Below are 114,366 nucleotides of genomic sequence, written 5' to 3' on the forward strand. Positions count from 1 at the left end.
TGCAGGAATTCCGTGACGCAGGTGCGCTTCTCGAAGGGCATTTCAAGCTGTCGTCCGGGCTTCATTCGACCGTCTATCTGCAGTGCGCTCGCGTCCTGATGGACCCCAAGCGTGCCGACCGGCTGTGCAAGGCCTTCGCTGACAAGTTCCGCGCCACAGGCGTGGACGTCGACATGGTCGTCAGCCCCGCCATGGGCGGTGTGATCGTCGGCTATGAAGTGGCCCGCCAGCTGGGGGTGCCCGGCATTTTCACCGAGCGCGTGGATGGCAGCTTTGCGCTGCGCCGCGGGTTTGAGATTCCGGCCGGTGCGCGGGTCCTGATGATGGAAGATGTGGTCACTACCGGTCTTTCGTCGCGTGAGTGTATCGAAACCATCGAAAGCCTTGGCGGCAAGGTTGTGGCGGCGGGTTGCCTCGTCAACCGGTCCGGCGGGAAAGCCGATGTCGGTGTACCGCTCACTGCCCTTGTCGAAATCGAGGCGCCAACGTTCAGCGAAGAAAATATCCCCGCGCATCTGAAAGATGTGCCCGCCGTGAAACCCGGCAGTCGGGGTCTGAAAGCGTAAGGTCATGCTCTTCAAAAGCCGCACCAGGAAAAGCTTCTGGCGCAGGGTTGCGGACTTCTTCTGGCCCCGGACAGGTATTGTCCGGTCGTCCAAATATATCTGGCACCGGGTGGCCCGGCTGCCCGGCACGCCGCACAGCATTGCCGCCGGTTTTGCCTCGGGCGCGGCCGTTTCCTTCACGCCTTTCCTCGGTTTCCATTTCCTGCTGGCCTTCGGGCTTGCATGGGCGACACGCGGCAATCTGCTGGCGGCCGCCATCGGCACGGCAGTCGGCAACCCCTGGACCTTCCCGATCTTCTTCGCCATGACGGCGAAAATCGGCACATCGATCCTTGGCGGCAATCCGAACCTGATCCCGATGCCGAGCTGGTCTTGGGGGGCGTTCCTTGATGCGCCGCTCGATTATGCAGCGGCGCTTTTCTCGTTGCTGTTCCCGATGATCATCGGCGGCCTGCCGATGGCGATCATCGCGTGGATCATCTTCTATGCCGTCATCAAGACCTTTCTGGTAAAGTATCGGTCGCGCCGCGCCCTTCGCCTGAAGGCGCGGAGCGAACGGCTGGCTGCCGCCGTCGCCTCGATGGAGCGGCAATCCGAAATTCTGGCGAAAGCGACGTATGACGAGACCAACAGCTAGTTCCCGTGCCCTCCGGCTGGGTGTCAATATCGACCATGTGGCCACCATCCGGAACGCACGCGGCATCATGATGCCCGATCCGGTGCGAGCGGCACTTCTGTCTGTCGAGGCGGGTGCTGACGGCATCACTGCGCACCTGCGCGAAGATCGCCGCCATATCACCGACCGCGATATCGATGCACTGATGGAAAAGCTGACCGTTCCGCTCAATCTCGAAATGGCGGCGACGGAAGAGATGCTGGCCATCGCCCTGCGCCACAAGCCGCATGCCGTGTGCCTGGTGCCCGAAAAGCGGCAGGAACTGACCACCGAAGGCGGGCTCGATATCGTTGGCCAATATGACCGGCTGGTGCCCTATGTGGACGCCCTGAATGCTGCCGGTTGCCGTGTCAGCCTGTTCATCGACCCGGACGAAGCGCAGATCGAGGCATCGGTCCGCATCGGTGCGCCGGTCGTTGAACTGCACACCGGCACTTACTGCGAGCATGAAGGTGCTGCACGCGAGCACGAACTGGCCCGGATCGCCAAGGCCGCCGGCATGGGCACTGCCCTCGGGCTTGAGGTTCACGCGGGCCATGGCCTTGCTTACGATACGGTCGGTGCGGTGGCGGCTATCCGTGAAATCCGCGAGCTGAATATCGGCCACTTCCTGATCGGTGAGGCGATCTTTGTGGGGCTTGCGGCCTCCATCGCTGAAATGCGCCGCCTGATGGATATCGCGCGCGATGGTGCGGAGGGCTGAGATGAGCCTTCACAGCAAAGTCGCCGGATACACTTTCACCAAGGTCAGCCTGCTGGATGAAGCGCTGACCCATCCCTCCCTTTCGGGCAGCAGCAATTACCAGCGGCTCGAATTCCTGGGGGACAGGGTTTTGGGCCTTGTGATCGCCGAATGGCTCCTGGACCTGTTTCCGGGCGAAGCCGAAGGCAAGATCAACCGCCGCTTCACCGGCCTCGTGCGCCGCGAGACGCTGGCGGACATGGCCGAAACGCTGGGCCTTGTGCCGCTGATCAAGCTCAATCCGGGGGCCGAGCAGGAAGGCACGCGCGACAAGGCCGCGATCCGCGCCGATATCACCGAAGCGGTGATCGGGGCATTGTATCTGGATGGCGGATTTCCCGCTGCCAAGGCCTTCATCCGCAAACACTGGAAGCCGCTTCTGGACGGCGTGCCGAGTGCGGCGAAGGACAACAAGACCCAGCTGCAGGAATGGGCGCAGGCGCGCTCCCTGCCGCTGCCGACCTATGAAGTGGTGAGCTGTGATGGCCCTGACCACAGCCCCGTTTTCACCATCCGCGCCTCAATCGACGGCGTGGGTGCGGCGGAAGCGAGCGGCACCTCGAAACGTATTGCCCAGCAGTCAGCCGCAGAGGCCCTGCTGGAAACCATTGATGGAGACGCAGCATGACTGACATTCAGGACGATGACGTCGAGCGCTGCGGCTTCGTGGCGGTGATCGGCGCCCCGAATGCCGGCAAATCGACGCTTGTGAACGCGCTTGTCGGCGCCAAGGTGGCGATTGTGTCGCACAAGGTGCAAACCACCCGTACGCGGGTCACCGGCATCGGCATGGAAGGCCGCACCCAGCTTGTCTTCCTCGATACCCCCGGTATTTTCGCACCGAAGCGCCGGCTGGACCGCGCGATGGTTTCCGCTGCCTGGAAGGGGGCGGATGATGCCGAACAGGTCGTCCTGATGATCGATGTCAAGAAAGGCGTGACCGAAGAGGTTGAGGCCATCATCGAGAATCTGAAGGACGCCAAGCGCAAGGTTATCCTCGCGCTCAACAAGATTGACCTCGTGAAGCGCGACAGCCTCCTCGCCATGGCGCAGGACCTGCACGAAACTGGCGTTTTCACCGATGTCTTCATGATTTCGGCCATGAATGGTTCGGGTGTGGCTGACCTCAAGAAGCATCTGGCGTCGCTCGCGCCCGTCGGGCCCTATATGTACCCCGAAGACCAGATCGCCGATGTGACGATGCGCCTTCTGGCCGCTGAAATCACCCGCGAGAAGATCTATCTGCGCCTGCATGACGAGCTTCCCTATGCCACCACGGTCGAGACCGAGCAGTGGGAAGAAAAGAAGGATGGCTCCGTGCGTATCGCGCAGGTCATCCATGTGGAGCGCGACAGCCAGAAAGGCATCGTCATCGGCAAGGGCGGCCAGATGCTGAAGCTTCTGGGCCAGATGGCGCGCGAGGACATGGAAGAAAACTTCGGCCGCAAGGTCCACCTGTTCCTGCATGTGCGCGTCACCGAACGCTGGGCCGACGACCGCACCGTTTACAAGGACATGGGCCTTGATTATGTCGACTGATCGGACCTGATCGTTGGACTGGCAGGACAGCGGCATCATCCTTTCGCTCGCCCGGCACGGCGAGCATGACGCCGTGCTTGAAGTGCTGACCGCCGACCATGGCCGTCACCGCGGTTTTGTGAAGGCAGGTATGAGCCGCCGCCAGAAGGGCCACCTGCAGCCCGGCAGCCGTGTCGAGGTCAGCTGGTATTCCCGCCTTGAGGAAGGCCTTGGCCGCTTCACGGCAGAACCCGTGCATAATCCGCTCGGCGTACTGATGGGCGATGGTGCCCGGCTCGCTGCCCTTTCCGCCATGGTCGCCGTTGTTGCTGCCACGCTGCCTGAGCGTGAGCCGCACGGGCGGGTGTATGAAGGGCTCGTCGCCCTTCTCGACCTGCTTGAAGACGATGCTTCCGCGCTCGTTCACTGGGGGGAAGGCCTTGTACGGCTGGAGCTTGGCGTACTTGCCGATCTTGGCTACGGGCTCGACCTTTCCGAATGCGCCGCGACCGGTGACAATGACAATCTGACCTATGTTTCCCCGAAATCGGGCCGGGCTGTCAGCGCGTCTGCCGGGGCACCTTATGCCGAGCGGCTTCTGGTGCTGCCGCCCTTCCTGATCGATACGGCGGCGGGCCGGCCATCGCTGCGGGAAGTGGCCAACGGTTTGGCGCTTACCGGCTTTTTCCTTGGCCGCAATGTGTGGGACGTGCAGGGGCAGGGGCAACCCCCGGCGCGGGAGCGCTTCACGGCCACACTATCGGCTGAAATTTCCCGTGGATAACTTTGGCCGGGGCGTCACTCCCGGCTAGCCAAGTGCGGATGGATCGTTATAGTCGCGATCATGAGCACGCATTCCGAATTCACCGAAAATATCGTCGAGGCCCCGTTTGGCAACGCCCTTAGCGAGCGTTACTTGGCCTATGCCCTGTCCACCATCATGTCGCGGTCGCTGCCTGATGTGCGCGACGGCCTGAAGCCGGTTCACCGCCGGCTCCTGTACGCCATGCGCCTGCTGAAGCTTGACCCCAACACGGGCTACAAGAAATGCGCCCGCGTGGTGGGTGACGTGATCGGTAAATATCACCCGCACGGCGACCAGTCGGTTTATGACGCGCTCGTGCGCCTTGCGCAGGATTTCTCCGTCCGCATGCCGCTCATCGACGGGCAGGGGAACTTCGGCAATATCGACGGCGATAACGCGGCCGCCATGCGTTACACCGAAGCCCGGATGACCGAAATCGCCGCCGTGCTGATGGACGGCCTTGATGAAGATGCCGTCGATTACCGCGCCACCTATGACGGCGAGGATCACGAGCCGGTCGTCTTCCCCGGCATGTTCCCGAACCTTATGGTCAACGGCTCCAACGGTATCGCCGTGGGCATGGCGACGAACATTCCGCCGCACAACCTGGGCGAACTGATCGAAGGCCTGCAGCTCCTTATCGAAGCGCGCCGCGACAAGTCGAAGGAAGTGACGGTCGCGGACCTCGTGAAGCTGATCCCCGCCCCGGATTTCCCGACGGGCGGTGTGATCGTGGAGCCGGCGGAAAGCCTTCTCAATACCTATGAAACCGGGCGCGGGTCGATCCGTGTGCGGGCGCGCTGGGAAAAGGAAGAGCTGAAGCACGGCCTTTACCAGATCGTCATCACCGAGATCCCCTATCAGGTGCAGAAGTCGAAGCTGATCGAGCGCATCGCCGAACTGATCGCCGACAAGAAACTGCCGATCCTGAATGACGTGCGCGACGAATCGTCCGAGGATATCCGCGTGGTGCTGGAGCCCCGCAACCGCAGCGTGGAACCGGAAATCCTGATGGAAAGCCTTTTCAAGCTGACCGAGCTTGAGATCCGCTTCGCCGTTAATATGAACGTCATCGCGCTTGACCAGCGCCCGCGCGTTTTGAACCTCAAGGAAATGCTCGAAAGCTTCCTCGACCATCAGGTCGAGGTGCTGATCCGCAAGAGCAAGTTCCGCCTCGACAAGATCGACAAGCGCCTCGAAATCCTTGATGGCTTCCTGAAGGCCTACCTGAACCTCGATGAGGTGATCCGCATCATCCGCGAGGAAGACGAGGTCAAGGAATGCCTGATGAAAACCTTCGACCTGACGGAAAATCAGGCCGAAGCCATCCTCAACATGCGCCTGCGGTCGCTGCGCAAACTTGAAGAGATGGAAATCAAGGGCGAGCACGAGGCCCTGACGAAAGAGAAAGCCGGTCTCGAACAGCTGATCGCCAGCCCGGCGCGGCAATGGACGCGCGTGAGCGGTGACCTTGCCGCCCTCATGAAGAAATTCGGGCCGGACAGCGTGCTCGGTAAGCGCCGTACCGGCTTTGGCGAGGCACCGACCGCCGAGATCGTGCCGATCGAAGCCATGATCGAGAAAGAGCCGATCACGGTTGTCTGCTCGAAGCGCGGCTGGATCAGGGCGATGAAGGGCCATATGAAGCCCGAGGACGTGATCACCTACAAGGAAGGGGACGAGGAAAAGTTCCGCTTCCATGCGCAAACGACCGACAAGCTGTTCCTCTTCTCCACCGCCGGCAAAATGTATACGCTCGGTGCTGACAAGCTCCCCGGCGGGCGCGGCCACGGCGAGCCGGTGCGCCTGATGGTGGATATGGATGCGAACGACGAGATCATTTCGCTGATCCCCTATGTGCAGGGTAGCCAGCTTCTGGTCGCGTCCTCCATCGGCAAGGGCTTCATCGCGGCAGCAGACGATGCCATCGCCATGAAGAAGGGCGGCAAGCAGCTGTTGAACCTGCCCGACAAGGCGGTGGCGACCCACTGCCTGCCGGTCACCGGTGACAGCGTCGCCGTGATCGGCGAGAACCGCAAACTCTTGGTGTTCGAGCTTTCGGAAATCCCCACCATGGCGCGCGGGCAGGGCGTTACCCTGCAGCGTTACAAGGATGGCGGCATGGCCGACCTGCTGCTGTTCGCGCGTGAGGAAGGCCTTACCTGGCCGATGGGCGGCTCGACCGACCGCTGGCGGACAGAGACCGCGCTCGAGCCATGGTCGGGCAAACGCGGCAACACCGGCCGTCTGCCCCCGATGGGCTTCCCGCGGAACAACAAGTTCAGGTAAGGGCTACCCCAGCACCTTTTTCGGATGCACGCCGTCCACATAGCCCATGAAGGGCGGATGGATGGAGTAGCCGAGCAGTTCCTGTGCGCGCTCGGGCATGGTTTTCGCCAGCTCGTGCGGGACGGCGAGGCTCATGTTCTCTAGCGTTCTGGCCCATCCGATCACATATTGCGGGGTGACAATCAGGCGCGGCGCGTCTGACCGGTTGGCGCCGCCCCGGTGCCAGAGCGTGCCCTTGGCGACCATGAAGGAACCCGACGGCATCACCGCTTTCACGGCATCGGGCCGCGCGCCGGGGTCATCGCTCACGTCACGCACGCGGCGGTCGGAGAAGCTTTCGGGCTTGTTGGCGCCGGCGATCTCCACGCTGCCCCATTTGTGACTGCGGGGGATGATCTCGGTCGCGCCGTTCGTTTCGGTCGTGTCGTCAATCGCCCAGAAGGTGGAGGTGCCGTATGTGGGGCGCGGCATCGGCGCGTCGATATGGCTGTCGTCATAATGCCAGGGCTGCACGGTTTCGCCCGGATGCAGCTTGATGGCAAGGCAGGCGGACAGGAGGCACGAGCGGCCAAGGTCATGCTCGGCAAAGGCCAGCGCCAGCGGATGGGTGGCCATTTCCACAAAGACCGGCGATTTGGCGAGAAGCGCATAAACGCGGTTCGATTTCAGGCCTTCGAAATCGTTGCGTCCTGCCTTGTTGCCCTGCATGTAGGGCTCGAGGGCTTCCCGCACGCGTGCCACGCCGTCTGCGGGCATCACATGCGGGAAAATCACATAGCCTTCCTCGTCATACTGGTCGAACCAGCTGGCGAGGCTGCGGCCCTGCAGCCACGGCTTCAGGGCTTCTTCGGTGTAAGATACGGTCGCTTCCCGCAGCATGGCTCCCCTCCCGCAACGGTGTTCAGAACGGCGACGGGAGGGCAGGTTGCCTCAGCCGGCCGATGCCATATTGAAGCAGTTTAGCTTGTTGCCGTCCAGATCGCGGAAATAGCCGGCGTAAAAAGTGCTGGTGTCGCCGCCGCGGATGCCGGGCTTGCCTTCGCAGGTGCCGCCAAGCTCGATGGCCTTGGCATAGACCTTGTCAACCGTGGCGCGGTCGGGGGCGAAAAGGGCGATCATCACGCCGTTGCCAACCGTTGCCTTGTTGCCGTCGAAGGGTTTGGCGATGCCGAAGCCGGGGCCGGATGCGCTGTTGCCCCAGGCTTTGAAACTGTCCATGTCCCACGAGCGTTTCGCGCCCAGAAGGCTCAGAAGCTCGTCATAGAAGGCTGCTGCCTTATCGATATCGTTAGTACCCACTGTCGTATAGCCAATCATGATTTCCTCCGCTCATTTCGGGTTGGCCGCGCAATCTTAGGCCAGCAAAAAGGCCTGCCCAATTTACATTGCCGTATGGCTACCCACCAGAAATGTATAGGTCTCAGCCCTTGAAAAGGAGATCCGGCAGCCATGTCACGAGGCCGGGGTCGAGCGCGATGATGATCAGCGCCACCAGCTGGATGATGATGAAAGGAATGACGCCCTTGTACATGGTTGACGTCTTCACTTCATCGGGCACCACGCTTCTGAGGTAGAAGAGCGCGAAGCCGAAGGGCGGGGTCAGGAAGCTCGTTTGCAGGTTCATGGCCATGAGGACAGCAAGCCACACGGGGCCGTGCACGCCGTCCATGGCGAGAAGGGCGGGGGCCACCACCGGCACCACCACGAAGCAGATTTCGATGAAATCGAGGAAGAAGCCGAGCACGAACATCAAGACCATCACAAGGATGATGGCGCCTGCGGTGCCGCCGGGCAGGTTCGTCAGCCAGTGTTCAATCACCTCGTCGCCGCCAAGGCCGCGGAAGACGAGCGAGAAAAGCGATGCGCCGATCAGGATCGTATAGACCATGGTGGAAATGCGCAGCGTGGCGCGGCTGACATCCACAAGGACGCCGCTTTTCCAGGTGGCGCGGATGGCAAGGCCGACGGTCGCAACAAAGACGATGCTGAGTACGATGGCGGCGTAGAATGCCGCTGTGTCGGCCATCGGCACCTCGGCGCGGGCCATGCGCAGGTCAAAGCCTGCAGCAATGCCGAGAAGCACTGCAAGGCTGGCGACCGCCACAATCACGAGGCGCGGCCCGGTGCCGCCGACCCGCGTGGCGCCCAGAAGGATGGCGCCGATGGCGCCCACACTGGCGGCCTCTGTGGGGGTCGCTATGCCGCCGAGGATCGCACCGAGTACGGCCACAATCAGCAGCAAGGGCGGCAGGAGGGCGCCAAGGGTATGCAGCAGGAAAGCGGCGTCGATCACGGTGCCTTCCTCGCGCGGCACAGCGGGGCTTGCCTCCGGCTTCAGGATTGCCACGGCACCCTGATAGAGCATGTAAAGCAGCACCAGCACGAGGCCCGGCAAAAGGGCGCCCGCAAAAATCTCGCCAGCGCTGACGGGCGTCGGCGAGAAAATGCCCTGTGTCAGCTGTGCCTGTTGCCATGCCGACGACATCACGTCCGCCAGCAGGATCAGCACGATCGATGGCGGGATGATCTGGCCGAGCGTGCCGGCAGCGGCAATCGCGCCGGTCGCGAGCGCCGGATCATAGCCGCGCTTCAGCATGGTCGGCAGGCTGAGGAGCCCCATGGTGACGACCGTGGCGCCCACGATGCCGGTGGATGCGGCAAGGAGCGCGCCCACCAGCGTGACCGAAAGCCCGATCCCGCCGCGCATGGAGCCAAAGAGCTTGCCCATGCTTTCGAGAAGATCCTCAGCGACCTTGGAGCGTTCCAGCATCACGCCCATCAGCACGAACAGCGGCACGGCGAAAAGTAGCTCGTTGCGGATGACGTTTGAATAAAGACGGTTCGGCAGCAGCTCCATGAAACCTGCGTCCAGCACGCCCATTTCCATGCCGATGAAACCGAACAGGAGGCCAGTACCGGCCAGCGTGAAGGCCACCGGGAAACCGGCCATCATCAGGACAACAAGGCCGGCGAACATCGCCGCCGTCAGCATCATATGCGGGTCCATCAGGCGGCTCCCTTCCTGAGGGTGAGCGCAGACCGGATGAGGATCGATGTCGCCTGCAATGAAAGCGTGAGGGCAAAGAGCAGGAGCGTTGCCTTGAGGATATAGACAAACGGCAGGCCACCGGCGTCCACACTCGCCTCACGGATCGTCCAGCTCATCTCGACGAAGGGCAGGGCCGTCATCCAGAAAAGGATGAGGAAGGGGATGAGCATGAAGAGCGTGCCAAACAGATTGACCATCGCTTTGCCGCGGGGCCCCAAGCGGCTGTAGAAGATATCCACCCGTACATGCTCGTCATGAAGCGCCGTGTAGCCGGCAGCACCCAGGAACATCAGCGCGTTGATATATTGCAGGCTTTCCTGCAGCTCGATGGAGCCAAGGCGGAAGATATAGACACTGAGGACGACCGCGAACTGGACGAGCACCAGAATAAGCGGCAGAAGCCCGAGGACCTTGCCGGTGGTTTCGGCAAACCCGTCGAGAAGCGAGGCAAGGCGCGTGAGCATGCTACTCGGCGGCGCTCAAGGCGCGGGCTTCGGCGAAGGCGCGTTCGCCGATCTCGCCCCAGCGCATGCCATCCTTGCGGGAGGCGGCATAGCTTTCGAAAATGCGGCGGGAAATATCGTCGGTCGCGGCCACTTCGGCGATCACATCGGTTGAAAGCTCGCCAAGGCGCTTGAGGATTTCGTCGCTGAAGCGTTTGAGTTTCACACCATGTTCGCGGATGAGGGTATCCAGCGCGCGGGCGTTATTGGCGTTGAATTCGGCCAGCATGATGTCGTTCTCGGCGGCGGCCGAAGCTTCGATGATCGCGCGGTCCTGCGCCGAGAGGTCATCCCAGAGCTTCTTGTTGAGGCCGAGCGACAACGCCGAGCCGGGCTCATGGATGCCGGGATAATAGTAATTCTTCACGATGGTGTGGAAACCGAAGGCGAGGTCGTTCCAGGGGCCGACCCATTCGGTCGCGTCGATATTGCCCTGGCTCAGCGCCTGGAAAATCTCGCCGCCCTGTTTGGTGATCGGCGTGGCGCCCAGCCGGCGCATCACTTCGCCGCCGAGGCCCGGCATGCGGATACGCAGGCCCTGGAAATCCTCGACCGAATTGATGTCTTTCTGGAACCAGCCGCCCATCTGCACGCCGGAATTGCCGGCGAGCATGGCCTTGACGCCGAAGGGTGCGGCGAGTTCGTCCCACAGTTCCTGCCCGCCGCCAAAGCGTACCCAGGCGCTGATCTCGCTGCCGGTCATGCCCATCGGCACAGCAGCGAAGAAGTTGAAGGCGGGGGATTTGCCCTGCCAGTAATATTCGGCGGCGTGATACATATCCGCCTGTCCCTGCGCCACGGCATCGAAGCCGCCAAGCGCACCGACAAGCTCGCCCGCTGCATAAAGCTTCACACCGATACGGCCATCCGACAGTGCCTCGATCCGGCGAGCCAGCCGCTCGGCGCCCGTACCAAGGCCCGGGAAATTCTTGGGCCAGGCGGTAACCATCTTGAGGCTGCGTTTCTTGGAAAGGATCGCGGGGGCGCCGTCCACCGGCGCGCAGGCCTGATCACTGTTGCCGCCACAGGCGGTGAGGAGGGCAGCAGCGCCGACAAGACCGGCACCCCTGAGGAGCGCACGACGGTCGAGAGAAGGATCGTTTTCCCGAGCTTCGCTCGTTGTTCCACGGTCAAACTTCTTGTCGGCCACACATCCCTCCCGATACTTCCGATAAACAAGGCGCCGCCCTTCCCCGGAGCGGCGCGATTCGCGAGACGACAGTATAGGGTGAGGGGCGCTCTCGGCAAGCCCTTCAAGGCATTCAGGGCATCAGGCTCCAGCCATCGGTGCCAAGGCGCTCCAGCGGCTTGAAGCGCCGCTTGTAAGCCATCTTGCCGCTGCCCTCGACCCAGTAGCCGAGATAGACATACGGCAGCCCTGCCGTGCGGGCGCGGGCGATGTGGTCTGCGATGATATAGGTGCCAAGGCTGCGGCCCGGGTCTTCCGTGTCGAAGAAGCTGTAGACCATCGACAGCCCGTCGGAGAGTTCGTCCGTCAGCGCCACCGCCATCAGCTTGCGGTCCAGCATGCGGCGATATTCGATCAGCACGGTGGTGACGGGGCTTGTCTCCACCATGTCGATATATTCAGGCATGCCCATCCCGGCCATCGAACCGTCGCTGTGGCGGTCCTGCAGATAGCTTGAGAGAAGCGAGAACTGTTCTTCGGTGACGATCGGCGGGCAGACTTCGGAGGTGAGGTCCGCATTGCGGCGCACCGTCCGGCGTTCGGATTTGGCGGGGCTGTGTTCGAGGGCGCGTACACGTACCGAAACGCAGGCCGAACAGTTTTCGCAAGCTGGCCGGTACACGACCGACTGGCTGCGGCGGAAGCCTACGCGGCCAAGCGCTTCGTTCAGCGCGCCGGCCTCAGGGCCGATCAGTTCAGTGAAAACCTTGCGCTCGACCTTGTTCGACAGATAGGGGCACGGCGCGGGCGCCGTGACGAAGAATTTCGGAAACTGCAAGGACTGATCGGTCATCGCTTTCCACTGCCGGTCGAAACTGGCCTTATCATATCACGACGAATGTTAAGGAAAAGTAGGCAAAACCGGCCTCAGTTGCCGGCTGATGGCGGCACCACGGGGGCTTCGCGCAGCACCAGAATGGTGATCCGGCGGTTTTCCGACTTGAAGGGATTGTCCGGGAAAATCGGGTCGGTGGAGGCCTTGCCGATCACTTCGGCGATCCGGTCGTTCGTCACACCGGTTTCATCCAGCACGCGGCGGGCGGCATTGGCGCGGTCGGCGCTCAGTTCCCAGTTGGTCGATCCGTTCGGGCCAGAGAAAGCGCCGCCGTCCGTGTGGCCTTCGATGGTCAGCCGGTTGGGCAGGGTGGCGACGGAATCACCCACCGCCGCAATCATCGCCTTGGCATAACCGTAAAGATCGTCGGTGCCGCTTTTGAACATGGCGCGGCGGTCCTTGTCCACAAGCTGGATTTTCATGCCTTCATCGGTGATTTCCATGATCACCTGATCGGACATTTCGGAAAGCTGCGGCGACTGCTGGATGGCGAGGCGAAGCTGTTCCTGAAGGTCCTCGAAGGCGAGGTCTTCCTGATCCTTGATCCGCTCGGCCAGTTCATCGAGCTTGCTGTCACCCTTGCCACCCTTTTCCTTGCCCTCGGACGGGCCGGTCTGGGGCTTGCCGGGGTCGCTGATGATGACAAGCGGGGAGGGGTTCATACCCTCGGCGTCTTCGCTGGGCGGATTGATCGAATCCGAACCGGTATTGCCGATGACGGCAGCGGAGGTTGGCGAGAAATAGTCGGCAAGGCCCGCGAGCGTTTCGGGCGGGGCCACGTTCAGGAGCCACAGCAGCATGAAGAAAGCCATCATCGCGGTCACGAAGTCGGCATAGGCAACTTTCCACGCGCCGCCATGGGCACCGCCGCCTTCAACCTTCTTCACCTTCTTGATGATTGGCTTCTTGTCGTCGTCCGCCAAGCCTGTCGCTCCTGCACTTGCGCCCGGAATTGCCTACGCCGGATGCGAAAAAGGCGCCGCCCTGATGGCAGCGCCTTCTCATGTTGGCCAAGAACGGCCTCGATTTCAACGATTTACTGCGGGCGCTATTTCGCCGGTTTCAGTGTCAGCACATCCGCACCCGCCGGGATCACATCCTTGGTCGGGATCGTGAAGGATTTTGTCTCCCGCCACAGGTCGAAAAGATCGCCATAGTGGGGCGAAAGCGGATTGCCCGACTGACCGGTTGGCTGCACGAAACGGCTGTTGTCGAGGTCCGCGAGGTCGAAAATGCCGCGGTAGCTGGCGCCGAAGTCGGAACCGTGTTTGCCCTTGGCGTTACCGTTGCCCGCCACGTTCACCGTATACTGGCTGCCGGTCTGTTCTGCCGACAGCGCAAAGATACCGGCAAGTTGCGGCACGTTGCTCAGGGGGCGGTGGGTTTGCTCGAGCCGGTGGGCAGTACCCCAGCGCCAGGCTTTCATGTCGGCGCCGTATTCAGTGGTAAGTTCTGCCACAGCGTCGGCGAGTGCCGTGGTGGCAAGGTCGGCGCAGGTTTCTGCCGTGTCTGTCGTCGTCACATTATCGCACCATGCAAGCGATGCTGCTTGATCGAGCGCGGGCAGGGCGTAATAGGCGTCGTCCCTGGGGTCGGCACCTGCTGCCACCGCCGTCCAGTAAAGCGAGCTTTTCAGAAGCTCGGGCTTCTGGCGGCGGTATTTGTCGGCAATGTCATCCAGTTCATCGGCGATCAGCATGGGCTGATAGTGATTGAGGAAGGTCTCGAAGAGAAGGGCAGCGGCGGAATCGACGGTCATGGCGCCGTCCCAGTCAGCCAGCAGCTTTTTCGCCGCCGTGTCATCCTTCAGGCTGGCGATCAGCCACGGCTGGATATCACGGGCGAGGTCCGAGACGATGTCGCTGTGGATGGCCGCGAAGCTGTCCACATCGTGCGGCGCCTTTTCATCCAGCAGATGACGGATACGGTTGCCACGATAGGGCAGCGACCAGTCCCGCGTGATGAAATAGGGATAGTCGCCATCGACGATCTTCTCGTTCGCGGTGGCGATAACCCCGCCTTCGGGATTGTAGCGGGTCGGCAGCTCGCCATAAGGGATGAAGCCGTTCCAGTCGTATGTATCAACCCAGCCGGGCGAGGGCAGGCGGCCATTGATGCCGTTGCCGCCGCTGCGGATCGGCACGAGCGCCGGGGCGTAATAGCCGATGTTGCCGTCCACATCGGCATAGATCATGTTCTGCTCCGGCCCGGCATAATCGAGCCCGGCAGCCTTGAAGTCCTCGAAGTTTTTGGCGTCGCCAAGGTTCATCATGGCAACAACAGCGCGGTCTTCGTCCATCAGGGCTGTCCATTGCAGGGCGACAACATAGCCGTCCTTCAGGATGCCTTCGGCGTCTTTCGAGACGTCGGAAAGGACAGGGCCATGGCGGGATTCACGCACATTCAGCGCCACGTCATCGCCGCCTTTCACCTTGATCACTTCAGGGCGGACCTTGAACTCGGCCACACCTTCGGGCGTCAGATAGCCTTTGCCGTCTTCGGTCAGCTTTTCGATGAAAAGGTCCTGAATGTCGGGCGCGGTGTTCGTGAAACCCCACGCGATGCGGTCGTTGCGGCCGAGCACGATCGACGGCGCACCGGGGAAGCTGACGCCCACAAGATTGCTGTCGGTCGTATTGTCATGCAGGCGCACCAGATACCAGATCGACGGCGTGGTGAGGCCGAGGTGCGGGTCGTTCGCCAGCATCGGCTTGCCCGATTTGGTCATCTCGCCCGATACCACCCAGTTGTTGGAGCCAAGCGCGATTTGTGGCTCGGGGCCGACCACAGCCGCAAGTTCCGTCAGGCCTGCCTGACCGTAAATGGCGGCAAGGTCGGGGTAAGCGGGTTCGCTGTCGCCGGGGTAAGAAGGATAAAGTGTTGCAAGCTGATCAGGCGTGAGTTTGGAGAGCGCGCGGGCGCGGGCAATCTCGTAGCTCATGTTGCCCGAGAGATCGAGCCACATCAGCTTCATCCAGACGAGCGTGTCGGAAGGTGTCCAGGGCTCAGGCTCCACGCCCGTCAGCAGGAATTCCGGCGGCAGGGCACCGGTGCGGGTGGCGAGGAAGGCGTTCACGCCGGCGGCATAGGCCTGCAAGGCGGCCTTGGCATCGTCCGGCAGGCGCTCGTAAGCGATTTCGGATTTCACGCCAAAGCCGAGCGTGCGCATATATTTATCGATGCCGAGGCCGTCAGCCCCCACCGCTTCCGACAGCCGCCCGCGCCCGATGCGGCGGTTCATGTCCATCTGCCACAGACGATCCTGCGCGTGCACGAAGCCGAGCCCGAAGGCGAGGTCGTTGCGGCCGCTGGCGCTGATATGCGGCACTCCGTGCGCGTCGCGAGCGATGGTGATTTCGCCCTTGAGGCCGGCGAGGCTGAGTTCGCCTTCGGTTTGCGGCAGGCTCGACCGCAGCCAGCCATAGCCGATGGCCAGTGTGGCAACGACAAGCGCCCCGATCACCAGTGCGAGTTTACCGACAAAACGCATATCCCCAGTCTCCCTGAACCATTGTGGCGCCGGCTCCCCGCTGCGCGCCTTTTCATGGTTGGCATCATTGGCATTTTTAGACCGGCTCGTCCAGCATGTGTGGCGCGCATCCGGCGGTTAAAATTTTACCCGTTCCTTAAGGCCTTCGTCATGGCTTGGCCCTAAGATTGGCTCACCCTGAAGAAATCGGGTTGTTTGGAGGATCTGATGAGTAATGCAGTACAGCAAGCCGCCGTTGCGGCAATCAGCAACAATGTGAAACTGTCTGTCGCACAAGACATGGCGGAAAACACGAAGAAGATCCAGGCTCAGGCCTCGCAGGCCAGCAGTCCTTCGCCGGTGATAGAAGGTGCCGGCACGCAGGTGGACGTGAAAGTCTGACTGCTGACCGAATAGAAAGCCCGCCCTGACCGGCGGGTTTTCTTTTTCCCGCCACAAGAATTTTCTGTTTCGCACCTGCCCGCCTGCCTTCTATAACTCGGCACCAACCGATAGTTTTGACAGGGGGGAACGATGGCAAAAGTCGCATTTCTGGGCCTTGGTGTGATGGGGTATCCGATGGCGGGCCATCTGGCGCGCGCGGGCCATGATGTCACCGTCTATAACCGCACGGGCGAGAAGGCGGAACGCTGGCTTGAAGCCTACGAAGATGCCTCCGGCGAACTGTTCGCAGCCCCCACCCCTGCAGGTGCGGCAGCGGACGCCGATATCGTTTTCGCCTGTGTGGGCGCCGACAAGGATGTCGAAGAGGTTTGCACCGGCCCCGAGGGTGCCTTTGACGCCATGAAGAAGGGTGCCGTGTTCGTGGATCACACCACGGCATCGGCCGATCTCGCCCGCCGCATGGCGGCAGAGGCCGAAAAGCGCGGCCTTGGTTTCATCGATGCGCCAGTTTCGGGCGGGCAGGCGGGCGCTGAAAACGGCGTGCTCACCATCATGTGCGGCGGCGACGCGGCGGCCTATGCAAAGGCCGAGCCCGTGATGGCGGCCTATGCCCGCATGTGTCGCCTTCTGGGCGATAGTGGCGCCGGGCAGCTTGCCAAAATGGTCAATCAGGTTTGCATCGCCGGAATCGTGCAGGGGCTTTCGGAAGCGCTGCACCTTGCCATGTCTGCCGGGCTTGACGCCAAGGCGGTTGTGGATGTGATTTCCAAAGGGGCAGCGCAGAGCTGGCAGATGGAAAACCGCGCCCCCACCATGATCGACGGCAAGTTCGACTTCGGCTTCGCGGTCGACTGGATGCGCAAGGACCTCGGCATCGTGCTCGAGGAAGCCAAGCGCCTTGGCATCAGCCTGCCTGTCACTGCCCTTGTCGACCAGTTCTACGGCGACGTGCAGGCTATGGGCGGCAAGCGGCAGGATACATCCAGCCTCATCCGGCGGTTCCGGGGCTGATGCCGTTCACGAATTTCTGGCCTCGGCGTTGTATGTTAGCATGCGGCTGGCTTCATTGAATTTTCGTAAAACTATAACTTGATAACCTCCGATAGCTGCGATCATACTACCCTCGGTTATTTGATGATCGGGTTTGTTCACAATCGGGGGTTATTTGATGGTTCGTCGCATTCTTTCGGCAGCTTTGATTTCTGTCGGTCTCACGGCCAGCGCGTCAGCTGCTGTTACGGTTTTTGAATTTTCAGGTAGTGCCCATTTCAGGGATTCCGATGCCGGGCTTTTCGGACTGTCAGTTGCTGAAAACGGCGGCAGCAACTTTTTCGAGAATGTCGTCACAGCAACGCTTCGCATCGATATGGATGCCGCTCCCTATAGCTATAATGTGAATGAGAACCAAAAGAGCGCGGTATACTTTTATGACTCGTTCTCGGTGACGATCGGGGACAAGACTTTCCTGTCCAGTAGCCTTGATGGTGCGCTGAACAGTGTCACCGTGTTTAGCGGTATTCCGGACGGCTTCAACGAAACCACCGATTTCGTGAGGGTAAGGATGTGGGACGTGACGGACACGATGTCCCTTGTCCATGGCTTCAATATCAATCTTGAGGCAGCCAACTCGTCCGGCGAGACATTTGATGAGCCGGCGCTTGAAGAGCTTTATGCCTTCAACAGCATCAACGAGTACGACTATCACTTCACGGACGGCGAATTTGCCTTGGGTGACAATCCGGGCAACCCCGAGCGCAACTGGTTCTACGGCGTTCGCCTTGTCAGCGTCACTTCTGCGGTGCCCGAGCCATCGACCTGGCTCATGATGCTGGGTGGATTCGGTGCTGCCGGCGCCGCTGCCCGTCGGCGGGGTCGTCGTCTGGTCAAGGCAGCAATATAGTCTTCCTCATTCCATAGCGTCGTCAGGCCCCGGTAACGAGGCCTGACATAAGGCCGTTTCCAACGGTTTCCGCGCTTTTCCGTTGACTCTCACCCCCAAACCCACTATCTCCCGCCCGTTAACGAATGGTCAGGGCAATGGTGTCCCTGTCCGCACGGACAATATACGTGTCAGCAAACCGGCTGTTTTCGGGGCTTTCACAGCGTCCGTGGCGCAATAACTTAAGGAGCGATTCGCATGTCGAAACGTATTCAAGCGAAATATAAAATTGACCGCCGTATGGGCGAGAATATCTGGGGCCGCGCCAAGTCCCCGGTTAACGCTCGCGAATATGGTCCGGGCCAGCATGGCCAGCGCCGCAAAGGCAAGCTTTCGGACTTCGGCATTCAGCTGCGCGCCAAGCAGAAGCTGAAAGGCTACTACGGCAACATCACCGAGAAGCAGTTCCGTCGTTATTACGACGAAGCTTCGCGCCGCAAGGGCGATACCGGTGAGAACCTCGTTGGTATTCTCGAATCGCGTCTCGACGCCGTCGTGTACCGAGCCAAGTTCGTACCGACCGTCTTCACCGCCCGTCAGTTCGTCAGCCACGGCCACGTTCTCGTGAACGGCCGCCGCTGCAACGTACCGTCGGCCATGATCAAGCCGGGTGACGTTGTCGAGATCCGTCAGCGCAGCCGCGAGATCCAGCCGGTTGTCCAGGCGACTCAGAGCGCCGAGCGTGAAGTGCCGGAATATGTGGCTGTAGAAGGCCACAAGGCAACCTTCGTTCGCGTTCCGACGCTTGACGAAGTGCCGTACCCGGTCATCATGGAACCGAACCTCGTGGTCGAATTCTACTCGCGTTAATCCGCGGGTAATCGAGCAGGCTTTCAAAGGGCTGCGCCGCAAGGCGCGGCCCTTTTGTTTATTCTGGACAAGCGAGCCATTGCACTATTACTTAAAGTGGTATTTTTGAAGCGTTTGAGCGGTATTTTATGACAGAGAAACGAGAGAGCCGGAAGTATGCTCCGATTGCGGCGGTGGCAGCGACAATAGGCGCCATTGCAGGCAGTTTTATCGTCAACAAACTTTTCGAAGATAGCAATAATCCGGACTTGGAAGTGCAAGTTGCAGAAGCAGCGGCGGAGTTGCGGAAACAGCTTCCGATGAAAGTGGACGACCAGACAACTTTGCAAAGCGTCGTATCTGCGGGAAATTCGTTCGTCTACCATTATACGGTTTCGGTGAATGGTTCAGATGTGGATTTGCCGACGTTCAGTGCAACAATGCAAAAGCAGCTCACTGCCTATGTTTGCGAGAGTCCGACGATGGCGCCGTCCGTCAAGAAAGGCGTCGAATACATATACATCCATATGAGTGCTGATGCTGTTCGCCTGAGCGAGGTTGCTATCGACAAGGCGGATTGCGGATTTTAGCAGACGGGTCCCCGTCAGCAATAATCGCATCACGACGGCCACTTTTTGGCGAAGCTCTTTTTAACCCGTTGATTGCGGCCTGAAAGATTGCAATGAATGGGGCAGTCAGGAAGGCAAAGGGGCAGCGCGTGACCTTGAACGAATTGCATGTCAGGCCGGTGAAGGATTCGGATGCGGACGGGCTTATCAAGCTTGTCGATGGCTGTTTCAGCGAATATCCGGGCTGCCACATCGATCTCGAAGACCTCGATACTGACCTTCTTGCCTGGGAGACCTACCTGCGGGCCAAGGACGGCGAAGGCTTCGTCGTTGAGGAGCAAGGCAAGGTTGTGGCGAGTGTGGGCTATGTCCCCCTTGGCCACGAAGTATTCGAAATCCGCCGTCTTTATGTGGATGCCGCCTTGCGCGGCAGTGGCATTGCACAGGCGCTGATCCAGCTTGTCGAGAACCGTATCAAGGGCCGGGGCGGGGTGACCGCCGAATGCTGGTCCGACACAAGGTTCGAGCGCGCCCACCGCTTTTACGAGCGCGAAGGATATGCCCGCCTGCCTGAAACGCGCGACCTGCACGATGTTTCCAACACCACGGAATATCAGTTCCGCAAGAGCTTATAACAGCCACCCACCTTTCGCCCTTGTTTGTCCTTGAACGGACGGCTATAGCGGCGCACATTACTGACCTTGTCCGAGGGGAGCCCGCCACGCACCTGTGGCCGATGGGCTGAGAGTTTCCGTGCCGTAATGAGGCGGTCCGGGGAGACCCTTAGAACCTGATCTGGGTGAAACCAGCGTAGGGAACGGAGCACACAAATGCCTGATACCGCCAAGACCGATTTCAATGTAACGACCGGCCCCATCGAGGGCTCGCGCAAGATCTATGTGAAAAGCCTGAGGGACGACAGCGTCCGCGTCGGCATGCGCGAGATCGCGCTGCACCCGTCGGCGAACGAGGAACCTGTCACCGTTTACGATACCTCGGGCCCCTACACCGACGAGACCGCGAAGATCGATATCTATGAAGGCCTGCCGGCTTTCCGCCGTGACTGGATCATGGCGCGCGGTGATGTCGAGGAATATGACGGCCGCGAAGTGAAGCCCGAAGACAACGGCAACGTCGAAGCCCAGTATCTGGCCCCGGAATTCCCGGTGAAAAACCGTCCGCTCAAGGCCAAGGCCGGTGCCAATGTCAGCCAGATGCATTATGCTAAGAAGGGCATCATCACGCCCGAGATGGAATATGTAGCCGTGCGCGAAAACCTTGGCCGCCAGCGCTGCGCTGAAGCGCTGAAGCGCTCGGGCGACCCGATGGGCGCGGTGATCCCGGATTATATCACTGCCGAGTTCGTGCGCGACGAGATCGCCGCTGGCCGCGCCATCATCCCCAACAATATCAACCACCCGGAATCGGAGCCGATGATCATCGGCCGGAACTTCCTCGTGAAGATCAACGCCAACATCGGCAACTCGGCCGTCTCAAGCTCGATTGCCGAGGAAGTGGACAAGATGGTGTGGGCGACCCGTTGGGGCGGCGACACGGTGATGGATCTTTCCACCGGTCGCAACATCCACAATACCCGCGAATGGATTCTCCGCAATTCGCCCGTGCCGATTGGCACCGTGCCGATCTATCAGGCGCTCGAGAAGGTGAACGGCATCGCCGAGGACCTGACGTGGGAAGTCTTCCGCGACACGCTCATTGAACAGGCCGAACAGGGTGTGGATTACTTCACCATCCACGCCGGTGTGCGCCTGCCATATGTGCCGATGACCGCCAAACGCGTGACCGGCATCGTGTCGCGCGGTGGCTCGATCATGGCCAAATGGTGCCTCGCCCACCACAAGGAAAGCTTCCTCTACGAGCGGTTCGAGGAAATCTGCGAAATCATGAAGGCGTATGACGTGGCCTTCAGCCTTGGCGACGGCCTGCGCCCCGGCAGCATCGCCGACGCTAATGATGAAGCCCAGTTCGCGGAACTGCGTACGCTGGGTGAACTCACCAAGATCGCCTGGAAGCATGATGTGCAGGTGATGATCGAAGGCCCCGGCCACGTGCCGATGCACAAGATCAAGGAAAACATGGACGAGCAGCTGAAGCATTGCCACGAGGCACCCTTCTACACGCTCGGGCCGCTCACCACCGATATCGCGCCGGGCTATGACCATATCACCTCGGCGATTGGTGCGGCGATGATCGGCTGGTTCGGCACCGCCATGCTTTGCTACGTGACGCCGAAGGAACACCTTGGCCTGCCGAACCGAGATGACGTGAAGGTGGGTGTGGTGACCTACAAGCTCGCCGCCCACGCCGCTGACCTTGCCAAGGGGCACCCGGCCGCCCAGGCGCGCGATGATGCGCTTTCCCGCGCCCGGTTCGAGTTCCGCTGGCAGGACCAGTTCAACCTGTCGCTGGACCCCGAAACCGCCCGCGATTTCCACGACCAGACCCTGCCGAAAGAGGCCCACAAGGTGGCCCACTTCTGCAGCATGTGCGGCCCCAAATTCTGCTCGATGAAAATCACGCAGGACGTGCGCGACTATGCCGCCACGCTCGAAGCCGAAAAGGGCATGGCCGAGAAATCGGAAGAGTTCAAATCGCTCGGCTCCGAGATTTATCTCGAGAAGGGCGCGGCTGAATAAAACATCACCGTCATGCCGGGCCCGACCCAGCATCCAGCGGCGCTGGCATCAATCGTGGACCCCGGATCGGGTCCGGGGTGACGGAAGAATAGAGAAGGCGGCCTTGGTGCCGCCTTCTGCTTTTAAAGCCCGAACCTCCCTTATCCACCGGTCGGCGACGAGGCCTTTGGGGACATAGTTACCGGGATGCCAGCCGCAGCCTGCGCCCGCCTATCGCCCCGCCTGGCTTCCTTATGCTGCTGGTGGTGCTTTTCGCACTGCCGGTGGGTGAGACACAGAAAGCGCTTTCCTTTGAGCGTCGGTTGATACAATCCTGAATGGCATTCATTTGGGGGAAATCATGCGCATTCTGTTATCGGTGCTTTTCGCGCTCGTCTGGCTTTCGGGCACAGCTGCCAATGCCGGGGCGCCGCTGGAAGTCGGTGAAGTGCCGCCGGATATGGTTGGCTACGATCAGGATGGCAATGAACTGCGGCTCAGCAATTACAAGGGGCAGGTGGTGATCGTCACCTTCTGGGCCACATGGTGCCCGCCCTGCCTGCAGGAGTTGCCCATTCTGGAGGGTATGCAGCGGCAAGTGCCTGAAGGACAGCTCAAGGTCATTGCCGTGAATTTCAAACAGCGCCGCCAAACCTATGCGCGGGCGGTGAAATATATGGAAGATTATCAGCTGACCTTTTCCTACGACAAAGGCAACAAGGCAGTCCGGGCCTACGGCGTCAAGTCGTTGCCGCATATGTTCATGATCACCAAGGAAGGCAGGATTGGCAGGATCCATCTTGGCTACGGGGAGGGGATGATTCCCAAACTTGTGGACGAAGTGAACGAGCTGCTCCGCTGGAAGCGCATCGAGATGCCGCAGGCTGAATGATCTCCCCTTCCGCTCGCCGCACCTCGCGCGCGTCTCACCGCATGGTGAATTGCCATTAACCATAAGATGGCGCGACGATTGCGGCCTTGCACCCGAAGGGTGACATAATAAGCGAGGGGATTATCAATGACGAAATACTGGATGCGCGGTGCCGTGCTCGGCGCTGTGGTTGCAGCCTTTGCCGTGCCGGCACTGGCCGATCATCACAAGGCGGTGGAAGCAGCGCTGATGGCGCCGGACCGTCCGGCCGCCGACAAGGAACGCGACGGTGATCGCAAACCGGGCGAGGTGCTTGCCTTTGCCGGAATCAAGCCGGGGATGACCGTGATCGATGTGAACTCGGGCGGCGGCTATTATACCGAAATCCTGTCGCACCTTGTGGGGGCGAAGGGCAAGGTGATCGCCCATAACGATCAGGTCTATTATCCCTTTGTGGAAAAAGACCTGCCGGGGCGCGGCTATGGCAGCCGGCTCGCTAACGTGACCGAAGTGCACGGCATGGCCGAGCCGCTGGAGCAGCCGGCGGAAAGCGCCGACGCTGCCATCATCGTGCTCGCCTATCACGACTATTTCTTCCATACCAAAAACCGCCCGAACGATGCCGATATCGGCGCGGTGCTGGCCTCGATCCGTTCGGCGCTGAAACCGGGCGGCAGCTTCATCATCATCGATCACGTGGCGCCGGCGGGCTCGGGCCATGAAGCAGGTGACAAGCTGCACCGGATCGACCCGATGCTGGTGCGCGCCGAAGTGGAGGCCGCGGGCTTCACCTTTGACGGGGAAACCGACGTGCTGCGGAACTCGGCTGATAACCACACCGACAGCCCCTTCAAGGAAGGACTGCGCGGCAAGACGGACCGGTTCGTCTATAAGTTCGTGAAGAAGTGAAGACCCTCACACCGTCATGCCGGGCTTGACCCTGCATTCAGAACTGGACCCCGGGTCATGGCCCGGGGTGACGCTTTTTATAGGGCCATCGACATATGCCGGGCGTGGCCGGCATAGGTGGCGAGCTTGGCGGCGAGCGCCGGGCTTTCGTCGATTGTGAAGCCGAAGCGGCTCCAGAAGGGTACGGTATCATTCACGGCCACAAGCGTCATGCGCTGGAAGCCGAGCGCCCTGGCATGGTCGATGATGGCCTGCACACCTGCACTTGCCGCCCCCGTGCCGCGCGCGGTCGATAGAAGCGCCACATCATGGATATGGTAGCAGTCGGCATTTGCCGGGATGGCTTCCAGCATCACATCAAGTGCCGGTGGTGCCCCGTAGATCCACGGATGGGTGAGGGCATAGCCCGAGGGCTCGCCATTGAGTTCGAGGATCAGGCAGCCGCCCGGATGCAGGCGCTGCCGTTCCGCGAACACGGCGGGGTCTTCGGGGTGATCTTCATGGATCACATCGGCCATCGCCTCTACAAGGGCCACTTCATCCGCCGTCATTTCCCGCCATTGCATGCTGGTCATGTCGCTGTTCCTCAGGGGCAGGGGAAGGTGATGTCGTTATCGATGGCGTCGAGCGCCGCCAGATGTTCCGCCGTCAGCCCCGCCTTGCGGGCATCAAGGGCTGCCTGAAGCTGGTCGACGCTGGTGGCGCCCACGATTGACGAGGTCACGAACGGCTGGGAAAGCACAAAGGCATGTGCCTGCGTGGTGGCGTCCATGCCGAACGCGCGGGCGGTGGCCACATAGCGCTCGATCGCCTTCTTGGCGTTCGCACCCTGATAGCGCGGGAAAATGTCACCAAAAAGGGTCAGCCGCGCGCCGGCAGGCTTGGCGCCGCCAATATATTTGCCGGTGAGCGTGCCGAAGGCGAGGGGCGAGTAGGCGAGAAGCGATACCTCGGCCTTGATCGCCATTTCAGCAAGCCCCACCTCGAACGAGCGATTGAGGAGGCTGTAGGGGTTCTGGATCGAGGCAATGCGCGGCAGGCCCATCTGGTCCGCGAGGCGCAGGCATTCCATCACGCCCCACGGGGTTTCGTTCGATAGCCCCACGGCGCGCACCTTGCCGGCGTCCACCAGTTCCTTCAGCGCTGACAGCGATTCTTCCAATGGCGTCGACTTGTCGTCCGGGTCATGCTTGTAACGCAGGCGGCCGAAGCAATTGGTCGGGCGCTCGGGCCAGTGCAGCTGGTAAAGGTCGATATAGTCGGTTTTCAGCCGTTTCAGGCTGGCGTCGCAGGCGTCCAGGATCGAGGCGCGGTCGAGCTTCGTTTCGCCGCCATTGAGGTGCGGGCGCATATAATCGAAGCTGCGCCCGCCGCGCGATCCGCTGGCGATCTTGGTGGCGAGGATGATGTCCTGCCGCCGGCCGGTTTTCTGGAGCCAGCTGCCGATGATGCGCTCAGTAGCGCCGTAGGTCTCCTTGCGGCCCGGTACGGCATACATTTCGGCGGTATCGACAAAATTGATGCCGTTTGCGAGCGCATGGTCAAGCTGGGCATGGCCATCGGCTTCGCTGTTCTGTTCGCCCCAGGTCATGGTGCCGAGGCAGATTTCGGATACGCGAATCCCCGTCCGCCCGAGCTCATTGATGCGCATCGGTGACTGCTCCTTTTAGGGAAACCGGAAGAGAAGGATCAGGCGGCGACGCCTTTTTCCGTGAAGAGCGACTGAAGTTCGCCCGTCTGGAACATTTCCTTCACGATATCGCAGCCGCCAACGAATTCACCCTTCACATAAAGCTGGGGAATGGTCGGCCAGTCGGAATAGGCCTTGATGCCTTCGCGCAGTTCCATGTCTTCAAGGACGTTGTAGGACTGGTATTTGACATCGAGGTGATTGAGAACCTGCGACACAACGGACGAGAAGCCGCACTGCGGGAAGACCGGGGTGCCCTTCATGAACAGGACAACATCGTCCTTGGTCACATAGTCGCGGATACGCTCGAAAATCGGCTGGTCGGTCATTTTGGTCTTCCTTCAACAGGTCACATCGGGCGGCCATGCGCCCGTACTTGGCAGGAAATAAGCCTTTTCGGCGCATATTCCAAGGGGCAGGCGGCAATTCTCGTCAAAAAGTGATGGGCCGCTCAGTCCGGCACCGAGGTTTGCAGGGCAAGCGCGTGCAGTTCGTTCCCCATGCGGCCCTTCAGGCTCTGGTACACCATCTGGTGCTGCTGCACCCGCGATTTGCCCCTGAAGCCTTCATAGATCACATGGGCCGCATAATGGTCGCCGTCGCCACGCAGGTCATCGATTTGCACCTTGGCGCCGGGCAGCGCTTCCTGGATGAATTCGGTGATGGCTTCTGCGGTCATGGCCATGGCTTTGTCCCCTCTCGGCAAGGCACCCCGCGACGGGGGCGCTTTTCTTCAAACATATCTCTTTATATGGTGGCAGGCGGGGCCAATGCAATCGGCCTTCAAGGGGGGAGACGACGATGGCGGGAAGCTGGACCGAAACAGCGGCGGCAGGCGGCAATATCGTGCCGCTTTTCCATGTGGCGGCAGAAGGCGAGCGGCGCGGCGGTATCCTGATGCTGCCGGCGCTTGGCGTGGAAGGCGCCTTCTATGAACGCTTCGCCGAGGGGCTGGGCGCTGCGGGCTTCGAGGTCGCGGTGATGGAAATGCGCGGCAACGGCCGCAGCAACCGCCGGCCGGGCCGGGCCGAGGCGTTCGGCTACCGCGAGTATGTGACCGAAGACATGGCCGCCGTCAGCCTGTGGCTCCGTGCGAAACTGGCGCCGGGGCAGAAGCTGATCGCGCTTGGCCATTCGCTCGGCGCCCATATGGCGGTGGCGGCAGCGGCTATTGCACCCAGCCTGCATGACGGCATCGTCACCATCGCAGCGGGCACGCCGTGGCATGGCGCCTTCAAGGGCAAGGTGGCGAAGCAGGTGAAATTCCTGTGCCGCATCATGCCGCTGCTGCATCTGGTGTACGGCTATTTCCCGGGCCACAAGCTTGGATTCGCGGGGCGCGAATATCGCGGCATCATGGCAGACTGGAAACATCTGGCCGCGCGCAACGAGTTCCGCATCAAGGGCGAGGCCGAAGCGCTGGAGCCGCGCCTCGCCGCATGGCCGGGCCGTGTGCTCGCCATCACCCTCGCCGACGACAAGCTCGCCCCCGCCCCCGCCGCCAAGGGGCTGGTCGGCAAGCTGACTGCTGCTGAGGTCGACCACCGCATCCTGACGGGGGATGACACCGCCACCCGCGCCGACCATTTCAAATGGGCCCGCGACGTTGGCAACCTGCCGCAGATCGTGGCGGAATGGGTGGGGTGATTTCGCCTAGTGAATAGTCACGCCCGTATTGTCTGCGAGCACGGCGATGGTGAGCGAGCGGGTCTCATGGTCGGTGGGCGGGCTGAGGCGGTAGCCGCTGCCTGAAAGGTGATCCACAAACAGGATCAGGGCGTGTTCGGCCAGTGCCATGCCGTCGCCCTTGAACCAGTGGCCAAGGATCGTGCGGCCACGTTCCACCTGGGCATTCTGGTAGGCGCCGGCGGCGGCGATGATGCGGCGTTCGTCCATCGTCATCTGTTGGCAGGCGCAGCATTTCACATTCACCTTGCGGGCGGAGCGCCGGGCGACAAGGCCCATGAACTGGTCCCAGTGGCGCGAGGCCATCGGGCCGCCGGCAACACAAAAGGCGCGGTGCCAGGCATCGATATGACGGGCAAGTCGGGCGCTGCCGGCCTCGGCCGTCAGCGCCCCCACCCATTGCCGCGTCACGTGCAACACAAACCTTTCCGCGGCTCCGGAGGGGAGGGTAGAGAGGGTGGAAACCTGCGGCAGGCTTGTGTTGGATACGGAACGTTCGGGCATGGTGTCAGCTCCCTTGCTGTCGTTGCCCATGTAGTGTAATTGCGAATCATTCGCAATATCAAGATAAAAATCAGATAACAGGAAAGACGAAAAAGGGCAGGGGGTTACAGGCTGATGGTGCCCGAATTTGCGGTGCTAAAGCTTACCCGTGCGAAACCGGTACAGAAGCGCGTCGCGCGCTGCAGGGTCGGCTGGCACTTCGCCTGCTGCATGCAAGGCCTGCCAGCGGGCGAGCGCTTCTGGGCTCATGCGGGCATTGGCGCGTTCGGGCGTCAGGGCTTCGGTGATCGCCGGGTTCACCGGCAGGCCAAGGAATCGGGCGAGGCCTTCGCCGCCCTCATCCATCAGCGTGCCAAGCCCGATTGCTGCAACATGCTGCACGCCGGCGGCGGTCAGTTTTGCTGCAATCTTTTCGGGGTCGGGCAGGGGCTGCGGGTAGGGCGCCAAAAAATCGGCGAGGCTGCCCTGATAGCCCCGGATGGCCCGGAACATATGGACCGATTCCCACCATGCGTCTGCCGCGCGGGTCACCAGCCGCACCTCGATCCGCCGCTTTGCCTTCGCCTGCAGCATGGCAAGCGAGGCACCGAAACGGTCGAGATCGGGATAGAAGCGCGCGGCGAGCGTGCCGGGCATGGTGCCGATCAGGTTTTCATAGCTGACGACCACGCCGCGTTCCTCGCGGTCGATCGCGCGCACCAGCCGCGCAAGGCGAACTTTATCGAGAAGCGGGGCCGCGGGCCGGTGCAGGCGGCGCAGGTGCGCCCATGCCCGGTCGGTCATCAGCTCGTCGCGCAGCATCACCCGCCAGCCAGCGGCCTCAAGCGGGGCGCGTGCCTTCGCCAGCGCCTTCTGGATGCTGGTGGAGCCGCAGCGGTGCAGGCCGATATGCAGGATGACAGGTGTGTCGCTCATGGCGGCATTTAGGGGGAGTCAGATGGGTTTGTCCAGAATACAAAAAGGGGCGCCCTCGCGTTGCTCGGGTCCTGCGTGACGCGCCGCTCAAACGCCGCGCGGGCTTGTGGCACCCCAAAGAAAAAGGGGCGCCAATCGCTTGGCACCCCTTCCGCTTTCAAGCTGGGTAGGGCTTAAAGTTCGTTTTTCATGAAGGCCGGGAACCAGCCTTCGTGTGCTGCGGTGAGGGCTGCGAGCGGCAGGTCAAGCGCACCGCCGTTTACCGTGATGCTGTCACCGCCCGTGGTGCCGAGAACGGCAACGGCGAGGCCGGCATCGCGGGCTTCCTGACGGATCGTCTCGGCCTCGTCGGCCTCGGCGGCGATCAGGTAGCGCGACTGGCTTTCGCTGAACAGGTGAACATGCAGCGGCAGGCTGTCGTCAAGCGTGATGGTGGCGCCCGTCTTGCCCGAGATTGCCATATCGGCAAGGGCAGCGATCAGGCCGCCGTCCGACAGGTCATGCACGGTTGTCAGCTGGCCGTTCTCGATGAGCGCGCGGACGAAATCGCCGTTGCGGCGCTCGACAGCGAGATCAACAACCGGCGGCAGGCCTTCGTCCTTTTTCAGGATTTCACGCTGGTAAAGCGACGCGCCAAGCTCGTTTTTGGTTTCGCCAAACAGCATGATCACCTGGCCGTCGCCCTTGAAGGGCACGGTTGCCATATGTTTCGACTGCTTCAGGATGCCGACACCGCCGATGGCGGGCGTAGGCAGGATGCCCTTGCCGTTCGTCTCGTTATAAAGCGAGACGTTGCCCGAAACGATGGGGTAATCAAGCGCGACGCAGGCTTCCGCCATGCCTTCAAGGCAGCCGACGATCTGGCCCATGATCTCGGGCCGCTCGGGGTTGCCGAAGTTGAGGCAGTTGGTGATGGCAAGCGGCAGGCCGCCGGTGGCCGTGATGTTCCGCCACGTTTCAGCCACGGCCTGTTTGCCGCCTTCAACCGGATCGGCATAGCAGTAGCGCGGGGTTACGTCCGTGCTGATCGCCAGCGCCTTTTCGGTGCCATGCACGCGCACGACAGCAGCGTCGCCGCCCGGGCGCTGGACGGTGTCGCCCATGACCATATGGTCATACTGCGACCAGATCCAGCGACGCGAGGCGAGGTTCGGCCCGCCGATCAGGTCCATAACCGCCTTTTTCAGGTCCTTGGGCGCTTCCACGTCCACAGCCTTGCGCTTCGGCGTTGCCGTGTGCGGGCGGTCATATTCCGGCGCATCGTCCACAAGCGTGTTGAGCGGGATATCGCCCACCGTTTCGCCCTTGAACTTCAGCGTCAGGTTGCCCGTATCGGTGATGTGGCCGATCACGGCGAAATCAAGTTCCCACTTTTCGAAGATGGCTTTCGCCATTTCCTCGCGGCCGGGCTTCAGGACCATGAGCATGCGCTCCTGGCTTTCCGACAGCATCATCTCGTAGGGGAGCATGTTTTCTTCGCGCTGGGGCACGTTATCGAGGATCAGCTCGAAGCCAACGCCGCCTTTCGACGCCATCTCGACGGACGACGAGGTGAGGCCAGCCGCCCCCATGTCCTGAATGGCGACGATCGCGTCGGTAGCCATCAGCTCGAGGCAGGCTTCGATCAGGAGTTTCTCGGTGAAGGGGTCACCCACCTGTACGGTCGGGCGTTTCTCTTCACTGTCGTCCGTGAATTCGGCCGACGCCATGGTGGCACCGTGGATGCCGTCGCGGCCGGTTTTGGAGCCGACATATACGACGGGGTTACCCACACCAGCAGCTGCCGAATAGAAGATCTTCTCGGCGTCGGCGAGGCCAACGGTCATGGCGTTTACAAGGATGTTGCCATTGTAGGACGGGTCGAAGTTCGTCTCGCCGCCCACGGTCGGCACACCCACGCAGTTGCCGTAGCCACCGATGCCCGAAACCACGCCAGCCACAAGGTGGCGGGTCTTCGGATGATCAGGCTCGCCAAAGCGCAGCGCGTTCATGTTGGCCACGGGGCGTGCGCCCATGGTGAAGACATCGCGCAGGATGCCGCCCACGCCCGTCGCCGCGCCCTGATAGGGCTCGATGAAGGACGGGTGGTTGTGGCTTTCCATCTTGAAGATGGCTGCCTGCCCGTCACCGATATCGATGACGCCGGCATTCTCGCCGGGGCCGCAGATAACCCACGGGGCTTTCGTCGGCAGTTTCTTCAGGTGGATTTTCGAGGATTTGTAGGAGCAATGCTCCGACCACATCACGGAATAGATCCCGAGTTCCGTCAGGTTCGGCTCGCGGCCGAGGCCTTTCAGGATCAGGTCATATTCCTTCGGCGTCAGGCCGTGATCGCGGACGATTTCGGGGGTGATCTTGGTGTCGGTCATCTCTTTTCCCCTCAGCCCAGACGGTTCATGACGGATTCGAACAGGACGCGGCCGTCGGAGCCGCCGAGCGCGGGTTCGATCATCCGCTCGGGGTGCGGCATCATGCCAAGCACGTTGCCTTTTTTGTTCAGCACACCGGCGATGCGGCGCTGGGCGCCATTGATATCCTCGGCATAGCGGAAGGCAACCTGACCTTCGCCTTCGAGGGCATCGAGCGTTTCCTTGTCGGCATAATAGTTGCCGTCATGGTGCGCGACCGGGATGGTGATGTTGCTGCCGGCGGTGTAGCCGTTGGTGAAGAGGCTGGCGTCGTTCGCCACTTCCAGTTCCACATCGCGGCACACGAAATGGAGGCTGGCGTTGCGCATCAGCGCACCCGGCAGGAGGCCGGTTTCAGTCAGAACCTGGAAACCGTTGCAGACGCCGAGGACCGGAACACCGGCTTCGGCGCGCTTGATGACCTCTTTCATGACGGTCGAACGTGCTGACATGGCGCCGCAGCGCAGATAGTCGCCGTAGGAGAAACCGCCGGGCAGGGCGATGAAGTCGACCTTCTCGAAATCGGCCGACTGGTGCCAGACCATTTCAGGTTTTTTACCCGTCACCTTTTCAAGGGCGACGGCCATATCCCGGTCGCAGTTCGAACCGGGAAAGACGATGACCGCGGATTTCATGGGCGCTTACTCCAGCTCGATGCTGTAGTTTTCGATCACCGTGTTGGCGAGCAGCTTGCGGCACATCTCGTCAACCGCTTCCTTGGAGGTGCCTGCCGCGAGGTCCAGCTCGATATATTTGCCCTGGCGGGCGGCTTCGACGCCGTCAAAACCCATGTTGCCGAGTGCGTGTTCGATGGCTTTGCCCTGGGGGTCCAGAACGCCATTCTTGAGGGTAACGTGAATACGGGCTTTCATGGGTCTCAGCCTTCCTTCTTCTGCTGGTGTTCGGCAAGTTCGGTGATGTCGGCGCTCGGCAGGATGCCGAGGCGGCGGGCCACTTCCATATAGGCTTCCATTTCACCGCCGAGATCGCGGCGGAAACGGTCCTTGTCGAGCTTCTCGCCCGTTTTCATGTCCCACAGGCGGCAGCCATCGGGGCTGATTTCATCAGCCAGCACAGTCATGACTTCCTCGCCTTCGTAAAGGCGGCCGAACTCCAGCTTGAAGTCGATGAGGCGGATGCCGATGCCGGCGAAGAGGCCGGACATGAAATCGTTCACGCGCAGGGCATAATGGGTGATGTCGTCAAGCTCGTCTTCCGAAGCCCAGCCGAAGGTCAGCACATGCTCTTCGGCGATCAGCGGGTCGCCAAGCTCGTCCGACTTGAAGCAGAACTCAACGAGCGGGCGGGGCAGCGGCGTGCCTTCCTCGATCCCGAGGCGCTTGGAGAGGCCACCGGCGGCAACGTTGCGGACGATCACTTCCACGGGGATGATCTCGACCGCTTTCACCAGCTGTTCCCGCATCGACATACGGCGCACGAAGTGAGTCGGGATGCCGATGTTGCCAAGGGCGGCGAAGATATATTCGGAGATGTGGTTGTTCACCACGCCCTTGCCCGAAAGCGTGCCCTTTTTCTGGTTGTTGAATGCGGTGGCGTCATCCTTGAAATACTGGATGATCGTGCCCGGCTCGGGGCCTTCATACAGGATCTTGGCTTTGCCTTCGTAAATCTTGTTGCGGCGGGACATCTGAGGCCTGCTCCTTCGACATGCAGGGAGGGGGTGAATCGCGCGCGGACAATAGCGGATGAAGTCCGGCCCGACAATCTTTCTGTCATAAAACGCAATAACCGGTTTTTGCTCTTGACCAGCGGCGCACAGATATTACCTGAATGTGCGCTATAATCGTTGCCTGTGCCTCCTGCAGGTGACAAGAATCGGGATGAAAGGACCACGCCCATGACCACGTTCGACAGCCGCGAAAAGGCCTTTGAAGACAAGTTCGCCCACGATGAGGCGCTGCTGTTCAAGGCGCGGGCTCGCCGTAATCGCCTGCTTGGCGAATGGCTGGCCGCCGAGATGGGCCTTTCGGGCGACGCCGTGAAAGAATATGCCGGTGATGTGGTCGCCTCCGACCTTGAAGAAGAAGGTGACGGCGACGTGATCCGCAAGGTGATGGCCGATATCGCTGCCAAGGGCCTCGATATCTCGCAGCACCGCATTGAAAAGCGCCTCGACGAGCTGTTCGACGAAGCCAAGCGTCAGATCATGTCCGAATCCTGAGCCCTTGGTGGCCGGGCTTGATTTCGATCAATAAGCCCGTCGCCTGAAGGGGTTAAAATGCTCCGGTAGCCGCCAGAAGGAATACCGGAGCATGCCCCAGACTATCGACCCCATTTTTCAGAACTTCCGCCACTATAATACCGCGCGCGTGCCCCGCTACACGAGCTACCCGACGGCTGTGCAGTTCCATGACGGCATCACGGCTGACGACCAGCAGCGGTGGCTGATGGAAGTCGGGCCAGACCAGAGCCTTTCCCTCTATTTCCACATTCCTTTCTGCCAACAGCTTTGCTGGTATTGCGGCTGCAACACGACGGTGACGCAGAACACGGGCCGCATGACCCGCAACACGCGTGCGCTGGTGATGGAAATTGAAAGGGTCGCGGACCTTCTGCCGCCGAAAATGGCGGTGCGGCACCTGCATTTCGGGGGCGGCACGCCGACATGGTTGCCGATGAGCGACATGGCAGCACTCGTCGCCCTCGTGCGCAAGCGCTTCAACCTGTTGCCGGATGCCGAGCTTGCCATCGAGATCGATCCCCGCACCATGTCGCGGCAAAAGGCCGGGGCACTTGCCGTGATGGGCTTCAACCGCGCAAGCCTTGGCGTGCAGGATTTCAATCCGGCTGTTCAGGCGCTGATCAATCGTATCCAGCCACCGCAGATGGTGGCTGATTGCATCACCTGGCTGCGCGACGCCGGGATCGATGCGATCAGTATGGACCTGATTTATGGCCTGCCGGGGCAAACCACCGAGGGACTGGTTGAAACCGTGCGTCAGGCTGTGCGCATGAAGCCGCAGCGCGTGGCGCTTTTCGGCTATGCGCACCTGCCATCGCGGCTGAAACACCAGCGCATGATCGCGAACGATGCATTGCCCGGCGCCGAAGCGCGGCAAGATGCTGCCGAGGCCGCCGCCGCCGCACTGGTCGCCGCAGGCTATGATGCCATCGGCTTCGATCACTTTGCGCTGCTTGAGGACACATTGGCCGTTGCCGCGCGAGAAGGACACCTGCGCCGCAATTTCCAGGGCTATACAAACGACCCGGCCGATGTGCTGATCGGCTTTGGCGCTTCGGCGATCAGTGAACTGCCGGGCGGATACATCCAGAACAGTGCCCACATTGGCCAGTATGAAGCGGCGATTGAGGCGGGCGGCCTTGCCGGTGATCGCGGCGTGGCGATCACGGCGGATGACCGATTGCGCCGGGCGGTGATCGAGGCGCTCCTTTGCCAGTTCACGGCGGATGTCGGTGCGATCTGCAAGGCGCAGGGCCGGGCCGAAACAGCCCTTGATTCCGAAATCCTGCGGCTGACGCCCTTGCGCGCCGACGGGCTTTGCAGTGTGAAGGGCCGCACGGTGACCATCCCGCCCGTCGCCCGCAACCATGCCCGCGTCGTTGCCGCCACGTTCGATGCTTACCTTGTGCCGGAAGCGGCAAGACATAGCGTTGCAGTCTGATCAAAGTCGCGCTACTTTGTGATCACATTTCCAAACGGGGGATAGATCATGCGGTATGTGACGAAGACTTTCGGTGCGGGCGTGGCGCTCGCAGCCCTTCTGGTGGCCGGTTGCGGCGAGAAGGCGGGCGACAATGACGCAGCGAAAGGCCCGGTCGCCGACCGGGTGATCGTCGGCGCCACTATCTACACGGTTGACGGTGACAATCGCGTTGCCGATGCGATGGCTGTGCGGGAAGGCAAAATCCTTTATGTCGGCGACCGCGCCGGCGCGCAGGCCTATGTGGGCGATGGCACGCAGGTTGACGTGCTGGACGGCAAGGTCATCTTCCCCGGTTTCACCGATACCCACGCTCATGTGGCTTCGGGCGGCGAGGAACTGAACGGCCTGTCGCTCACCGGCGTTGGCTCGGTTGAAGAGATCATCGCCAAGGTCAAGGCCTATGCCGATGCGCACCCGGACCTTGATATCATCGTCGGCCGTGGCTGGGACCTAACCCTGTTCCCCGGCGCCAACCCCTCGAAAGACCTTCTGGACGCCATCGTGCCGGACCGCCCGGTTTATCTTGAAGGCGCTGACGGCCATAACGGCTGGGCCAACTCGAAAGCGTTTGAAGCCGCCGGTATCACCAAGGATACGCCGGACCCGGCCAAGGGCAGCTTCGCCCGCCTTGCCGACGGTACGCCTTCGGGTGCGCTGCGCGAGGAAGCAAACGGTGCCATCTCGGCCCTGTTGCCCGCGCCGACGAAAGACGGTGTGATGGGCGATATCCGCCGCGGCATGGCCTTCCAGAATATGCAGGGCATGACAGCGATGGTGGACGCATCCGTCACCGACAGCATTTATAACGAGGCTTTCCTTGATCTCGCCAAAGACCCCGCGCTGCCGCTCCGCATGAAGCTCTCCTTCCTGCCGGGCAAGACGTGGGAAGACAGCTTCACGACCATGGAAACCGTTGACGAGCATGTCGCCGCCGTGGTGAAGCGCCGTGACGCGTTCCGCGCTGTGAATGCGGGCCGCGTGGACGGCGACGGCATCAAGATTTTCGTCGATGGTGTGGCGGAAAACTTCACCGCTGCGGTTATCGAGCCCTATGTGAATATCCCGGACGGCCATGATCATCACGGTGTGATGAACCTGACGCCCGAAGCCCTGACAGCATTCGTGACCGGTGTGGACAAGGAAGGCTTCAATGTCCTTTTCCACTCACTCGGCGATCAGGCCGTGCGGTCGGCCCTTGATGCGGTCGAGAATGCGGAAAAGGTGAACGGCCCGCGTGACCGCCGCCATCATCTGTCGCACCTTGAGTTCGTCGATCCCGCCGATATCCCGCGCTTCAAGGAAATCGGTGCGGTCGCCAACCTGCAGGCCCTGTGGCACTTTGCCGATACCTATATTACCGACCTGACCCTGCCGCATATCAAGGAGGATCGTCAGCGCTGGATCTATCCGGCCAAGAGCTTCAAGGATGCAGGCGTGAAGCTTTCGTGGGGCAGCGACTGGCCGGTTTCAACCTCCGACCCGTTCGACAGCATCGAAGTTGCCGTTACCCGGCAGGATCCGCGCGATGCCACCAGCACGCCTTTCATCCCGGAAGAGGCCCTGACGGTGGACGACATGATCCATGCGCTGACCATCAATGGTGCCTGGATCATGGGGCAGGATACGGTGCGTGGCAGCCTCGAGGAAGGCAAGCTCGCCGATTATATCGTCGTGACCGCCGACCCCTATAAGGTCGCCCCCGCCGATATTTCGGAAATCGAGGTGCTGGAAACCGTTGTGGAAGGTGTTACGGTTTACACGAAATCGAACTGACAGGCCGGGGAGGGCCGCGATGAAGAAACTGGCGCTTGGCCTCGCGGCCCTTTTTTCGATTGTCCTGATTGCCGTGCTCGCGCTCGGTCCTGAATATGCCGACAAAAGCATTAACCGGGTGGTGCAGGGGCGCCAGCCGGTGACGGTGACGGCAGAGGCGAAAGCGCTGAACGACCGGCTCACCATCATGGACTGGCATGCCGATACGCTTCTGTGGGATGCGCGGCGCAACATGCTGCGCTCCCACGATTATGGCCATGTGGATGTGCCGAAGCTGAAGGCCGGCAACATCGCGCTGCAGATGTTCACCACCGTCACTAAATCTCCCGAAGGCCAGAATTACGAGGAGAACGACGCTGACAGCGACACGATCACGCTGCTCGCCAAAATCCAGCGTTGGCCGCTCCGCACCTGGGACAGCCTGCTGGAGCGCGCTCTTTTCCAGGCGCAGCTTCTGGCACAGCGGGTGGATGAAAGCGGTGGCGACATGATTTTCGTGCGGAGCCGGGACGACCTTGAAGCCGTGCTGACCGCACGTAGCGACGGCCGCCGCGTGATCGGCGCGCTTCTCGGCACCGAAGGCCTGCATCCGCTGGAAGGCGAGCTTGAAAATCTGGACAAGATGGAAGCCGTGGGCTTCCGCATGTTCGGCCTCACCCACTTTTTCGATAACGAACTTGGTGGGTCGTTGCACGGCAAAACCAAAGCCGGGCTCACCGATTTCGGCCGCGCCGTGGTGCAGAAACTGACAGCAGACGGCATGATCATTGATCTCGCCCACGCCAGCGAACAGATGGCGTGGGATACGCTTGCGATCTCGGACGGTCCTTTCGTTGTTTCCCACACCGGCTTCAAGGGCCACTGCGAGACCCAGCGCAATTTCCCCGATGACCTGATGAAAGCCATCGTCGCCAAGGGCGGCCTGATTGCAGTGGGCGCGTGGGACGAGGTGACCTGCGCCCGCACGGTGGAATCCGTGGCTGCGTCCATCCGCTACGGGGTCACTCTGGTGGGCGAGGACAATGTCGTCCTCGGCTCCGACTGGGACGGCGCCACCGAAGCCATCTTCACCGCCGACCAGATGGCCGAACTCACCGCCGCCCTGCTGGACGTGGGCCTCACCCCCTCCCAGATCGAAAAGGTGATGGGCGGGAACAGCGTGGCTTTCCTGCGGAAGGCGTTGAGGTAGAATTGATCCGCTTCGAGTATGACCAGACCTAGCTCGCCGGCTCGCCCTATTCGGCTCTTGAGGCTGTGGCAGACCGTACATTGAGGGCATTTCCGCCATGAGGCTTCTCATCCGCAGCGATGTGGAAGGTGGTCTGAACGGCATATGCCCGGCGTGGGTGTAGGTATGGCTTCTGCAGTATGTGCGCTAAAGGTAGATAGGCCGCTCCGCATTTTCACCTTGCAGCGTTCCCTAGTGTAACTACATTGCATCTGGTTGTATCGCTAATCGTTTGGCGATACAGGAGATATTGAACCGGGTGAGCAGGGATATTTTCAAGTATGTTGAAAATGAAGATGAAGGAAGTCTCTCAGGAGATTCGGGTTGCGTCCCAGATTTTGTTTGTTTTTTTGGCCATTTTTTCGTCTTCAAGTTGTGCGAAAGACGATCAAGGCGGCGACAGCCACCTTCGTGTTACGGATGAATTTGTGCGGCTATATATGGAGGGGAAACCGCGAGAAGCGATCCGCCAGACGTTCGACCGAAGGGACTTTCTGACGACCCGGAAACAGGAAATTGAACTCGTGATCCTGAATGCCGAACAGGCCCTTGAGAAGCTCGGTAAAATAAGCGCTTTTGAAATGGCTTGGGAGCAGAAACTATCTGAACACGTCTATTATGTGGCCTATCAGATGTTTACGGATCGCTTTCCCATATACATCACGTTCTTTCTTTTTAAATCGCAGGACGGCTGGGTCATCTCCCATTTCAACATGAATAATGTTCGGTATCTTCTGGATCCCGTCGCCAACGGGGCAGATGAAGTGCCGGACGCTGTTCAAAACCTGACGGATGCCATGATGCAGGAATTTGTCGTCGGCAATTATGAAGATGGCCTAGAAAAGGGCTTCGTCGGTGCGGAAGAAATCCTGACTGATACCTTCAAATCAGGTACGCGAAAGCAGATGGAATTCCTCGAAAGTATTCTGGGCGAGCCCACAGCCTACGAATTGGCGAGTGCCGAACGCCTTTCCAGCAGAAGCATTCGGCTTGTGTATTTCCTGCTCCTTGAGTCCCATCCGCTGGCGTTTGAATTCAACTTCTTCGAGAAGGCCGACGGGACTTGGGTGATCGCAGATTTTAATTACAACGACCAATTCAAAGGGATTGTGGCGCTGAAGCCCTAGGCTTCGGCAGTCACTCTCGCGTCAGTTTCACAGTTGCCTGTTTGCTGTCGGGCAGGACGACCATGGCGTCGTGGCCGTGCACATAGGCGCGCAGGCGCAGGCCGTCGGCTTCTTCGGGCAGCTGTTTGGCGAGCAGGCCTGAGATCGGCTGCAGCGGGGTGAAGTCGACGATGATCGGGGTGCCCGGCTTCACATCGGGCAGCATCGGGCGCATCCACACAGGGATATCTTCCCACTTCATCTCGCCGATCGCGATCACATCAAGCCCCACGGCTTTCGATCCGTTGGCGATGGCAAATTCATGGGCGAAATTGCCGATGGTGAAGCCGCGCACCGGGCTCATGCCCCGATACATATGATAGCTGCCCATCTTGAACATGGCCTTCACCGGATGCTTCTTCGCGGCCACGCTGTAGCGCGCCATGAACTGTTTCTTGAACAGGGCCTCGCGCCAGGTGTTGTTATAAAGCCCCACATATTCGCCCTCCATGCCGCGGCGGTTGAAGGAATAGATTTCAGCACTGTGGATGAGGCGTGCGAGCAGGATGTCGCCTTCTGATCCGGCTTTCAGGCCAAGTGCAGCCTGCAGCGCCTGCAGGCGGCCGAGCGTGCCTTCGTCGTCATGGATATAGCCGCCGAGGTTCGTGAAGCTTTCCTTCTCGCGGGCGACTGCAAGTTCGGCTTCCACAAGCGGACGTTTTGCCTTGGGCGCAAGGGCAGCGATGCGCTCCAGATACCGGATCGCACCTTGTGCCTGCTCGATCCCCCACAGGTCGGCGATTTCAGTGACACGGGCATAAAGCGCCAGATCCTGATCGGACGAGAAGCCGATATGGAAGGGATAGTCTTTGGCGAGCTTGGCGATTGCCGGCAGGTTGCCGCGATATCCCTTGCCGCTGATCGTTTCCATGGCGAGCGGATCATTCTCCACCACGAAGGTATTGAAGCCTTCCTGCGCCTTCAGGTCGCGGAACAGGCCTTCGGCGAAGCGGGGGATTTCATGATCGAAATGTTCCTCGCCCAGCAGCACGAACTGCGCACCTTTGACGAGGGTGGCAAGATGCGTGGCACCGGGGCCGGAAAGGCCTTCCTCGGAATAGGTGAAGGAGAGTGTGGCGGCGGCAACGACGGCTTTCGTGTCGGGCGGTGGCAGCTTTTCATCATGGGCCTCTGCTGGCAGGCCGGTTATCAGTAACAGGCCAAGGAAACCGGCAACGCGAACGCCTTGAAAAAGCTTCATCCCACTCACCCCCGAAATGTGGTCCCGCCGAAGTCTATGCTGGCGCGCAGGAAAAGGCGAGGGGGCAGACACTGCGGATGAAGGGTGCGCAGCGCGCTCCTTTCAGGATTCGCTTGCAGCGCGAATTGCGGCGTGGCTAACTCTGGGCGTGAGCCTGGAGGATGCCATGTCCATTCGTTCCCTCAGGCGGCCATTTCTTTGTTCATTGTTGATGTTGTTCCTGTCGGGCTGCCTGCTTGAAAGCTTCCGTCTGCCGGAAGACTATCGTGCTGCCAACATCGGGGCTGTGCTGCCCTGGGATGCCGCAACGCTGTTTGCCGAAGATGGCGGGCAGGGCCTTTATCTGCGTTTTGTGCCGGTCGGGAAGACTTCCTACGCGCTGGAGCAGGTGGCGACCGACCCGAAATCCGGCGATGCCGCCATGACGGTGCTGACCGCCCACCTCAATCCCCTTGGCGGGGACTGGTATGCGCTGCACTGGGTGAGCCACGACCGCACTTCGCAGGGCTATAACCTGCTGCATGTGGGCAAGGATTTGCTGCGTGTCGTGGTGCCTGCGGGCGCCATGCAACGGATTGCTGAAACTGCGGCCACGTACGGTGGCAAGGCGGAGGTTGCAGGGAGCGACATCGGCATCAGCGGCATGGAGGAGCGGCAGGTGCTTGCCCTTCTCGGGGTAGCCAAAAACTTCGCCGGCTACAGCTTCCGAAACTTCAGGCACGCCGATGCTTACCCGGCAGATGTGGCCAGCAAAGCCTATGCCTCGATCGTCGAACCCGTCATGCGGCTGAAGCCGGCGGACTTTGGCGGCAGTGCCGGGCTTTACCGGATGACCCGCTATTTCTTTGCACTCGCCGAAGAGGAAAGGGCAGTCGGCTATTATGCACTCGCCCGTTTCGCAGCAAGCGGCTGGGGCCTCACCCGCGACGAGGCGTTCGCCGATGACATGGCCGCGAAGGCGGTGGCGGGCGGTGTGGCACAAGCAACAACCGTTCGCGGTTATCTGCGTCTGTTTGGCCGAACGACGCCTGCAGACTATCCCGCAGCGGTCGACTTTTTGCGGGCGGGGATGGCTGCGGGCGAAAGCCGGGCACCCGCCTATCTGGGCTTCGCTTACCGGAACGAGCTTGGCGTCGACTATGACGAGGCAGAGGCAATCCGCCTTTATGAGGCGGGCGCCGCGCGCGCGGACCCGTTTGCCTTGACCGAGCGGGCCGACATGATGATTGCCGACCCTGGCCGCAGCCGGAACAAGGCACGCATAATCGAACTGCTGGAACGCGCGGCAGCGCACGACAGTCTTCATGCCATGTATATGCTTGGCGAGGTTTACGAGTGGGAGCCGGAAACATGGCCGAAGGCAGTGGGCTGGTATCGCCGTGCGGCATTCGGCGGCCATGCGGAGGCGCAGGCCGCTTACGGACGAATGCTCGATATGGGGATCGGGGGAACGCCTGATCCCGCAGCCGCACGCCACTGGATACGGCTCGCGGCAGTAGGGGGCAGCGAGACAGCGGCGGATGAAATGGTGCTGAATGACTGGTCGCCGCTTGTCACGATGCCGGGCGCCGGTGCTGTGCCGCCGAAACTTCATCTTTACGAGCTTCAGGACTGGGGCGTGCCTGCCGACGCGCGTGACAAGCCCGACTACCGGGAAAGCCCGCAAACCCCGCTCGTCGCGCCGGGGGCGCGCACCATCGCGACCTATCAGCTGAAAGCGTTGATTGATGAGGGCGGACGTCCATTGCTCATCGATGTCAACCGGACGGCCCAGCACGGGCGGATGCCGGGCGCCGTTATCAAACCAGACCTTGGCTATTGGCCATCGGATGGGCGGCTGGTCTCGGCTGCCCTTGAGGGCCTGACAAGCGGTGACCGCACCCGGCCGCTGGTCTTTTTCTGTGCCGGTTCCGAATGCTGGTACAGCTGGTTTGCCGCGCGCGCGGCGGTCGAGCTCGGGTACGAGGACGTTCTTTGGTATCGCGGCGGGATTTCTTCGTGGCGGGCGGCAGGACACGCGGTCACAGACATCCCGAAATCGGAATGAGAAGCGTCATGGAAGCGGAGAAAGCCATGAGGAAGATATCGTTGATCCTTGTTTTCGCTATTGCATCATTCGCTTCGCCGGCCACGCCGGATGCTGCGGCCCAGTCGCGGGAAATTACCGAACGGGGCAAGGCCTGCGAGGCCTATGCGCTGGCGAACCTGCCGAAATTCCGGCACGGCGCTTTCATTACGCGCTGCCGGATGGGCAAGCAGCCGGTCGAGGAAATGGGCGCCAAGGAGCAGGAAGGGGTGCAGCGGATGCGCGAAGACAACGCAAGACGCTTCCCAACCGAAACGGTCGTTCCAGGCGCGATCAGCAACTGCGAACGATCTTCGGCCATGCCGGGGCTGCCAACCTACGACTGTGCCTGCATCAAGGGCGCGGCGGAGGGGCATCTGGCGGCAGGTATTCTGTTCAACGAACAGATCCGCGACCTGCAGTTCGACCGGGCAGCCTGTCTCGACCGCAAGGCAACCTTCGAAAAATATGCGATGTATGAGGCCAACAGCCCGCTGTTCCAGCGCAAGACGGACGGCATCGCCCTCGCCAAATGCCGCGAAGGCCTTTATGACGAGGCGCTGGATGGGTGGCTTTTCGAGAAGGTCGAAGACATGCGGACGCATCTTTTCGAGAAGGGCTGCCCGATGCGCAAGTTCCCGGTCGGCAAGGCCTCCTGACGGAAAGCCTCAGTCGAACAGCTTGTCGATGTCAGCCTGTGTCTGGGCTGCTTCTTCCTCGGCATGATCCACAATCTCGGCCTTGGTGGCGGCCTTGACGCCTTCAAGCTTGCCGTGGATCAGCTGATTGAGCGTCATCAGCATGCCTTGCACCTGTTCGATCCGTGCCTTGATGAGGGCGGCGGCGTCGCCGGTCAGGCCGCGTTCGGCGGCGCCCACCTTGTGAAGGCCGGCGACGGTGCCGACGATCAGCTTGTCGAGTTTCGCACAAATGGCTTCGAAGGGCTTGCGGATCACGTCGGGCGCGATGCCATAGGCCTCGATCGCCAGCTTCTTCGCGGTGAAGCCGCTATCCTCGAAATGCTGGACATAGGATTTGGGCGCCCAGTCGTCGCAGTCCTCGATCATGTCCGGCATGTCCGGCAGCATTTCGAGAAGCATGACAATCTCGTTGTAATGATTGAGATAGTCCGTCGCCAGGAAGCTCGCCGGATTGATATTGGCGGCCTCAAGGCGTCCCTGCAGGGCAAGTTGTGCGTCGGTGTAGACAATGCTCATGGGTAATGAAAGCTCTTGGACAGCGAGATTAACAACACAAACCGACCCCCGAGAAGCACCATAGCGTGTGCTTCTTGTCATAGGGTTAACGCGACTGCAATTTTAATCGGTGCTGTCGCACGCCTGTCATAAATCGCCGCTAAGGCGCTGCCGCCCCAAAAGAAAAGGGCCGCACGCAGCGACCCTTTTCCGTCCCTTGATCTGAAAGCCCGGATTACGAGCTGTAGTACATGTCGAACTCTACCGGATGCGGGGTCAGTTCCATGCGGTGCACTTCTTCCCACTTCAGTTCCATGTAGGCATCGATCTGGTCGTCGTTGAACACGTCGCCGCGCTTCAGGAAGTCGCGGTCGGCGTCAAGGCAGTTGAGCGCTTCACGCAGCGAGCCCGCCACGGTCGGCACACCGGCCAGTTCTTCCGGCGGCAGCGCGTACAGGTCCTTGTCCATGGCGTCGCCCGGATGGATCTTGTTCACGATACCGTCGATACCAGCCATCAGCATGGCTGCGAAGGCGAGGTACGGGTTGGCAAGCGGATCCGGGAAGCGGATCTCGACGCGCTTGCCTTTGGGGCTCGTCGCGAACGGGATACGGCACGAAGCCGAACGGTTGCGCGCCGAGTAGGCGAGCAGAACCGGTGCTTCGAAGCCCGGGGTCAGGCGCTTGTAGCTGTTGGTGGTCGGGTTCGTGAAGGCGTTGATGGCCTTCGCGTGCTTGATGATCCCGCCGATATAGTAGAGAGCGGTTTCAGAGAGGTCAGCATAACCATTGCCGGCGAAGAGCGGCTTGCCATCTTTCCAGATCGACTGGTGGGTATGCATGCCCGAACCGTTGTCCATGGCGATCGGCTTAGGCATGAAGGTTGCCGTTTTGCCGTAGGTATGGGCGGTTTGCTGCACACCATATTTGTAGATCTGCACGTTGTCGGCAGTCTGGACGAGGGTCGAGAAGACCACGCCGAGCTCGTGCTGGGCGGTTGCCACTTCGTGGTGGTGCTTGTCCATCTTCAGGCCCATCTCGGTGAGGACCTTCACCATCTCGCCGCGCAGGTCCTGGCAGGCATCAACCGGCGGAACCGGGAAATAGCCGCCCTTGGCACGCGGGCGGTGGCCCATGTTGCCTTCTTCATACTTGCGGTCGCTGTTGTACGGGCCTTCGATATCGTCGATCTCGTAGGAAGCGCCGTTGTAGCCAACCTTGAAGCGAACGTCGTCGAACACGAAGAATTCGGGCTCGGGGCCGAAGAAGGCGGTGTCGCCGATACCCGAGAACTTCAGATATTCTTCAGCTTTCTTCGCGGTCGAGCGCGGGTCACGGCCATAGGGCTGGCCGGTGATCGGGTCGAGAACGTCGCAGAAGAGGATGATCGTGCTGTCAGCGAAGAAGGGGTCGATGGTGACGGCATTGAGGTCAGGCTTCAGCACCATGTCGGACTCGTTGATGGCTTTCCAGCCCGAGATCGACGAACCGTCGAACATGAAGCCGTCGGTCAGCATGTCCTCGTCCACGACATCGGCGCACATCGTCAGGTGCTGCCACTTGCCGCGCGGGTCGGTGAAGCGAAGGTCGATCCAGTCGGACTCGGTTTCCTTCACAAGCTTCAGAAAGTCCTGAACACTAAGGTTCGTATATTTCGACATGGGTCACTTCCTCTGGTAGTCGCCGCCCCGCCCGGGCGGCTTTTTATGGATAGGGTGGGTTAAATGGCGTCGAGGCCGGTTTCGCCGGTACGGATACGAATCGCATCCTCGATCGTTGAAACAAAAATCTTGCCGTCGCCGATACGGCCCGTATGCGCAGCAGACTGGATCGCTTCCACAGCCCGCGCGGCCTGGGTGTCTTCTACAATGAGCTCGATTTTGACCTTGGGCACAAAATCGACCACATATTCGGCGCCGCGATAAAGTTCTGTATGGCCCTTCTGGCGACCGAAGCCCTTGGCTTCAAGGACGGTGATGCCGGAAATGCCGATATCATGCAGCGCTTCCTTCACCTCATCGAGTTTGAAGGGCTTAATGATAGCTTCGATTTTTTTCATCATTTTCTTGGCAGACTGTTATTTCTGGACACACGCTTCATAGCATGCGGCGTGCCAGTTTGGTGCAGCGCGGAAAACGGCGGATTCCGGTGTCCGGTCGGGCAGGGAACAGGCAGGTTGGTGCCTAAAAAATGGGCACATGCTGATTTTTGTAACATTTCCATCAAACTGGCGAAAACAGCGCCGGTGCTAAAAGTGGTCTTGACGTCGGGAGGCCCCCCGGTATAGGAGAGGCCACCTCAAGACGATGGCGGGTGTAGCTCAGTCGGTTAGAGCGCCAGATTGTGGCTCTGGAGGTCGCCGGTTCGATTCCGGTCACTCGCCCCATATTTTAAAATAAGCCCCTTCCGGGGCTTGTTTTTTTTGTTAGACTGCGCCGCGTTTTTCGAAGGGGGAGGACTCGGCTTGAGTGTAACGGTTTCCTGGAAGGCGGCGGGCCATGCCCTGGTGTCGCCAAGCGAGATGGCTAAAGCCGACCGGTTGGCGGTCGAAGGCGGGGTTCCGAGTGCTGATCTGATGGAAGCGGCGGGCCGCGCCGTTGCCGATCTCGCAGCCGAAACCATGAGCGCAAGACGCGCCTCAGGCCCCATCGTTGTCCTTGCCGGCCCCGGCAATAATGGCGGCGATGGCTTTGTTTCTGCACGATATTTGCGCGAATGGGGATTCGACTGCGCGGTCATGCCGCTCGGTGATCCGGCAGCCCTGAAGGGTGACGCCGCGCTGATGCGCGACCGGTTCGATGGCCCGGTGATCGAGGCGGCCCCCGATGCGCTTGCCGATGCTGCCATGATCATCGACGCCCTGTTCGGGGCAGGTCTCAACAAGCCTCTCGAAGGGATGGCTGCCGAGCTTGTCGACGCGGCGAACGAGTCGCGGGCGATTCGCATCGCGGTCGATTTGCCGAGCGGCCTCTGTGGCGCCACGGGCCGGGTAAGCGGTTCCTGCTTCCGTGCTGACGCCACTGTCACCTTCTTTGCGCCGAAGCCGGGGCACATTCTCGCACCCGGTCGTTTCCTCTGCGGCGGGCAGGATCACCTGCATGTGGCGGATATCGGCATCAAGGATGCCATCCTCGCGAAAACCGGCGCCAATACCTATTTGAATGACCCTGGCCTTTGGGGCCTTGATTATCCGCACGCGGGGCCGACCTCGCATAAATATGTGCGCGGGCATCTTCTGGTGCTTGGCGGGCGCGAACCCGCGCTCGGTGCCTGTAGGCTGGCGAGCATCGCGGCCCTTCGGGTGGGCGGCGGCCTTGTGACGCTGGCAGCCCCCAGCGAAACCTATCCCATCCAGGCCGGCGCGCTGACCGATGTGTTGGTGCGCCGTATTGATTCCAACTTCGGCTTCCTTGGCATTCTGGCCGACCCGCGCATTGCGGTAACCCTGTTGGGGCCGGGTGCCGGTATCGGCGAGAAAACGGCGGAGCTTGCGATCCGTGCGCTCGAATCCGGGCGCAATGTGGTGCTTGATGCCGATGCGCTGTCCTCCTTCGCCGGGCGGCTTGATGCGCTCGCCGTGCAAAACAAGGCCGACGTGGTACTGACCCCGCATGAGGGCGAGTTCGCTCGACTGTTCAGTGATCTGGACCCGAACGAAGACCGGCTGGGTGCAGCCCGCAAGGCGGCGAAGCGGGTAGGGGGCATTGTCGTTCTTAAAGGGGTGTCGACTGTGATCGCGGCGCCGGACGGGCGCGCAGCCATCAATGCGAACGCGCCGGCATGGCTTTCGGTTGGCGGCACGGGGGACGTGCTTTCCGGCATGATCGCGGGCCTGATGGTGCAAGGAATGCCTGCGTTTGAAGCAGCTTGCGCGGCGGTGTGGCTGCACGGTGAAGCGGCCATGGGGATAGGCCCCGGCATGATCGCTTCGGACCTTCTGGACGCCATTCCTTCCGTTCTTCCCTGAAACGCTCAAATTCCGGGCAAATCGGCGACAAAAAAGCTTGTGCCTGTGTGCGCGCCTGCTATAACGCCCGGCAGCAAACCGGCGACCGGCGGGGGGAGTCTGTACTTTTTCCATCGCTCGGGGGTTGGCGGGGCGGACTGGCCGAGCGCGGCTGTCGGCTGGACCAAAGGCTGCGGGCGTGGCGGAACTGGTAGACGCGCCAGATTTAGGTTCTGGTGTCCTTCGGACGTGGGGGTTCAAGTCCCTTCGCCCGCACCAATTGGTCCCTGACGTGAATGCGCACACCCGCCGGGTGAAGACAACTTTGAGAAAGAATGGGTTTACAGATGCAGATCCAAGAACTGCTGAATGAAGGTCTGAAACGCGAGTTCAAGGTGGTAGTGACCGCCGACGACCTGAGCAAACGCCTTGACACCATCCTCGCCGACTTCGGCGCCAACAGCCGTATCAAGGGCTTCCGCCCCGGCAAGGCTCCGCTGTCGCTCCTGAAAAAGATGCACGGCGAGCGTGCTATGGGTCAGGTGATTTCGGAAGCGGTTCAGGAAACCTCGCAGAAGGTTTTTGAAGAGAAGAACCTGCGCCCGGCTACCCGTCCGGAAGTAGAGCTTGGCGACTATGCCGATGGCAAGGACCTCGAGTTCACCATCAAGGCTGAAATCCTGCCGCAAATCGACATTTCGGGCTTCAAGGCACCGAAGCTCGAGCGTTGGGTTGCCGAAATCGCTGACGCCGACGTTGATACCGTGCTTGAGCGTATCGCCGGCCAGCAGAAGACCTACAAGGCAGCTGCCAAAACCGCCAAGGCCGCCGAAGGCGATGCCGTGGTGATCGATTATGTTGGTCGCGTTGACGGCGTCGAGTTCGACGGCGGCAAAGGCGAAGGCTTCCAGCTCGAGCTCGGCTCGGGCATGTTCATCCCGGGCTTCGAAGAGCAGCTCGTGGGTTCGAAAGCCGGCCAGGAAGTCCTCGTGAAAGTGACCTTCCCGACCCAGTACCATGCTGAGAAGCTTGCTGGCAAAGAAGCCGAGTTCACCGTGACCGTGAACGAAGTGAAAAAGCCGGCAGACGCCAAGGTTGACGAAGACCTCGCCAAAAACCTCGGCTTCGAAGACCTCGCTGGTCTGAAAGAATCCGTGAAGGGTCAGCTCGAAGGCGACAACAACCGCCTGACCCGCGCCAAGCTGAAGCGTTCGCTCCTTGATGCGCTGGCTGACGACTGGACCTTCGACGTGCCGGCCGGCATGGTCGACATGGAATTCAACGCCATCTGGGAACAGATCAAGCGCGATTCCATCGCTTCGGGCGAAGCCAAGCCGGAAGAGTTCGAAGGCCTGACCGAGCCGAAAGACAAAGAAGAAGCCGCCGAGTTCCGTTCGATCGCCGAACGTCGCGTGCGCCTTGGCCTGCTGCTTTCGGAAATCGGTGTGAAGAACGAAATCCAGGTCACCAACGAAGAAGTCAACCGCCGCATGATCGAGGAAGCCCGTCGCTTCCCCGGCCAGGAAGCCCAGGTGTTTGAATTCTTCCGCAAGAACGAAGATGCCCGCGCCCAGCTGCGCGCCCCGATCTTCGAAGAGAAGGTCGTGGACTTCATCATCGAACAGGCTGATCTGAAGGACAAGAAGGTAACCCGCGAAGCGCTGGAAACCGCCGTCCGTGAAGGTGAGGAAGAAGACGAGAACCCGAAAGCCAAAAAGGCTCCGGCCAAGAAGGCCCCGGCGAAGAAAGCTGCTCCGAAGAAAGAAGCAGCTGCCGAGGAAGCCGCGGCTGAGGAAGCTCCGGCGAAAAAAGCTCCGGCCAAGAAGCCGGCTGCGAAAAAAGCCGCTGCCAAGAAAGCTGAATAAGCTTCTGCCGCTGGCAAACGAATGCGCAAGGGCCCCGGATTTCCGGGGCCCTTTGCTTTTCGGGAAAAGTGGAAAGATTTGACTTGTCGGCCCAAACCTGCGCATAAGCCCCGTGTTGTGCGTTCCAGCCGCGTAGGGCGACCCCATTTGGTCGCAGCCTGTTGAGCGCCCCCGATATACACCGACAAGCCCAGGTACGCGGGGCTTCTCCCAAATGAATGAGAGCCTTTGACGGGCGCCTGCGGGCGGCACCGATGTGCGCCTTTGCGCCTGCACTGGTTTTGTGAGTGAGTTCTTTATGACGACTTTTTCTTCGCTTGGCCTTGCCGAGCCCATCCTGCGCGCCCTCAAGGAAGAAGGGTATGAAAACCCGACCCCGATCCAGGCCCAGGCAATCCCCGAACTTCTGACCGGCCGCGACCTTCTGGGCATCGCCCAGACCGGCACGGGCAAGACGGCGGCCTTCGCGCTGCCGATCCTGCACCGCCTGAACGCTGCCAAGCGCAGCCGCAAGCCGCGGTCTGCCCGCGTGCTGGTGCTGGCGCCGACCCGTGAACTGGCCGCGCAAATCGGCGACAATTTTGAAAAATACGGCCGCCACATGGGCGTACGTGTTGCCGTGATCGTCGGCGGTGTGCGCCCCGGCCCGCAGGTCCGCGCCATGGCGCCGGGCGTTGACGTGCTTGTCGCCACGCCGGGTCGCCTACTCGATCATATCGGCGAGCGGGCGATCTCGATTGCCGAGACCGAAGTGGTGGTGCTGGACGAGGCCGACCATATGCTCGACCTCGGCTTCATCGTGCCGCTGCGCCGGATCATCAAGCACCTGCCGGCCAAGCGCCAGAATCTCTTCTTCTCGGCCACCATGCCGAAAGAGATCGGCGCGCTCGCAGGCGATATGCTGCATGAGCCCGCAAAGGTAAGCGTGACGCCGGTGGCAACCACTGCCGAGAAAGTCCGCCAGCGCGTGATCTTCATCGAGGCAACCCGCAAGCGCGGGCTGCTCGCTGACCTGCTGGCCGACAAAAACTGGCAGCGCACAATCGTTTTCACCCGCACCAAGCGCGGGGCGGACCGGGTGGCGAAATCGCTGGTGGCCGCAGGCATCGAAGCCGCTGCCATCCACGGCGACAAGAGCCAGAACCAGCGCGAACGCACGCTTGAAGCCTTCAAGACGGGCAATGTGCGCGCCTTGATCGCCACCGATATCGCCGCGCGTGGCATCGATGTGGACGGCGTGACGCATGTTGTGAACTTCGACCTGCCGGAAGTGCCGGAAGCCTATGTTCACCGCATCGGCCGCACGGCGCGCGCCGGTAACGCGGGCGAGGCTGTGGCCTTCTGTGCGGATGACGAGCGCGGCCTTCTGAAAGACATCGAGAAGACGACCCGCCAGTCGATCCCGACCGAGGACCGCCGCGACGCGGCAGCCGCGGCAGCGATTGCAGCGGCCGAGCCGGAGCGTCGCCAGCCTGCAGGTCGTGGTGGTCGCGGCCGGAATGGTCAGGCGCCGTCGTCCGGACGCCGTGATGGTGGTCGCAGCGAAGGCCGCAGTGAAGGGCGCCGCGAGGGTCGTTCAGGCGGTGGCCGGGGGCAGGGCACAGCTCGTCCCGCCGATCAGCGCGGGCAATCGTCGCGTGCCGCTGGGGACCGTCGCCAGACGCCCACACCGCAGGGTGCGAACGAAAACACCGCTGGCCTCGCCCGTCTTCTGGGGGCAGCACCCCGTCCGCACAGTGATGAGCGCGGCGAAGGCCGTGGTCAGCAGCGTGAAGGCCAACGGGAAAGCCAGCGCGACGGGCAGCAACGCCGTCGTCGCCGCAGCCGCACGGCCTGATCCGTCAGAACAGAAAAAAGCCCCGCTCCGGCGGGGCTTTTTGCATCAGCCGGACCAGCCGATCTTTTCCATGAAATGTTTGCGGCAGAGCGCGATATAGCGGTCGTTGCCGCCGATCTCGATCGATTGGCCCTGCCGCACCGCGTTGCCGTGCTCGTCGATCCGCAGGTTCATCGTCGCCTTGCTGCCGCAGGTGCAGATGGTTTTCAGCTCGATCAGTTCGTCGGCCACGGCTAGCAGCCATTTGCTGCCTTCGAAGGGGTTCGCCTGGAAATCGGTGCGCAGCCCATAACAGATGGTCGGGATTTTCAGCGTGTCGGCCACTGCCGCCAGCTGGAAAACCTGATCTTTCGACAGGAACTGGGCTTCATCCACCAGCACGCAGTGCAGGGGGCGCTTCTTCAGTTCCATCGTGACGGCATGGAAGAGGTCCGTGTCTGCCGCAAAGGCATGCGCTTCCTCGCTGAGGCCGATACGGCTGTTGATCGCCCCGGCCTTGGCGCGGTTATCGATGGCAGCGGTGAACAGCATCGTGTTCATGCCGCGCTCCCGATAGTTGAAGCTGGCCTGCAACAGGGTCGTCGATTTGCCCGCATTCATGGCGGAATAATAGAAGAACAGCTTGGCCAAGAACGGGCTCCTGATGGCGGGCATGGGTGAAGGCAACTGGCAACCGCGGGCGGGCTGCGGGAAGGCAATAGTTTAGAAGGGGAGATAGGCGATTTGCAACGTCCGTCGGCCATCAGGATCGCAATATTGTGATCCCCTTGATAATCCTGCCTCCGACCGCCATTTGTTCCTTGCCGGGCCAGCGCGCACTTTGCTAGAGCTTGGGCATGTTACCCGCGTATCGTCGCGGGGACCGATATCGAGGGAGCTGAATTTATGGATATCATGGATACTTTTACGAGCACGCTGGTGCCGATGGTCGTCGAGCAGACGAGCCGTGGCGAGCGCGCCTATGACATCTATTCGCGGCTCCTGAAGGAACGCATCATTTTCCTCACGGGCCCGGTGGACGATCATGTATCGAGCCTGATTGTGGCGCAGCTGCTGTTCCTGGAAGCCGAGAACCCCAAGAAGGACATTTCCTTCTATATCAACTCGCCGGGCGGCGTGGTGTCTTCGGGCCTCGCCATGTATGACACGATGCAATATATCCGCCCCAAGGTTGCCACCATGTGCATCGGGCAGGCTTGCTCGATGGGGTCGCTTCTTCTCACCGCCGGCGAGCCGGGTATGCGCTATGCGCTGCCGAACGCCCGCGTCATGATCCACCAGCCTTCGGGCGGTGCGCGCGGCCAGGCGGCGGACATTGAAATCCAGGCACGCGAGATTTTGAAGCTGCGTGAGCGGCTCAACCAGATCTATGTGCAGCACACCGGCCAGAAGCTTGATGTGATCGAAAAAGCGATGGACCGTGACAACTTCATGTCGGCTGAAGAGGCGAAAGCCTTTGGCCTTATTGACGAAGTCTATGTGAAGCGCGACGACGACGCAGCCTGACCCCAAGCCGGCCCCAAGCATGAGAGACCCATGTCCGGGGCCGCATTCTGCGGCTCCGGCGACAAATTTTTTGTTGTATGCGTCTTTTTAACCAGTCTACGATAAACAGGACTGAAGACAGTCTAGAAAACGGTGATGACGTTGAGTAACTCGGACAGCAAAAACACGCTCTATTGCTCCTTCTGCGGCAAAAGCCAGCACGAGGTGCGGAAGCTTATCGCAGGCCCCACGGTCTTCATTTGCGATGAGTGCGTGGAGCTGTGTAACGACATTATCAAGGAAGAAAGCAAGAACGCCCTCGCCAAGAGCGGGGACGGTGTGCCCACTCCCCTCGATATCATGAAAGTGCTGGACGATTATGTGATCGGCCAGAAGGACGCCAAGAAGGTTCTGGCCGTTGCGGTCCATAACCATTACAAGCGCCTGCACCATGCGACGACGAGCACGTCGGATGTCGAGCTCAATAAATCGAATATCCTGCTTGTCGGGCCCACGGGCTGCGGCAAGACCCTCCTTGCCCAGACGCTGGCCCGCATTCTGGATGTGCCTTTCACCATGGCCGATGCGACCACGCTGACCGAAGCCGGTTATGTGGGCGAGGACGTGGAAAATATCATCCTGAAGCTGCTGCAGTCGGCTGATTATAATGTCGAGCGCGCCCAGCGCGGCATCGTCTATATCGACGAGGTCGACAAGATCAGCCGCAAGTCGGACAATCCTTCGATCACTCGCGACGTATCGGGCGAAGGCGTTCAGCAGGCGCTTCTGAAGATCATGGAAGGCACGGTGGCGAGCGTTCCCCCGCAGGGTGGTCGCAAGCATCCCCAGCAGGAATTCCTGCAGGTGGACACCACCAACATCCTTTTCATCTGCGGTGGCGCCTTCGCGGGCCTCGACCGTGTGATCGCCAACCGCCTGCAGGGCAAGTCGATCGGCTTCGGTGCCAAGGTATCGGCGCCTGACGAGCGTGGCACGGGTGAACTGTTCCGCGATACCGAGCCCGAGGATTTGCTGAAGTTCGGCCTGATCCCCGAGTTTGTCGGTCGCCTGCCGGTGATTGCAACGCTTGAGGACCTTGATGAGGACGCGCTGGTGCGCATCCTTTCCGAGCCGAAAAACGCGCTCCTGAAGCAGTATCAGTGCCTCTTCGACATGGAGAAGGTGAAACTGACCTTCTCGAACGAAGCGCTGTTCGCGGTTGCCAAACGCGCCATCGAGCGCAAGACCGGTGCACGCGGCCTGCGGTCGATCATGGAGGAGACGCTCCTCGACAGCATGTTCGAACTGCCGTCGATGGACGGGGTCGAGGAAGTGGTGATCAATGCCGAAGTTGTGAACCGCACGGCGAAACCGCTTCTGATCTATGCGGACCGGCGAGAAGAAGCCGGCAAGCCTGCATAATGTGAAAGTTTGAAGGGGTTGAAACCAAGGTTTCGACCCCTTACTTCCTCTCCTAGACGCCTATCTTGCGCGCTGACAGCCGGTTCAGGGCAATTTCCCTTTCTAACCCGCCCGTCATTGCCTTAAGATCGGCTCTTACGTCCCTTTCCTCCGTCCCAGGAGTCCTGTCATGTCAGAATCTGACCTCGTTTCACGCCCGAATACCGTCCTGCCGGTGCTGCCGCTCCGCGATATCGTGGTATTCCCGCACATGATCGTGCCGCTGTTTGTCGGCCGCGACAAATCCGTGCGCGCGCTGGAAGAGGTAATGGGCAAGGACAAGCAGATCCTGCTTGTGGCCCAGCGCGATGCCGGTGAAGACGATCCGACCCCGAACGATGTGTATGACATCGGCACGGTCGCAAGCGTCCTGCAGCTCCTCAAACTGCCCGATGGCACCGTGAAGGTGCTGGTGGAGGGCGGCGAGCGCGCAACCGTGCAGCGTTTCACCAAGGATGACGATTTCCTTGAAGCCGAGATCGCCTATCTGGAGCCCGCCGAGGAAGACCCGGCGGAACTGACCGCGCTCGCGCGTTCGGTCGTTGCCCAGTTCGACGCCTATGTGAAGCTCAACAAGAAGATCCCGGCCGAAGTGCTGGCGACGATCAGCCAGATCGAGGACCACGGCAAGCTTGCCGATACGGTTGCCGCGCATCTGGCGCTGAAGATCGGCGACAAGCAGGAACTGCTGGCCATCCCGACGATTTCCGAACGCCTTGAGCGCATCTTTGCCTTCATGGAAGGCGAGATCGGCGTGCTGCAGGTGGAGAAGAAGATTCGCGGCCGCGTGAAGCGGCAGATGGAGAAGACCCAGCGCGAATATTATCTGAACGAGCAGCTGAAGGCGATCCAGAAGGAACTTGGCGAAGGCGACGATGGCCGCGAGGAAATTCAGGAACTCGAGGAAAAGATCAACGCCACCAAGCTTTCGAAGGAAGCCAAGGAAAAATGCCTGGCCGAGCTGAAGAAGCTGAAAACCATGAGCCCCATGTCGGCCGAAGCGACCGTGGTGCGCAACTATCTTGACTGGATGCTGACCGTTCCGTGGGGCAAGCGCAGCCGCGTCAAGAAAGACATCAAGCTCGCCCAGAAGGTGCTGGACGCCGATCATTACGGCCTCGAAAAGGTCAAGGAACGGATTATCGAGTATCTGGCCGTGCAGCAGCGCGCCAAGGTACTGAAAGGCCCGATTCTCTGCCTAGTCGGTCCTCCGGGCGTTGGTAAAACCTCGCTCGGCAAATCCATCGCCAAGGCAACGGGGCGCGAATTTGTGCGCTTCTCGCTCGGTGGCGTGCGGGATGAGGCCGAGATTCGCGGTCACCGCCGCACCTATATCGGCTCCATGCCCGGCAAGGTCATGCAGTCGATGAAGAAGGCCGGCAGCACGAACCCGCTGTTCCTTTTCGACGAGATCGACAAGATGGGGCAGGACTTCCGCGGCGATCCGGCTTCGGCGCTGCTTGAGGTGCTGGACCCCGAACAGAACTCCAAGTTCAACGACCATTATCTGGAGATCGACTATGATCTCTCGGACGTGATGTTCGTCACCACCGCCAACTCGCTCCGGATGCCGCAGCCGCTGCTGGACCGGATGGAGATCATCCAGCTTTCGGGCTACACCGAAGACGAGAAGGTCGAAATCGCCAAGCGTCACCTCATTCCGAAGATCATCAAGGATCACGGACTGAAGCGCGGAGAATGGTCGATCTCGGATGGTGCTGTCCGCGATGTGATCCGCTATTACACTCGCGAAGCCGGGGTGCGGAGCCTGGAGCGCGAATTCGCCAAGCTCGCCCGCAAGGCGGTGAAGGAAATCGTCGAGGGCAAGAAGAAGTCCATCTCGCTCACGTCCCGCAATCTCGGCAATTATGCCGGGGTGCGCAAATATCGTTACGGCGAGATCGACGAGATCGATCAGGTTGGCGTGACAACCGGTCTTGCCTGGACCGAAGTGGGCGGCGAGCTGCTGCCCATCGAGGCCGTGACCGTGCCCGGCAAGGGCGCGATCAAGCAGACCGGCAAGCTCGGCGAAGTGATGAGAGAATCGATCGAGGCGGCACGTTCCTATGTGCATTCGCGTTCGCTCGCTTTCGGTATCCAGCCTTCGGTATTCGAGAAAAAGGATATCCACATTCACGTGCCCGAGGGTGCAACGCCGAAAGACGGCCCGTCGGCCGGTATCGCCATGTGTACCTCGATCGTCTCGGTCCTGACCGGGGTTGAGGTTCGCCGCGATATCGCCATGACCGGCGAGGTGACCCTGCGCGGTCGCGTTCTCGCCATTGGCGGACTCAAGGAGAAGTTGCTGGCTGCTCTCCGCGGGGGAATCACCAAGGTGCTGATCCCGGCGGACAACGAGAAAGACCTCGCAGAAATCCCCGATAACGTGAAAAGGGGCATGGAAATCGTCCCCGTGCGCTCCGTGGACGAGGTTTTGAAGCATGCATTGGTGAAACCGCTGACCCCGCTTTCACCTGAGGACGTCGAGCCAATCCCTGATATTTCCAAGGAAAAATCGGTTTCCGGGGTGCAAGCGACGACTCATTAATCGCCTTGAATCAAAACGCGCCGAATTCAAGCGAAAAAAAATTAAAAAACCGCAGTTTTCTGCGGTTTTTTGCTTTGACATAAGGATTTTTTCAGTTCTACATTGTCATCGCATTTCGGGGCTGGATCATCCAACCCAGTCCTTTAACTCAGAGGGGGATACCTTGAACAAGAACGATCTCATTGCAAAAGTCGCCGATGCAGCTGCTCTTTCGAAAGCCGACGCTGGTAAAGCTGTTGATGCCGTCTTCGACGCCATCACCGCTTCGCTCAAAGCTGGTGACGAAGTTCGTCTCGTAGGCTTCGGCACTTTCGCTGTTGCTGCTCGTGCAGCGACCACGGGTCGTAACCCGCGCACCGGCGAAGAAATCAAGATCCCGGCTTCGAAGCAGCCGAAATTCAAGGCCGGCAAAGGCCTCAAGGACGCCGTTAACGGCTAATCCTGACATCAGGTTCTAGAGAAACGGCCGTACAGATTGTGCGGCCGTTTTTCTTTTCAAAAAACCTGAAAATAGGGCTGGACAGGGCGGCAGTTTGGCCCTAAAAGCGCCGTCACCCGGTTGAAAGTGGGCGATTAGCTCAGTTGGTAGAGCATCTCGTTTACACCGAGAGGGTCGGCAGTTCGAGCCTGTCATCGCCCACCACTTACCGGCCGCCTTGCATGACACCCATGCAACTCCATGTCAGAATGAACGGGCAATTAGCTCAGTTGGTAGAGCACCTCGGTCACATCGAGGGGGTCAGCGGTTCGAGCCCGTTATTGCCCACCATTCGACGACAGAGGCGGACATGACCCATCCTTCCGAAGATGATGCTGCGAAAACGCCCGAAGCAAAGCCTGCGGCGCGCGCACCTATTGTCATCGAGGCGTCATGGGCGCCGAAGGACCCGCGCGACAAGCTTTATGACGATGATGCAACGGCCAGCGAGAAGGCGGGGTCGGTGGTCAGAATCGTTGCGGCATTTCATCCGGTTCTCAATTTTTTCCTGATCATTTTCGATCTCATTCGCAACCGCGACTGGCGCGGTTTCCTGATGCTTGGCGTTTTTGCATTGCTGATTCTCGGCGGGGCTTGGCTGTTCGTCTGGCGCGTGTAGAAAAATCGTCGCGCAAAGTTGAAAAAGCTGATTGACAGGGGAGGGCAGCGCCCTTAAACAACGCCCCGCAACAAGCGACACGCGGGTGTAGCTCAGTTGGTTAGAGTGCCGGCCTGTCACGCCGGAGGTCGCGGGTTCGAGCCCCGTCACTCGCGCCATCGCTTGGTGAAGAAAGCCGCAGGTTTCTGCGGCTTTTTTCGTTTTCAGGATTGCCACACTGAAACCCCTGCGTGACACGGTGCACCAGCAGGCCTGCGCGCTACAGCCCATTGCCGCCTACTGGTCCCAGTTTTCCTTTGCCATCAATGCCATCGCCCGCCATCCTTTGCTGAAACGTTCTGGGGGAACAGGTATGTCATCTTCAATGCGCATTCTGCTGGCGCTCTTTCTCGGCGTGGCTGGCGGTGCGTTGCTGCAGGCCTATCTGCCGCACTGGGTAAGCGACGTGGAGGCGCTGACCGGCCCGGTTGGCGCAATGTGGCTTGCGGGCTTGCGCATGGCCGTGGTGCCGCTCATTTTCGCGCTGATCGTGACAGGCATCGGCACGGCGACCGAAGCAGCGGCCGCTGGCGGCATGGTGGCGCGGTCGCTTGGGCTTTTTCTTTTCCTCCTGGTGGTGTCGGCGCTCATCGGCGTCATCCTGATGCCGGCCTTCCTGTCGATGATGCCGGTGGACCCGGCAGCCGCCGAAACGCTCCGGGCATCTGTGGCATCCACGGCGACGATCCCGGAAACCCCGGGGCTTGGGGACTGGTTCCGCAGCCTCATTCCATCGAACATTCTGGCGAGTGCGGCGAACGGCGACAGCCTGCAGATCGTTATCTTCGCCATCATCTTCGGATTCGCCATCACCCGCCTGCCGGAAGGCCCGCGCGTGATGCTGACCGACTTTTTCCGGGCGGTCGGTGACGCGATGATGCAGATCGTGCACTGGGTGATCTGGGTGGCGCCTGTCGGGATTTTTGCGCTTGCCTTCTCGCTCGGGGCAGGGGCGGACGCAGCGCTCGCCGAAGCGCTTCTCTCCTATATCGTGATGATTTCGGTCCTGTGCATCATCTGCGGCCTCGTTATCTATCCGCTTGTCGGCTGGTTCAGCGGCGTCAAGGTGGGTGATTTTGCCCGGGCGGCTGCCTCGGCGCAGGTGGTGGCGGCATCGACCCGGTCTTCGCTCGCCAGCCTGCCTGCCACCATCGAAAGTGCGGACCGGCTGGGCATCGACAAAAGGGTAAGCGGCGTGGTGCTGCCGATGGCGGTTTCGCTCCTCCGCGTGACAAGCGCCTCCGCCAATCTCGGGGTCGCCATCTTTATCGCCCATATATACGGTGTGGAGCCCAGCATGACGACGCTGCTGGCCGCGGGTGCGCTTTCGGTGCTTGTCAGCCTCACCATCGTCAGCCTGCCGGCGCAGGCCAATCTCTATATCGTCATTCCGCCGCTCTGTGCCGTGTTCGGGGTGCCGCCCGAAATTCTGGCGGTGCTGGTGGCCGTTGAAACCTTCCCCGATACCTTCCGGACCATCTCGAATGTCACGGCGAATCTGGGGGTTAGTGCCATTGTTGCGAATAGGGACAAAAAAAAGAACGAGACTGATTGACAAGGGCAGGCGGTGGCCCTAAACACTGCCCCACCAAACGATGCGGGTGTAGCTCAGTTGGTTAGAGTGCCGGCCTGTCACGCCGGAGGTCGCGGGTTCGAGCCCCGTCACTCGCGCCAGTTTGGTCCAAGAAAAACGCGCTTTGCTCCGGCAGGCGCGTTTTTGTTTTTCCAGCATGTTTTCGCATGATGACACAGGCACTTAACGTGCCCAGTTGAGAGTCGTTCTTAAAGCTCAACCCTTTTCATGCCGTGAGCCCCTCGTTATACTGCCGCCACGACCCAATATGGCCAAATTCTGTCTTTACGGCGGCACACTTGGTCGATAAAAGGGCGCTAGTCAATCCGGGCTAACGAAAGAAGGCACCTTCATGCAATCGTTGCTCATGCAGTATCTGCCGATCCTTATTTTCCTTGGAATCGCCATTGGTCTGTCCGTGGTGTTCGTGGCTGCCGCCTGGCTCATCGCCCGGCAGAATCCCGATAGCGAAAAGCTGTCGGCCTACGAGTGTGGTTTCGAGGCGTTCGAGGATGCGCGGCACCAGTTCGACGTCCGCTTCTATCTGGTGGCGATCCTCTTCATCATCTTCGACCTTGAGGTCGCCTTCCTGTTCCCGTGGGCTGTGACCCTCGGCAAGATCGGGCTCTTCGGTTTCTGGTCGATGATGGCCTTCCTTGGTGTCCTCACCATCGGCTTCATTTATGAATGGAAGAAAGGGGCGCTCGAATGGGAGTAGAAGTCTCTTCCACGGCGGTTGCCACAGGGGCTGAGAACCCGGCGGACAATGCCTATTTCCAGAATCTGAACGAGGAACTGACCGACAAGGGTTTTGTCGTCACGTCTCTGGAAGAGCTGGTCAACTGGGCACGCACCGGTTCGCTCTGGTGGATGACCTTCGGCCTCGCCTGCTGCGCGGTCGAGATGATGCATTCCTCCATGCCGCGCTACGACCTTGAGCGCTTTGGCGTTGCCCCGCGTGGCAGCCCGCGCCAGTCGGACGTGATGATCGTGGCCGGTACGCTCACGAACAAGATGGCACCGGCGCTGCGCAAGGTTTACGACCAGATGCCCGAGCCGCGCTATGTGATCTCGATGGGCAGCTGCGCGAACGGCGGCGGCTATTATCACTATTCCTATTCGGTGGTGCGCGGCTGCGACCGCATCGTGCCCGTCGACATTTATGTTCCGGGCTGCCCGCCGACGGCGGAAGCGCTGATCTATGGCATCCTGCAGCTGCAGCGCAAGATTCGCCGCACCGGGACCATCGTTCGTTAATTCGGGGCAGCCGGGCGGCGCGCGCCCGGCTTTCCATGACCCGCGGAGGCCGACACTCCGCCCGAATCCAAGGGAGCGCGTAAGCGCATGACTGACAAAGTTTTGAAGGATCTTGGGGATCATATCGCCGGGCGCCTGCCGAACGAGGTGATCGCGGTTTCGGTTGCCTTTGGCGAGCTGACTGTGACGGCGCGCGCCGACCATGTCCAGAAGGTGCTGACCTTCCTGCGGGACGACGGCGATTGCCTGTTCAAGCAGCTTGTCGACCTGTGCGGGGCTGATTATCCAGAGCGCGTGAAGCGCTTCGATGTTGTTTATCACCTGCTGTCGGTTCACCTGAACCAGCGCATCCGCGTGAAGGTGGAAACCGATGCCGATACCCCGGTGCCGACCGCGACCGAGATTTTCCCGGCTGCCGGCTGGTTCGAGCGCGAGGCATGGGACATGTACGGCATCTTCTTTGCCGACCATCCGGACCTCAGGCGCATGCTGACCGACTATGGTTTTTCGGGCCATCCGCTTCGCAAGGATTTCCCGCTCACCGGCTATGTCGAGGTCCGCTATTCCGAGGAAGAGAAGCGCGTGGTTTACGAACCCGTCAAGCTCGCCCAGGAGTTCCGCTCCTTCGATTTCATGAGCCCGTGGGAAAGCGCGCAGTATGTGCTGCCCGGTGACGAAAAGGCGGAGTCCAAGTAATGGCTGAAGTCGATATCAAGAATTATTGCCTGAACTTCGGTCCGCAGCACCCTGCGGCCCACGGCGTGCTGCGCATGGTGATGGAGCTGGACGGCGAGGTCGTGGAGCGGGTTGACCCCCATATCGGCCTTCTGCACCGCGGCACCGAGAAGCTGATCGAGTACAAGCAGTATCTGCAGGCCATGCCGTATTTCGACCGCCTCGACTATGTGGCGCCGATGAACCAGGAGCATGCCTTCGTTCTCGCCATCGAGAAGCTGATGGGCGCCGAAGTGCCCCTGCGCGGCCAGTATATCCGCGTTCTCTTCTCGGAAATCGGCAGGGTGCTCAATCACCTCTTGAACCTGACGACCCACGCGATGGACGTTGGCGCGCTGACCCCGATTCTCTGGGGCTTTGAAGAGCGCGAAAAGCTGATGGTCTTCTATGAGCGGATTTCGGGCGCCCGCCTGCACGCCGCTTACTTCCGCCCGGGTGGTGTCCACCAGGACATGCCGGCAGGGCTTGCTGAAGACATCATGGCATGGACGGAAACCTTCCCGGCGGTTCTCGCCGACATGGAAGCCCTTCTGATCGACAACCGTATCTTCAAGCAGCGTAACGTCGATATCGGCGTGGTCAGCGCTGAAGATGCGTTCGCCTGGGGCTTCTCCGGCCCGATGCTGCGTGGTTCGGGCATCGCCTGGGATCTTCGCAAATCGCAGCCCTATGAAGTCTATGACAAGATGGATTTCAAGGTGGCTGTCGGCAAGAACGGCGACTGCTACGACCGCTTCATGCTGCGGATCGGCGAGATTTACGAATCGCTGAAGATCATCCGCCAGTGCCTGAACGACATGCCGGGTGGCCCGGTCCTTTCCATCGACAACAAGATCGCCCCGCCGCGCCGGGCCGATATGAAGCGTTCGATGGAAGCGCTCATTCACCACTTCAAGCTTTACACCGAAGGCATCCGCGTCCCCGAGGGCGAGGTTTATGCCGCGGTTGAAGCGCCGAAGGGTGAGTTTGGTGTCTATCTGGTTTCCGACGGCTCGAACAAGCCGTACCGCTGCAAGATCCGGGCACCCGGATTCGTGCATCTGCAAGCGATGGATTTCATGCTGAAAGGCCACATGCTGGCCGATGCGCCGGCCGTACTCGGCGCGATGGATATTGTGTTTGGTGAGGTGGACAGATGAGCACGGCAAGCGAAACCGTGGCCTTCGCCTGGACGGCGGAAAACGAGGCCGAAGCGCAGCGTCATATCGCCAAGTATCCGTCCGGCAAGCAGCAAAGCGCCGTGATGCCGCTTCTGCATCTGGCGCAGAAACAGAATGACGGCCATGTCACGCAAGAGATCATGGAATTCATTGCCGATTATCTCGGCATGCCCGCGATCCGCGTGATGGAAGTAGCCACTTTCTACACGATGTATAACCACAAACCCGTGGGTAAACATCATGTGCAGGTCTGCACCACCACGCCGTGCTGGCTGCGGGGTTCGGATGGCATCGTTTCGGCCTGCAAGAAGCGCCTCGGCGTTGAAATGGGCGGTACGACGGCTGACGGCATGTTCACGCTTTCGGAAGTCGAGTGTGCGGGTGCCTGTGTCAACGCACCGGTCGTGGCGATCGGCGACGATTATTACGAAGACCTGACGCCTGAAAGCATGACGGCGCTTCTCGATGCGCTCGCCAAGGGCGAGGACGTGAAGCCGGGTCCGCAAAATGGTCGTCAGACGAGCGCGCCCGAGGGCGGCGCCACGACGCTCAAAGATTTCATCGCGAAGGCGTAAGGGGGAATATGATGCTTCAGGATAAAGACCGCATCTTCACCAACCTCTACGGACACCAGGATTGGCGCCTGCCGGCTGCCATGAAGCGCGGTGACTGGGATGGTACGAAAGACATTCTCGCCAAGGGGCGCGAGTGGATCATCGAAGAGATGAAGGCCTCGGGCCTTCGTGGCCGTGGCGGCGCAGGCTTCCCGACCGGTCTCAAATGGTCCTTCATGCCCAAGCAATCGGACGGTCGCCCGAGCTATCTCGTGGTGAATGCCGACGAGGGCGAGCCCGGCACCTGTAAAGACCGCGACCTGATGCGCCACGATCCGCACAAGCTGATCGAGGGCTGCCTGATCGCCGGTTTCGCCATGAATGCTGTGGCGGCCTACATCTATATCCGCGGCGAATTCGTCCGCGAGGCCGAAGTTCTGGACGCGGCGATTGAAGAAGCGCGCGCCAAGGGCTTCCTCGGTTCGAACGCCTGCGGTTCGGGCTATGCTTTCGATGTATTCGTGCATCGCGGGGCAGGGGCCTATATCTGCGGCGAGGAAACCGCGCTCATCGAAAGCCTTGAAGGCAAGAAGGGCCAGCCGCGCCTGAAACCGCCGTTCCCTGCGAACGTTGGTGTCTGGGGCTGCCCGACCACGGTGAACAACGTGGAATCGATTGCCGTTGCCCCCACGATCCTGCGTCGCGGCGCCAGCTGGTTCTCCGGCATTGGCCGCCCGAACAACACCGGCACCAAGGTCTTCTGCATTTCCGGGCATGTGAACAAGCCCTGCAACGTGGAAGAAGAGATGGGCATTCCGCTGAAGGACCTGATCGAGAAGCATGCCGGCGGCGTGCGCGGCGGTTGGGACAATCTTCTGGCCGTCATTCCCGGCGGTTCGTCGGTGCCCCTGCTGCCCAAGTCGGTCTGCGACACGGTGCTGATGGATTTCGACAGCCTTCGTGAAGTGCAGTCGGGCCTTGGCACGGCGGCGGTGATCGTCATGGACAAATCCACGGATGTCGTGAAGGCGATTGCGCGTCTTTCCGCCTTCTACAAACACGAAAGCTGCGGCCAGTGCACGCCGTGCCGTGAAGGCACCGGCTGGATGTGGCGGGTGATGGAACGTCTGGTGAAGGGCGAAGCCGAGAAATCGGAAATCGACATGCTTCTCGACGTTTCGAAACAAATCGAAGGCCATACCATCTGCGCGCTTGGCGACGCGGCGGCTTGGCCGATCCAGGGTCTGATGCGCCACTTCCGCGGGGAAGTGGAAGCGCGGATCGATGCCTATCACGCCAAAGCGGCAGCGGAGTAAGGCCGAGAGGGAAGCCTCGAGGCCAGGAGAAACAGATGCCCAAGCTTACGATTGACGGACAGGAAGTCGAAGTCGCACCCGGCACAACCGTGCTGCAGGCGTGCGAGGAAGTCGGGGTCGAGATCCCGCGCTTCTGCTATCACGAACGCCTGTCGATTGCCGGTAACTGCCGGATGTGCCTTGTTGACATGGAACGCTCGCCGAAGCCCATTGCTTCGTGCGCGATGCCGGTTGGCGAAGGCATGGTGATCCACACAAACACCGAACGCGTGAAAAAAGCGCGCGAGGGTGTGATGGAATTCCTGCTGATCAACCACCCGCTCGATTGCCCGATCTGCGATCAGGGCGGCGAGTGCGACCTGCAGGATCAGGCCATGGCCTTCGGTCGTAGCGGCAACCGCTACCACGAGAACAAGCGTGCCGTGGAAGACAAGTATATGGGGCCGCTCGTTGAAACGGCGATGACCCGTTGCATCCATTGCCAGCGCTGCGTTCGCTTCACCGAGGAAGTCGGTGGCGTGGACGATATGGGCTCGATCTGGCGCGGTGAGCACACCGAAATCACCACCTATCTGGACAAGGTGATCGAGAGCGAGCTTTCGGGCAACGTGATCGACCTTTGCCCCGTCGGTGCGCTGACCTCGAAGCCCTACAGCTTCACCGCGCGCAGCTGGGAACTGAAAAAGACCGAATCCGTGGATGTGATGGACGCCGTTGGCTCCAACATCCGTGTGGACGCGCGCGGCAACGCCGTGATGCGCATCCTGCCGCGTCTGCATGAAGACGTGAACGAGGAATGGATTTCGGACACCACCCGCTTCGCCTATGACGGCCTGAAGCTGCGCCGCCTTGACACGCCGTATGTGAAAAAGGGCAAGAAGCTTGAGGAAGCCTCGTGGGGCGATGCCTTCGCGGCGATCAAGAAGAAGCTGAAAGACGTGAAAGGCGCTGAAATCGCTGCCGTGATCGGTGACCTTGCCGACATGGAATCGATGGTGGCCCTGAAAGACCTTCTCGGCGGCCTTGGCTCCAAGCGGATTGAATGCCGTCAGGATGGCACCGCGCTCGAAGCTGGCGTTCGCGCCTCCTACATCATGAACTCGGGCATTGCCGGCATCGAGGAAGCGGACTTCCTGCTGCTCGTCGGCACCAACCCGCGTTTCGAGGCACCGCTCGTCAACGCCCGCATCCGCAAGGCAACCCGCCACAGCGGCCTGAAGGTTGCGAACATTGGTTCGGCTGAAGACCTGACCTACAAGGTCGAGGAATTCGGTGACGATGCAACGCTCCTGAAGAAGGTGCTGGGCGGTCGTCATGAGCTGTCGAAAGCGCTGAAAGCCGCCGCCAAGCCGATGATCGTCGTCGGTCAGGGTGCGCTGCGCCGCGCTGACGGTGCGCAGGTCCTGAAGGCCGCGCATGACATCGCTGAAAAATACTGCGTCAAGGAAGGCTGGAACGGCTTCAACGTCCTCCACACCGCTGCTGCCCGCGTGGGCGGTCTTGACCTTGGCCTCACCGCCAAGGGCGGCATCGAGGCGATCAAGGCTGATGCCGAAGCCGGCAAGCTGAAGGTTGTCTTCCTCCTTGGTGCGGACGAGTTCGATACCTCGGCCTTCAAGGATACCTTCGTTGTGTATCTTGGCACCCACGGCGACGAAGGCGTGAAAAACGCCGACGTGATCCTGCCGGGTGCGGCCTACACCGAGAAGTCGGGCACCTATGTGAATACCGAAGGCCGTGTGCAGCGTACCGAAAAGGCCGTCTTTGCCCCGGGCGACGCTCGCGAGGACTGGACGATCCTGCGTGCGCTCTCCGACGTGCTCGAAGTCAAGCTTGGCTATAACAACCTTGGCGAACTGCGCGCCCGGCTCGTGAAGCTGGCGCCGCTGGCCGCCACGCTCGATACGCTCGTACCGGCTGAATGGGCCGATTTCGGTGCCGAGGGCGATGTTGCCGAGGGCGGATTCGCACCGGCAATCGGGAACTTCTATCTGACGAACCCGGTCCTCCGGGCGTCCAAGATCATGGCCGAGTGCGTGGAAATACGCGAAGGCAACGCTGAGGAGGCGACGGGAACCCATGGTTGAGGCGATCTATTCCCTTTTCGGCGTTGAATCGCCGCTTCTGTATCTCACCGCGATTGTCCTTTCGATCCTCGCGATTGTGCTGCCGTTGCTGATCTCGGTTGCCTTTGCGGTTTATTTCGACCGCAAGATCTGGGCAGCCGTGCAGATGCGCCGCGGCCCGAACGTGGTTGGCCCCTTCGGCCTGCTGCAATCGTTCGCGGACGGTCTGAAGCTGTTCGTCAAAGAGACCGTGGTGCCGGCTGGCGCCAACAAGTTCATCTTCCTGATGGCCCCGATGATCACCTTCACGCTCGCGCTCATCGCCTGGGCGGTGATCCCGTTCGATGCGGGCATGATGATCTCGGACCTGAACGTCGGTATCCTTTATATCCTCGCCATCTCGTCGCTTGGCGTGTACGGCATCATAATGTCGGGCTGGGCGTCGAACAGCCGCTACGCCTTCCTTGGCGGCCTGCGCTCTGCAGCACAGATGGTGTCCTACGAAGTGTCGATCGGCTTCGTCCTTGTATGCGTGCTGATGGCCGTTGGGTCGCTGAACCTTTCGGACGTCGTGAATGCGCAGTCGGGCGGGATCTGGAACTGGTACTTCATCCCGTTCTTCCCGATCTTCATCATCTTCTTCATCTCGGCACTGGCTGAAACCAACCGTCCGCCGTTCGATCTGCCAGAGGCAGAAGCCGAACTCGTGGCCGGTTACCAGGTTGAATACAGCTCGATGGCTTTCGCGCTCTTCTTCCTTGGTGAATATGCCAACATCCTCCTGATGTCGGCTGTGATGGCCGTGCTGTTCTTCGGTGGCTGGGAAGCCCCGATCCCGGCGCTTGATTTCATCCCCGGCATCTTCTGGATGTTGGCCAAGATCGCGTTCGGTTTCTGGATGTTCGCGATGGTGAAGGCCTTCGTGCCGCGCTACCGCTACGATCAGCTGATGCGCCTTGGCTGGAAAGTCTTCCTGCCGCTGTCGCTGTTTTTCGTCGTCTTCTACGCCGGTATCATGGTCGCTTTCGACCTGCTGCCGAGCCAAGGTTAAGAAAGGCTACTTGAACGATGACCGCAATTGCACAAGTCGCCAAAAGCCTGCTGCTGAAGGAATTCGTCGGCGCCTTCTGGCTGTCGATCAAATATTTCTTCCGTCCCAAGGCGACGATCAACTATCCGTACGAAAAGGGCCCGCTTTCGCCCCGTTTCCGTGGTGAGCATGCCCTGCGCCGTTATCCGAACGGTGAAGAGCGCTGCATCGCGTGCAAGCTTTGCGAAGCGATCTGCCCCGCGCAGGCCATCACCATCGAGGCCGAACCGCGCGAAGACGGTTCGCGCCGCACCACGCGGTACGACATCGACATGGTGAAATGCATCTATTGCGGCTTCTGTCAGGAAGCCTGTCCGGTGGATGCCATCGTCGAAGGCCCGAACTTCGAGTTCGCGACCGAAACGCGGGAAGAACTTCTCTACAACAAAGACAAACTCTTGGCGAACGGCGAGCGGTGGGAGCGTGAAATCGCGATGAACCTCAAGCTCGACGCGCCCTATCGCTGATGCGGACCGAAGGACCGGAGAAAGACCAATGACACTGACCGCAGGGGCTTTTTACCTGTTTGCCTTCGTCGCCGTGGCGGCAGGCTTTCTGGTGATTTCGGCCAGAAACCCGGTACATTCCGTACTGTGGCTGATCCTGACCTTCTTCAGCGCTGCCGGCCTCTTCGTCCTGATGGGCGCCGAGTTCCTGGCGATGCTGCTGGTAATCGTTTACGTGGGGGCCGTGGCCGTCCTCTTCCTCTTTGTGGTGATGATGCTGGACATCAACTTCGCCCAGTTCAGGAAGGGCGCGCTGCAATATATCCCGATCGGCGGCCTTGTCGGCCTCATCCTTCTGGCTGAACTCGTCACGCTCGTGATGGCCTGGCAGTTCGGCGACAAGGTGGCAGACAATGTAACCGCGCCGATCCCGGCGGCCGAACAGGTTGAAAACGTGAAGGCGATGGGCGCGATCCTCTATACGGATTATCTGTTCATCTTCCAGACCGCAGGCCTGATCCTTCTCGTTGCCATGATCGGTGCGATCGTACTGACCCACCGTCAGCGCGCCGGCGTGAAGCGCCAGAACATCTCCAAGCAGGTCGCGCGCAAGCCGAAGGATGCTTACGAGATGGTCGAGGTCAAATCGGGCGAGGGCATCGGCTCCGCCAGCAAGAAAGGCTAGGGGATAGAAGCGCCATGGAAATCGGGCTCGCACACTATCTGGCGGTTGCTGCAATCCTGTTCGTCTTCGGGGTGTTCGGCATCTTCCTCAACCGGAAGAACGTCATCATCATCCTGATGTCGGTCGAACTTATGCTGCTCGCCGTCAATATCAATCTCGTCGCCTTCTCGACTGCGCTCGGCGATCTCGTCGGCCAGGTCTTCGCCATGTTCGTCCTGACTGTGGCGGCGGCGGAGGCTGCAATCGGCCTCGCCATTCTGGTGATCTACTTCCGTAACCGCGGCTCCATCGCGGTTGAAGACATCAACCAGATGAAGGGGTAAGGACCATGATGTACAAGTTTATCGTATTCCTGCCCCTTATCGGGTTCCTGATCACCGCCCTCTGGGGCCGCAAGATCGGCGAGCGCACCAGCCAGCTCCTGACCTCGTCGCTGGTCAGCGTCTCGGCTGTGCTGTCGTGGATGGCCTTTGTGGATGTGGCGTTCGGCCACAACCAGTACAGCATCCATGTGCTGTCGTGGGTGACCTCGGGCACGCTTGAGTTCAACTGGGCCTTCCGCATCGACACGCTCACCGCCGTGATGCTTGTTGTCGTGAACTCGGTTTCGGCGCTCGTGCACTGGTATTCGATGGGCTATATGCATGAAGACCCGGATACACCGCGCTTCTTCAGCTACCTGTCGCTTTTCACCTTCGCGATGCTGATGCTCGTCACCGCCGACAACCTCGTCCAGATGTTCTTCGGCTGGGAAGGCGTGGGCCTTGCCTCGTATCTCCTTATCGGTTTCTGGTTCAAGAAGCCGAGCGCGAACGCTGCCGCCATCAAGGCATTCGTTGTGAACCGCGTGGGCGACTTTGGCTTCTCGCTCGGTATCTTTGCCGTGTTCGTGCTCTTTGGCACCGTGAACTTCGCCGATATCTTCGCAAATGCCGGCAACTATCAGGATGCCAAGCTCGTCTTCCTTGGCCATGAATATCATGCGCTGACGGTGATCTGCCTGCTGCTCTTCGTGGGCGCCATGGGCAAGTCGGCCCAGCTTGGCCTCCACACCTGGCTGCCGGACGCGATGGAAGGCCCGACCCCTGTGTCGGCGCTCATTCACGCGGCAACCATGGTGACGGCGGGCGTGTTCCTTGTGGCGCGTTTCAGCCCGGTCTTCCAGTATGCGCCGGATGCGCTGGCTGTTGTCACCGTTGTCGGTGCAGCAACCGCCTTCTTCGCGGCGACGGTTGGCCTTGTGCAGAATGATATCAAGCGCGTGATCGCCTATTCGACCTGTTCGCAGCTTGGCTACATGTTCTTCGCGCTTGGTGTTTCGGCTTACGGCGCTGCCATTTTCCACCTCTTCACCCACGCCTTCTTCAAGGCGCTCCTGTTCCTTGGCGCCGGTGCGGTCATCCACACCATGCATCATGAGCAGGACATGCGGAACATGGGCGGCGTGCGCAAGTTTGCCCCGCTGACCTTCATCTTCATGACGATAGGCACGCTGGCGCTGACGGGCTTCCCCTTCACTGCAGGCTTCTATTCGAAGGACATGATCCTCGAGGCCGCCTATGCCTCGCATTCCTTCGGTTCGAGCTTTGCCTATGTGCTGGGTGTTGCCGCTGCCTTCATGACGAGCTTCTACAGCTGGCGTCTGGCTTTCATGACCTTCACCGGCGAATGCCGCGCGGATGCGGATACACAGCACCATGCGCATGAAAGCCCGTGGATCATGCTGTTCCCGCTCGCCGTCCTTTCGGTGGGTGCGATTGCCGCTGGTTTCGTGTTTGCCGAATATTTCGTCGGGCACGAGCGTGAAGCCTTCTGGAACGGTGCGCTTGTCACCTTCGCGGGCGACGTGCTGGATGAAGCCCACCATGTGTCGGGTGCCGCCAAGTGGGCGCCGACCGTGATGATGGTCCTTGGTTTCCTCCTGGCCTTCCAGATGTATGTGCGCCGCACCGACATCCCGGCCAAGGTCGCGGAAACGTGGGACGGGCTTTATGCCTTCCTCCTCAACAAATGGTATTTCGACGAGCTTTATAACTTCCTGTTCGTGCGCCCCGCCTTCTGGCTTGGCCGCGTATTCTGGAAGCGCGGCGACGAGCAGACCATCGACGGCTTTGGCCCGAACGGTGTGTCGTCGGCGGTGGCTGCTATCGCTGCCCGCGCCCGCAAGCTGCAGTCGGGTTACGTTTATCACTATGCCTTCGCCATGATCATCGGCCTCGCACTTGCGATCACCTGGTTCATGGCGCAATCACCGGCTGGAACGCATTAAGAAGGGCAGGGGACTTTCACTATGACTTTCTTTGAAGGACATCTCCTGTCGTGGATCATGGCCGTGCCGCTTATTGGCGCACTGGTCATCATGATGATCCGCCATCAGGATAGCGAGATCGAGGCACGGAACATCCGCTCCGTGGCGCTTCTCACCACGCTTGCCACGTTCCTGCTGTCGATCGTGCTCTGGACAGGCTTCGACAGTTCAACCGCCGACTTCCAGTTTGTCGAGCGCGTCAATTGGTTCGGGGCGATCAACTATTATGTCGGCGTGGACGGCATCTCGATGCTGTTCGTGGTGCTGACCGCCTTCCTGATGCCCATCGTGGTGCTTGCGGCCTATGGCTCTGTCGAGCGCCGGGTGAAGGAATATATGGTCGCCTTCCTCGTCCTTGAGACGCTGATGGTTGGCGTGTTCGCCTCGCTCGATATCTTCCTCTTCTACGTCTTCTTCGAAGGCGGCCTCATTCCGATGTATCTGCTGATCGGTGTGTGGGGTGGTGTGAACCGGATTTATGCCGCGTTCAAATTCTTCCTCTACACGCTCCTCGGCTCGGTGCTGATGTTGGTGGCCGTCCTTTATATGTTCGTGGAAACCGGTACGACCGATATCCCGCTCCTGATGCAGGCGCATTTCGACCCGGACGTCCAGACATGGCTGTGGCTTGCTTTCTTCGCCTCGTTCGCAGTGAAGATGCCGATGTGGCCGGTGCACACCTGGCTGCCGGACGCCCACGTACAGGCACCGACCGGCGGCTCGGTGATCCTGGCAGGCGTTCTCCTGAAGATGGGAGGCTACGGCTTCCTGCGCTTCAGCCTGCCGATGTTCCCGGATGCTAGCCAGGAATTCGCATGGCTCGTCTTCGGCCTGTCGATTGTTGCGGTGATCTATACCTCGCTCGTCGCCCTTGTGCAGGAAGACGTGAAGAAGCTGATCGCCTACAGCTCGGTCGCCCACATGGGCTTCGTGACCATCGGTATCTTCGTCCTCAACACCAATGGTGTTGAAGGTGCGATCTTCCAGATGCTGAGCCACGGTGTTGTCTCGGGCGCGCTGTTCCTTTGCATTGGCGTGATTTACGACCGCCTGCACACCCGCGAGATCAGCCGTTACGGCGGCCTCGCCATCAACATGAAGGTCTATGCGACCCTCTTCGTGATCTTCTCGATGGCATCGGTCGGCCTTCCCGGCACCTCGGGCTTCGTCGGTGAATTCCTCGTGCTGAACGGCGCCTACACCTACAACAGCTGGGTGGCCTTCGGTGCGGCCTTCGGCGTGATCCTTGGTGCGGCCTACATGCTCTATCTTGTCCGCCGTCTCGTCTTCGGCGAGCTCGACAAGGACGACGTGCGGGCAATGCCGGACCTGACGCTGCGCGAGAAGCTTCTCTTCCTGCCGCTTGTGGCTGCCGTCTTCTGGATGGGCGTCTATCCGAACAGCTTCCTCGATCCGATCCATGCGTCGGTCGCCAACCTGATCGACACGAAGTTCCCGGCCGTGGAAGCCCCGATGGTGGATACCCCGGCGGAAACCGTTACCGAAACCGAAACTGCGACGGAAGAAGCGTCGCAGCCGGTTCACCACTAAGGAGTGCCTTTGATGACCGCAGACCTTCCGAGCTTTGCCCCGGCCCTGCCGGAGATCGTCCTGGCGCTCGGCGCAATGGCGCTCCTGATGCTCGGCGTCTTCCGTTCGGGCAAGGCTTACACGCAGGTGTCGTCGCTGACGGTGTTCCTGTTCATCCTCGTCGGTGTGCTCCTTGTTGCCTATGTGGGCGGCGAGCGCAGCGTCACCTTCTCGGGCCTCTTCGTGACCGACAGCTTCGCGATCTTCTCGAAGATCCTGGTGCTCGTGGGCTCGGGCGTCGCCCTGATGATGTCGTCGCGCTACATGGCGGACCACGGGATCGACCGGTTTGAATATCCGGTGCTGATCGCGCTCGCCACGCTTGGCATGATGATCATGATCTCGGCCAACAACCTCATGTCGCTGTATGTCGGCCTCGAACTGCAGAGCCTTGCGCTCTATGTTCTTGCCGCCATCCACCGCAACCGCAACCGCGCGACCGAAGCCGGCCTCAAATACTTCGTCCTTGGCGCGCTCTCTTCGGGCATGCTCCTTTACGGCATCTCGCTCATTTACGGCTTCACCGGCACGATCTCGTTCGATCTTCTGGCTGATAGCGTGAAAACGGGTGAGCATGCAGGCATCGGTGTGATCGTCGGCATGGTCTTCCTGATCGCCGGTTTCGCCTTCAAGGTTTCGGCTGTGCCGTTCCATATGTGGACGCCGGACGTGTATGAAGGTGCGCCGACCCCGGTGACCGCCTTCTTCGCAGCAGCCCCCAAGGTAGCGGCGCTTGCCATGTTCGTGCGTGCCATGTTCGGTGCGTTCGGCGAGCTGGTGACCGAATGGCAGCAGGTTGTGATCTTCATCTCGATCGCTTCGATGATCGTTGGTGCCGTGATCGCCATCGTGCAGACGAACATCAAGCGCCTGATGGCCTATTCGTCCATCGGCCATGTCGGCTACGCGCTTGTCGGCCTTGCCGCAGGCACCGAAGCCGGTGTTGAAGCACTGCTCGTTTACATAGCCATCTATGTGACGATGACCCTTGGTTCGTTCGCTGCCATCCTGTCGATGCGCCGCAACGGCCAGATGGTTGAGGAAATCAGCGATCTCGCCGGCCTGTCGCAGACCAATCTGCCGCTTGCCATCGGTATCGCCGTCTTCATGTTTTCGCTGGCCGGTATCCCGATTCTGGCAGGCTTCTTTGGCAAATGGGTGGTCTTCTGGGCGGCTGTCGAAGCTGGTCTCACGCCGCTTGCCATCGTTGGCCTCCTCGCCAGCGTGATTTCCTGCTTCTATTACATCCGTATCGTGAAGGTGATGTTCTTCGACGAGCCCGCCGGCAACTTCGACGCCGACAAGGGCCGCGCTATCCCGCTCGTGATCGGCGTGTCGGCTGTGCTGCATTCGCCGGTCAGCTTCCTGCTGATCTCGCCGCTCATCGCAGCCGCAGCCTGGGCAGCGAAGTCGCTGATCTACTGATCTTGACCGATACAAGAGAAGACTGGAGCGCCTCGGCCCCCCATGGGGTCGAGGCCTTCTATTTTGACGAGCTGGACAGCACCAACGCCTGCGCCGTTGCCATGGCGGAAGGCGGGCACCGCACGCCGCTGTGGCTGGTCGCTGGCACGCAAACAGCTGGCCGCGGTCGGCGTGGCCGGGTCTGGACCTCGGCGATCGGCAATCTTTACGCCAGCCACCTGTGCTTCCCGCTCCTGAAGGCGGATGCAATGGGCAGCCTGCCGTTCGCCCTGTCGCTGGCGATCCGCGATACCTTCATCGCGCTTGGTGCCTATGCCGACGACGTGCAGGTGAAATGGCCCAACGATGTGCTGATCGGTGGCCGCAAGGCATCGGGCATTCTGGCCGAAAGCGCGGCGGACGGCGCGGGCGGCCTTGCCTATCTCGTGATCGGAATCGGGCTCAATCTCGCCCATCACCCTTCGGACGCGCAGTTCCCGGCAACCGACCTGAAAACGGTCACGGGGCAGGGCGTGCCTGTGCGCGAAGCCTTCGCTGCCCTTGCCGTTTCGGTGGAGCGGGCACTGACGCGGCTCGGTGCTGCCGACTGGCCACAGGTGCGCGAAGAATGGCTGGCGCATGCCTGGGGCATGGGCGAGCGACGTGTGTTCCAGACAGCGAACGAACGCTTCGAAGGCCGCGCCGAGACACTCGCCACAGATGGCGGGCTTGTCGTTTCGCTGGACGGCGGCGGGCAAATGCGCCTATATGCCGGGGACATATTTCCAGTGGCCGATCCGAAACGGGGTTTCTGACCATGCTCCTGACCATCGACGCGGGCAATACCAACACGGTCTTCGCGCTCATCGACGGCGATACAATCGTCGAACAATGGCGCCTTTCAACGAATGACCAGCGCACCGCAGACGAATATCTTGTCTCCATCAGCCATCTGATGTCGCTGCATGGCCGTAAACCAAGCGACGTCACGGGCGCGATTATCGCAAGCGTGGTGCCGCAGGTGGTGTGGCCGCTGACGCAGCTTTGCCAGAAATATTTCGCAACCCGGCCGCTGATCGTCGGGGCGCCCGATGTGAAGCTTGGTGTCGAGGTGCATGTGAAGAACCCGGCGGAAGTCGGCGCTGACAGGCTTGTGAACGCTGTGGCGGCCGATGCGCTGTATGGTGGGCCTGCTATCGTCGTGGATTTCGGCACAGCCACCACGTTCGATATCGTGGGCGACAAGGGAGCCTATCTTGGCGGGGTGATCTGCCCCGGCATCAATCTCTCCCTTTCCGCCCTGCACCAGGCAGCGGCCAAGCTGCCGCGGATCGCCGTAACCCCGCCCGCCACCAATCTGGTGACCGGCAAAAGCACGCTCGAAGCCATGCAGTCGGGCGTTTTCTGGGGTTATGTCGGCATGATCGAAGGGCTTGTGGTCCGGCTGAAGGCCGAACACAGCCCCACCATGAAGGTGCTGGCAACCGGGGGGCTTGCCACCATCTTCTCCAACCGGACCGATTCCATCGATGTGGTGGTCGGTGACCTGACCCTGCAGGGGTTGCGGCTCATCTATGAGCGTAACGTAGCCTCCGCCTAAACAAGGAATTTTGATGGCCTATTTGCGCGCCAGCGACGACCGCCTGCTGTTTCTGCCCCTTGGCGGCTCCGGCGAAATTGGCATGAACCTCAATCTCTATGGCCACAAAGGCAAGTGGCTGATGGTGGATTGCGGCATGAGCTTCGCTGACGCCGGCACACCGGGCGTGGACCTCATCTTCCCCGATCCGGGCTTCATCGAGGACGAACAGAAGGATCTCGTCGGCCTTGTCGTCACGCACGGGCACGAAGACCATATCGGCGCCGTACCCTATCTGTGGTCGCGTTTCCGCTGCCCCGTTTATGCCACGCCTTTCACGGCGGAACTGATCAAGGACAAGCTTTCGGAAGCCGGGCTTCTGGATGTGGTGCCGCTGACGATTGTGAACCAGTCGGAGCCCTTCGCGCTCGGCCCGTTCACCGTCACCTATGTGCCGCTCGCGCACTCGATTGCCGAAGGGCACGGCCTGGCGATTGAAACGAGCCAGGGCACGATCTTCCACACCGGTGACTGGAAGCTGGATGACCGGCCGATCATCGGCCCCGTCTGCCCGTCGCCGACCCTGAAGGCGCTCGGCGACAAAGGCGTGCTGGCGCTGGTGGGCGACAGCACCAACGTTTTCAACGAAAGCGAATCCGGGTCCGAGGCTGCCGTGAAGGAAAGCCTGATGGATATCGTCGCCGGTATCGAGGAACGGGTGATCATCACCACCTTCGCCTCGAACGTCGCGCGGCTCGATACCATCGGGCAGGTAGCGCGCAAGCATGGCCGCCATGTCGTGCTGCTGGGCCGTTCGATGCACCGTATCCTGAAGGCCGCGCAGGCGACCGGATACCTGACCGATTTCCCCGAACTCGTGGACGAGGCCGACGCCGGCGCCTTCCCGCGCGACAAGATCCTGATCGCCTGCACCGGCTGTCAGGGCGAAGACCGCGCTGCGCTCGCCCGTATCGCGCGCGACGACCACAAACATCTGAATATCGCCCCCGGCGATACGGTCATCTTCTCGTCGAAGATTATCCCCGGCAACGAGATCACCCTCGGTGCGCTTTTCAACCAGCTGGTCGAGAAGGGTGTGAAGGTGATCACCGAGAAGGATGCTTTCGTGCATGTGTCCGGCCACCCGGGCCGCGCCGAGCTCAGGAAGATGTATGGCTGGACGAAGCCGACCTGCGCCATTCCGGTGCACGGTGAGCCGCGCCACCTGTACCGGCACGCGGCCCTCGCGCTCGAAATCGGTATCAAGCACACGATCGTGCCGGCAAACGGCGACGTGATCGAGATTTCGGAAGACGGCCTGAAGCTGATCGACAAGGCCCCCGTGGGCCGCACCGCGCTAGATGGCAGCGTTGTGGTGCCCGCAGACGGTGTTTCCATCGTGGACCGCCGCCGTATCGCCATGAATGGCTATGTGGCTGCAAGCGTCATCCTTGATGTGAAAGGCCGGCTGGCGGTGGAGCCGCTTCTGGCCCTGCGCGGCCTACCACGGCAGGACGATGATACATTCTATGATGCGATGGTTGCGGATGTGGAAGACGCGCTGGAGCGCCTGTCACGCAACGACCGCGAAGATGATGATAAGGTGGAAGAGGCTGCCCGCGTGGCGATCCGCCGCCTTTGCCGCAAGGAAATCGGCCGCAATCCGTCGGTCGATATCCTGATCACGCGGCAGGACGAGATCGATTTTGGCTGAAGGGAAGGGCGCTATGATCGGCAAGCTCAATCATGTGGCAATCGTGGTGAATGATCTGGAGGCGGCCACCGCCGTGTACCGGGACACGCTCGGTGCCAAGGTATCAGCACCTGTGGACCTGCCGGACCACGGTGTGACCACTGTTTTCGTGGAACTGCCGAACACCAAGATCGAACTTCTGCTGCCGCTTGGCGAAGATTCGCCCATTGCCAAGTTCGCCGCCAACAATCCGGCAGGTGGCATGCACCATCTTTGCTACGAGGTCGAGGACATCATTGCGGCGCGGGATCATATCATTGCGGCCGGCGGCCGGGTGCTGGGTGACGGTGAACCAAAGATCGGCGCGCACGGCAAGCCTGTCCTGTTCCTGCATCCGAAGGACTTCTGCGGCACTTTGGTCGAGATCGAGGAGGTATAAGGCCCATGTCGATCCCGAGCATCATCCTTATCTATATCGTGATCTGGTGGCTGGCCTTCTTCCCGATTCTGTCGACCGGGATCAAGTCGCACGACGAAGCAGGGGACAAGGCAATCGACGGTGAAATGCCGGGCGCGCCGTCCAACCCGAATCTCGGCAAGAAGATCATCATCACATCGCTGGTTGCGGCGGTGGGGACGCTGATCTTCTATCTGGTTGCCACGTCGGGCCTCATCAGCTTCCGCGATATGGCGCGCTGAGCCGCAGAATAGTCCCGAAAATGAAAAAGCAAGGCACCATCTAAGGGCCTTGCTTTTTGATTCCCCCGGCTTAGCCGGTGAGCGGCGCGATCTCCGCTTTCGCGTGTCTCGCCGATGTGCGCTAGTCCTCCCTGAGCGTGGGCCACGATGGGCTTTCAGCTCCGCGCTTGAGAAACGCTATGGGATGCCGGTGCGGCTGTCACCTGCCCGAATGCTGTTTTGAGGGGCGGCTGAACCATCTTTCTTGGTTTATGTTGCGCCGCTGCAACAGGGTGACGCCGGGTAGTCGCCGCAACTCAACTTCCCGGTGTCTTTTGGGCCGATCTCGCAGAAAGCCGTTGCCTAATGCGGGCCGGAGCGGCATTAGAGAAGACCATCCAATTCCACCAAGAGAGCTTCTTTCCATGCGCCTCAGCCGCTATTTCCTGCCCACGCTCAAAGAAACCCCCTCGGAAGCGCAAATTGCATCGCACCGCCTGATGCTGCGCGCCGGGATGATCCGCCAGGGTGCGGCGGGGATCTACAGCTGGCTGCCACTCGGCCTGAAGGTGCTGAAAAAGATCGAAGCCATCGTCCGTGAGGAACAGGACCGTGCCGGCGCGCAGGAATTGCTGATGCCGACGATCCAGCCGTCTGAAATCTGGGTCGAAAGCGGTCGCTATGACGATTACGGCAAGGAAATGCTCAGGATCGAGGATCGCCATGGCCGCGAAATGCTGTATGGCCCCACGAACGAAGAGCTGATCACCGATATCTTCCGCAAGGAAGTGCGCTCTTACCGTGACCTGCCGAAGATGCTTTATCACATCCAGTGGAAGTTCCGGGACGAGATTCGCCCCCGTTTCGGCGTGATGCGCGGCCGTGAATTCCTGATGAAGGACGCTTACAGTTTTGACCTGACGCCTGAAGGCGCGGTGAAAAGCTATAATGCGATGTTTGTGGCCTATCTGCGCACCTTCGCGCGGCTTGGCCTGAAGGCGATCCCGATGCGCGCCGACACTGGCCCCATCGGCGGCGATCTCAGCCACGAATTCATCATTCTGGCGGAAACCGGCGAAAGCCAGGTCTTCTTCCATAAAGATTTCGAGAAGAAAGACGCGCTGTCGCTCAATCCCGATTACGCAGCTGACCTGCAGCCGATCGTGGATGATTGGACCAGCATCTATGCTGCGACCGAGGAAATGCACGACGCCGCCACCTGCGCCGTTGCGGAAGGTGACCTTGTCACCGGCCGCGGGATCGAGGTTGGCCATATCTTCTATTTCGGCGACAAATATTCGAAGCCGATGGGCGCTACCGTGCAAGGCCCGGACGGCGAGCTTGTGAATGTCGAGATGGGATCTTACGGCATCGGTGTGTCGCGATTGATCGGCGCCATCATCGAAGCCTTCCATGATGACAACGGCATCATCTGGCCGGAATCGGTCGCGCCCTTCAAGGTGGGCCTCATCAACCTGCGCAGCGGCGATGCCGCCTGCGACGGCGCGTGCGACCAACTTTACAAGGACCTGGGTGCGGCTGGCGTCGAAGTCCTTTATGACGACCGCGACGAACGGGCAGGGGCCAAGTTCGCCAACATGGACCTGATCGGCCTGCCGTGGCAGGTGACCGTAGGCCCGCGTGGCCTTGAAAAAGGCATGGTCGAGCTGAAGAATCGCGCGACGGGCGAGAAGACGGAAGTAGCACTTGCCGACATTGTGGCCAAGCTCGCCTGATTGATAAACCGTCACCCCGGACCTGATCCGGGGTCCAGCGACTGGATGCCGGGTCAAGCCCGGCATGACGAGACGAGAGGGAAGGACACCGGGCGTGCTCATCAATGCCTTCGAATGGTCGGTGGCGCGGCGCTATCTGACAAGCCGCCGCAAGGATGGCTTCATTAGCCTGACGGCAGCGCTTTCGGTCGTTGCCATCGGTCTCGGTGTTGCTGCCCTTATCGTTGTCATGTCGGTGATGAACGGCTTCCGTGCCGACCTGATGGACAAGATCCTCGGCTATCACGGCCACGTGCTGGTGCAGGGCTATGGCCAGACCATTGAAAAATGGGAGCCGCTGGTTGATGAGCTGAAGGCCGCCCCCGGCGTGGTGAAGGTAATGCCTTTCACCGAAGCGCAGGTGATGGTCACCAAGGATGGTCGCGCCTGGGGCGCCATCGTGCGCGGTATTCCGGAACAGGATTTCCGTGATGGCAAGCTCGCCATCGCGCGGGTGGTGGACGGCGAACTCGCCAAGGCCCCGGAAACCGGCGGCCTGATCATCGGATACCAGCTTGCCCGCCAGCTTGGCATCGTGGCCGGCGATCAGGTCACAATCGTGAGCCCGAAGCCGGTGGCCACACCTTTCGGATCGTCCCTTCGCTATCTTGCGTTCCCGGTCGCGGCCGTGGTCGAAGTTGGCGTTTACCAGTTCGACGAGACCTTCATCGGCATGCCGCTGATGGACGCGCAGGACTTTTTCCGCATGGGGGACGCCGTCACCAATATAGAGGTCTTCCTTGATGACCCCGAGCGGCTGGACCGTTACATGCCCGAACTGACGACCATCGTGGGCGAGCGTGCCGCGGTGCGCGGCTGGACCAGCTTCAACCAGGCCCTCGTCGGTGCGCTGCAGACCGAACGGGTCGCCATGTTCATGATTCTCGCGCTCATCATCCTTGTGGCGGTCTTCAACATAGCCTCCAGCCTTTTCATGCTGGTGAAGGACAAGGCTGCCGATATCGCCATCTTGCGCACGCTCGGTGTCAGCCGGGGTTCGATCATGCGTATTTTCGTTACCGTCGGGCTTGCGGTTGCTTTCCTTGGTATTGGTACCGGCTGCCTGCTTTCGTGGGCGCTGATTGCCAATCTTGATGCCATCAAGTCGGGCATCGAAGCCCTTCTCGGCTTCAATCTCTGGGATCCGTCCGTGCGCTTCATCTCCAGCCTGAAAACCAAGGTCGACTGGCTAGAGGTCGGGCTGACCATCGGTATTGCCGTGGTGCTTTCCTTCTTCGCGGCGCTCTTCCCGGCACGCCGGGCTGCGAGCCTCGATCCTGTGGAGGTACTGCGTTATGAGTGATGCGGTTCTTCAGATCAGCGGGCTCAAGCGCCGCTTCACGCAGGGTGAGAAAACGATCGAAATCCTGCACGGGGTCGATCTTGCCGTGAAGGCGGGGGAGATTGTGGCGCTCGTAGGCGCGTCGGGCGCCGGCAAATCCACCTTCCTGCAAATCGCGGGGCTATTGGATCATCCGACCGAAGGCAGTGTTGCCGTTGGTGGCAGGGTTGTTTCAAGCCTTGATGACGATGCCCGCACGCGCGTGCGCCGGCACGAACTTGGCTTTGTCTATCAGTTCCATCACCTGCTGCCGGATTTCACGGCGCTTGAAAATGTTGCCATGGCGCTGCGCATCGGCGGAACATCAAACCGCACAGCGAACGTCAAGGCGGCCGCCATCCTCACCCGTATGGGGCTCGGCGAGCGGCTTGATCATACGCCTTCGCGCCTGTCGGGCGGGGAACAGCAGCGTGTGGCCGTGGCCCGCGCGCTGGTGCATGACCCGAAGCTGCTGCTGGCAGACGAGCCGACCGGCAACCTGGATGAAGCGACCGCCGCCCGCGTATTCGACATGATGATCGAACTGGTGCGGGAGCGGAATCTGGCGGCTGTCATCGCTACCCACGACCCGAGCCTTGCTGCCCGCATGGACCGTGTCATCCAGTTGAAGGAAGGTCGGCTCATCGCCTCTTGAGCCGGGCGCCTGCGGGCGCTAACCTCGACCCATGTTTCCCGCCACCGGTTCCGGAGTTGACCCCGTATGAGCCACGCCGGCTTTGTCCATCTGCGCGTCCATACCGCCTATTCGCTTTCTGAAGGCGCGATCCATATCAAGGATCTCGTCAAGCAGTGCGTGGGGATGAACCTGCCGGCGGTAGCGGTGACCGATACGGACAATATGTTCGCCGCGCTTGAGTTCTCGACTTATGCGGCGGATGCCGGGGTGCAGCCGATCATCGGTGTCACGCTCAGTGTGAAAAACACCTTCAGGAAGGTGGAGGGCCGCGCCAAAAAGGCACCGCCGCCGGATCATCTGGTGCTGCTGGCGCAATCGGAGGCCGGTTACGCCAACCTGATGAAGATCGTCTCGAAGGCGCACCTTGAAAGCGACCCGCAGCTCGGCGTGCAGATGCCGCTCGATGCGCTTGAAGGTTTCACCGATGGCATCATCTGCCTGACCGGCGGTGTAGCCGGACCCGTGGGCAGCCTTCTGGTCATGGGGCAGGGGATGGAGGCTGAAAGCTGCCTCAACTATCTCGCCGGGCTTTTCCCCGGTCGGCTTTACATGGAGCTACAACGCCACGACCTGCCGGAGGAAGAGGCGACGGAAGAAGCCTTCATCGACATGGCCTACAAGCTCGGCCTGCCGCTGGTGGCGACCAACCAGCCCTACTTCACAAGTGCGGGCATGTATGAAGCGCATGACACGCTTCTCTGCATCGCTGATGGCACCTATGTGGCCGAGCAAAAGCGCCGCCGCCTCAATCCGGATTACCGCTTCAAGACGGCGGAAGAGATGATTGATCTCTTTAAAGACCTGCCGGAAGCGATTGAAAATACGCTGCAAATTTCCAAACGCTGCGCCTTCAAGGTCAACAAGATCAACCCGCTGCTGCCGAACTTCACACGCGGCATGGATGTGTCTGAGGACGACATGCTGCGCCGGATGACGGAGGAAGGCCTGCGCGAGCGGCTGGACTTCAAGGCGCGCGAGGACGAGCTGACGCCGGGGCAGGATCAGGACTGGGAAAAGCCCTATTGGGACCGGATGGAGTTCGAGATCGGCATCATCGTCAAGATGGGCTTCCCCGGCTATTTCCTGATCGTTGCCGACTTCATCCAGTGGGCCAAGGATCATGATATCCCGGTGGGGCCGGGCAGGGGCTCGGGTGCGGGCTCGCTGGTAGCCTGGGCCTTGAAGATTACCGACCTTGACCCCTTGCGCTTCTCGCTGCTGTTCGAGCGTTTCCTGAACCCTGAGCGCGTATCGATGCCCGACTTCGATATCGATTTCTGTCAGGACAAGCGCGAACGCGTGATCCGCTATGTGCAGGAAAAGTACGGGCACGACCATGTGGCCCAGATCATCACCTTCGGTAAGCTGCAGGCCCGCGCCGTGGTGAAGGCCTGCGGGCGCGTGATGCAGCAGCCCTATCCGGTGACCGACCGGTTGTCGAAGCTGATCCCGAACGACCCCGGCAATGCGATGAGCCTGAAAGAAGCCATCGACGCCGAGCCGCGCCTGCAGCGCGAGATCGACAGCGACGAACTGACCCGCGACGTGATGGACCGCGCGTTGAAGCTTGAGGGTCTTTTTGCCCACTCGTCCACCCATGCGGCGGGCGTGGTGATTGGCGACCGGCCGCTTGACCAGCTGGTGCCCCTCTACCGCGACCCGAAATCCGATATGCCGGTCACCCAGTTCAACATGAAGTGGGTGGAGCTCGCCGGCCTTGTGAAGTTCGACTTCCTTGGCCTCAAGACACTGACCGTGATCGACCGCGCGGTTGACTATATCCGCCTGCGCGGTATCGATCTCGATATGGCGGCGGTGCCCCTTGATGACAAACCGAGCTTCGAGCTTCTGGCGGCGGGCGACGCGGGCGGGGTGTTCCAGCTCGAGAGCTCCGGCATGCGGGCGGTGCTGAAAGGCCTCCGGCCCGACAAGTTCGAGGACATCATCGCTATCGTGGCGCTTTACCGGCCCGGTCCGATGGCCAACATCCCGACCTATGTGGACCGCAAGCACGGCCGCGAGGAAGTGCAGTATCCGCACCCGATCCTTGAGCAGATTCTGGGCGAGACCTACGGCGTCATCATCTATCAGGAACAGGTGATGCAGATAGCGCAGGTCATGTCCGGCTACAGTCTTGGCGAGGCCGATCTTCTGCGCCGCGCGATGGGCAAGAAGATCAAGGAGGAGATGGACAAGCAGCGGGACCGCTTCTGCGACGGCGCCGTCAAGAACGGGATCGACGCCGATACCGCCAGCCTGATCTTCGATCTTGTCGCCAAATTCGCCGAGTATGGCTTCAACAAATCGCACGCGGCTGCCTATGCGCTTGTCGCCTACCATACGGCTTATCTGAAGGCCAATTACCCGGTCGAGTTCATGGCGGCGATCATGACACTTGACTTGAACAACACCGATAAACTAGCTGTTTTTAAACAGGAATTGCAGCGCAGCGAAATACCTCTTCTGCTGCCGGATATCAACAAGTCGGATGTTTTCTTCACGGTCGAAAAGACCGAACCTTACTGCGAGGAAGAAGGTGACCCGCGCTTCAATCAGGGCGTCCGCTATGCGCTCGCGGCCATCAAGGGTGTTGGCGAAAAGGCAGTCGAGACCATCGTTGCCGAGCGCGCAGCCAACGGCCCCTTCAAGGACCTGATGGACTTTGCCGAGCGGATCGATCCCAAATATCTGAACAAGCGCCAGCTGGAGCAGCTGGCCGCTGCCGGTGCCTTCGATTGCCTGATCGAGGACAGGGCGACCGCGCACGCGTCCGCCGAGATCATCATGCGCACGGCCCAGATGCGGGCCGAGGAGCGCGGCTCCAATCAGGTGAGCCTGTTTGGCGATGCCACAAGCGTGGTGGACCGCCCGGTGCTGCCGATCGTGAAGCCATGGACGGACACCGAAAAGCTGGACGCCGAACGCAAGGCGGTGGGCTTCTATATCTCGGCGCACCCCTTGGACGCCTATCAGAAAATCCTGGAGCGCGAGCGCATGGTGCCGGCGCGCGAGGTATTCGCGGATTTCGGCCTTGTCGGCCAGACGATCCGCATGGCGGGCGCCATCCTTGGTTACCGCGAAGGCACTTCGAAGAAGACGGGCCGCAAGTTCGGCTCGCTGACGTTGTCTGACCAGACCGACGCATTCGAGCTGATGATTTTCGAGGATGATCTTGATACCGTCCGCGCGCTTGTCGATGAAGGCGCGCCACTGGTGGTGACCGTGCAGGTCCGCAAGCGGGACGACGAGGATCAGGTGCGGCTTTCGAACCGCGGGATGGAAAGCCTTGAGGCGGTGGCGGCCACATCTGACCGTGGCCTTTATGTGATCCTGAATGATGAAAGCGCGCTCGCGGGCACCAAGGCGTCGCTCGACCGGAAGGCCGGGGGCAGGGGCCGCGTGGTGCTGCGCATGCCGGTTGCTGCCGGCAAGCGCTATGTCGAGTTCAAATTGCCGGGCCGCTACAAGGTAACGCCGGAACTGGTGCAGGCGATTGCTGCCGAAATCGGGGTGGAGGCCGTGAATGAAACCTGACGCCCTGATCGTACCGGCGCGGCCTTCCGCCAGCATCCTTCTCGTCCGCGATGGTCGCGCGGGGCTCGAAGTCCTGATGATGCAGCGGCCACTGCATATGCGCTTTGCCCCCGGTGCGCTGGTATTTCCCGGCGGGGCGGTGGATGCGACCGATATGCGGACATCCTACTGGCGGCCCCGGATCGACAGTTTCCGCACAAGCGCTGATCTCCCCAACCGGATCGCCGCCGCGCGCGAGCTTTTTGAAGAAACCGGCATCCTGCTTGCCGATGGCCCGGTGCCGCAGCGCCGGATCAATCACCGTCCGCTCGGGCAGGCGCTTGATCAGGCCGGGGTGCAGCTCGCGGTGTCGGACATGGTCTTCTTCGCCCACTGGATCACGCCTGAACTGCTGCCACGCCGGTTCGACACACGGTTTTACCTCGCACCCCTGCACCGCAATCAGCGGCTGGTGCGGAACGTCGCAGAAGCCGATGACCTGTTGTGGCTGTCACCCGCCAAGGTGCTGGAGGACTGGGACAGGGACGAAGCACCCCTGATGTTCCCGACCCGGCTTAACCTCATCAAGCTTGCGCGTGCGGGCAGTGTTTCAGAGGCACTTGCCATGGCGCGGCGCACGCCGGTTGTCTGCACGTTGCCGGTCCTCAAACGCACGGCGGAAGGCACGGTGGTGCGCATCAATCCTGAAACGGGATATGGGGTTGTGGAAGCCACGCCCCGCGAACTGCGTGTCGAATCCGGCACGCCCGCCCCGAAAAAGGCGTGAATCCGCAAAAAATCGCTTGATCTATGGCAGTCGAGCGCCTAAGAGAGCCGCGACTTCACACGCGGGGTCTCAAGGCTCACCGGCTGATGCATGGCCGGGCGGCCGACCGGTGCAGGTCTGGAAACAGGCATGCGCAACCCCGCGGAGGCTTAACCGGTAAAGGAGATAGATACCATGGCCATGCCGCAAGTCGATATGCGCGCCCTTCTCGAAGCTGGCGTTCACTTTGGTCACCAGACCCACCGTTGGAACCCGCAAATGGCACCGTTTATTTTCGGTGACCGCAACGGCGTTCATATCATCGACCTTTCGCAAACCGTTCCTTACTTCACCCGCGCCCTGCAGGCGATCCGTGAAGTCGTAGCCAAGGGCGGCCGCGTTCTCTTCGTTGGCACCAAGCGCCAGGCTTCGCCGATCATCGCCGACGCTGCCAAGCGTTGCGGCCAGTATTATGTGAACCACCGCTGGCTCGGTGGCATGCTCACCAACTGGCAGACCATTTCGCAGTCGATCAAGCGCCTGAAAGAGCTGACCGCTCTTCTGGATGCCGGTGGCGTTGGCCTCACCAAGAAAGAAGTCCTGACCCTGACCCGTCAGCGCGAGAAGCTCGAAGCTTCGCTCGGCGGCATCCAGGACATGGGCGGTCTGCCGGATATCATCGTCGTTCTCGACGTGAACCGCGACGACCTCGCCATTGCTGAAGCTAACCGTCTTGCCATTCCGGTTGTTGGTATCCTCGATACCAACTCGAAGCCGAAAGGCATCGACTATCCGGTTCCGGGCAACGACGACGCGACCCGCGCCATCCAGCTTTACTGCGACCTCGTGGCTGAAGCCGTCCTCGACGGTATCCAGGCTGACCTGAGCGCACAAGGCGTTGACCTCGGCGCCGTTGCCGAAGCGCCTGCTGAAGAAGCTGCTGCTCCGGCTGAAGCTGAGTAATCAAGCTGTAACAGGGCTCCCGTACGGGTCTTCCCGTACGGGGCCTTTGGCCATTCAGTGGCCAACAACCCCTCTCACGCCCCCAAGGAGATTTCCGATGGCTGAAATTACCGCCGCAATCGTCAAGGAACTGCGCGAAAAAACCGGCGCCGGCATGATGGACTGCAAAAAAGCTCTCGCCGAAACCGATGGCAACCTCGAAGCCGCTGTCGACTGGCTGCGCACCAAAGGCCTCGCTGCTGCTGCCAAGAAAGCAAGCCGCGTTGCCGCTGAAGGCCTCGTTGCTGTTAAAGCCGAAGGCACCCGTGCTGCTGTTGTTGAAGTGAACTCGGAAACCGACTTCGTTGCTCGTAACGACAAGTTCCAGAAGTTCGTTGCCGACGTTGCCGGTGTTGTTCTGTCGGTTGGTACTGACGTCGAAGCCATCAAGGCTGCTGGCTATCCGGGCACCTCGAAAACCGTTGCTGACGTGCTGACCGACAATGTCGCCACCATCGGCGAAAACCAGTCGATCCGCCGCGCTGCCATCGTGGAAGTGCCGGAAGGCTACGTGGCCCAGTATATCCACAACGCCGTTGCTGATGGCATGGGCAAGATCGCCGTTCTCGTTGGCCTCAAGTCGGCAGCCGGTGAAGAAGCCCTCGCTGGCCTCGGCAAGCAACTCGCCATGCACATCGCTGCTGCGAACCCCGCTTCGCTGAACACCGCCGAGCTCGACCCCGAGCTTGTCGAGCGCGAGAAGCAGGTCCAGATCGAAAAGGCCCGCGAATCCGGCAAGGCGGACGACATCATCATGAAGATGATCGAAGGCCGTATGCGCAAATATTATGAAGAAGTCGTGCTCCTCGAGCAGGTCTTCGTCATGGACGGCGAATCCAAGGTCAAGGACGTGATTGCCAAGGCCGCCAAGGACGCTGGCACCGCGATTGAACTGACCGGTTATGTTCGTATGGAACTCGGTCAGGGCATCGAGAAGAAAGAAGAAGATTTCGCAGCAGAAGTGGCCGCCGTCGCTGGCCGCTAAGCGCTGATCTTTGAAGAAAGCCCGGCTGGACCTCCTGCCGGGCTTTTTTTGTGGGCCCGCCATGGCCTTGCCTCAAAAAAGGGGTAGGCCACGGGCACCTGCTCGGTCTATATCATTCTGCGATGGTGCGCGAAGGCCAGTCCCGATACACTGCCGCCGCTTCATCGCCAAAGGGGAGTTGATCTTTCATGTCGTCCGCAGAGCCAAGGTTCAAGCGTATCCTTCTCAAACTGTCCGGTGAGGCCCTGATGGGGAACGGCAGTTATGGCATCGACCCCGAAACGCTGGACCGCGTGACGCAGGAAATCAAACAGGCCCGCGATATCGGCACCGAAGTGTGCGTCGTTGTGGGGGCCGGTAACATCTTCCGCGGCCTCAAAGGGGCAGCCTCCGGGATCGACCGCGCCACTGCTGACTATATGGGCATGCTGGCGACTGTGATGAACGCGCTGGCACTGCAAAGTGCGCTTGAGCGCATCGGTGTTCACACCCGCGTCCAGTCGGCCATCCCGATGGCGAGCGTGTCGGAGCCCTATATCCGCCGCCGCGCCATCCGCCACCTTGAAAAAGGCCGCGTGGTGATTTTCGCCGCGGGCACCGGCAACCCCTTCTTCACTACCGATACGGCAGCAGCGCTCCGCGCCGCCGAAATGAACTGCAACGCGCTTCTGAAGGGCACCCAAGTGGACGGCGTTTACAATGCCGACCCCAAGAAAGACCCTTCGGCCGTTCGCTACGAAACCCTCACCTACATGGATGTGCTGCGTCAGGACCTGAAGGTCATGGATGCCTCGGCTATATCCCTCAGCCGCGAAAACAACATCCCGATCGTCGTGTTCTCGATCCATTCTGAAAATGCGCTCGTGAACGTTCTGCAGGGCAAGGGAACCTGCACCATCGTCAGCGGAGAATGATCCATGAAAGAACAGATCAAGGAAATCGACCGGCGCATGAAAGGCGCGAATGACGCGCTGAAGCACGAATTCGCAGGCCTGCGTACCGGCCGCGCCAGCGCCAGCCTTCTGGAGCCCGTGGTGGTTGACCTGTATGGCTCGATGATGCCGATCAATCAGGTTGGCACCATTTCGGTGCCCGAAGCCCGCATGCTGACCGTACAGGTCTGGGACCGTTCGGCTGTTTCGGCTGTTGAAAAAGCCATCCGCAATGCCGGCCTCGGTCTCAACCCGATGATCGACGGCCAGAATGTGCGCGTGCCGATCCCGGAGCTGAACGAAGAGCGCCGCAAGGAACTGCAGAAGGTTGCCGGCAAATATGCCGAACAGGCCCGTGTGGCCGTGCGCAACGTGCGCCGTGACGGCATGGACATGCTGAAGAAAGCCGAGAAAGACAAGGCGATCAGCGAGGACGAGCACAAGAAATACTCGGACGAAGTCCAGCAGCTGACCGACCGTCACATCAAGGATATCGACCAGGCGCTTGCTCAGAAAGAGCAAGAGATCATGCAGGTATAAGCCGAGTGCCCGACGACAGGCATAATCCGCTAGGCGATCCGGCGCGGGAAGGGGCTTCGGCCATGCCACCCGCGCCGACCCACGTTGCCATCATCATGGATGGCAACGGGCGCTGGGCTGCCTCGCGGGGCTTGCCGCGCGCTGCCGGCCACCGCAAGGGCGCCGATGCCGTGCGCGCTGCCGTGCGCGGTGCGGGGATCCAGGGTGTGCGTTACCTGACGCTTTATGCCTTCTCGTCGGAAAACTGGAACCGCCCCGCTGATGAGGTCATGGACCTTATGGGGCTTCTCCGGACTTACCTTTCCCGCGAAATCAAATCGCTGCACAAGGAAGGGGTGCGTCTGCGCATCATCGGCCGCCGCGACCGGCTCGCTGCCGACATCAACAAGATGATCGACGATGCCGAGCATATGACGCGGGATAACGACCGCCTGACCCTTGTGATCGCCCTGAGCTATGGCTCGCGGGACGAGATCGTGCGGGCGGCGCGAGCGCTGGCGACAGCTGTTGTCGAGGGCCGTGAATCGCTTGAAAACCTCAATGAGGAACGTTTCGCGCAGGAGCTTTCCACCCACGATATCCCGGACCCGGACCTGATCATCCGCACCAGCGGGGAGCAGCGCCTGTCGAACTTCCTCCTTTGGCAGGCGGCCTATTCCGAATTCCTGTTCATGGATATCTATTGGCCGGACTTCGACGAGAACACCTTTGCCGAGGCCGTCAGTGCCTATCATGGCCGTGACCGCCGCTTCGGCGCGCGTCCCTGACGGAACGGGAGCAAGCATGCCGCTCGGCCTTAGTGACAATCTCTTCAAACGTATCGTCGCAGCCCTCGCGCTGCTGCCGCCTGTGCTCGGTGCCGTGTGGGCCGGTGGCTTGTGGTTCGATTGCCTCCTGATCCTCGGTGCGGCCCTTATGGCGTTCGAGTGGGCAGGGCTGACGCTTGGTGGCTCACGGGTCGCCGGCATGCTGATCCTGTTGCCCGTTGCGACACTCATTCTTTTCTCCATGCCTGTTTTTGCAGCCGTTGAAGGCGTTGCCCTGCTGGCGGTTCTGGCCATCGGCGGATGGCTTCTGGCCACCAAGGGGCAGGGCATGGCCGGCCGCATCGGCTGGTGGGCTGCCGGGATCGGCTATGTGGGGGCACCCATCTTCGCGCTAGACCTGATCCGCAAGCTGCCGGAAGGCTTCCTGACCGTGATTTTCGTCTTCCTGCTTGTCTGGGCGACGGATGTTGGCGGCTATTTCTTCGGCAAGGGCATCGGCGGGCCGAAGCTCGCGCCCGTTATCAGCCCGAAGAAGACATGGGCTGGGCTTCTGGGCGGCATGCTGCTCGCCGGCGTAGTGGGGGCCGCCATTTCCGCTATCACGGGCTGGCATAGCCCCATGGAGCTGGGCCTGCTGGCCGCTGGCCTCGCGGTCGTGGCCCAGATCGGCGACCTTTTTGAAAGTGCGGTCAAGCGCCGGTTCGGCGCCAAGGATTCGGGCAACCTGATCCCCGGCCATGGCGGTATCCTTGACCGGGTCGATGGCATCGTTTTCGCGGCACCTGCTGCCGCGCTCTATTTCCATTGGGCGGCGTCGGGCATACAATGAGCCTTCCGTGCAGCTTTGAGGGGCCCATGAAGTCTATCACCATTCTTGGCGCAACCGGCTCGATCGGCCAAAGCACGCTTGATCTCCTGCGGCGCAATCCGGATCGCTTCAAGGTGGAAGCCCTGACGGCGCATTGCCGGGTGCAGGAACTGGCCGCCGTCGCGCGCGAATTCAACGCCCGCGTTGCCGTAATAGGCCGCGAAGATCTGCTTGCTGATCTCAAGGCTGCCCTTGACGGCACCGACATCGAGGCCGCAGCAGGCGAGGGCGCTATCATCGAAGCCGCCAGCCGCCCGAGTGATATGGTGATGGCCGCTATCGTCGGTGCTGCGGGCCTTGCCCCCACGCTTGCTGCCGTGCGGCGCGGGGCGACGGTTCTGCTTGCCAACAAGGAAGTGCTGGTGTGTGCCGGCGACCTGATGATGGCCGAAGTGCGCCAGTCCGGCGCCACGCTTTTGCCGGTTGATTCCGAGCATAATGCCATCTTCCAGGTTTTCGATTTCAACGCGCCCGAGCGGATCGACCGTATCGTGCTGACGGCTTCGGGTGGCCCGTGCCGCCAGACGCCTGCGGAGCGCCTGCCGTTCATCACGCCGGCCGAGGCCGTGGCGCACCCCAACTGGGACATGGGCGCCAAAATCTCGGTCGATAGCGCCACCATGATGAACAAGGGGCTGGAGGTGATCGAAGCCTTCCACCTGTTCCCGGTGAAGGCCAGCCAGATCGAGGTACTGATCCATCCGCAGTCGGTGATCCATTCGATGGTGCAATATGTGGACGGCTCGACGCTCGCGCAGCTCGGCTCGCCCGACATGCGCACCCCTATCGCCTACTGCCTTGCCTGGCCCGAGCGGATGACAGCGCCCGCCGAGCGGCTGGATCTCGGCCGCATCGGGGCGCTGACTTTTGAGGCCCCCGACATGGAACGCTTCCGCTGCCTTGCGCTTGCGCGTGCGGCCCTTGAGGCTGGCGGGGCCGCGCCGACAGTTCTCAATGCCGCCAACGAGATTGCCGTGGCCGCCTTCCTCGGTAACCGGCTTCGCTTCACCGATATCGCGGCACTGGTGGACGCAACCCTGTCGCTTGCAGACATGAAAGCGCCACAATCGCTGGAGACTGTGTTCGCACTTGATGCCGAGGCTCGCCGCATTGCGGATGGCCTTATCATGAAGTTTGCCGCCTGACCGAAGGAATTGACGTCCATGGAAGCCACTGAAGCCCCCGGCATTCTGCTCACCATCATTGCTTTCGTCTGCGGGTTCAGCGCGCTCGTTTTCATCCATGAATGGGGTCACTATATCGTCGCCCGCATCTTCGGGGTGAAGATCGAATCCTTCTCCATCGGTTTCGGGCGCGAGGTCGTCGGCTTCACCGACAAGCGCGGCGTGCGCTGGAAGTTCGGCTGGCTGCCGCTTGGCGGCTATGTGAAATTCTTTGGCGACCGTTCTGGCGCCAGCAATGCCGCTGCAGGGCTTGAGGCACTGCCGAGCGAAGAACAGGCCGCCTGTTTCCATTTCAAGCCGGTCTGGCAGCGTGCGCTCATTGTGTTTGCGGGGCCTGCCGTGAACCTGATTGCTGCGGCCCTCGTGTTTGCTGCCTTCTACTGGAGCTACGGCATTTATGTCTCCGATCCGGTCGTTGGCGAGGTTGTGGCCGAAGGGGCCGCCGCGAAAGCCGGTATCCAGAAGGGGGACCGTATCCTGACGGTCGACGGCGAACCGGTTGAACGTTTCAACGACATTGCCCCCATTGTGCGCCTGTATCCGGGCCGCCGCCTGCCGATCACGCTGGAGCGTGAAGGCCAGGAAATGGCCGTGACCCCGGTTCTCGGGATCGACTATATCGAGGACCGCTTCGGCAACCGCTATCCGTTCGGTGTCCTTGGTGTGCAGTCGGGCGAGATGCATGTGTACGAGCCGTCCTTCTTCCCGGCCATCGGGGAGGGCGTTCGCCAGACGGGCTCGATGATCAAGACGATCTTCACGACCACTGGCCAGATGCTTCTGGGCCTCCGGTCGCCGAAGGAACTGGGCGGGCCGCTGCGTATTGTCACCATGACGGGCGAGGCCGCGCAGAACGGGATCGAGAACCTGCTGTGGTTCCTTGCCATCATTTCGGTCAATCTCGGTGTGATCAACCTGCTGCCCATCCCGGTGCTGGATGGGGGGCATCTTTTCTACTATGCGATCGAGGCCATCAAGGGTTCGCCCTTGGGCGCCAAGGCGCAGGAAGCAGGATTTGTGGCGGGCTTCGCCCTGATGCTGCTTTTTATGCTGTTCGTCACATTGAATGACTTGCAATCCATAGCGCTCTAGGCCACCTTCGGGCCCAAAGTGCCAAGACCATAAATTCAAGAATGGGCCGATAAAGTTGCAATCCAAGACTTTTCGTAATCTCTGCCACGCTTTGCCAGTGGTGATCGCGGGGACCGCTGTCATGGCGCCCCGGGTTCTTGCTCAGGACGCTGCCCAGATCGCGCCGCAGGCGCCGCTGATCCGTCAGATCAGCGTGATCGGCAGCGAGCGGGTGGAAGCTGAAACCGTTGCTTCGTACCTGACGGTGAAAACGGGTGACCGTTTCGAAGCCGGCAAGCTTGACGAAAGCCTGAAGAACCTTTTCGCGACCGGCCTTTTTTCGGATGTGGAACTTTCCGAACAGAACGGCGTGCTGATTGTCCGGGTTGTTGAAAACCCGATCATCAACCGCATCGTGTTCGAGGGCAACAAACGCCTTGATAACGACAAGCTGATCGAGGAAGTGCGCTTGCGCCCGCGGATGGTGTTCACCCGCGCCAAGGTCCGTTCCGACGTCCAGCGCATGATGGAACTGTATCGCCGCTCGGGTCGCTTCGCCGCGATCATCGAACCCAAAGTGGTGCAGCTTGACCAGAACCGTGTCGACCTGATCTTTGAAGTTCAGGAAGGCCCGAAAACCAAGGTCAGCCGTGTCAATTTCATGGGCAACCACAAATATTCGGACGGCGACCTGCGCGACGTGATGGCAACGAAAGAAGCCCGCTGGTGGAAAATCTTCACCTCGAACGACACGTTTGATCCGGACCGCCTTGCCTATGACCAACAGCAGCTGCGCCAGCATTATCTGAACGAAGGCTATGCCGACTTCCGCGTTGCTTCGGCCGTGTCCGAACTGACGCCGGACCGCGAAGACTTCTTCATCACCTTCACCCTCGAAGAGGGCGAGCTTTATCACTTCGGCAAGATCGATGTGGTGAGCGAGATCCGCGATGTGGATGCCCGCCTGTTCCAGGCGTTCCTCCTGATGCGCGAAGGTGATGTCTACAGCGCCAAGCGGATCGAGGACACCATCGAGGCCCTGACGAATGCCGCCGGCCTTCTGGGTTACGCTTTCGTCGATATCCAGCCGCAGGTGGACCGTGACCGCGAAGGCCGCATCATCAATATCACCTTCACGGTGAAAGATGCGCCGCGCGTGTATGTGGAACGTATCAATATCCACGGCAACGTCCGCACGCTCGACAAGGTGATCCGCCGCGAATTCCGCCTGCAGGAAGGCGATGCCTTCAACTCGGCACTGGTGACCCGCTCGGAAAGCCGCCTTGACCGCCTGAGCTTCTTCCGCGAAGTCGAGGTCGAGAAGACACAAGGCGCCGATCCGGACCGCATGGTGCTGGACGTGAAGGTGGAAGAGCAGGCGACGGGCGAGCTGAACCTCGGTGCCGGTTTCTCGAGCCTTGAAAACTTCATCTTCGATTTCTCGATCCGCGAGCGCAACCTTGCGGGCCGTGGCCAGGACCTCAGCCTTGGCCTGCGCCTGTCGGGCTATACGCAGCAGGCGACGCTTAGCTTCACGGAGCCCTATTTCATGGGCCGCAACGTGGCGGCGGGTGGTGACCTCTTCATCACGCGGACCGAGCCGGGCATCTATAACACTGCCTATAGCTCGCTCTCGCGCGGCTTCTCGCTGCGCGCCGGTATGGCGATCAGCGAATTCTGGACCCTGTCGACCCGTTACACGCTGCGTTACGACACCGTGAAACCGGTTGATTCCTATATCCAGAGCTACTTTGATTTCTCTGTTTCGAACTTGCAAAGCCGGGTGGAGAATGACGACGCGGCAGCACCGATCCTTCTGGACCGCTATGACCTGAACCGCGACGGCAAGATCGATGCGACCGACTTTGACATCAACGGCGATGGCGCCCTGTCGCAAGACGAGCAGCTTGATGTTTTCCCGCAATATTACCGCGAAAGCTTCGGCAGCTACTGGCAGTCGATCATCGGCTATACGGTCGGCTTCGATACGCGTAACAACCTGATCCGTCCGACGCGCGGTCATTCGTTCTACTTCAGCCAGGACTTTGCCGGTCTTGGCGGCAACGTCCGTTACCTGAAGACCCGCGTGAACTTCGACAACTACTGGACCCCGTGGGAAGGCTGGACCTTCCGGATCGGCGGCGAAAGCGGCCTTGTGGAAGGTATCGGCGAAGACGTTCGCTTCAGCGACAAATTCTATATCGGCGGCCCGCGTATCCGTGGCTTCGACGCCGGCGGTATCGGCCCGCGCCTGTTTGCCGGTACGAATACGAACACCCGTTCGGAAGGCGGCACGGCCTATTATATCGGTCGGGGCGAACTCTTCTTCCCGCTGGGCGATGCAGCGCTTGAAATGGGCATCAATGCCTCGGCCTTCGTCGATGTCGGCTCGCTGTGGCGTGGCCAGCTTGATGGCGAAAAATGCGCCTTCTCGCTTGGCCAGTACAATGATTACCTTGATCTTGTCGCCAACCTTGGCGACGGTGAAGAGGCACCGGAGTTTGGCTTCAATACCGACTGTGTGGCCGGTGACTCGCCGTCGCCGCGTGTGGCTGTCGGTATCGGCTTCTCGTGGCAGTCGCCGTTCGGCCCATTCCGTATCGATCTTGCCAAGACGCTTAGGAAGCAGCTTGGCGACCAAACCCAGACGCTCCAATTCAACGTGGGCACAACCTTCTAAGAGAATTACAGGACCAACACCATGGCTACCCTTCTTCGCAATTTTAAACGCGCTGCCGCGGGCTTCATGGCCGTTGCATGCTTCAGCATTGCCGTCAGCGCACAGATCCTGATCGTCGACGACGACCGCGTGGAGCGTGAGGCAGCCGCCTACAAGGATTTCAACCTGCAAACGACCGACCTGCGCAACGGCATCGTTCAGCGTCGCCAGTTCATCAGCCGCGGCGGTGTGCTGGAGCAACAGCTGGCCGAGCTTGAAAAGCAGAAGTCGATCATCGGCAACGACAAGTACGAAGCCGAAAAGCAGAAGCTTGAAGGCGCCTTCGTGCAGGCCCAGCGCGAGCTGCAGGTTCTGGAATATAATTTCGACCGCCTGCGTCAGGAAGCCATGGTCCAGGTTGAGCGCGCGCGCCAGCCGGTGATCCGCAACCTGCTCACGGCCCGCAAGGCTCAGGTGATCATGGTGAAGCGTCTTGTGCTCGGCTCGGCTGCCGGCACCGATGTGACCACTGAGTTCATCGAACAGCTTGATGCCGAACTGCCGACCGTGCAGCTCAGCATGGGCGAGAAGGAAGGTGCAGCAGCACCGGCGCCCGCCAAAAAGAATTAACCAGCCCTGATAAAGGTTTGGTCAAACGCCCCCGCGAGCATCCCTCGCGGGGGTTCTTGTTTGTGCCCTGTTTCGTTTGACAGCGCTGTCAATTGGTCGGTACGTTTGCCGTCTGACCGCCGGACCGTTCCGGCGCAGGGAGGGAAGATCATGTTTAAAGCAATAGGCCTGGCGCTCGCCGGGCTTCTGTTCGTTGGCACGCCCGTCGCTGCCGACGATGTCGCGGCCGTCGCGTCGCCGTCCGATGTGCTGGCGGTGGAGCTGAAGGCCGAAAAAGGCGTGCTCCAATACCGGGTCACGCGCTTCGGGGAGCCGGTCGTTGACTGGTCGAAACTCGCCATCGCGCTGAAAGGCGCCCCGACGCTCGGGGCAGGGGCGACAATCGCGAAAACCGCAACCCGCAGCGAGGATGACACATGGGACCTGCCGTGGGGCGAACGGTCCCGCGTGCGCAACCATTTCAACGAGCTGACGGCAACCGTCGCCGACAAGGGCGGCCGCACCTTCGATGTGGTGTTCCGGGTGTATGATGACGGCCTCGGCTTCCGCTATGACGTGCCGAAGCAGGACGCACTCGCAGAAGCCCTGATCCGCGACGAGGAAACCGAGTTCCGCTTCGCCGAGCCCGCCACCACATGGTGGATCGAGGCGCGCCTGCCGAACCGTTATGAATATATCTACAAGACGACGCCCCTTGAGGCAGTGACGATGGCGCACACGCCCATCACGATGCGCACGGAGGACGGACTGCATATCAGCATCCATGAAGCTGCGCTCGTTGACTATTCCGGCATGTCGGTGCGCCGCACCAAGGGCCGCGCCTTCAAGGCTGACCTTGCGCCTTCGTCCGAAAAGGGTGTTCTGGTGCGCGGGGCCACGCCGTTCGTGACTCCGTGGCGCACGCTGATGATTTCAGATACCGCAGGCGGCCTCGTGGAAAGCGATCTGGTGCTGAACCTCAACGAACCCAACAAGCTGGGCGACGTTTCATGGGTCGAGCCGGGCAAATATGTCGGCATCTGGTGGGGCATGCATCTGGGGGTCGAAAGCTGGGAATCCGGCCCGATCCACGGGGCGAACACCAAAAATACCATGAGATATATCGATTTCGCCGCCGAGAACGGCTTCAAGGGCGTGCTCGTTGAAGGCTGGAACATCGGCTGGGACGGGGACTGGGTGCAAAATGGTGACCTCTTCGATTTCACCAAGGCTTATCCCGACTATGATATCGAAAAGCTCGCCGCCTATGCGCTTTCCAAAGGCGTGCGGCTGGTGGCACATAACGAGACCTCGGGCAATATCGCCAATTATGAGGACCAGATGGCTGCGGCCTACGCGATGTACGAACGCCTTGGCATCCGCCAGATCAAGACCGGCTATGTAGCCGACGCCGGCCACATCAAGGCGCGCGGCGCAGACGGCAAGATGCATCTGGAATATCACGACGGGCAGGTGACCCAGCGCCATCATATCAAGGTGCTCGAGGAAGCCGCGAAGCATCGCCTTTCGATCAACAGCCACGAACCGGTGAAGGATACGGGCCTGCGTCGCACATATCCGAACTGGATTTCGCGCGAGGGCGCACGGGGGCAGGAATATAACGCCTGGGGCACCCCGCCGAACCCGCCCGAGCATGTGGCCGTGCTGCCCTTCACCCGGATGCTTTCAGGCCCCATGGACTATACGCCGGGGATTTTCGACCTCACCTTCAATTACGAGAAGACGAACGGCAACCGCCCGCAGTCCACGCTCGCGCAGCAGCTGGCCCATTATGTGGTGATCTACAGCCCGATCCAGATGGTGGCGGACCTGCCGGAAAATTATGGCAAGCACCCGGATGCTTTCCGGTTCATCAAGGATGTGGTGACCGACTGGGACGAGACAAAGGTGCTGAATGCCGAGATCGGCGATTATGTGACCATCGCACGCAAGGCCAAGGGCAGCGGCGAATGGTTCCTTGGCAGCCTGACGGACGAGGAAGGCCGGATGCTGAGCGTGCCGCTGTCGTTCCTCACCCCGGGCACCCGCTACCGCGCGGAAATCTACCGGGACGGCGACAAGGCCCACTGGGACACAGCCCCCTATGATTTCGTGCGGGAAGAAAAAACAGTCACCAGTGCCGACACCCTGACCCTGCGCCTCGCTGCCGGCGGCGGCCAGGCCATCCGCTTCTTACCGCAGCCATAAGCGGACGCGCGGCCTGAGCTAAAACACACCCGCTGCCGGGAAACCGGTGGCGGGTGTGTCTTGTGTCGGGAAGAGTGAATGCATACGTTCAAGCTTGGGGTGAGATCGGGTGAGGGGCATCATATGAAACGTCGAGTGAGCAAGGTTGAATTGTTTATTCAAATTTACCTAGTCGTGAACTCTATTTATGCTGCTCTCATGGTGACCGTATGGCGAAATCTGCCTTATGAACACGCTATAAATCTCCTTTTCTGGCTCGTGAGTAGTCCGCTTAGGTGGCTTGCTGAGCCATTGACGCCGTTTATGTCGGGCTTGCCTCCATTGTCGATTGCGCTGATATATCCCTTGACGGTTGCTATGTTTGTCAGGCTTGGGTTTTGGATGCTCAATAGGAGAGTGGGGCTCGGAAGATAGCCGAAATTATATCACGGGCTTCCACGTCGTCACGATGAACTTCAACCCTCAATCCTTGCCATCCCGCCCCGATCCCGGTATCGCGGGCCGCAAATTCCCGATTTGTAGGACAAGTCCGTGCCTTTCCTGACTGCGCTCCGCCGTGAATGGCTGGCGAGCCTCGGGCCATTTCGGCAAGCGCACAAGGGGCGAACAAGAAAACACCCGCCGTCAGGATGCTGTCGGCGGGTGTTTGCATTCGGGTAGCCGGACGCTTTTGTCAGGTCGGGCTGCCTGACTGCTCCGGGTTGGGCTCGGGAATGATCGGTAACTCTGGCGTGTCCGGGACTGGCGGGTTTTGGCGCACAACCCTCACAACAGCAGTGTTGGTTGAGCCGGTTTGCTGCGAAGACGACTGGCCTGAGTTGTAGGCAATCATCATGCCCGGTGCGCTGTTGCGCGCGACGGCCGAGGCCAGTGCGGCAGCGCCGGCAGGGCTGCGGCGCACGATCTTGGCTTTAACCTGACCGGCGTTATTGCCGATGAGTGACCCAAGGTCTGGGTTTGAGGCCACGACCGAGCTGTTGTCCGCGATTGAAATTGCTGCAAGGGACAGGGCAACGGATGTACTGGGGTCGCTATCCACGATCCCGAGACCCATTGTGGAGATGTTGCCGGCAATCGTCGCGAGCATCGCGGCTTTGCCTGAAGCGAGCTGCCGATTGACAAGGCCTTGGAAGTCCGCCCAGTTCCCTGCTTGAGCCAGTGCAATAAGCTGGGCCTGAACCGACTGCTGTTCCGATACTGACTGGGCATGCGCCACAGGCATCATTGCTGCAGGCGCCAGAGGGATGCCGAGGCAAAGGCCAAAGGTCGCCACCAGAATTACCTTGCGCATACAGGAATCTCCCTCAATCAAGCGGCCCGGAGGCGGGTAATTGGATAACTATTGTTATGCGCTTGGATGGAATGTGCAATTTAGCTTTTCTTAGCATGGTCAGCTCATGATTTGGCTGAATGCCCGGATGTTTTTTCAATCACAATGGCCGCCGATAAAAATGCCGATGCCAATTCCGGACGAACCAAGGCAACAACTATCCCTCAATCCTTGCCATCCAACCCTGTTCCCGGTATCACGGGCCGCAAATTCCCATCATGTAGGACAAGCCCATGCCTTTCCTGACTGCGCTGCGCCGTGAATGGCTGGCGAGCCCGCGTGCCGATTTTCTGGCGGGGCTTGTGGTGGCGCTCGCCCTTATCCCCGAAGCCATCGGCTTTTCGATCATCGCGGGCGTGGACCCGAAGGTGGGGCTTTATGCCTCCTTCTCCATCGCCTTCATCATCGCCTTCACGGGCGGTCGGCCGGGGATGATTTCGGCGGCGACCGCCGCTGTTGCCGTGCTTGTGGGGCCCCTGGTGCGCGATCACGGGGTCGAGTATCTGTTTGCGGCCACCATCCTGATGGGCATTTTCCAGATCATCGCCGGGTTCCTGCGGCTTGATCTGTTGATGCAGTTCGTCTCGCGCTCGGTGATCACCGGGTTTGTGAACGCGCTCGCCATCCTTATTTTCATGGCGCAGCTGCCGCAGCTGATTGGTGTCAGCTGGATCACCTATCCGCTGATCGCGCTGGCGCTTGCCATCATCTATCTGCTGCCGCGGCTGACGAAAGCCATTCCGTCGCCGCTGATTGCCATCATCACCCTGTCGGCCATCACCATGGGCTTCGGGATCGAGGTGAATACGGTGGGCGACATGGGGGAGCTGCCGTCAGCGCTGCCTTTCTTCGCGCTGCCGGATGTGCCGCTGACGTTTGAAACGCTTGCGGTCATCGCGCCCTATTCGCTGACGATGGCGGCGGTGGGCCTTCTGGAATCGCTCCTCACCGCGCAGATTGTGGATGACCTGACCGATACAAACAGTAACAAGCGCCGCGAGTGCAAGGGGCAGGGCATTGCCAACTTCTTCACCGGGTTCATCGGCGGCATGGGCGGCTGCGCCATGATTGGCCAGTCGGTCATCAATGTGAAATCCGGGGGCTCGACCCGCCTTTCCGCGCTCACTGCCGGTGTGGTGCTTCTGATCCTCATTGTGGCACTCGGGCCGCTTGTCAGCGATGTGCCGATGCCGGCCCTTGTAGCCGTGATGATCATGGTATCGATCGGCACCTTCAGCTGGCAATCGGTGAAGAATCTGAAGGTTCACCCGTGGCAATCGTCCGTCGTGATGGTCGCCACGGTTGTTACTGTTGTCGGCACGCACGATCTCGCCCGCGGGGTGCTGGTGGGTGTCCTCCTGTCCGGTGTCTTCTTCGCCAGCAAGGTACGGCGGCTCTTTGAGGTCACGTCCGTCGCGGAAGAGGGCGGCAATGGCCGCACCTATCAGGTCTCGGGGCAGGTGTTCTTTGCCTCGGTTGACCGGTTCGTTCGCGCCTTCGATTTCAAGGAAGTGCTGGACCATGTGACCATCGATGTCTCGGCGGCGCATTTCTGGGATATTTCGGCGGCGGACGCACTGGATAAGGTCGTCCTCAAATTCCGCCGCGAGGGCACATCGGTGGATATCGTCGGCCTGAACGAAGCAAGCGCCACGCTCATCGACCGCTTCAGCGTGTTTGACAAGCCGGATGCCGACACGGCAGCATCAGGGCACTGAGGGGGATAGTGATGACCAGAATTCTCGCCTGTATCGATGCTTCCGTTTACGCCACCAGCGTGGCGGATCATGCCGCCTGGATGGCATCAAAGCTTGGCGCCCATGTGGAGCTTTTGCACGCCATCCAGCGCAAGGATGCGGTGGCCGCACGGCATGATCTCTCAGGTGCGGTCGGCCTTGGCGCCAAAAGCGCGCTTCTCGAAGAACTCGCCCGGATTGACGAAGCCGAAGGCCGCGCCGCGCAGGAAACCGGCCGTTCCCTCCTCGCCGCTGGCGAAAAGCATCTGAAGGACGCAGGGCTGGCCGATATCAGCGTCACCCACCGCCACGGCGGGATCGTGGAAACGATCCTTGAGCGCGAAGAAGGGGCCGACTTTGTGGTGATCGGCAAGCGCGGGGCTTCGGCCGATTTCGCGGCCGGGCATCTTGGCAGCAAGATCGAACGGGTGGTGCGCGCCAGCGTGAAGCCCGTGCTTGTTGCCAATCGCGGTTTCCGCCCGGTCCGCAACGTGCTGATTGCCTATGACGGGGGCAAGAGTGCTGCGAAAGCGCTTGAGTTTGTGGCCACATCCCCTCTCTTTGAAGGGATGGCCCTGCATGTTGTCTCCATCGGCGAAACCGCCGAGGTGGAAGCCAAGGCGAAGGCGGCTGCTGAAAAGCTGAAGGCACGCCACACCAAGGTAACAGCGGCGATGGTGCCGGGGCACGCCGCCAACGCGCTGGTACGCTACCAGCAGGATAATGATTGCGGGCTGATCGTGATGGGGGCTTATGGCCACTCGCCGCTGCGCGCCATGATCGTTGGCAGCACGACGACCGAGGTCATGCAGGCCTGCAAGGTGCCTGTCCTGCTGTTCCGCTGATCAGAGGGCGTCGCAGTCGCCTTCTACGCGGTCTTCGGTGAAGGCATTAAGGCCTATGATCGTGTAGGTATCCTTCACGCCCGGCACGGTTTGCACCTCGGTGCAGATGAAGCGGCCGATTTCCTGATCTGCTTCCAGCTGGAACTGCGCCAGAAGGTCATAATTGCCGGACGTGGAATAGCAGCTGCGCACTTCCGGCACTTCATCGGCCAGGAAGGCTGCCACGTCATAGGTGCGGCCCAGTTCGCACTTGATCATCACGAATACGGTTTTCATTCGCCGCTCCTCAAATCGGTTCGGCCTTTCCTAGCGCATCGAAAGGCCGCTGTGAAGCATTCAGCAGCCATCGAAGGCGCGGGCGTTATCCATCAGCATGTCGCCGATGAAATCATACATGGCCCGGATGCGGGCGCTGCGCCGCAGTTCCGAGTGGGCGACAAGCCACAGGTCCATCGAGGCCACAACATAGCCATCGAACAGGCGAATGAGGTTCGGGTCGTCCGCGGCTGTCAGGCAGGATACTGCCCCGATGCCATATCCTTCACGCACGGCGGTGGTGAGGGCGGCAAAACTGTTGGACCGGAAAGCCGCATCGCGGGGCCCGGGCAGCGCATGGCGGATCTTGGCTTTCGAGGCCGCGAGGATCTCGTCATGCGGCAGCACCACGTCATGGTCCCGCAGTTCGGCCAGTCGCTCCGGCTTGCCGCGCCGGTCGATATAGTCCTGACTGGCGTAATAGCCGTAATTCATTGTCACCGTGCGCTTGGCAATCAGGTCGCCTTGAGTGGGCTGGAACATGCGAAGCGCGATGTCAGCCTCACGGCGCAGGAGATCAGCCGCGCTGTTCGCCACGCTGATATCCACCGTGATGCTGGGATAAAGATCATGGAAGGGGCGCAGCTTCCTTACCAGCCAGTTGGAGCCGACAAGCTCGGCCGCTGACACCACCACGCTGCCCTTCAGCGCGTCGCCCTGACCGGTGATCATGCGTTCGATCGCATAGATATCGTCCTGCATGTGGCGGGCGCGGTCGATGATGCTTTCGGCAAGTGCGGTCACCTCGAGCCCGTTCCGGGTGCGCAGGAACAGCTCCACCCCCATGCCTTCTTCAAGCGCGATCAGGCGGCGCGACAGGGTCGGCTGGCTGACCCCCAGCTTGCGCGAGGCGGCGGAAAGGCTGCCGGCTTCCGCCATGGCGAGGAAATATTTGAGATCGTCCCAGTTGATCATCGGATGGCTCCGTCTTCGAATATTCAATATCGAATACATTACATGCAATATTAGCTGAATGCCATACGCATTCGAATGGTGTAGAAAACTCCTCAAGGCGGCATCAGACCGCAGCCCGAGAATGACAGCCTGCCTGGGGCATCCAGGCAAACCCGGCCCTGAAAGCGGGGCCAGCAGCGAGGAGTAGTAAGATGATCAAGTATGTGAACAAGAAGATGGCAAGTCTGGCCGGTGCGGCCCTGATCGTTGCCACGATGGGACTTGGTGGCGCCGCCAATGCGCAGACCTTCTATGGATATAACGACCCCAACCTGAAGGCCGGCATGGAAGCGATCACCGAAGGAAACCTGGAAACGGCGTCCGAATATCTGGCCAAGGCGGCCCGGTCGATCAATGGCGGTGAACGCCAGCAGATTGCCTATAGCAACCTCTGCGCGGTTGACTTGGCCCTTGGCCGGCTCGATAGCGCCAAGGATGCCTGCGATACGGCGATCCGCTTTGACAAACGCGACTGGCGGGCTTTCGTGAACCGCGGCCACCTCAATCGCCTCTCTGGCGACACGGACGCCGCGCTTGCCGATTACCGCCGTGCCGCGAAACTGAATCCGGAAAGTGAACTGGCGGGCCGTGTGCTTGCCCGGATGGAAACATCCCTCCAGAGCAAACAGCTCGCCAGCAACGACTGACCGGCCGTGATGCCGGACACGTCTTCCCCGACCCCGGCATTTCTTCAGGCGGGTGGCAAGCTCCCTTTGCCACCCGCCACTTTATTGCCGATTGGCGGCAGCCCCCGGATTTGCTAGACTGCAGGCGTCCGCTCAAAAGAACAAACATCGCCTTTTCGTCAGCCGGCCAGCAGGCCCGGCCACGGGTTTGCTGCGCGCATTTCCAATCAAGGAGAGCGGCCACATGCCCGGCCGCCGGGACGGAGGTTCAAATGACAAAAGGCAAAGAGGTTGGCCCGCGGGTGGTGGCACTCGTGGGCCCCAGTGCGAGCGGCAAGACAACGCTCCTCGAAAATCTGCTGTTCATGTCCGGAACAACCCGCCGCCAGGCCAATGGCGAGCGGGTTTTTGGTGACGACGGGCCGGATGCCCGTGAGCTCGGTATCGGGACCGAACTCAATATTGCCGCCATGCGCTGGATGGATGATGATTATGTCTTTCTCGATTGCCCCGGCTCGGTCGAGTTCGCACAGGAAGCCCGCTATGCGGTGCACGGCGCCGACCTCGCCATCGTGGTGGCGGAGCCCGAGCCCGAGAAGATCCTGATCCTCGGGCCGCTTCTTCATATGCTTGAGGAAGAAGGCATCCCGCACATGCTGTTCATCAACAAGATCGACCGGGCGGCCGGCAGCGTGCATGACCTTGCCGCCGCCCTTGATCGGGTCAGTGCCGTGCCCGCTGTGCTGCGGCATGTGCCGATCCGCGAAAACGGTGCGGTGACCGGTTTTGTCGATCTCGCCGCCGAGCGCGCGTGGGAGTATAGGAGCAACGACCGCAGCCGCCCCATCGACATGCCAACAAGCATCGCCGAGCAGGTGAAGGACGACCGCTTCCACATGCTGGAAACGATCGCCGACTTCCATGACGAGCTGATGGAAGAGCTGCTCGAAGACGTGAAGCCGCCTTCAGCCGAGGTTTATGCCGATCTTTCGGCCGATCTGTCCGAAGGGCGGATCATGCCGGTGATGATGGGCAGCGGCCTGATGAGCCATGGCCTGAAACGCCTGATGAAGGCGGTCCGGCACGAAGCGCCGGGCTTCAAGCCTGCCCGTGCGCGTTTGGCCGCGGGGCCTTCGGTGCCGCTCAGTGCCTATGTGATGAAGACGCGTATCCTGCCGCACATGGGCCGTATGTCCATCTCCCGCGTGATCGACGGGCCGATCAGGGACGGAGACATGATCGGCGAGCATCGCGTTTCCGGGCTTTACCGGATGGTCGGCGCGGAATTCATGAAGGTGTCCGGTGTGGAAGCCGGCGATGTGGCAGCGCTCCAGCGGCTGGAAGGTGTCACCACAGGCCAGACGCTTGGCCGGCCGGCGGTGGCAGGCCCGGAAAGGCTGCAGCCGGTTTACGCGATGGCAATTTCCGTCAGCGACCGCAAGGAAGAGGCGAAGATGTCGGAATCCCTCGCCAAGCTGATCGCCGAAGACCCGGCCCTTGCGCTTGAAAACCTGCAGGACACGGGCGAGCTCGTGCTTTCCGGCCAAGGGGAAATCCACATGCGGGCGGCGCGCATCCGCCTGAAGGAGCGTTTCGGGATCGATGTGGCGATGGCCATGCCGCAGGTGCCCTACAAGGAAACCATCCGTTCGAGCACCACGCACCATGCCCGCTACAAGAAGCAGACGGGTGGCCATGGCCAGTTCGGCGATGTGGTGATCGAGGTGCGCCCGCAGGCACCGGGCACCGGCTTTGCCTTTGACGAGAAGATCACCGGCGGCGCCATCCCGCGCCAATATATATCGAGCGTGGAGGCTGGTGTGCGCGAAAGCCTTGTGCATGGCCCGCTTGGTTTCCCGGTCGTCGATGTTTTGGTGACGCTGACGGACGGCTCGTTCCACACGGTCGACAGTTCGGATATGGCCTTCAAGATGGCGGGGCGCATGGCTATCTCGCAGGCCTTACCGACCTGCCAGCCGGTGCTGCTGGAACCCATCGAGAAGGTCACCGTCTTCGTGCCGTCAGACTATACGGCCAAGGTGACAAGCCTTGTGTCCTCCCGCCGTGGGCAAATCCTGAATTTCGATGCGCGTCCCGGCTGGCCGGGGTGGGATCAGGTGGATGCCCATATCCCGAAGGCCGACATGCAAGACCTGATCATCGAGCTGCGGTCCCTGACGCAGGGCTCCGGCACGTTCCGGCATGGCTTCGATCACCTGACCGAACTGACGGGCAAGCTGAAGGACAAGGTGTTGAGCGCGGCGAAGGAGCGTACCGCGCACTAGGTGCGGCGAATGATCTGGCGGATCAGGTGGCGGGCCGGGTGTATCCGGGCGATCTGGTCCGCCGGCAGGGGCAGCGGGTCGCCACCAATCATCGCGGCCAGATAGCGCGCGGCAAGGGGGCCATACTGGAAGCCCTTGGACCCGAGGCCCGTCAGGAGAAACAGTCCCGGCTGCAACGGCGCGGGGCCAAGCGCCGTTGTGTTCGCATCATGGGCGAGCGGCGCAAACTGCCGTTCCATGGCAGCCCAGTCGGGCACCGGTCCGGCGTAGGGCATATGGTCCGGCACGGTGGCGCGTAGGCCGGTCCATGAGCGCGTATTGGTGCCTGCGTCAACCGGCAGCCCAGCCTCGGCGGCGGTTTGCAATATAGCGGTGCGGTCGGCATCGCGCGGCGGTGCTGCCTCTCGCGCGTCGGCATCCAGCCGTTCGAACGATGACCCGAGCGTCCGTTCACCGCCAATCGCGGCAGTCAGGTAGCCGCCGAAGGTGAGGCTGTGTGCTGGCGCACCCTTCAATACTTCATCCGCAACAATCTCGATCTGGCCGCGATTGGGGCGCAGGTCGAGCGCGTGCGCGCCAAGGATATCGCCGCTCGCGGGGCCGGCGGCCACGACGATTGTTTCGGCCTCGGTGATGACACTGCCGTCCGTACCGATCAGGTGCCAGCCGGTGGCGGTCCGCTCCAGACATTCGACTTTTGCCTCAATGCGGGAAACGCCGTCGGTAAGGCGGGCGAGCAGGGATATGGCATCCACGCTGCCTCCCTCGGTGAACGTCAGGCCACCAGCTTCATTGATGCTGATCCGGTCGTGACCCCAGTTGAGGTGCGCCTGAAGGGTGGCTAGCCGGTCTTTGGCGGCTGCGTCGGTTGGCAGCAGTTCGGTGCCGCGCACCTTTGCCATGCAGGCGATGATATCCGGGTCGCTGACGGCTGCGAGGAAGGCGGCGGCCATGAAGCGCGAAGCGGGGCTGTCCTCAAGCGGCAGTTTGGGGGCGATGATGGCGGCGGGCAGGGCAGAGGCAGCAGGTGTGGCGGGGTCGGTAACCAGCGTCACATCACGGCCACGCGCTTTCAGATCGCGGGCGAGGAAGGCCCCGGCGACACCGCCCCCGATGATGGTGATCCGGCTGTCGCGCCGCGCGGCGGGCAGGCTCACCCATTCGGGGACTTGCACTTCCGATGGCGTCAGTGGTGCTGGTGCGATGGCGGTGCCAAGCAAACGGTCACGCTTGCGGCCGTATCCCTTGCCTTTGATCACCTCAAACCCGCGTGCCTGCAAGGCCCGCTTCACCACGCCTGCGGCGGTGAAGGTGGCGAAGCGGGTGCCGGGGTGCGAAAGTCGCGCGATCTGGTCGATCACCGCGTCCGACCACATAGCGGGGTTCTTGGCAGGCGCGAAGCCATCCAGGAACCATGCGTCCACATCGGCCTGCAGGGCCTGAAAGCTTGGCACCACATCGCCGAACAGCAGCAGAAGGCGCAGGCGGCCACCTTCGAACCGGCGTTCGTGGAAGCCGGGGGCAGGCGCAGGCCATGCCTCGATCAGGTGCGGTGACAGGTCTGCGATTTCCGGGAAAGTCCGGTGCGCCTCCGCAAGGGCGCGGCGCGACAGGGGATAGCCTTCCACCGAGATGAAGGTGAGGTCGCAGGGGCGTCCCGCCGCAATCCAGGCCTTCCATGTGGCAAGAAAATTGAGCCCAGTGCCGAAGCCCGTTTCGGCGATCACGAACCGGTCGCGCCCGGTCCATGCTTCGGGCAGGCCCGTGCCGCCCAGAAACACATAATCGGTTTCGGCCAGGCCATCGTCCGCCGAATAATAGACATCATCGAATCCGGGCGCGACCGGCGCCTTGCCGCGCCAGCTGATCGCATCGTCCGCGATGGGGGACAGGGTTTGTCCACCATTGGATGTGTTCTTTTCAATCATGGGGCCTTCTTAACGGTTCGCCGGGCTGCTGTCTCCGCCTTTTGTTTGACCGGAATGGTGTTACGATCTAAGGAAACCGCGCAATCGAGGGGGATTCTCATGATTTATGCACTGGACGGGGTTCGGCCCCGGTTCGAGGACGACAGCGTCTGGGTGGCACCCAATGCTGCCGTCATCGGCAATGTCTGGCTCGGCAAGGACGCCAGCGTCTGGTTCGGGGTGACCGTACGCGGCGACACCGAGGAAATCCGCATCGGCGAAGGCACCAATGTGCAGGATGGGTCGGTACTGCATGCCGACCCCGGCAAGCCGCTTGTCATCGGCAAGGGCGTGACGGTTGGTCACAAGGTGATGCTGCATGGCTGCGAGATCGGCGACGATACTTTGATCGGTATGGGTGCGACGATTTTGAACGGCGCCCGAATCGGGGCAGGGTCGATTGTTGGCGCCGGCGCGCTGATCACGGAAGGAAAAGAGTTCCCCGAAGGCTCGCTTATAATTGGTGCACCTGCACGCGTAGCGCGTACGCTCGGCGAGGCAGAACGCAAGATGCTCCAGCTTTCTTCGCTACATTATGTTGAAAATGCTCGCAGATTTTCACAGAGTCTTGAAGAAGCCGACGCTGAAATACTTGCAGACGGCACCGTTTCCGGTTGAATATCGCCAAACGGGCGGCTGGCAGGTCGAAAAAGAATTATGGTGTCCATGAACCAGGACTTGATCAGTATTGAAGAGCTTCAGCAGGTTAACCTCGCTGGCCGGGTCGAGATCGCCCAGAAGGTCGGGCACCTTATTGCCAAGCGGCACGACTATCCCGACTATGAAGCTGCACTCGAACTGGCCCGGCTGCTGGTTGAGGATCTGGCGATTTCCGTGCGGGAAGCTCTTTCGAAGGAACTGCGCCACTGCAGCTTTCTGCCGCGCGATATCATGTGCAAGATTGCCAAGGATATCGAACAGGTTTCCACACCCTTCCTGATTGCCAGCAAGGCGCTGGATGAGAAGGCGCTCGAAGCCCTGATCCGCGACGGCAGCGATGGCACGCACAGCGCCATCGCCCAGCGCAGCGAACTGCCGGAAATGATCGCCTTCGCCCTTTGCTCGCTGGCTGGCGTCCGCGCCCTTGAAAAACTTGCTGACAACGAGACCGCGACGATGTCGGAGCGGTCCTTCAATACGGCGATCGACCGTTTCCCTGAAGAACGTACCCTGATGGAAAAGCTGGCGGCGCGTGCTGATCTGCCGGTTTCCCTCGTTGAACGGCTGATTTCGAAGGTTTCAAGTTCATACGGCGAATATCTGACCGACAAGTTCAGCCTGGCGTCCGATTATTCTTCCTACCTCATCTCGATGGCCAACCGTCAGGTCTTTACCAAGGCGCTGGATAGTGCCCCGACGACCGAGATCGAAAATTACCTGCGGCAGCTGAAGGCAGTGGGCGGCATCACGTCCGACATTCTTCTCAACTATCTGCAGAATGCGAACCTCCGCCTCTTTATCGCGGCGGTAGCGGTATTGATCGATGCGTCGCCTGCAGCGCTGCACAAACGGCTTACCGAGGGCGAGGAGCCGAGCAAGGTGCTGGCACGCGTGCTCGAAAGCGCCGGTTTCTCGCGCGCCGTCATCCGCGTCCTTCTGATCGCATACGAACGCCACCAGTAGTTCTGATGCACGTTTCCGGTGTGTGGCAAAAGCGCGCTTTTGCCCGAAATGTGTTTTATTTCAAGGTGAACCCGGATACATTGAGACCAGCGAACAGGGGAAGTTCGAAATGGTTTCTATCGGTGTCAGGGGGGGCGGTTATGGCCCCTCGCGCTGTCTTCAATGTGATGCCCGGCTGCGGCAGCTTTGCGCTGGTCTGCCCGATGAATTCATGCCTGCGCTCAACGCCATTTCGACATCACTGAAAGTCTCCAAGGGCGAAACCCTCTTTCTGGAAGGGGATGATGCTCGCCATGCCTTCAATGTGGTCAATGGCCACCTGCGGCTCGCGCGTGTCGGTATCGATGGGCGCCGGCAGGTGATGGGTTTTGTCTCGACCGGGGATTTCGTTGGCCACACCCGCAAGGAAGCCTACACGATTTCCGCCGAGGCACTGACGGACGTTACCGTTTGCCGGTTTGACCGGGGTGCCTTTGAAGACCTGCTTGTCCGGTTCCCGATGTTCGAGCGCGAATTCCACAAGCTGACTGCCGGCATGCTGGATGACATGCAGGATCAGCTTTTCACCCTCGGTCGCAAGAATGCGCTGGAACGGGTGGCATCCTTCCTTCTGGCCTTTGTCGAGCGTCAGGAGGAAATCCAGTGCAGCGGCCACGAACTGTGGCTGCCGATGACCCGCGCCGACATTGCCGATTTCCTGGGCCTCACGCTGGAAACCGTGTCGCGTGCTTTTTCCCGCCTCAAGAATGATGGCATCCTGGAAATCGAGCAGGCCCACACGATCCGCATCCTCGACCGCGAAGGCCTGACCGATCTGGCCTCGGGCGATGCCGAAACCGTCTGAGCGGTTTTCCTTCTGAATTTCTGTACCAAAATAGAACATGTTTCATTTTGAAACACAATTGCTGCGCAGCATCTGTTTCAAAACGGGATGTCTATTTGTTGAAAATATCTAACATACTGAAATTAAACGATTAAATTTCATGGCACGGGGTATGCAGAGTATCTCGTGTCTGGCGGTTTTTGCCTGAGATCGCAGAGACATCTGTTTCGAGTATGGCGTCCGGTGCCTTGCCTGAGTATCGGACGCCGATAACTAATCGGCGGACGGGGTAACCTGTCCGCCTATTTCTTTTTCAGGGCCTCGCAATCTTGATTGACTTGCCTTTATCCGCGGTCCGGCTAGGGTTGGCGCCCGTTCATTGTTCCGGAGCCTTTATGGCCGCAAAGCTTATCCATGACAGCCGTTTTTTCTCCGGCTTCCTGCATCATACGGGCAATCTGTTCTTGCGCCTTACCGGCTGGAAAAAAGTCGGCGAAGTGCCCGATATTCCAAAATTCGTGGCGATTGCGGCCCCGCACACCAGTAACTGGGACTTCCCGGTCTTCATGGCCGTTGTTGGTGCCTTTCGTGTGCGGGCGCGTTTCTTTGGCAAACACACACTTTTCGAGGGGCCGTTTGGCTGGCTTTTCTATTGGCTTGGCGGAGTGCCGGTTGAACGCGATACACGCGCAGCTGCCGATATGGTCGAGGGTGCGGTGAAGGCTTTCGCGGCCAATGATGATTTCATCCTCGGCATCGCGCCGGAAGGCACACGGTCGAAAGTCGACCGCTGGAAAACCGGTTTTTACCGTATCGCGGTGGCGGCCGATGTGCCAATCCTGATGGCCTATCTGGATGCCTCGAAGAAGGAAGTGGGGCTCGGGCCGCTCTTTTACCCGACCGGCAACATGGAAGCCGACATGGCAGCGATCCATGCCTTCTATGCCGACAAACAGGGCATTAACCCCGCCAATCAATAGGGGATCAGTACGCCCGGATTGAGGATGCCCTTGGGGTCGAGCGCGCGTTTGATGGCGCGCATGGCTTCCAGCTCTGCTGCGGGCTTCAGTCGGCCAAGCTCTCCGCGCTTCAGGGTCCCGATGCCATGCTCGGCCGAGATCGAGCCACCCATTGAGACGACCAGGTCGTGGACGGCGGCATTCATCGCTTCCCATTCCTTCAGGAAGACTTTGCCGTCACCCCCCTTCGGCACCGACACATTGAAATGAATGTTGCCGTCGCCGACATGCCCGAAAGCGATGACGCGGGCGCCGGGCCAGCGGGCTTCGATGAGCGCGGTGCCGTCCTTTAAAAAAGCGGGCACGCTCGTCACTGGTACGGCGATATCGTGCTTGATGCTGGCGCCTTCATGTTTCTGGGCCTCAGAAAGGCTTTCGCGCAGTTTCCAGAGGGCTTCCCGTTCTGTCAGTGACTGGGCGAGGGTGCCGTCGGTGACGGTGCCATCCGCCATCCGGGCTTCAAGCCACGTCATGATTGCGGTTTCAAGAGCTGCATCTTCGCCCGTTGTGGCGGCTTCGATCAGCAGATACCAGGGCGAGGGGCTGGATAGCGGGTCACGCGCGCCGGGGATATGGGCAAGCACGAGGCCGAGGCCTGCTGCGGAGACAATCTCGGCTGCCGAAACCCGCCCGCCTGTTACATCCTTCAGCGTTGAAAGCGCGGTGAGCGCGGCAGCAGGCGAGGGCACTGCAAGCCACAGCGTGTGGCGGACCCGTTCGGGCTCCGCGAGGCGCAAGGTCGCCCTGGTGACAATGCCAAGCGTGCCTTCGGCGCCGATCAGCAGCTGCTTCAGGTCATAGCCCGTATTGTTTTTCGGCAGGCCGTCGAGGTCGCGGATGATGGTGCCGGCGGGCAACACGGCTTCAACCCCCGCCACCAGCCGCCTCATGGTGCCGTAGCGGATGACATGCACGCCGCCCGCATTGGTGCTGATGGTGCCACCGACCGTGCAGCTGCCTTCAGACGCCAGCGATAGCGGGAACAGCCTGTCCTTCGCGGCGGCTGCGGCCTGCACGCTGGCGATGGTGGCGCCAGCTTCTGCCGTCAGCAGATAACTTTCAGGCTCGACCGACAGGATGCGGTCCATCTTCTTCAGCGACAGGAGGATTTCCTCACGCCCTTCAAGGCCCGGAATACCGCCGCCGACAAGCCCCGTGTTGCCACCTTGCGGCACCACCCTGATGGTGTGTTCGTTGGCATAGGCGAGGATCGCCGCGACGCTTTCGGTGTCCTTCGGCGTCAGCATCAGGGGAGTGGCGCCCATGAATTTGTCGCGCCATTCGGTGATGTGCGGGGCGATGGTATCGGCGTCAGTGGTACCGCCGCCCGCACCGGCGCGGGCGATCAGGGCTTCGATATGGGCGGGGGCGAGCGTCATTGTGTCAGGCCTCGCTGTCGCGCGGTGCGGCGGCGCGGCGCAGGCGGTCGTTGATTGCGATGCCTATACCTGCTTCGGGGATCGGGGCCACGGCAATGGTGCCGACGCCCGCTTCATCCGCCTGCCGCAGGTAGGTGAAGAGCATCCGGGCTGCTTCCTCGAGGTCACCCTTGGGGCTCAGCGAGAAATCACCCTTCACGGTGCCGAAGCCGATGAGGATTTCGCCGTCATGTTTCGTTGTCGCGTTCAGGCGGACATGGGCGTTCGGCGCATAATGGCTGACAAGCTGGCCGGGGGCGGTGATGCGGCTGTCGTCGCGGTCAAGCACAGCAAGGCCGGTGGCGGCCGTCAGGTCGTCAGCGACCACGCTGCCGGGGCGGAGGAGGCGCAGGGCACCGTCTTCCACGCCCACAATCGTTGATTCGATCCCCACGCGCGCCGGGCCGCCATCAAGGATCAGGGGGATGCGGTCACCCAGCCCGGCTTGCACATCCTTTGCAGTCGTAGGCGACAGCTTGCCGGACGGGTTGGCGCTGGGGGCGGCGAGCGGCCGGTCGAGCGCTTCGATCAGCTGCCGGGTCGGCTCAAGGGCAGGGCAGCGTACGGCGAGGGTATCGAGCCCGGCGGTAACGGCGGCTGCAATCGGCACGTCCTCGCGGCGTGGCAATACAAGCGTCAGCGGGCCGGGCCAGAAACGCTCCATCAGGGTGCGTGCGGCGGGCGACACGGTCACATAGCGCGCGGCCATCTCGGGCGAGGCCACATGGCTGATCAGCGGATTGTGCGCGGGACGCCCCTTGGCGGCATAGATGGCGGCAACGGCTGCCGGATTGGTGGCGTCTGCCGCAAGGCCATAAACGGTTTCTGTCGGGATCGCGA

105 protein-coding genes, 6 tRNA genes and 1 riboswitch (2 of these 112 running past the window's edge) are annotated in these 114,366 nt (G+C 60.9%); of the genes, 82 read left to right on the top strand and 29 right to left on the bottom strand.

Annotated features, from left to right (window positions below; genetic code table 11):
* The 7 genes in view from pyrE to parC are tightly spaced (at most 60 nt apart) and all read left to right on the top strand, a layout consistent with a single transcriptional unit that may run on beyond the window.
* On the top strand, window positions 1-566 hold the 3' portion of the coding sequence (pyrE, locus tag PH603_RS08215) for an orotate phosphoribosyltransferase (protein ID WP_289505596.1). Its footprint begins 19 nt before the window's first position; only the last 566 of its 585 coding nucleotides appear in the window; the start codon falls outside the window, past its left edge; it ends in the stop codon at window positions 564-566.
* Window positions 567-570: 4 nt separating this feature from the next.
* Window positions 571-1,203 carry a DUF2062 domain-containing protein gene (locus PH603_RS08220; protein ID WP_289505597.1) on the top strand — a complete coding sequence of 211 codons (633 nt, stop codon included), beginning with the start codon at window positions 571-573 and terminating at the stop codon, window positions 1,201-1,203.
* Window positions 1,184-1,945: a pyridoxine 5'-phosphate synthase gene (locus PH603_RS08225; RefSeq protein WP_289505598.1), complete on the top strand. Its 762-nt coding sequence runs from the start codon at window positions 1,184-1,186 to the stop codon at window positions 1,943-1,945. Before PH603_RS08220 ends, PH603_RS08225 begins: the two co-directional genes overlap by 20 nt.
* Before the next feature lies 1 nt (window position 1,946).
* The gene (gene rnc / locus PH603_RS08230) at window positions 1,947-2,612 is read left to right on the top strand and encodes a ribonuclease III (protein ID WP_289505599.1); all 666 of its coding nucleotides are present in this window, start codon (window positions 1,947-1,949) and stop codon (window positions 2,610-2,612) included.
* The gene (gene era, locus PH603_RS08235) at window positions 2,609-3,523 is read left to right on the top strand and encodes a GTPase Era (RefSeq protein WP_289505600.1); all 915 of its coding nucleotides are present in this window, start codon (window positions 2,609-2,611) and stop codon (window positions 3,521-3,523) included. The genes rnc and era overlap by 4 nt, the downstream gene beginning before the upstream one ends.
* A 13-nt stretch (window positions 3,524-3,536) precedes the next feature.
* A complete protein-coding gene (gene recO, locus PH603_RS08240; RefSeq protein ID WP_289505601.1) occupies window positions 3,537-4,286 on the top strand; it encodes a DNA repair protein RecO in 750 nt (249 codons plus the stop codon).
* 60 nt (window positions 4,287-4,346) lie between these two features.
* A complete protein-coding gene (gene parC, locus PH603_RS08245; RefSeq protein ID WP_289505602.1) occupies window positions 4,347-6,596 on the top strand; it encodes a DNA topoisomerase IV subunit A in 2,250 nt (749 codons plus the stop codon).
* 3 nt (window positions 6,597-6,599) lie between these two features.
* Here the strand turns inward: parC and PH603_RS08250 are convergent, their stop codons facing one another.
* The 8 genes from PH603_RS08250 to PH603_RS08285 form a co-directional block, all read right to left on the bottom strand.
* Window positions 6,600-7,475 (bottom strand): phytanoyl-CoA dioxygenase family protein, encoded by an 876-nt coding sequence (locus PH603_RS08250; protein ID WP_289505603.1) that lies wholly within the window; start codon window positions 7,473-7,475, stop codon window positions 6,600-6,602.
* A 51-nt stretch (window positions 7,476-7,526) separates the two neighbouring features.
* Window positions 7,527-7,913, bottom strand: coding sequence for a VOC family protein (locus tag PH603_RS08255; protein ID WP_289505604.1), 387 nt, complete (start codon window positions 7,911-7,913; stop codon window positions 7,527-7,529).
* A gap of 103 nt (window positions 7,914-8,016) precedes the next feature.
* Window positions 8,017-9,603, bottom strand: coding sequence for a TRAP transporter large permease (locus PH603_RS08260; protein ID WP_289505605.1), 1,587 nt, complete (start codon window positions 9,601-9,603; stop codon window positions 8,017-8,019).
* Window positions 9,603-10,109 (bottom strand): TRAP transporter small permease subunit, encoded by a 507-nt coding sequence (locus tag PH603_RS08265; RefSeq protein ID WP_289505606.1) that lies wholly within the window; start codon window positions 10,107-10,109, stop codon window positions 9,603-9,605. The genes PH603_RS08260 and PH603_RS08265 overlap by 1 nt, the downstream gene beginning before the upstream one ends.
* 1 nt (window position 10,110) lies before the next feature.
* Window positions 10,111-11,298, bottom strand: coding sequence for a TRAP transporter substrate-binding protein (locus PH603_RS08270; RefSeq protein WP_289505607.1), 1,188 nt, complete (start codon window positions 11,296-11,298; stop codon window positions 10,111-10,113).
* Between the two features lie 112 nt (window positions 11,299-11,410).
* Window positions 11,411-12,130 carry an arginyltransferase gene (locus PH603_RS08275; protein WP_289505608.1) on the bottom strand — a complete coding sequence of 240 codons (720 nt, stop codon included), beginning with the start codon at window positions 12,128-12,130 and terminating at the stop codon, window positions 11,411-11,413.
* 74 nt (window positions 12,131-12,204) lie between these two features.
* On the bottom strand, window positions 12,205-13,095 hold the full coding sequence (locus tag PH603_RS08280) for a flagellar motor protein MotB (protein WP_289505609.1): 891 nt from the start codon (window positions 13,093-13,095) through the stop codon (window positions 12,205-12,207).
* Between the two features lie 125 nt (window positions 13,096-13,220).
* Window positions 13,221-15,662 carry a penicillin acylase family protein gene (locus PH603_RS08285; RefSeq protein ID WP_289505610.1) on the bottom strand — a complete coding sequence of 814 codons (2,442 nt, stop codon included), beginning with the start codon at window positions 15,660-15,662 and terminating at the stop codon, window positions 13,221-13,223.
* A 207-nt stretch (window positions 15,663-15,869) separates the two neighbouring features.
* Here PH603_RS08285 and PH603_RS08290 point away from each other — a divergent pair, with 207 nt between their 5' ends.
* From PH603_RS08290 to PH603_RS08330, 9 genes are all read left to right on the top strand, one after another.
* A complete protein-coding gene (locus PH603_RS08290) occupies window positions 15,870-16,043 on the top strand; it encodes a hypothetical protein (RefSeq protein ID WP_289505611.1) in 174 nt (57 codons plus the stop codon).
* Window positions 16,044-16,175: 132 nt separating this feature from the next.
* Complete coding sequence (locus PH603_RS08295) at window positions 16,176-17,057, top strand: NAD(P)-dependent oxidoreductase (RefSeq protein ID WP_289505612.1); 882 nt, start codon at window positions 16,176-16,178, stop codon at window positions 17,055-17,057.
* Between the two features lie 157 nt (window positions 17,058-17,214).
* Complete coding sequence (locus tag PH603_RS08300; protein WP_289505613.1) at window positions 17,215-17,946, top strand: PEPxxWA-CTERM sorting domain-containing protein; 732 nt, start codon at window positions 17,215-17,217, stop codon at window positions 17,944-17,946.
* Window positions 17,947-18,183: 237 nt separating this feature from the next.
* Window positions 18,184-18,795 (top strand): 30S ribosomal protein S4, encoded by a 612-nt coding sequence (gene rpsD / locus PH603_RS08305; protein ID WP_289505614.1) that lies wholly within the window; start codon window positions 18,184-18,186, stop codon window positions 18,793-18,795.
* A 128-nt stretch (window positions 18,796-18,923) separates the two neighbouring features.
* On the top strand, window positions 18,924-19,364 hold the full coding sequence (locus PH603_RS08310) for a DUF8479 domain-containing protein (protein WP_289505615.1): 441 nt from the start codon (window positions 18,924-18,926) through the stop codon (window positions 19,362-19,364).
* 128 nt (window positions 19,365-19,492) lie between these two features.
* Window positions 19,493-19,978 carry a GNAT family N-acetyltransferase gene (locus PH603_RS08315; protein WP_289505616.1) on the top strand — a complete coding sequence of 162 codons (486 nt, stop codon included), beginning with the start codon at window positions 19,493-19,495 and terminating at the stop codon, window positions 19,976-19,978.
* Between the two features lie 63 nt (window positions 19,979-20,041).
* Window positions 20,042-20,178, top strand: a riboswitch (TPP riboswitch).
* A complete protein-coding gene (gene thiC / locus PH603_RS08320) occupies window positions 20,174-22,000 on the top strand; it encodes a phosphomethylpyrimidine synthase ThiC (RefSeq protein WP_289505617.1) in 1,827 nt (608 codons plus the stop codon). It overlaps the preceding riboswitch by 5 nt.
* A gap of 340 nt (window positions 22,001-22,340) precedes the next feature.
* Window positions 22,341-22,871, top strand: coding sequence for a TlpA disulfide reductase family protein (locus tag PH603_RS08325; protein ID WP_289505618.1), 531 nt, complete (start codon window positions 22,341-22,343; stop codon window positions 22,869-22,871).
* Window positions 22,872-22,997: 126 nt separating this feature from the next.
* The gene (locus PH603_RS08330; RefSeq protein ID WP_289505619.1) at window positions 22,998-23,759 is read left to right on the top strand and encodes a class I SAM-dependent methyltransferase; all 762 of its coding nucleotides are present in this window, start codon (window positions 22,998-23,000) and stop codon (window positions 23,757-23,759) included.
* Window positions 23,760-23,836: 77 nt separating this feature from the next.
* Here PH603_RS08330 and PH603_RS08335 read toward each other — a convergent pair whose 3' ends face one another.
* The 4 genes from PH603_RS08335 to PH603_RS08350 all read right to left on the bottom strand — a co-directional run bounded on the left by PH603_RS08335 (window position 23,837) and on the right by PH603_RS08350 (window position 26,134).
* The gene (locus PH603_RS08335) at window positions 23,837-24,334 is read right to left on the bottom strand and encodes a GNAT family N-acetyltransferase (protein ID WP_289505620.1); all 498 of its coding nucleotides are present in this window, start codon (window positions 24,332-24,334) and stop codon (window positions 23,837-23,839) included.
* Window positions 24,335-24,345: 11 nt separating this feature from the next.
* Window positions 24,346-25,410, bottom strand: coding sequence for an NADP(H)-dependent aldo-keto reductase (locus PH603_RS08340; protein ID WP_289505621.1), 1,065 nt, complete (start codon window positions 25,408-25,410; stop codon window positions 24,346-24,348).
* A gap of 38 nt (window positions 25,411-25,448) precedes the next feature.
* A complete protein-coding gene (gene grxD, locus PH603_RS08345; RefSeq protein WP_289505622.1) occupies window positions 25,449-25,778 on the bottom strand; it encodes a Grx4 family monothiol glutaredoxin in 330 nt (109 codons plus the stop codon).
* A 122-nt stretch (window positions 25,779-25,900) separates the two neighbouring features.
* On the bottom strand, window positions 25,901-26,134 hold the full coding sequence (locus PH603_RS08350) for a BolA/IbaG family iron-sulfur metabolism protein (RefSeq protein ID WP_289505623.1): 234 nt from the start codon (window positions 26,132-26,134) through the stop codon (window positions 25,901-25,903).
* A 116-nt stretch (window positions 26,135-26,250) separates the two neighbouring features.
* Here PH603_RS08350 and PH603_RS08355 point away from each other — a divergent pair, with 116 nt between their 5' ends.
* Window positions 26,251-27,096 carry an alpha/beta fold hydrolase gene (locus tag PH603_RS08355; RefSeq protein WP_289505624.1) on the top strand — a complete coding sequence of 282 codons (846 nt, stop codon included), beginning with the start codon at window positions 26,251-26,253 and terminating at the stop codon, window positions 27,094-27,096.
* A 6-nt stretch (window positions 27,097-27,102) separates the two neighbouring features.
* Here PH603_RS08355 and PH603_RS08360 read toward each other — a convergent pair whose 3' ends face one another.
* The 6 genes from PH603_RS08360 to purC form a co-directional block, all read right to left on the bottom strand.
* Complete coding sequence (locus tag PH603_RS08360) at window positions 27,103-27,639, bottom strand: hypothetical protein (protein WP_289505625.1); 537 nt, start codon at window positions 27,637-27,639, stop codon at window positions 27,103-27,105.
* 135 nt (window positions 27,640-27,774) lie between these two features.
* The gene (locus tag PH603_RS08365; protein ID WP_289505626.1) at window positions 27,775-28,554 is read right to left on the bottom strand and encodes a hypothetical protein; all 780 of its coding nucleotides are present in this window, start codon (window positions 28,552-28,554) and stop codon (window positions 27,775-27,777) included.
* Between the two features lie 173 nt (window positions 28,555-28,727).
* Entirely contained in the window at window positions 28,728-30,923 is a 2,196-nt protein-coding gene (gene purL, locus PH603_RS08370) for a phosphoribosylformylglycinamidine synthase subunit PurL (RefSeq protein WP_289505627.1), read from the bottom strand.
* An 11-nt stretch (window positions 30,924-30,934) separates the two neighbouring features.
* The gene (gene purQ, locus PH603_RS08375; RefSeq protein WP_289505628.1) at window positions 30,935-31,597 is read right to left on the bottom strand and encodes a phosphoribosylformylglycinamidine synthase subunit PurQ; all 663 of its coding nucleotides are present in this window, start codon (window positions 31,595-31,597) and stop codon (window positions 30,935-30,937) included.
* Window positions 31,598-31,603: 6 nt separating this feature from the next.
* A complete protein-coding gene (purS, locus tag PH603_RS08380) occupies window positions 31,604-31,834 on the bottom strand; it encodes a phosphoribosylformylglycinamidine synthase subunit PurS (protein WP_289505629.1) in 231 nt (76 codons plus the stop codon).
* A 5-nt stretch (window positions 31,835-31,839) separates the two neighbouring features.
* Complete coding sequence (gene purC / locus PH603_RS08385; RefSeq protein WP_289505630.1) at window positions 31,840-32,610, bottom strand: phosphoribosylaminoimidazolesuccinocarboxamide synthase; 771 nt, start codon at window positions 32,608-32,610, stop codon at window positions 31,840-31,842.
* A 210-nt stretch (window positions 32,611-32,820) separates the two neighbouring features.
* Between purC and PH603_RS08390 the strand changes: the two genes are divergently transcribed.
* From PH603_RS08390 to PH603_RS08410, 5 genes are all read left to right on the top strand, one after another.
* The gene (locus PH603_RS08390) at window positions 32,821-33,144 is read left to right on the top strand and encodes a DUF1476 domain-containing protein (RefSeq protein WP_289505631.1); all 324 of its coding nucleotides are present in this window, start codon (window positions 32,821-32,823) and stop codon (window positions 33,142-33,144) included.
* A gap of 91 nt (window positions 33,145-33,235) precedes the next feature.
* Window positions 33,236-34,606, top strand: coding sequence for an oxygen-independent coproporphyrinogen III oxidase (hemN, locus tag PH603_RS08395; RefSeq protein ID WP_289505632.1), 1,371 nt, complete (start codon window positions 33,236-33,238; stop codon window positions 34,604-34,606).
* 48 nt (window positions 34,607-34,654) lie between these two features.
* Window positions 34,655-36,421, top strand: a complete 1,767-nt coding sequence (locus PH603_RS08400; protein WP_289505633.1) for an amidohydrolase — start codon at window positions 34,655-34,657, stop codon at window positions 36,419-36,421.
* A gap of 19 nt (window positions 36,422-36,440) precedes the next feature.
* The gene (locus PH603_RS08405) at window positions 36,441-37,610 is read left to right on the top strand and encodes a dipeptidase (RefSeq protein ID WP_289505634.1); all 1,170 of its coding nucleotides are present in this window, start codon (window positions 36,441-36,443) and stop codon (window positions 37,608-37,610) included.
* A 320-nt stretch (window positions 37,611-37,930) separates the two neighbouring features.
* Complete coding sequence (locus tag PH603_RS08410; RefSeq protein WP_289505635.1) at window positions 37,931-38,776, top strand: hypothetical protein; 846 nt, start codon at window positions 37,931-37,933, stop codon at window positions 38,774-38,776.
* Between the two features lie 10 nt (window positions 38,777-38,786).
* Here PH603_RS08410 and PH603_RS08415 read toward each other — a convergent pair whose 3' ends face one another.
* Window positions 38,787-40,016: a TraB/GumN family protein gene (locus tag PH603_RS08415; RefSeq protein WP_289501819.1), complete on the bottom strand. Its 1,230-nt coding sequence runs from the start codon at window positions 40,014-40,016 to the stop codon at window positions 38,787-38,789.
* 166 nt (window positions 40,017-40,182) lie between these two features.
* On the opposite strand from PH603_RS08415, the gene PH603_RS08420 reads away from it, so the two are divergent.
* Both PH603_RS08420 and PH603_RS08425 read left to right on the top strand, forming a co-directional pair.
* Entirely contained in the window at window positions 40,183-42,063 is a 1,881-nt protein-coding gene (locus tag PH603_RS08420; RefSeq protein ID WP_289501820.1) for a rhodanese-like domain-containing protein, read from the top strand.
* 26 nt (window positions 42,064-42,089) lie between these two features.
* Window positions 42,090-42,740 carry a hypothetical protein gene (locus tag PH603_RS08425; RefSeq protein ID WP_289501821.1) on the top strand — a complete coding sequence of 217 codons (651 nt, stop codon included), beginning with the start codon at window positions 42,090-42,092 and terminating at the stop codon, window positions 42,738-42,740.
* 9 nt (window positions 42,741-42,749) lie between these two features.
* On the opposite strand, the gene PH603_RS08430 is transcribed toward PH603_RS08425, so the two are convergent.
* From PH603_RS08430 to PH603_RS08440, 3 genes are all read right to left on the bottom strand, one after another.
* A complete protein-coding gene (locus PH603_RS08430; RefSeq protein ID WP_289501822.1) occupies window positions 42,750-43,298 on the bottom strand; it encodes a hypothetical protein in 549 nt (182 codons plus the stop codon).
* 214 nt (window positions 43,299-43,512) lie between these two features.
* Entirely contained in the window at window positions 43,513-44,937 is a 1,425-nt protein-coding gene (gene glnA / locus PH603_RS08435; RefSeq protein WP_289501824.1) for a type I glutamate--ammonia ligase, read from the bottom strand.
* A 59-nt stretch (window positions 44,938-44,996) separates the two neighbouring features.
* Complete coding sequence (locus PH603_RS08440; RefSeq protein ID WP_289505644.1) at window positions 44,997-45,335, bottom strand: P-II family nitrogen regulator; 339 nt, start codon at window positions 45,333-45,335, stop codon at window positions 44,997-44,999.
* Between the two features lie 250 nt (window positions 45,336-45,585).
* Between PH603_RS08440 and PH603_RS08445 the strand changes: the two genes are divergently transcribed.
* The 5 genes from PH603_RS08445 to PH603_RS08465 all read left to right on the top strand — a co-directional run bounded on the left by PH603_RS08445 (window position 45,586) and on the right by PH603_RS08465 (window position 50,924).
* Window positions 45,586-45,662 (top strand) — tRNA-His (locus PH603_RS08445).
* Window positions 45,663-45,740: 78 nt separating this feature from the next.
* A complete protein-coding gene (locus PH603_RS08450; RefSeq protein WP_289501826.1) occupies window positions 45,741-47,243 on the top strand; it encodes an NAD(P)H-hydrate dehydratase in 1,503 nt (500 codons plus the stop codon).
* 172 nt (window positions 47,244-47,415) lie between these two features.
* Window positions 47,416-47,501, top strand: a tRNA-Leu gene (locus tag PH603_RS08455).
* Window positions 47,502-47,569: 68 nt separating this feature from the next.
* Window positions 47,570-49,087: a trigger factor gene (gene tig, locus PH603_RS08460; RefSeq protein WP_289501828.1), complete on the top strand. Its 1,518-nt coding sequence runs from the start codon at window positions 47,570-47,572 to the stop codon at window positions 49,085-49,087.
* A 298-nt stretch (window positions 49,088-49,385) separates the two neighbouring features.
* Complete coding sequence (locus tag PH603_RS08465) at window positions 49,386-50,924, top strand: DEAD/DEAH box helicase (protein ID WP_289501830.1); 1,539 nt, start codon at window positions 49,386-49,388, stop codon at window positions 50,922-50,924.
* Window positions 50,925-50,969: 45 nt separating this feature from the next.
* Here PH603_RS08465 and PH603_RS08470 read toward each other — a convergent pair whose 3' ends face one another.
* A complete protein-coding gene (locus PH603_RS08470) occupies window positions 50,970-51,554 on the bottom strand; it encodes a thymidine kinase (RefSeq protein ID WP_289501832.1) in 585 nt (194 codons plus the stop codon).
* A gap of 255 nt (window positions 51,555-51,809) precedes the next feature.
* Between PH603_RS08470 and clpP the strand changes: the two genes are divergently transcribed.
* From clpP to PH603_RS08695, 45 genes are all read left to right on the top strand, one after another.
* Entirely contained in the window at window positions 51,810-52,430 is a 621-nt protein-coding gene (gene clpP, locus PH603_RS08475; RefSeq protein ID WP_289501833.1) for an ATP-dependent Clp endopeptidase proteolytic subunit ClpP, read from the top strand.
* Window positions 52,431-52,565: 135 nt separating this feature from the next.
* Window positions 52,566-53,831, top strand: a complete 1,266-nt coding sequence (gene clpX, locus PH603_RS08480) for an ATP-dependent Clp protease ATP-binding subunit ClpX (RefSeq protein WP_289501835.1) — start codon at window positions 52,566-52,568, stop codon at window positions 53,829-53,831.
* Between the two features lie 169 nt (window positions 53,832-54,000).
* Window positions 54,001-56,418 carry an endopeptidase La gene (gene lon, locus PH603_RS08485; RefSeq protein WP_289501836.1) on the top strand — a complete coding sequence of 806 codons (2,418 nt, stop codon included), beginning with the start codon at window positions 54,001-54,003 and terminating at the stop codon, window positions 56,416-56,418.
* Between the two features lie 163 nt (window positions 56,419-56,581).
* Window positions 56,582-56,857: an HU family DNA-binding protein gene (locus tag PH603_RS08490; protein ID WP_289501838.1), complete on the top strand. Its 276-nt coding sequence runs from the start codon at window positions 56,582-56,584 to the stop codon at window positions 56,855-56,857.
* Window positions 56,858-56,985: 128 nt separating this feature from the next.
* Window positions 56,986-57,061 (top strand) — tRNA-Val (locus PH603_RS08495).
* A gap of 50 nt (window positions 57,062-57,111) precedes the next feature.
* Window positions 57,112-57,187: transfer RNA gene (locus PH603_RS08500), tRNA-Val, on the top strand.
* A 19-nt stretch (window positions 57,188-57,206) separates the two neighbouring features.
* Window positions 57,207-57,515 (top strand): hypothetical protein, encoded by a 309-nt coding sequence (locus PH603_RS08505; RefSeq protein WP_289501840.1) that lies wholly within the window; start codon window positions 57,207-57,209, stop codon window positions 57,513-57,515.
* A gap of 81 nt (window positions 57,516-57,596) precedes the next feature.
* Window positions 57,597-57,673, top strand: a tRNA-Asp gene (locus tag PH603_RS08510).
* Between the two features lie 194 nt (window positions 57,674-57,867).
* Window positions 57,868-59,109, top strand: coding sequence for a dicarboxylate/amino acid:cation symporter (locus PH603_RS08515; RefSeq protein WP_289501842.1), 1,242 nt, complete (start codon window positions 57,868-57,870; stop codon window positions 59,107-59,109).
* A 42-nt stretch (window positions 59,110-59,151) separates the two neighbouring features.
* Window positions 59,152-59,228, top strand: a tRNA-Asp gene (locus tag PH603_RS08520).
* A 251-nt stretch (window positions 59,229-59,479) separates the two neighbouring features.
* Window positions 59,480-59,845, top strand: a complete 366-nt coding sequence (locus PH603_RS08525) for an NADH-quinone oxidoreductase subunit A (RefSeq protein WP_289501844.1) — start codon at window positions 59,480-59,482, stop codon at window positions 59,843-59,845.
* Window positions 59,836-60,384: a NuoB/complex I 20 kDa subunit family protein gene (locus PH603_RS08530; protein WP_289501846.1), complete on the top strand. Its 549-nt coding sequence runs from the start codon at window positions 59,836-59,838 to the stop codon at window positions 60,382-60,384. Before PH603_RS08525 ends, PH603_RS08530 begins: the two co-directional genes overlap by 10 nt.
* 87 nt (window positions 60,385-60,471) lie before the next feature.
* Complete coding sequence (locus PH603_RS08535) at window positions 60,472-61,080, top strand: NADH-quinone oxidoreductase subunit C (RefSeq protein ID WP_289501847.1); 609 nt, start codon at window positions 60,472-60,474, stop codon at window positions 61,078-61,080.
* Window positions 61,080-62,258: an NADH-quinone oxidoreductase subunit D gene (locus tag PH603_RS08540; RefSeq protein WP_289501849.1), complete on the top strand. Its 1,179-nt coding sequence runs from the start codon at window positions 61,080-61,082 to the stop codon at window positions 62,256-62,258. The genes PH603_RS08535 and PH603_RS08540 overlap by 1 nt, the downstream gene beginning before the upstream one ends.
* On the top strand, window positions 62,255-62,854 hold the full coding sequence (nuoE, locus tag PH603_RS08545) for an NADH-quinone oxidoreductase subunit NuoE (protein ID WP_289501851.1): 600 nt from the start codon (window positions 62,255-62,257) through the stop codon (window positions 62,852-62,854). The genes PH603_RS08540 and nuoE overlap by 4 nt, the downstream gene beginning before the upstream one ends.
* Window positions 62,855-62,865: 11 nt before the next feature.
* Window positions 62,866-64,149 (top strand): NADH-quinone oxidoreductase subunit NuoF, encoded by a 1,284-nt coding sequence (gene nuoF, locus PH603_RS08550; protein WP_353507393.1) that lies wholly within the window; start codon window positions 62,866-62,868, stop codon window positions 64,147-64,149.
* A 35-nt stretch (window positions 64,150-64,184) separates the two neighbouring features.
* Entirely contained in the window at window positions 64,185-66,236 is a 2,052-nt protein-coding gene (gene nuoG / locus PH603_RS08555; protein ID WP_289501856.1) for an NADH-quinone oxidoreductase subunit NuoG, read from the top strand.
* Window positions 66,229-67,266 carry an NADH-quinone oxidoreductase subunit NuoH gene (gene nuoH / locus PH603_RS08560; protein WP_289501857.1) on the top strand — a complete coding sequence of 346 codons (1,038 nt, stop codon included), beginning with the start codon at window positions 66,229-66,231 and terminating at the stop codon, window positions 67,264-67,266. Before nuoG ends, nuoH begins: the two co-directional genes overlap by 8 nt.
* Window positions 67,267-67,283: 17 nt before the next feature.
* Window positions 67,284-67,772, top strand: coding sequence for an NADH-quinone oxidoreductase subunit NuoI (gene nuoI / locus PH603_RS08565; RefSeq protein ID WP_289501859.1), 489 nt, complete (start codon window positions 67,284-67,286; stop codon window positions 67,770-67,772).
* A 28-nt stretch (window positions 67,773-67,800) separates the two neighbouring features.
* Window positions 67,801-68,436: an NADH-quinone oxidoreductase subunit J gene (locus PH603_RS08570; RefSeq protein WP_289501861.1), complete on the top strand. Its 636-nt coding sequence runs from the start codon at window positions 67,801-67,803 to the stop codon at window positions 68,434-68,436.
* A gap of 14 nt (window positions 68,437-68,450) precedes the next feature.
* Window positions 68,451-68,759, top strand: coding sequence for an NADH-quinone oxidoreductase subunit NuoK (gene nuoK / locus PH603_RS08575; protein ID WP_289501862.1), 309 nt, complete (start codon window positions 68,451-68,453; stop codon window positions 68,757-68,759).
* Window positions 68,760-68,764: 5 nt separating this feature from the next.
* Window positions 68,765-70,705, top strand: coding sequence for an NADH-quinone oxidoreductase subunit L (nuoL, locus tag PH603_RS08580; RefSeq protein WP_289501864.1), 1,941 nt, complete (start codon window positions 68,765-68,767; stop codon window positions 70,703-70,705).
* A gap of 21 nt (window positions 70,706-70,726) precedes the next feature.
* Window positions 70,727-72,295, top strand: coding sequence for an NADH-quinone oxidoreductase subunit M (locus tag PH603_RS08585; RefSeq protein ID WP_289501866.1), 1,569 nt, complete (start codon window positions 70,727-70,729; stop codon window positions 72,293-72,295).
* 12 nt (window positions 72,296-72,307) lie between these two features.
* A complete protein-coding gene (gene nuoN / locus PH603_RS08590; RefSeq protein ID WP_289501867.1) occupies window positions 72,308-73,759 on the top strand; it encodes an NADH-quinone oxidoreductase subunit NuoN in 1,452 nt (483 codons plus the stop codon).
* A gap of 2 nt (window positions 73,760-73,761) precedes the next feature.
* The gene (locus PH603_RS08595) at window positions 73,762-74,553 is read left to right on the top strand and encodes a biotin--[acetyl-CoA-carboxylase] ligase (protein WP_289501869.1); all 792 of its coding nucleotides are present in this window, start codon (window positions 73,762-73,764) and stop codon (window positions 74,551-74,553) included.
* 2 nt (window positions 74,554-74,555) lie between these two features.
* Window positions 74,556-75,338, top strand: coding sequence for a type III pantothenate kinase (locus PH603_RS08600; RefSeq protein WP_289501871.1), 783 nt, complete (start codon window positions 74,556-74,558; stop codon window positions 75,336-75,338).
* 13 nt (window positions 75,339-75,351) lie between these two features.
* On the top strand, window positions 75,352-77,031 hold the full coding sequence (locus PH603_RS08605; protein WP_289501873.1) for a ribonuclease J: 1,680 nt from the start codon (window positions 75,352-75,354) through the stop codon (window positions 77,029-77,031).
* Between the two features lie 13 nt (window positions 77,032-77,044).
* A complete protein-coding gene (gene mce / locus PH603_RS08610) occupies window positions 77,045-77,449 on the top strand; it encodes a methylmalonyl-CoA epimerase (protein WP_289501875.1) in 405 nt (134 codons plus the stop codon).
* 5 nt (window positions 77,450-77,454) lie between these two features.
* Window positions 77,455-77,709, top strand: a complete 255-nt coding sequence (locus PH603_RS08615; protein WP_289501876.1) for a DUF1467 family protein — start codon at window positions 77,455-77,457, stop codon at window positions 77,707-77,709.
* 404 nt (window positions 77,710-78,113) lie between these two features.
* A complete protein-coding gene (gene proS / locus PH603_RS08620; protein ID WP_289501877.1) occupies window positions 78,114-79,424 on the top strand; it encodes a proline--tRNA ligase in 1,311 nt (436 codons plus the stop codon).
* A gap of 94 nt (window positions 79,425-79,518) precedes the next feature.
* Window positions 79,519-80,766, top strand: coding sequence for a lipoprotein-releasing ABC transporter permease subunit (locus tag PH603_RS08625; protein ID WP_289501879.1), 1,248 nt, complete (start codon window positions 79,519-79,521; stop codon window positions 80,764-80,766).
* Entirely contained in the window at window positions 80,759-81,439 is a 681-nt protein-coding gene (locus PH603_RS08630) for an ABC transporter ATP-binding protein (protein WP_289501881.1), read from the top strand. Before PH603_RS08625 ends, PH603_RS08630 begins: the two co-directional genes overlap by 8 nt.
* Window positions 81,440-81,505: 66 nt before the next feature.
* Complete coding sequence (dnaE, locus tag PH603_RS08635) at window positions 81,506-85,015, top strand: DNA polymerase III subunit alpha (protein ID WP_289501884.1); 3,510 nt, start codon at window positions 81,506-81,508, stop codon at window positions 85,013-85,015.
* A complete protein-coding gene (locus PH603_RS08640) occupies window positions 85,005-85,781 on the top strand; it encodes an NUDIX hydrolase (RefSeq protein ID WP_289501885.1) in 777 nt (258 codons plus the stop codon). The genes dnaE and PH603_RS08640 overlap by 11 nt, the downstream gene beginning before the upstream one ends.
* A gap of 174 nt (window positions 85,782-85,955) precedes the next feature.
* A complete protein-coding gene (rpsB, locus tag PH603_RS08645; protein ID WP_353507345.1) occupies window positions 85,956-86,723 on the top strand; it encodes a 30S ribosomal protein S2 in 768 nt (255 codons plus the stop codon).
* Between the two features lie 97 nt (window positions 86,724-86,820).
* Window positions 86,821-87,747, top strand: coding sequence for a translation elongation factor Ts (gene tsf / locus PH603_RS08650; RefSeq protein WP_289501886.1), 927 nt, complete (start codon window positions 86,821-86,823; stop codon window positions 87,745-87,747).
* A gap of 188 nt (window positions 87,748-87,935) precedes the next feature.
* A complete protein-coding gene (pyrH, locus tag PH603_RS08655; RefSeq protein ID WP_289501887.1) occupies window positions 87,936-88,661 on the top strand; it encodes a UMP kinase in 726 nt (241 codons plus the stop codon).
* 3 nt (window positions 88,662-88,664) lie between these two features.
* Window positions 88,665-89,219, top strand: a complete 555-nt coding sequence (gene frr / locus PH603_RS08660; protein ID WP_289501888.1) for a ribosome recycling factor — start codon at window positions 88,665-88,667, stop codon at window positions 89,217-89,219.
* Between the two features lie 62 nt (window positions 89,220-89,281).
* Window positions 89,282-89,986, top strand: a complete 705-nt coding sequence (locus PH603_RS08665) for an isoprenyl transferase (protein ID WP_289501891.1) — start codon at window positions 89,282-89,284, stop codon at window positions 89,984-89,986.
* A gap of 16 nt (window positions 89,987-90,002) precedes the next feature.
* Complete coding sequence (locus PH603_RS08670; RefSeq protein WP_289501893.1) at window positions 90,003-90,815, top strand: phosphatidate cytidylyltransferase; 813 nt, start codon at window positions 90,003-90,005, stop codon at window positions 90,813-90,815.
* Window positions 90,816-90,841: 26 nt separating this feature from the next.
* Entirely contained in the window at window positions 90,842-91,999 is a 1,158-nt protein-coding gene (locus PH603_RS08675) for a 1-deoxy-D-xylulose-5-phosphate reductoisomerase (protein WP_289501895.1), read from the top strand.
* A gap of 18 nt (window positions 92,000-92,017) precedes the next feature.
* Window positions 92,018-93,130 carry an RIP metalloprotease RseP gene (rseP, locus tag PH603_RS08680; protein ID WP_289501896.1) on the top strand — a complete coding sequence of 371 codons (1,113 nt, stop codon included), beginning with the start codon at window positions 92,018-92,020 and terminating at the stop codon, window positions 93,128-93,130.
* Between the two features lie 121 nt (window positions 93,131-93,251).
* Window positions 93,252-95,789: an outer membrane protein assembly factor BamA gene (gene bamA / locus PH603_RS08685; protein WP_289501897.1), complete on the top strand. Its 2,538-nt coding sequence runs from the start codon at window positions 93,252-93,254 to the stop codon at window positions 95,787-95,789.
* 21 nt (window positions 95,790-95,810) lie between these two features.
* Complete coding sequence (locus PH603_RS08690; protein WP_289501898.1) at window positions 95,811-96,398, top strand: OmpH/Skp family outer membrane protein; 588 nt, start codon at window positions 95,811-95,813, stop codon at window positions 96,396-96,398.
* 150 nt (window positions 96,399-96,548) lie between these two features.
* Window positions 96,549-98,585: a glycoside hydrolase family 97 protein gene (locus tag PH603_RS08695; protein WP_289501899.1), complete on the top strand. Its 2,037-nt coding sequence runs from the start codon at window positions 96,549-96,551 to the stop codon at window positions 98,583-98,585.
* A 673-nt stretch (window positions 98,586-99,258) separates the two neighbouring features.
* Here the strand turns inward: PH603_RS08695 and PH603_RS08700 are convergent.
* Complete coding sequence (locus tag PH603_RS08700; RefSeq protein ID WP_289501900.1) at window positions 99,259-99,876, bottom strand: hypothetical protein; 618 nt, start codon at window positions 99,874-99,876, stop codon at window positions 99,259-99,261.
* A 272-nt stretch (window positions 99,877-100,148) separates the two neighbouring features.
* Between PH603_RS08700 and PH603_RS08705 the strand changes: the two genes are divergently transcribed.
* Complete coding sequence (locus PH603_RS08705) at window positions 100,149-101,633, top strand: SulP family inorganic anion transporter (RefSeq protein WP_289501901.1); 1,485 nt, start codon at window positions 100,149-100,151, stop codon at window positions 101,631-101,633.
* An 11-nt stretch (window positions 101,634-101,644) separates the two neighbouring features.
* Window positions 101,645-102,496: a universal stress protein gene (locus tag PH603_RS08710; protein ID WP_289501903.1), complete on the top strand. Its 852-nt coding sequence runs from the start codon at window positions 101,645-101,647 to the stop codon at window positions 102,494-102,496.
* Here PH603_RS08710 and PH603_RS08715 read toward each other — a convergent pair whose 3' ends face one another.
* Window positions 102,497-102,772: an Lrp/AsnC ligand binding domain-containing protein gene (locus PH603_RS08715; RefSeq protein WP_289501905.1), complete on the bottom strand. Its 276-nt coding sequence runs from the start codon at window positions 102,770-102,772 to the stop codon at window positions 102,497-102,499.
* Between the two features lie 60 nt (window positions 102,773-102,832).
* On the bottom strand, window positions 102,833-103,726 hold the full coding sequence (locus tag PH603_RS08720; protein ID WP_289501907.1) for a LysR family transcriptional regulator: 894 nt from the start codon (window positions 103,724-103,726) through the stop codon (window positions 102,833-102,835).
* Between the two features lie 191 nt (window positions 103,727-103,917).
* On the opposite strand from PH603_RS08720, the gene PH603_RS08725 reads away from it, so the two are divergent.
* On the top strand, window positions 103,918-104,412 hold the full coding sequence (locus tag PH603_RS08725) for a hypothetical protein (protein WP_289501909.1): 495 nt from the start codon (window positions 103,918-103,920) through the stop codon (window positions 104,410-104,412).
* A gap of 251 nt (window positions 104,413-104,663) precedes the next feature.
* Complete coding sequence (locus tag PH603_RS08730; protein ID WP_289501911.1) at window positions 104,664-106,676, top strand: elongation factor G; 2,013 nt, start codon at window positions 104,664-104,666, stop codon at window positions 106,674-106,676.
* On the opposite strand, the gene mnmC is transcribed toward PH603_RS08730, so the two are convergent.
* Window positions 106,673-108,604 carry a bifunctional tRNA (5-methylaminomethyl-2-thiouridine)(34)-methyltransferase MnmC2/FAD-dependent 5-carboxymethylaminomethyl-2-thiouridine(34) oxidoreductase MnmC1 gene (gene mnmC / locus PH603_RS08735; RefSeq protein ID WP_289501912.1) on the bottom strand — a complete coding sequence of 644 codons (1,932 nt, stop codon included), beginning with the start codon at window positions 108,602-108,604 and terminating at the stop codon, window positions 106,673-106,675. The two genes, PH603_RS08730 and mnmC, sit on opposite strands and share 4 nt — an antisense overlap.
* A 99-nt stretch (window positions 108,605-108,703) precedes the next feature.
* Here mnmC and PH603_RS08740 point away from each other — a divergent pair, with 99 nt between their 5' ends.
* The 4 genes from PH603_RS08740 (at window position 108,704) to PH603_RS08755 (ending at window position 112,069) form a co-directional block, all read left to right on the top strand.
* Window positions 108,704-109,261 carry a gamma carbonic anhydrase family protein gene (locus tag PH603_RS08740; protein WP_289501913.1) on the top strand — a complete coding sequence of 186 codons (558 nt, stop codon included), beginning with the start codon at window positions 108,704-108,706 and terminating at the stop codon, window positions 109,259-109,261.
* A gap of 60 nt (window positions 109,262-109,321) precedes the next feature.
* A complete protein-coding gene (locus PH603_RS08745; RefSeq protein ID WP_289501915.1) occupies window positions 109,322-110,266 on the top strand; it encodes a DUF2336 domain-containing protein in 945 nt (314 codons plus the stop codon).
* A 211-nt stretch (window positions 110,267-110,477) separates the two neighbouring features.
* A complete protein-coding gene (locus tag PH603_RS08750) occupies window positions 110,478-111,110 on the top strand; it encodes a Crp/Fnr family transcriptional regulator (protein ID WP_289501917.1) in 633 nt (210 codons plus the stop codon).
* Between the two features lie 374 nt (window positions 111,111-111,484).
* Window positions 111,485-112,069: a lysophospholipid acyltransferase family protein gene (locus tag PH603_RS08755; protein WP_289501919.1), complete on the top strand. Its 585-nt coding sequence runs from the start codon at window positions 111,485-111,487 to the stop codon at window positions 112,067-112,069.
* On the opposite strand, the gene PH603_RS08760 is transcribed toward PH603_RS08755, so the two are convergent.
* The gene (locus PH603_RS08760; RefSeq protein WP_289501920.1) at window positions 112,063-113,487 is read right to left on the bottom strand and encodes an FAD-binding oxidoreductase; all 1,425 of its coding nucleotides are present in this window, start codon (window positions 113,485-113,487) and stop codon (window positions 112,063-112,065) included. The genes PH603_RS08755 and PH603_RS08760 overlap by 7 nt on opposite strands.
* A gap of 4 nt (window positions 113,488-113,491) precedes the next feature.
* On the bottom strand, window positions 113,492-114,366 hold the 3' portion of the coding sequence (locus PH603_RS08765) for an L-threonylcarbamoyladenylate synthase (RefSeq protein WP_289501922.1). It continues 88 nt past the right edge of the window; 875 of the gene's 963 nt are visible here — the last part of the coding sequence; the start codon falls outside the window, past its right edge; the stop codon is at window positions 113,492-113,494.

Origin of the sequence: Gimibacter soli, from assembly GCF_028463845.1 — a bacterium.
Taxonomy (GTDB): domain Bacteria; phylum Pseudomonadota; class Alphaproteobacteria; order Sphingomonadales; family Kordiimonadaceae; genus Gimibacter; species Gimibacter soli.

What these genes read in the sequence shown, in the direction of transcription:
- PH603_RS08220 (WP_289505597.1), top strand. Translation starts at nt 571, where the DNA reads ATGCTCTTCAAAAGCCGCACCAGGAAAAGCTTCTGGCGCAGGGTTGCG.
- PH603_RS08225 (WP_289505598.1), top strand. Translation starts at nt 1,184, where the DNA reads ATGACGAGACCAACAGCTAGTTCCCGTGCCCTCCGGCTGGGTGTCAAT.
- rnc (WP_289505599.1), top strand. Translation starts at nt 1,947, where the DNA reads ATGAGCCTTCACAGCAAAGTCGCCGGATACACTTTCACCAAGGTCAGC.
- era (WP_289505600.1), top strand. Translation starts at nt 2,609, where the DNA reads ATGACTGACATTCAGGACGATGACGTCGAGCGCTGCGGCTTCGTGGCG.
- parC (WP_289505602.1), top strand. Translation starts at nt 4,347, where the DNA reads ATGAGCACGCATTCCGAATTCACCGAAAATATCGTCGAGGCCCCGTTT.
- PH603_RS08250 (WP_289505603.1), bottom strand. Translation starts at nt 7,475, where the DNA reads ATGCTGCGGGAAGCGACCGTATCTTACACCGAAGAAGCCCTGAAGCCG.
- PH603_RS08255 (WP_289505604.1), bottom strand. Translation starts at nt 7,913, where the DNA reads ATGATTGGCTATACGACAGTGGGTACTAACGATATCGATAAGGCAGCA.
- PH603_RS08260 (WP_289505605.1), bottom strand. Translation starts at nt 9,603, where the DNA reads ATGGACCCGCATATGATGCTGACGGCGGCGATGTTCGCCGGCCTTGTT.
- PH603_RS08265 (WP_289505606.1), bottom strand. Translation starts at nt 10,109, where the DNA reads ATGCTCACGCGCCTTGCCTCGCTTCTCGACGGGTTTGCCGAAACCACC.
- PH603_RS08275 (WP_289505608.1), bottom strand. Translation starts at nt 12,130, where the DNA reads ATGACCGATCAGTCCTTGCAGTTTCCGAAATTCTTCGTCACGGCGCCC.
- PH603_RS08285 (WP_289505610.1), bottom strand. Translation starts at nt 15,662, where the DNA reads ATGCGTTTTGTCGGTAAACTCGCACTGGTGATCGGGGCGCTTGTCGTT.
- PH603_RS08290 (WP_289505611.1), top strand. Translation starts at nt 15,870, where the DNA reads ATGAGTAATGCAGTACAGCAAGCCGCCGTTGCGGCAATCAGCAACAAT.
- PH603_RS08295 (WP_289505612.1), top strand. Translation starts at nt 16,176, where the DNA reads ATGGCAAAAGTCGCATTTCTGGGCCTTGGTGTGATGGGGTATCCGATG.
- PH603_RS08300 (WP_289505613.1), top strand. Translation starts at nt 17,215, where the DNA reads ATGGTTCGTCGCATTCTTTCGGCAGCTTTGATTTCTGTCGGTCTCACG.
- rpsD (WP_289505614.1), top strand. Translation starts at nt 18,184, where the DNA reads ATGTCGAAACGTATTCAAGCGAAATATAAAATTGACCGCCGTATGGGC.
- PH603_RS08310 (WP_289505615.1), top strand. Translation starts at nt 18,924, where the DNA reads ATGACAGAGAAACGAGAGAGCCGGAAGTATGCTCCGATTGCGGCGGTG.
- thiC (WP_289505617.1), top strand. Translation starts at nt 20,174, where the DNA reads ATGCCTGATACCGCCAAGACCGATTTCAATGTAACGACCGGCCCCATC.
- PH603_RS08325 (WP_289505618.1), top strand. Translation starts at nt 22,341, where the DNA reads ATGCGCATTCTGTTATCGGTGCTTTTCGCGCTCGTCTGGCTTTCGGGC.
- PH603_RS08330 (WP_289505619.1), top strand. Translation starts at nt 22,998, where the DNA reads ATGACGAAATACTGGATGCGCGGTGCCGTGCTCGGCGCTGTGGTTGCA.
- PH603_RS08335 (WP_289505620.1), bottom strand. Translation starts at nt 24,334, where the DNA reads ATGACCAGCATGCAATGGCGGGAAATGACGGCGGATGAAGTGGCCCTT.
- PH603_RS08340 (WP_289505621.1), bottom strand. Translation starts at nt 25,410, where the DNA reads ATGCGCATCAATGAGCTCGGGCGGACGGGGATTCGCGTATCCGAAATC.
- grxD (WP_289505622.1), bottom strand. Translation starts at nt 25,778, where the DNA reads ATGACCGACCAGCCGATTTTCGAGCGTATCCGCGACTATGTGACCAAG.
- PH603_RS08350 (WP_289505623.1), bottom strand. Translation starts at nt 26,134, where the DNA reads ATGGCCATGACCGCAGAAGCCATCACCGAATTCATCCAGGAAGCGCTG.
- PH603_RS08355 (WP_289505624.1), top strand. Translation starts at nt 26,251, where the DNA reads ATGGCGGGAAGCTGGACCGAAACAGCGGCGGCAGGCGGCAATATCGTG.
- PH603_RS08360 (WP_289505625.1), bottom strand. Translation starts at nt 27,639, where the DNA reads ATGCCCGAACGTTCCGTATCCAACACAAGCCTGCCGCAGGTTTCCACC.
- PH603_RS08365 (WP_289505626.1), bottom strand. Translation starts at nt 28,554, where the DNA reads ATGAGCGACACACCTGTCATCCTGCATATCGGCCTGCACCGCTGCGGC.
- purL (WP_289505627.1), bottom strand. Translation starts at nt 30,923, where the DNA reads ATGACCGACACCAAGATCACCCCCGAAATCGTCCGCGATCACGGCCTG.
- purQ (WP_289505628.1), bottom strand. Translation starts at nt 31,597, where the DNA reads ATGAAATCCGCGGTCATCGTCTTTCCCGGTTCGAACTGCGACCGGGAT.
- purS (WP_289505629.1), bottom strand. Translation starts at nt 31,834, where the DNA reads ATGAAAGCCCGTATTCACGTTACCCTCAAGAATGGCGTTCTGGACCCC.
- purC (WP_289505630.1), bottom strand. Translation starts at nt 32,610, where the DNA reads ATGTCCCGCCGCAACAAGATTTACGAAGGCAAAGCCAAGATCCTGTAT.
- PH603_RS08390 (WP_289505631.1), top strand. Translation starts at nt 32,821, where the DNA reads ATGACCACGTTCGACAGCCGCGAAAAGGCCTTTGAAGACAAGTTCGCC.
- hemN (WP_289505632.1), top strand. Translation starts at nt 33,236, where the DNA reads ATGCCCCAGACTATCGACCCCATTTTTCAGAACTTCCGCCACTATAAT.
- PH603_RS08400 (WP_289505633.1), top strand. Translation starts at nt 34,655, where the DNA reads ATGCGGTATGTGACGAAGACTTTCGGTGCGGGCGTGGCGCTCGCAGCC.
- PH603_RS08405 (WP_289505634.1), top strand. Translation starts at nt 36,441, where the DNA reads ATGAAGAAACTGGCGCTTGGCCTCGCGGCCCTTTTTTCGATTGTCCTG.
- PH603_RS08410 (WP_289505635.1), top strand. Translation starts at nt 37,931, where the DNA reads ATGTTGAAAATGAAGATGAAGGAAGTCTCTCAGGAGATTCGGGTTGCG.
- PH603_RS08415 (WP_289501819.1), bottom strand. Translation starts at nt 40,016, where the DNA reads ATGAAGCTTTTTCAAGGCGTTCGCGTTGCCGGTTTCCTTGGCCTGTTA.
- PH603_RS08420 (WP_289501820.1), top strand. Translation starts at nt 40,183, where the DNA reads ATGTCCATTCGTTCCCTCAGGCGGCCATTTCTTTGTTCATTGTTGATG.
- PH603_RS08425 (WP_289501821.1), top strand. Translation starts at nt 42,090, where the DNA reads ATGAGGAAGATATCGTTGATCCTTGTTTTCGCTATTGCATCATTCGCT.
- PH603_RS08430 (WP_289501822.1), bottom strand. Translation starts at nt 43,298, where the DNA reads ATGAGCATTGTCTACACCGACGCACAACTTGCCCTGCAGGGACGCCTT.
- glnA (WP_289501824.1), bottom strand. Translation starts at nt 44,937, where the DNA reads ATGTCGAAATATACGAACCTTAGTGTTCAGGACTTTCTGAAGCTTGTG.
- PH603_RS08440 (WP_289505644.1), bottom strand. Translation starts at nt 45,335, where the DNA reads ATGAAAAAAATCGAAGCTATCATTAAGCCCTTCAAACTCGATGAGGTG.
- tig (WP_289501828.1), top strand. Translation starts at nt 47,570, where the DNA reads ATGCAGATCCAAGAACTGCTGAATGAAGGTCTGAAACGCGAGTTCAAG.
- PH603_RS08465 (WP_289501830.1), top strand. Translation starts at nt 49,386, where the DNA reads ATGACGACTTTTTCTTCGCTTGGCCTTGCCGAGCCCATCCTGCGCGCC.
- clpP (WP_289501833.1), top strand. Translation starts at nt 51,810, where the DNA reads ATGGATATCATGGATACTTTTACGAGCACGCTGGTGCCGATGGTCGTC.
- clpX (WP_289501835.1), top strand. Translation starts at nt 52,566, where the DNA reads ATGACGTTGAGTAACTCGGACAGCAAAAACACGCTCTATTGCTCCTTC.
- lon (WP_289501836.1), top strand. Translation starts at nt 54,001, where the DNA reads ATGTCAGAATCTGACCTCGTTTCACGCCCGAATACCGTCCTGCCGGTG.
- PH603_RS08505 (WP_289501840.1), top strand. Translation starts at nt 57,207, where the DNA reads ATGACCCATCCTTCCGAAGATGATGCTGCGAAAACGCCCGAAGCAAAG.
- PH603_RS08515 (WP_289501842.1), top strand. Translation starts at nt 57,868, where the DNA reads ATGTCATCTTCAATGCGCATTCTGCTGGCGCTCTTTCTCGGCGTGGCT.
- PH603_RS08525 (WP_289501844.1), top strand. Translation starts at nt 59,480, where the DNA reads ATGCAATCGTTGCTCATGCAGTATCTGCCGATCCTTATTTTCCTTGGA.
- PH603_RS08530 (WP_289501846.1), top strand. Translation starts at nt 59,836, where the DNA reads ATGGGAGTAGAAGTCTCTTCCACGGCGGTTGCCACAGGGGCTGAGAAC.
- PH603_RS08535 (WP_289501847.1), top strand. Translation starts at nt 60,472, where the DNA reads ATGACTGACAAAGTTTTGAAGGATCTTGGGGATCATATCGCCGGGCGC.
- PH603_RS08540 (WP_289501849.1), top strand. Translation starts at nt 61,080, where the DNA reads ATGGCTGAAGTCGATATCAAGAATTATTGCCTGAACTTCGGTCCGCAG.
- nuoE (WP_289501851.1), top strand. Translation starts at nt 62,255, where the DNA reads ATGAGCACGGCAAGCGAAACCGTGGCCTTCGCCTGGACGGCGGAAAAC.
- nuoF (WP_353507393.1), top strand. Translation starts at nt 62,866, where the DNA reads ATGCTTCAGGATAAAGACCGCATCTTCACCAACCTCTACGGACACCAG.
- nuoG (WP_289501856.1), top strand. Translation starts at nt 64,185, where the DNA reads ATGCCCAAGCTTACGATTGACGGACAGGAAGTCGAAGTCGCACCCGGC.
- nuoH (WP_289501857.1), top strand. Translation starts at nt 66,229, where the DNA reads ATGGTTGAGGCGATCTATTCCCTTTTCGGCGTTGAATCGCCGCTTCTG.
- nuoI (WP_289501859.1), top strand. Translation starts at nt 67,284, where the DNA reads ATGACCGCAATTGCACAAGTCGCCAAAAGCCTGCTGCTGAAGGAATTC.
- PH603_RS08570 (WP_289501861.1), top strand. Translation starts at nt 67,801, where the DNA reads ATGACACTGACCGCAGGGGCTTTTTACCTGTTTGCCTTCGTCGCCGTG.
- nuoK (WP_289501862.1), top strand. Translation starts at nt 68,451, where the DNA reads ATGGAAATCGGGCTCGCACACTATCTGGCGGTTGCTGCAATCCTGTTC.
- nuoL (WP_289501864.1), top strand. Translation starts at nt 68,765, where the DNA reads ATGATGTACAAGTTTATCGTATTCCTGCCCCTTATCGGGTTCCTGATC.
- PH603_RS08585 (WP_289501866.1), top strand. Translation starts at nt 70,727, where the DNA reads ATGACTTTCTTTGAAGGACATCTCCTGTCGTGGATCATGGCCGTGCCG.
- nuoN (WP_289501867.1), top strand. Translation starts at nt 72,308, where the DNA reads ATGACCGCAGACCTTCCGAGCTTTGCCCCGGCCCTGCCGGAGATCGTC.
- PH603_RS08600 (WP_289501871.1), top strand. Translation starts at nt 74,556, where the DNA reads ATGCTCCTGACCATCGACGCGGGCAATACCAACACGGTCTTCGCGCTC.
- PH603_RS08605 (WP_289501873.1), top strand. Translation starts at nt 75,352, where the DNA reads ATGGCCTATTTGCGCGCCAGCGACGACCGCCTGCTGTTTCTGCCCCTT.
- mce (WP_289501875.1), top strand. Translation starts at nt 77,045, where the DNA reads ATGATCGGCAAGCTCAATCATGTGGCAATCGTGGTGAATGATCTGGAG.
- PH603_RS08615 (WP_289501876.1), top strand. Translation starts at nt 77,455, where the DNA reads ATGTCGATCCCGAGCATCATCCTTATCTATATCGTGATCTGGTGGCTG.
- proS (WP_289501877.1), top strand. Translation starts at nt 78,114, where the DNA reads ATGCGCCTCAGCCGCTATTTCCTGCCCACGCTCAAAGAAACCCCCTCG.
- PH603_RS08630 (WP_289501881.1), top strand. Translation starts at nt 80,759, where the DNA reads ATGAGTGATGCGGTTCTTCAGATCAGCGGGCTCAAGCGCCGCTTCACG.
- dnaE (WP_289501884.1), top strand. Translation starts at nt 81,506, where the DNA reads ATGAGCCACGCCGGCTTTGTCCATCTGCGCGTCCATACCGCCTATTCG.
- PH603_RS08640 (WP_289501885.1), top strand. Translation starts at nt 85,005, where the DNA reads ATGAAACCTGACGCCCTGATCGTACCGGCGCGGCCTTCCGCCAGCATC.
- rpsB (WP_353507345.1), top strand. Translation starts at nt 85,956, where the DNA reads ATGGCCATGCCGCAAGTCGATATGCGCGCCCTTCTCGAAGCTGGCGTT.
- tsf (WP_289501886.1), top strand. Translation starts at nt 86,821, where the DNA reads ATGGCTGAAATTACCGCCGCAATCGTCAAGGAACTGCGCGAAAAAACC.
- pyrH (WP_289501887.1), top strand. Translation starts at nt 87,936, where the DNA reads ATGTCGTCCGCAGAGCCAAGGTTCAAGCGTATCCTTCTCAAACTGTCC.
- frr (WP_289501888.1), top strand. Translation starts at nt 88,665, where the DNA reads ATGAAAGAACAGATCAAGGAAATCGACCGGCGCATGAAAGGCGCGAAT.
- PH603_RS08665 (WP_289501891.1), top strand. Translation starts at nt 89,282, where the DNA reads ATGCCACCCGCGCCGACCCACGTTGCCATCATCATGGATGGCAACGGG.
- PH603_RS08670 (WP_289501893.1), top strand. Translation starts at nt 90,003, where the DNA reads ATGCCGCTCGGCCTTAGTGACAATCTCTTCAAACGTATCGTCGCAGCC.
- PH603_RS08675 (WP_289501895.1), top strand. Translation starts at nt 90,842, where the DNA reads ATGAAGTCTATCACCATTCTTGGCGCAACCGGCTCGATCGGCCAAAGC.
- rseP (WP_289501896.1), top strand. Translation starts at nt 92,018, where the DNA reads ATGGAAGCCACTGAAGCCCCCGGCATTCTGCTCACCATCATTGCTTTC.
- bamA (WP_289501897.1), top strand. Translation starts at nt 93,252, where the DNA reads ATGGCGCCCCGGGTTCTTGCTCAGGACGCTGCCCAGATCGCGCCGCAG.
- PH603_RS08690 (WP_289501898.1), top strand. Translation starts at nt 95,811, where the DNA reads ATGGCTACCCTTCTTCGCAATTTTAAACGCGCTGCCGCGGGCTTCATG.
- PH603_RS08695 (WP_289501899.1), top strand. Translation starts at nt 96,549, where the DNA reads ATGTTTAAAGCAATAGGCCTGGCGCTCGCCGGGCTTCTGTTCGTTGGC.
- PH603_RS08700 (WP_289501900.1), bottom strand. Translation starts at nt 99,876, where the DNA reads ATGCGCAAGGTAATTCTGGTGGCGACCTTTGGCCTTTGCCTCGGCATC.
- PH603_RS08705 (WP_289501901.1), top strand. Translation starts at nt 100,149, where the DNA reads ATGCCTTTCCTGACTGCGCTGCGCCGTGAATGGCTGGCGAGCCCGCGT.
- PH603_RS08710 (WP_289501903.1), top strand. Translation starts at nt 101,645, where the DNA reads ATGACCAGAATTCTCGCCTGTATCGATGCTTCCGTTTACGCCACCAGC.
- PH603_RS08715 (WP_289501905.1), bottom strand. Translation starts at nt 102,772, where the DNA reads ATGAAAACCGTATTCGTGATGATCAAGTGCGAACTGGGCCGCACCTAT.
- PH603_RS08720 (WP_289501907.1), bottom strand. Translation starts at nt 103,726, where the DNA reads ATGATCAACTGGGACGATCTCAAATATTTCCTCGCCATGGCGGAAGCC.
- PH603_RS08725 (WP_289501909.1), top strand. Translation starts at nt 103,918, where the DNA reads ATGATCAAGTATGTGAACAAGAAGATGGCAAGTCTGGCCGGTGCGGCC.
- PH603_RS08730 (WP_289501911.1), top strand. Translation starts at nt 104,664, where the DNA reads ATGACAAAAGGCAAAGAGGTTGGCCCGCGGGTGGTGGCACTCGTGGGC.
- mnmC (WP_289501912.1), bottom strand. Translation starts at nt 108,604, where the DNA reads ATGATTGAAAAGAACACATCCAATGGTGGACAAACCCTGTCCCCCATC.
- PH603_RS08740 (WP_289501913.1), top strand. Translation starts at nt 108,704, where the DNA reads ATGATTTATGCACTGGACGGGGTTCGGCCCCGGTTCGAGGACGACAGC.
- PH603_RS08750 (WP_289501917.1), top strand. Translation starts at nt 110,478, where the DNA reads ATGCCTGCGCTCAACGCCATTTCGACATCACTGAAAGTCTCCAAGGGC.
- PH603_RS08755 (WP_289501919.1), top strand. Translation starts at nt 111,485, where the DNA reads ATGGCCGCAAAGCTTATCCATGACAGCCGTTTTTTCTCCGGCTTCCTG.
- PH603_RS08760 (WP_289501920.1), bottom strand. Translation starts at nt 113,487, where the DNA reads ATGACGCTCGCCCCCGCCCATATCGAAGCCCTGATCGCCCGCGCCGGT.